95 protein-coding genes and 3 pseudogenes (2 of these 98 only partly in view) are annotated in these 112,817 nt (G+C 69.5%); 37 read left to right on the top strand and 61 right to left on the bottom strand.

Going from position 1 to position 112,817, the window contains the following annotated elements:
- The 4 genes from ACWFRJ_RS24230 to ACWFRJ_RS24215 form a co-directional block, all read right to left on the bottom strand.
- On the bottom strand, window positions 1–382 hold the 5' portion of the coding sequence (locus ACWFRJ_RS24230; RefSeq protein WP_453534507.1) for a hypothetical protein. The gene continues 194 nt to the left of window position 1, outside the view; the window shows 382 of its 576 coding nt (coding positions 1–382); the start codon lies at window positions 380–382; its stop codon lies beyond the left edge, outside the window.
- Window positions 379–2,508, bottom strand: coding sequence for a hydantoinase/oxoprolinase family protein (locus ACWFRJ_RS24225; protein WP_453534504.1), 2,130 nt, complete (start codon window positions 2,506–2,508; stop codon window positions 379–381). Before ACWFRJ_RS24225 ends, ACWFRJ_RS24230 begins: the two co-directional genes overlap by 4 nt.
- Before the next feature lie 97 nt (window positions 2,509–2,605).
- Entirely contained in the window at window positions 2,606–4,216 is a 1,611-nt protein-coding gene (locus ACWFRJ_RS24220) for an FAD-dependent oxidoreductase (RefSeq protein WP_453534501.1), read from the bottom strand.
- Between the two features lie 80 nt (window positions 4,217–4,296).
- Entirely contained in the window at window positions 4,297–5,409 is a 1,113-nt protein-coding gene (locus ACWFRJ_RS24215; RefSeq protein WP_453534498.1) for a LacI family DNA-binding transcriptional regulator, read from the bottom strand.
- A 219-nt stretch (window positions 5,410–5,628) separates the two neighbouring features.
- Between ACWFRJ_RS24215 and ACWFRJ_RS24210 the strand changes: the two genes are divergently transcribed.
- Window positions 5,629–6,237, top strand: coding sequence for a GNAT family N-acetyltransferase (locus ACWFRJ_RS24210; RefSeq protein ID WP_453534495.1), 609 nt, complete (start codon window positions 5,629–5,631; stop codon window positions 6,235–6,237).
- Between the two features lie 77 nt (window positions 6,238–6,314).
- On the opposite strand, the gene ACWFRJ_RS24205 is transcribed toward ACWFRJ_RS24210, so the two are convergent.
- The gene (locus ACWFRJ_RS24205; protein ID WP_453534492.1) at window positions 6,315–6,926 is read right to left on the bottom strand and encodes a helix-turn-helix domain-containing protein; all 612 of its coding nucleotides are present in this window, start codon (window positions 6,924–6,926) and stop codon (window positions 6,315–6,317) included.
- A 388-nt stretch (window positions 6,927–7,314) separates the two neighbouring features.
- Here ACWFRJ_RS24205 and ACWFRJ_RS24200 point away from each other — a divergent pair, with 388 nt between their 5' ends.
- Window positions 7,315–7,593, top strand: a complete 279-nt coding sequence (locus ACWFRJ_RS24200) for a hypothetical protein (RefSeq protein ID WP_453534489.1) — start codon at window positions 7,315–7,317, stop codon at window positions 7,591–7,593.
- A gap of 81 nt (window positions 7,594–7,674) precedes the next feature.
- Here the strand turns inward: ACWFRJ_RS24200 and ACWFRJ_RS24195 are convergent, their stop codons facing one another.
- On the bottom strand, window positions 7,675–8,943 hold the full coding sequence (locus ACWFRJ_RS24195; protein WP_453534486.1) for an aminotransferase class I/II-fold pyridoxal phosphate-dependent enzyme: 1,269 nt from the start codon (window positions 8,941–8,943) through the stop codon (window positions 7,675–7,677).
- Window positions 8,944–9,337: 394 nt separating this feature from the next.
- Between ACWFRJ_RS24195 and ACWFRJ_RS24190 the strand changes: the two genes are divergently transcribed.
- The 3 genes from ACWFRJ_RS24190 (at window position 9,338) to ACWFRJ_RS24180 (ending at window position 10,884) form a co-directional block, all read left to right on the top strand.
- Window positions 9,338–9,727 carry a hypothetical protein gene (locus tag ACWFRJ_RS24190; protein WP_453534483.1) on the top strand — a complete coding sequence of 130 codons (390 nt, stop codon included), beginning with the start codon at window positions 9,338–9,340 and terminating at the stop codon, window positions 9,725–9,727.
- An 83-nt stretch (window positions 9,728–9,810) separates the two neighbouring features.
- A complete protein-coding gene (locus ACWFRJ_RS24185; RefSeq protein WP_453534480.1) occupies window positions 9,811–10,371 on the top strand; it encodes a DoxX family protein in 561 nt (186 codons plus the stop codon).
- 42 nt (window positions 10,372–10,413) lie between these two features.
- Entirely contained in the window at window positions 10,414–10,884 is a 471-nt protein-coding gene (locus ACWFRJ_RS24180) for an RDD family protein (protein WP_453534477.1), read from the top strand.
- Here the strand turns inward: ACWFRJ_RS24180 and ACWFRJ_RS24175 are convergent, their stop codons facing one another.
- The 3 genes from ACWFRJ_RS24175 to ACWFRJ_RS24165 all read right to left on the bottom strand — a co-directional run bounded on the left by ACWFRJ_RS24175 (window position 10,885) and on the right by ACWFRJ_RS24165 (window position 14,707).
- Window positions 10,885–12,546 carry an ABC-F family ATP-binding cassette domain-containing protein gene (locus tag ACWFRJ_RS24175; RefSeq protein WP_453534474.1) on the bottom strand — a complete coding sequence of 554 codons (1,662 nt, stop codon included), beginning with the start codon at window positions 12,544–12,546 and terminating at the stop codon, window positions 10,885–10,887.
- A gap of 310 nt (window positions 12,547–12,856) precedes the next feature.
- Entirely contained in the window at window positions 12,857–14,026 is a 1,170-nt protein-coding gene (locus tag ACWFRJ_RS24170) for a damage-control phosphatase ARMT1 family protein (protein WP_453534471.1), read from the bottom strand.
- A 60-nt stretch (window positions 14,027–14,086) separates the two neighbouring features.
- Window positions 14,087–14,707 (bottom strand): helix-turn-helix domain-containing protein, encoded by a 621-nt coding sequence (locus ACWFRJ_RS24165; RefSeq protein ID WP_453534467.1) that lies wholly within the window; start codon window positions 14,705–14,707, stop codon window positions 14,087–14,089.
- 83 nt (window positions 14,708–14,790) lie between these two features.
- Here ACWFRJ_RS24165 and ACWFRJ_RS24160 point away from each other — a divergent pair, with 83 nt between their 5' ends.
- Window positions 14,791–15,501 carry a class I SAM-dependent methyltransferase gene (locus ACWFRJ_RS24160; protein WP_453534464.1) on the top strand — a complete coding sequence of 237 codons (711 nt, stop codon included), beginning with the start codon at window positions 14,791–14,793 and terminating at the stop codon, window positions 15,499–15,501.
- A gap of 27 nt (window positions 15,502–15,528) precedes the next feature.
- Here the strand turns inward: ACWFRJ_RS24160 and ACWFRJ_RS24155 are convergent, their stop codons facing one another.
- Together ACWFRJ_RS24155 and ACWFRJ_RS24150 are read right to left on the bottom strand one after the other, a co-directional pair.
- Window positions 15,529–15,951 (bottom strand): ATP-binding protein, encoded by a 423-nt coding sequence (locus ACWFRJ_RS24155; protein WP_453534461.1) that lies wholly within the window; start codon window positions 15,949–15,951, stop codon window positions 15,529–15,531.
- Window positions 15,951–16,829 carry an MEDS domain-containing protein gene (locus ACWFRJ_RS24150; protein ID WP_453534458.1) on the bottom strand — a complete coding sequence of 293 codons (879 nt, stop codon included), beginning with the start codon at window positions 16,827–16,829 and terminating at the stop codon, window positions 15,951–15,953. Before ACWFRJ_RS24150 ends, ACWFRJ_RS24155 begins: the two co-directional genes overlap by 1 nt.
- Window positions 16,830–17,082: 253 nt before the next feature.
- Between ACWFRJ_RS24150 and ACWFRJ_RS24145 the strand changes: the two genes are divergently transcribed.
- Window positions 17,083–17,517 (top strand): GNAT family N-acetyltransferase, encoded by a 435-nt coding sequence (locus ACWFRJ_RS24145; protein ID WP_453534455.1) that lies wholly within the window; start codon window positions 17,083–17,085, stop codon window positions 17,515–17,517.
- Here the strand turns inward: ACWFRJ_RS24145 and ACWFRJ_RS24140 are convergent.
- The 8 genes and pseudogenes from ACWFRJ_RS24140 to ACWFRJ_RS24105 form a co-directional block, all read right to left on the bottom strand.
- Window positions 17,510–19,492, bottom strand: a pseudogene (locus tag ACWFRJ_RS24140) (alpha-amylase family glycosyl hydrolase); the annotation flags it as partial. The gene ACWFRJ_RS24145 and the pseudogene ACWFRJ_RS24140 sit on opposite strands and share 8 nt — an antisense overlap.
- 184 nt (window positions 19,493–19,676) lie before the next feature.
- Entirely contained in the window at window positions 19,677–22,382 is a 2,706-nt protein-coding gene (gene pulA, locus ACWFRJ_RS24135; RefSeq protein ID WP_453534453.1) for a pullulanase-type alpha-1,6-glucosidase, read from the bottom strand.
- A 153-nt stretch (window positions 22,383–22,535) separates the two neighbouring features.
- Window positions 22,536–23,933 (bottom strand): annotated as a pseudogene (locus ACWFRJ_RS24130) (alpha-amylase); the annotation flags it as partial.
- Between the two features lie 405 nt (window positions 23,934–24,338).
- Window positions 24,339–25,427 carry a LacI family DNA-binding transcriptional regulator gene (locus ACWFRJ_RS24125; protein ID WP_453534658.1) on the bottom strand — a complete coding sequence of 363 codons (1,089 nt, stop codon included), beginning with the start codon at window positions 25,425–25,427 and terminating at the stop codon, window positions 24,339–24,341.
- Window positions 25,412–27,061 (bottom strand): glycoside hydrolase family 13 protein, encoded by a 1,650-nt coding sequence (locus ACWFRJ_RS24120; RefSeq protein ID WP_453534450.1) that lies wholly within the window; start codon window positions 27,059–27,061, stop codon window positions 25,412–25,414. Before ACWFRJ_RS24120 ends, ACWFRJ_RS24125 begins: the two co-directional genes overlap by 16 nt.
- A 98-nt stretch (window positions 27,062–27,159) precedes the next feature.
- On the bottom strand, window positions 27,160–28,056 hold the full coding sequence (locus ACWFRJ_RS24115) for a sugar ABC transporter permease (RefSeq protein WP_453534655.1): 897 nt from the start codon (window positions 28,054–28,056) through the stop codon (window positions 27,160–27,162).
- A gap of 5 nt (window positions 28,057–28,061) precedes the next feature.
- Complete coding sequence (locus tag ACWFRJ_RS24110; RefSeq protein WP_453534447.1) at window positions 28,062–29,072, bottom strand: carbohydrate ABC transporter permease; 1,011 nt, start codon at window positions 29,070–29,072, stop codon at window positions 28,062–28,064.
- Complete coding sequence (locus ACWFRJ_RS24105) at window positions 29,073–30,344, bottom strand: extracellular solute-binding protein (protein WP_453534445.1); 1,272 nt, start codon at window positions 30,342–30,344, stop codon at window positions 29,073–29,075.
- 337 nt (window positions 30,345–30,681) lie between these two features.
- Between ACWFRJ_RS24105 and ACWFRJ_RS24100 the strand changes: the two genes are divergently transcribed.
- The 3 genes from ACWFRJ_RS24100 (at window position 30,682) to ACWFRJ_RS24090 (ending at window position 33,786) form a co-directional block, all read left to right on the top strand.
- Window positions 30,682–31,716: a LacI family DNA-binding transcriptional regulator gene (locus ACWFRJ_RS24100; RefSeq protein ID WP_453534442.1), complete on the top strand. Its 1,035-nt coding sequence runs from the start codon at window positions 30,682–30,684 to the stop codon at window positions 31,714–31,716.
- A 113-nt stretch (window positions 31,717–31,829) separates the two neighbouring features.
- A complete protein-coding gene (locus ACWFRJ_RS24095; RefSeq protein WP_453534439.1) occupies window positions 31,830–32,774 on the top strand; it encodes an aldo/keto reductase in 945 nt (314 codons plus the stop codon).
- A gap of 58 nt (window positions 32,775–32,832) precedes the next feature.
- A complete protein-coding gene (locus tag ACWFRJ_RS24090; RefSeq protein ID WP_453534436.1) occupies window positions 32,833–33,786 on the top strand; it encodes an aminoglycoside phosphotransferase family protein in 954 nt (317 codons plus the stop codon).
- A 19-nt stretch (window positions 33,787–33,805) separates the two neighbouring features.
- On the opposite strand, the gene ACWFRJ_RS24085 is transcribed toward ACWFRJ_RS24090, so the two are convergent.
- The gene (locus ACWFRJ_RS24085) at window positions 33,806–35,290 is read right to left on the bottom strand and encodes an alpha/beta hydrolase (RefSeq protein WP_453534433.1); all 1,485 of its coding nucleotides are present in this window, start codon (window positions 35,288–35,290) and stop codon (window positions 33,806–33,808) included.
- Window positions 35,291–35,500: 210 nt separating this feature from the next.
- On the opposite strand from ACWFRJ_RS24085, the gene ACWFRJ_RS24080 reads away from it, so the two are divergent.
- Complete coding sequence (locus ACWFRJ_RS24080) at window positions 35,501–36,568, top strand: YncE family protein (protein ID WP_453534430.1); 1,068 nt, start codon at window positions 35,501–35,503, stop codon at window positions 36,566–36,568.
- Between the two features lie 21 nt (window positions 36,569–36,589).
- Here ACWFRJ_RS24080 and ACWFRJ_RS24075 read toward each other — a convergent pair whose 3' ends face one another.
- Window positions 36,590–37,879, bottom strand: a complete 1,290-nt coding sequence (locus tag ACWFRJ_RS24075; RefSeq protein WP_453534427.1) for an MFS transporter — start codon at window positions 37,877–37,879, stop codon at window positions 36,590–36,592.
- Between the two features lie 55 nt (window positions 37,880–37,934).
- On the opposite strand from ACWFRJ_RS24075, the gene ACWFRJ_RS24070 reads away from it, so the two are divergent.
- The 3 genes from ACWFRJ_RS24070 to ACWFRJ_RS24060 all read left to right on the top strand — a co-directional run bounded on the left by ACWFRJ_RS24070 (window position 37,935) and on the right by ACWFRJ_RS24060 (window position 41,170).
- Window positions 37,935–39,254 carry an aminotransferase class I/II-fold pyridoxal phosphate-dependent enzyme gene (locus ACWFRJ_RS24070; protein WP_453534425.1) on the top strand — a complete coding sequence of 440 codons (1,320 nt, stop codon included), beginning with the start codon at window positions 37,935–37,937 and terminating at the stop codon, window positions 39,252–39,254.
- A gap of 99 nt (window positions 39,255–39,353) precedes the next feature.
- Window positions 39,354–39,893 (top strand): GNAT family N-acetyltransferase, encoded by a 540-nt coding sequence (locus tag ACWFRJ_RS24065; RefSeq protein WP_453534422.1) that lies wholly within the window; start codon window positions 39,354–39,356, stop codon window positions 39,891–39,893.
- Window positions 39,894–40,060: 167 nt separating this feature from the next.
- Window positions 40,061–41,170, top strand: a complete 1,110-nt coding sequence (locus tag ACWFRJ_RS24060; protein ID WP_453534419.1) for a hypothetical protein — start codon at window positions 40,061–40,063, stop codon at window positions 41,168–41,170.
- Between the two features lie 43 nt (window positions 41,171–41,213).
- Here ACWFRJ_RS24060 and ACWFRJ_RS24055 read toward each other — a convergent pair whose 3' ends face one another.
- The 3 genes from ACWFRJ_RS24055 to ACWFRJ_RS24045 form a co-directional block, all read right to left on the bottom strand.
- On the bottom strand, window positions 41,214–42,023 hold the full coding sequence (locus ACWFRJ_RS24055; RefSeq protein WP_453534416.1) for an SDR family NAD(P)-dependent oxidoreductase: 810 nt from the start codon (window positions 42,021–42,023) through the stop codon (window positions 41,214–41,216).
- A gap of 121 nt (window positions 42,024–42,144) precedes the next feature.
- The gene (locus ACWFRJ_RS24050; RefSeq protein WP_453534413.1) at window positions 42,145–43,623 is read right to left on the bottom strand and encodes an esterase; all 1,479 of its coding nucleotides are present in this window, start codon (window positions 43,621–43,623) and stop codon (window positions 42,145–42,147) included.
- Window positions 43,624–43,784: 161 nt separating this feature from the next.
- Window positions 43,785–45,566: a carbamoyltransferase family protein gene (locus tag ACWFRJ_RS24045; RefSeq protein WP_453534410.1), complete on the bottom strand. Its 1,782-nt coding sequence runs from the start codon at window positions 45,564–45,566 to the stop codon at window positions 43,785–43,787.
- 113 nt (window positions 45,567–45,679) lie between these two features.
- On the opposite strand from ACWFRJ_RS24045, the gene ACWFRJ_RS24040 reads away from it, so the two are divergent.
- Complete coding sequence (locus ACWFRJ_RS24040; protein WP_453534407.1) at window positions 45,680–46,126, top strand: hypothetical protein; 447 nt, start codon at window positions 45,680–45,682, stop codon at window positions 46,124–46,126.
- 1 nt (window position 46,127) lies between these two features.
- Here the strand turns inward: ACWFRJ_RS24040 and ACWFRJ_RS24035 are convergent, their stop codons facing one another.
- The 6 genes from ACWFRJ_RS24035 to ACWFRJ_RS24010 form a co-directional block, all read right to left on the bottom strand.
- Window positions 46,128–48,101: an aminotransferase class I/II-fold pyridoxal phosphate-dependent enzyme gene (locus ACWFRJ_RS24035; RefSeq protein ID WP_453534404.1), complete on the bottom strand. Its 1,974-nt coding sequence runs from the start codon at window positions 48,099–48,101 to the stop codon at window positions 46,128–46,130.
- Between the two features lies 1 nt (window position 48,102).
- Window positions 48,103–49,077 (bottom strand): NAD-dependent epimerase/dehydratase family protein, encoded by a 975-nt coding sequence (locus ACWFRJ_RS24030; RefSeq protein WP_453534401.1) that lies wholly within the window; start codon window positions 49,075–49,077, stop codon window positions 48,103–48,105.
- A 14-nt stretch (window positions 49,078–49,091) separates the two neighbouring features.
- Complete coding sequence (locus ACWFRJ_RS24025; protein ID WP_453534398.1) at window positions 49,092–51,830, bottom strand: alpha/beta fold hydrolase; 2,739 nt, start codon at window positions 51,828–51,830, stop codon at window positions 49,092–49,094.
- A gap of 225 nt (window positions 51,831–52,055) precedes the next feature.
- Window positions 52,056–53,219: an ATP-grasp domain-containing protein gene (locus tag ACWFRJ_RS24020; RefSeq protein WP_453534395.1), complete on the bottom strand. Its 1,164-nt coding sequence runs from the start codon at window positions 53,217–53,219 to the stop codon at window positions 52,056–52,058.
- Between the two features lie 377 nt (window positions 53,220–53,596).
- Entirely contained in the window at window positions 53,597–55,129 is a 1,533-nt protein-coding gene (locus ACWFRJ_RS24015; RefSeq protein ID WP_453534392.1) for an alpha/beta hydrolase, read from the bottom strand.
- A gap of 194 nt (window positions 55,130–55,323) precedes the next feature.
- On the bottom strand, window positions 55,324–56,001 hold the full coding sequence (locus ACWFRJ_RS24010; RefSeq protein ID WP_453534389.1) for a DUF4232 domain-containing protein: 678 nt from the start codon (window positions 55,999–56,001) through the stop codon (window positions 55,324–55,326).
- Window positions 56,002–56,240: 239 nt separating this feature from the next.
- Between ACWFRJ_RS24010 and ACWFRJ_RS24005 the strand changes: the two genes are divergently transcribed.
- Complete coding sequence (locus tag ACWFRJ_RS24005; protein ID WP_453534386.1) at window positions 56,241–56,531, top strand: hypothetical protein; 291 nt, start codon at window positions 56,241–56,243, stop codon at window positions 56,529–56,531.
- 479 nt (window positions 56,532–57,010) lie between these two features.
- On the opposite strand, the gene ACWFRJ_RS24000 is transcribed toward ACWFRJ_RS24005, so the two are convergent.
- From ACWFRJ_RS24000 to ACWFRJ_RS23975, 6 genes are all read right to left on the bottom strand, one after another.
- Window positions 57,011–59,413, bottom strand: a complete 2,403-nt coding sequence (locus tag ACWFRJ_RS24000) for an ATP-binding cassette domain-containing protein (RefSeq protein ID WP_453534383.1) — start codon at window positions 59,411–59,413, stop codon at window positions 57,011–57,013.
- 127 nt (window positions 59,414–59,540) lie between these two features.
- Entirely contained in the window at window positions 59,541–59,981 is a 441-nt protein-coding gene (locus ACWFRJ_RS23995; RefSeq protein WP_453534380.1) for a VOC family protein, read from the bottom strand.
- A 116-nt stretch (window positions 59,982–60,097) separates the two neighbouring features.
- Window positions 60,098–60,313 carry a hypothetical protein gene (locus tag ACWFRJ_RS23990; protein ID WP_453534377.1) on the bottom strand — a complete coding sequence of 72 codons (216 nt, stop codon included), beginning with the start codon at window positions 60,311–60,313 and terminating at the stop codon, window positions 60,098–60,100.
- A gap of 106 nt (window positions 60,314–60,419) precedes the next feature.
- Window positions 60,420–60,497 (bottom strand): 50S ribosomal protein bL37, encoded by a 78-nt coding sequence (locus tag ACWFRJ_RS23985; RefSeq protein WP_370443954.1) that lies wholly within the window; start codon window positions 60,495–60,497, stop codon window positions 60,420–60,422.
- A gap of 109 nt (window positions 60,498–60,606) precedes the next feature.
- Window positions 60,607–61,236 carry an isochorismatase family protein gene (locus ACWFRJ_RS23980; protein ID WP_453534374.1) on the bottom strand — a complete coding sequence of 210 codons (630 nt, stop codon included), beginning with the start codon at window positions 61,234–61,236 and terminating at the stop codon, window positions 60,607–60,609.
- A gap of 143 nt (window positions 61,237–61,379) precedes the next feature.
- Complete coding sequence (locus ACWFRJ_RS23975; protein WP_453534371.1) at window positions 61,380–62,372, bottom strand: GlxA family transcriptional regulator; 993 nt, start codon at window positions 62,370–62,372, stop codon at window positions 61,380–61,382.
- Between the two features lie 222 nt (window positions 62,373–62,594).
- On the opposite strand from ACWFRJ_RS23975, the gene ACWFRJ_RS23970 reads away from it, so the two are divergent.
- The 3 genes and pseudogenes from ACWFRJ_RS23970 (at window position 62,595) to ACWFRJ_RS23960 (ending at window position 64,097) form a co-directional block, all read left to right on the top strand.
- Window positions 62,595–63,248: a hypothetical protein gene (locus tag ACWFRJ_RS23970; protein ID WP_453534368.1), complete on the top strand. Its 654-nt coding sequence runs from the start codon at window positions 62,595–62,597 to the stop codon at window positions 63,246–63,248.
- 41 nt (window positions 63,249–63,289) lie between these two features.
- Window positions 63,290–63,619, top strand: a pseudogene (locus ACWFRJ_RS23965) (lipid II flippase MurJ); the annotation flags it as partial.
- A 235-nt stretch (window positions 63,620–63,854) separates the two neighbouring features.
- Window positions 63,855–64,097, top strand: coding sequence for a DUF6411 family protein (locus ACWFRJ_RS23960; RefSeq protein WP_389906771.1), 243 nt, complete (start codon window positions 63,855–63,857; stop codon window positions 64,095–64,097).
- A 35-nt stretch (window positions 64,098–64,132) separates the two neighbouring features.
- Here ACWFRJ_RS23960 and ACWFRJ_RS23955 read toward each other — a convergent pair whose 3' ends face one another.
- The 3 genes from ACWFRJ_RS23955 to ACWFRJ_RS23945 all read right to left on the bottom strand — a co-directional run bounded on the left by ACWFRJ_RS23955 (window position 64,133) and on the right by ACWFRJ_RS23945 (window position 68,174).
- On the bottom strand, window positions 64,133–65,035 hold the full coding sequence (locus tag ACWFRJ_RS23955; protein WP_453534364.1) for an alpha/beta fold hydrolase: 903 nt from the start codon (window positions 65,033–65,035) through the stop codon (window positions 64,133–64,135).
- Window positions 65,032–66,072: an extracellular catalytic domain type 1 short-chain-length polyhydroxyalkanoate depolymerase gene (locus ACWFRJ_RS23950; protein ID WP_453534361.1), complete on the bottom strand. Its 1,041-nt coding sequence runs from the start codon at window positions 66,070–66,072 to the stop codon at window positions 65,032–65,034. The genes ACWFRJ_RS23955 and ACWFRJ_RS23950 overlap by 4 nt, the downstream gene beginning before the upstream one ends.
- Window positions 66,073–66,215: 143 nt before the next feature.
- Window positions 66,216–68,174: a helix-turn-helix domain-containing protein gene (locus tag ACWFRJ_RS23945; protein WP_453534358.1), complete on the bottom strand. Its 1,959-nt coding sequence runs from the start codon at window positions 68,172–68,174 to the stop codon at window positions 66,216–66,218.
- A gap of 165 nt (window positions 68,175–68,339) precedes the next feature.
- Between ACWFRJ_RS23945 and ACWFRJ_RS23940 the strand changes: the two genes are divergently transcribed.
- On the top strand, window positions 68,340–69,947 hold the full coding sequence (locus ACWFRJ_RS23940; protein WP_453534355.1) for a long-chain fatty acid--CoA ligase: 1,608 nt from the start codon (window positions 68,340–68,342) through the stop codon (window positions 69,945–69,947).
- On the opposite strand, the gene ACWFRJ_RS23935 is transcribed toward ACWFRJ_RS23940, so the two are convergent.
- Complete coding sequence (locus ACWFRJ_RS23935; RefSeq protein WP_453534352.1) at window positions 69,935–70,579, bottom strand: TetR/AcrR family transcriptional regulator; 645 nt, start codon at window positions 70,577–70,579, stop codon at window positions 69,935–69,937. The genes ACWFRJ_RS23940 and ACWFRJ_RS23935 overlap by 13 nt on opposite strands.
- Window positions 70,580–70,739: 160 nt before the next feature.
- On the opposite strand from ACWFRJ_RS23935, the gene ACWFRJ_RS23930 reads away from it, so the two are divergent.
- Complete coding sequence (locus ACWFRJ_RS23930; protein ID WP_453534651.1) at window positions 70,740–72,221, top strand: FAD-dependent monooxygenase; 1,482 nt, start codon at window positions 70,740–70,742, stop codon at window positions 72,219–72,221.
- On the opposite strand, the gene ACWFRJ_RS23925 is transcribed toward ACWFRJ_RS23930, so the two are convergent.
- Both ACWFRJ_RS23925 and ACWFRJ_RS23920 read right to left on the bottom strand, forming a co-directional pair.
- Window positions 72,202–72,825, bottom strand: a complete 624-nt coding sequence (locus ACWFRJ_RS23925; RefSeq protein WP_453534349.1) for a TOPRIM nucleotidyl transferase/hydrolase domain-containing protein — start codon at window positions 72,823–72,825, stop codon at window positions 72,202–72,204. The genes ACWFRJ_RS23930 and ACWFRJ_RS23925 overlap by 20 nt on opposite strands.
- A 46-nt stretch (window positions 72,826–72,871) precedes the next feature.
- On the bottom strand, window positions 72,872–73,723 hold the full coding sequence (locus ACWFRJ_RS23920) for a LysR family transcriptional regulator (protein WP_453534346.1): 852 nt from the start codon (window positions 73,721–73,723) through the stop codon (window positions 72,872–72,874).
- Between the two features lie 80 nt (window positions 73,724–73,803).
- Between ACWFRJ_RS23920 and ACWFRJ_RS23915 the strand changes: the two genes are divergently transcribed.
- Together ACWFRJ_RS23915 and ACWFRJ_RS23910 are read left to right on the top strand one after the other, a co-directional pair.
- Entirely contained in the window at window positions 73,804–74,313 is a 510-nt protein-coding gene (locus ACWFRJ_RS23915) for a cupin domain-containing protein (protein WP_453534343.1), read from the top strand.
- Window positions 74,310–74,672, top strand: a complete 363-nt coding sequence (locus ACWFRJ_RS23910; RefSeq protein ID WP_453534340.1) for a DoxX family protein — start codon at window positions 74,310–74,312, stop codon at window positions 74,670–74,672. The genes ACWFRJ_RS23915 and ACWFRJ_RS23910 overlap by 4 nt, the downstream gene beginning before the upstream one ends.
- A 26-nt stretch (window positions 74,673–74,698) precedes the next feature.
- Here the strand turns inward: ACWFRJ_RS23910 and ACWFRJ_RS23905 are convergent, their stop codons facing one another.
- From ACWFRJ_RS23905 to ACWFRJ_RS23865, 9 genes are all read right to left on the bottom strand, one after another.
- Window positions 74,699–75,355, bottom strand: a complete 657-nt coding sequence (locus ACWFRJ_RS23905; protein ID WP_453534337.1) for a M15 family metallopeptidase — start codon at window positions 75,353–75,355, stop codon at window positions 74,699–74,701.
- A 95-nt stretch (window positions 75,356–75,450) separates the two neighbouring features.
- Window positions 75,451–76,116 carry a class F sortase gene (locus tag ACWFRJ_RS23900; protein ID WP_453534334.1) on the bottom strand — a complete coding sequence of 222 codons (666 nt, stop codon included), beginning with the start codon at window positions 76,114–76,116 and terminating at the stop codon, window positions 75,451–75,453.
- A gap of 98 nt (window positions 76,117–76,214) precedes the next feature.
- Window positions 76,215–76,604 (bottom strand): hypothetical protein, encoded by a 390-nt coding sequence (locus tag ACWFRJ_RS23895; protein WP_453534331.1) that lies wholly within the window; start codon window positions 76,602–76,604, stop codon window positions 76,215–76,217.
- 182 nt (window positions 76,605–76,786) lie between these two features.
- Window positions 76,787–79,198 carry a phosphoketolase family protein gene (locus ACWFRJ_RS23890; RefSeq protein ID WP_453534328.1) on the bottom strand — a complete coding sequence of 804 codons (2,412 nt, stop codon included), beginning with the start codon at window positions 79,196–79,198 and terminating at the stop codon, window positions 76,787–76,789.
- Between the two features lie 41 nt (window positions 79,199–79,239).
- On the bottom strand, window positions 79,240–80,799 hold the full coding sequence (locus tag ACWFRJ_RS23885; RefSeq protein WP_453534325.1) for an MFS transporter: 1,560 nt from the start codon (window positions 80,797–80,799) through the stop codon (window positions 79,240–79,242).
- An 82-nt stretch (window positions 80,800–80,881) separates the two neighbouring features.
- Complete coding sequence (locus tag ACWFRJ_RS23880) at window positions 80,882–82,378, bottom strand: sialate:H+ symport family MFS transporter (protein WP_453534322.1); 1,497 nt, start codon at window positions 82,376–82,378, stop codon at window positions 80,882–80,884.
- Window positions 82,379–82,439: 61 nt separating this feature from the next.
- Window positions 82,440–83,138 (bottom strand): N-acetylmannosamine-6-phosphate 2-epimerase, encoded by a 699-nt coding sequence (locus tag ACWFRJ_RS23875; RefSeq protein WP_453534319.1) that lies wholly within the window; start codon window positions 83,136–83,138, stop codon window positions 82,440–82,442.
- Window positions 83,139–83,157: 19 nt separating this feature from the next.
- Window positions 83,158–84,120, bottom strand: coding sequence for an ROK family protein (locus tag ACWFRJ_RS23870; RefSeq protein ID WP_453534316.1), 963 nt, complete (start codon window positions 84,118–84,120; stop codon window positions 83,158–83,160).
- The gene (locus ACWFRJ_RS23865) at window positions 84,117–85,076 is read right to left on the bottom strand and encodes a dihydrodipicolinate synthase family protein (protein WP_453534313.1); all 960 of its coding nucleotides are present in this window, start codon (window positions 85,074–85,076) and stop codon (window positions 84,117–84,119) included. The genes ACWFRJ_RS23870 and ACWFRJ_RS23865 overlap by 4 nt, the downstream gene beginning before the upstream one ends.
- 190 nt (window positions 85,077–85,266) lie before the next feature.
- Between ACWFRJ_RS23865 and ACWFRJ_RS23860 the strand changes: the two genes are divergently transcribed.
- On the top strand, window positions 85,267–85,941 hold the full coding sequence (locus ACWFRJ_RS23860; protein WP_453534648.1) for a FadR/GntR family transcriptional regulator: 675 nt from the start codon (window positions 85,267–85,269) through the stop codon (window positions 85,939–85,941).
- On the opposite strand, the gene ACWFRJ_RS23855 is transcribed toward ACWFRJ_RS23860, so the two are convergent.
- The 3 genes from ACWFRJ_RS23855 to ACWFRJ_RS23845 form a co-directional block, all read right to left on the bottom strand.
- Window positions 85,931–87,370, bottom strand: a complete 1,440-nt coding sequence (locus tag ACWFRJ_RS23855; protein ID WP_453534310.1) for an exo-alpha-sialidase — start codon at window positions 87,368–87,370, stop codon at window positions 85,931–85,933. The two genes, ACWFRJ_RS23860 and ACWFRJ_RS23855, sit on opposite strands and share 11 nt — an antisense overlap.
- A gap of 50 nt (window positions 87,371–87,420) precedes the next feature.
- Window positions 87,421–88,434, bottom strand: a complete 1,014-nt coding sequence (locus ACWFRJ_RS23850) for an acetylxylan esterase (RefSeq protein ID WP_453534307.1) — start codon at window positions 88,432–88,434, stop codon at window positions 87,421–87,423.
- Window positions 88,435–88,608: 174 nt separating this feature from the next.
- A complete protein-coding gene (locus ACWFRJ_RS23845; protein ID WP_453534645.1) occupies window positions 88,609–89,340 on the bottom strand; it encodes a FadR/GntR family transcriptional regulator in 732 nt (243 codons plus the stop codon).
- 232 nt (window positions 89,341–89,572) lie between these two features.
- Here ACWFRJ_RS23845 and ACWFRJ_RS23840 point away from each other — a divergent pair, with 232 nt between their 5' ends.
- From ACWFRJ_RS23840 to ACWFRJ_RS23820, 5 genes are all read left to right on the top strand, one after another.
- Entirely contained in the window at window positions 89,573–91,168 is a 1,596-nt protein-coding gene (locus tag ACWFRJ_RS23840; RefSeq protein ID WP_453534304.1) for an ABC transporter substrate-binding protein, read from the top strand.
- A 117-nt stretch (window positions 91,169–91,285) separates the two neighbouring features.
- A complete protein-coding gene (locus tag ACWFRJ_RS23835; protein WP_453534301.1) occupies window positions 91,286–92,236 on the top strand; it encodes an ABC transporter permease in 951 nt (316 codons plus the stop codon).
- A gap of 1 nt (window position 92,237) precedes the next feature.
- The gene (locus ACWFRJ_RS23830) at window positions 92,238–94,205 is read left to right on the top strand and encodes a dipeptide/oligopeptide/nickel ABC transporter permease/ATP-binding protein (RefSeq protein ID WP_453534298.1); all 1,968 of its coding nucleotides are present in this window, start codon (window positions 92,238–92,240) and stop codon (window positions 94,203–94,205) included.
- Complete coding sequence (locus tag ACWFRJ_RS23825; RefSeq protein WP_453534295.1) at window positions 94,202–95,209, top strand: ABC transporter ATP-binding protein; 1,008 nt, start codon at window positions 94,202–94,204, stop codon at window positions 95,207–95,209. Before ACWFRJ_RS23830 ends, ACWFRJ_RS23825 begins: the two co-directional genes overlap by 4 nt.
- Window positions 95,206–96,144, top strand: coding sequence for a dihydrodipicolinate synthase family protein (locus tag ACWFRJ_RS23820; RefSeq protein ID WP_453534292.1), 939 nt, complete (start codon window positions 95,206–95,208; stop codon window positions 96,142–96,144). The genes ACWFRJ_RS23825 and ACWFRJ_RS23820 overlap by 4 nt, the downstream gene beginning before the upstream one ends.
- On the opposite strand, the gene ACWFRJ_RS23815 is transcribed toward ACWFRJ_RS23820, so the two are convergent.
- Window positions 96,145–96,501: a hypothetical protein gene (locus ACWFRJ_RS23815; protein ID WP_453534288.1), complete on the bottom strand. Its 357-nt coding sequence runs from the start codon at window positions 96,499–96,501 to the stop codon at window positions 96,145–96,147.
- A gap of 462 nt (window positions 96,502–96,963) precedes the next feature.
- Here ACWFRJ_RS23815 and ACWFRJ_RS23810 point away from each other — a divergent pair, with 462 nt between their 5' ends.
- Window positions 96,964–97,461 (top strand): MarR family winged helix-turn-helix transcriptional regulator, encoded by a 498-nt coding sequence (locus ACWFRJ_RS23810; protein ID WP_453534285.1) that lies wholly within the window; start codon window positions 96,964–96,966, stop codon window positions 97,459–97,461.
- Window positions 97,462–97,537: 76 nt separating this feature from the next.
- Here ACWFRJ_RS23810 and ACWFRJ_RS23805 read toward each other — a convergent pair whose 3' ends face one another.
- Window positions 97,538–98,701 carry a PP2C family protein-serine/threonine phosphatase gene (locus tag ACWFRJ_RS23805; protein ID WP_453534282.1) on the bottom strand — a complete coding sequence of 388 codons (1,164 nt, stop codon included), beginning with the start codon at window positions 98,699–98,701 and terminating at the stop codon, window positions 97,538–97,540.
- A gap of 308 nt (window positions 98,702–99,009) precedes the next feature.
- On the opposite strand from ACWFRJ_RS23805, the gene ACWFRJ_RS23800 reads away from it, so the two are divergent.
- The gene (locus ACWFRJ_RS23800; RefSeq protein ID WP_453534279.1) at window positions 99,010–99,900 is read left to right on the top strand and encodes a SigB/SigF/SigG family RNA polymerase sigma factor; all 891 of its coding nucleotides are present in this window, start codon (window positions 99,010–99,012) and stop codon (window positions 99,898–99,900) included.
- 409 nt (window positions 99,901–100,309) lie between these two features.
- Here the strand turns inward: ACWFRJ_RS23800 and ACWFRJ_RS23795 are convergent, their stop codons facing one another.
- A complete protein-coding gene (locus ACWFRJ_RS23795; RefSeq protein ID WP_453534276.1) occupies window positions 100,310–100,456 on the bottom strand; it encodes a hypothetical protein in 147 nt (48 codons plus the stop codon).
- 171 nt (window positions 100,457–100,627) lie between these two features.
- Between ACWFRJ_RS23795 and ACWFRJ_RS23790 the strand changes: the two genes are divergently transcribed.
- From ACWFRJ_RS23790 to ACWFRJ_RS23775, 4 genes are all read left to right on the top strand, one after another.
- Window positions 100,628–101,470, top strand: a complete 843-nt coding sequence (locus tag ACWFRJ_RS23790) for a SigB/SigF/SigG family RNA polymerase sigma factor (protein WP_453534273.1) — start codon at window positions 100,628–100,630, stop codon at window positions 101,468–101,470.
- Window positions 101,471–101,768: 298 nt separating this feature from the next.
- Complete coding sequence (locus tag ACWFRJ_RS23785; RefSeq protein WP_453534270.1) at window positions 101,769–102,233, top strand: peroxiredoxin; 465 nt, start codon at window positions 101,769–101,771, stop codon at window positions 102,231–102,233.
- A gap of 294 nt (window positions 102,234–102,527) precedes the next feature.
- Window positions 102,528–103,001, top strand: a complete 474-nt coding sequence (locus ACWFRJ_RS23780; protein ID WP_453534267.1) for an ATP-binding protein — start codon at window positions 102,528–102,530, stop codon at window positions 102,999–103,001.
- A gap of 32 nt (window positions 103,002–103,033) precedes the next feature.
- On the top strand, window positions 103,034–103,630 hold the full coding sequence (locus ACWFRJ_RS23775) for a TetR/AcrR family transcriptional regulator (protein WP_453534264.1): 597 nt from the start codon (window positions 103,034–103,036) through the stop codon (window positions 103,628–103,630).
- Between the two features lie 13 nt (window positions 103,631–103,643).
- On the opposite strand, the gene ACWFRJ_RS23770 is transcribed toward ACWFRJ_RS23775, so the two are convergent.
- Window positions 103,644–104,672 (bottom strand): SMP-30/gluconolactonase/LRE family protein, encoded by a 1,029-nt coding sequence (locus tag ACWFRJ_RS23770; RefSeq protein WP_453534261.1) that lies wholly within the window; start codon window positions 104,670–104,672, stop codon window positions 103,644–103,646.
- 136 nt (window positions 104,673–104,808) lie between these two features.
- Between ACWFRJ_RS23770 and ACWFRJ_RS23765 the strand changes: the two genes are divergently transcribed.
- The gene (locus tag ACWFRJ_RS23765; RefSeq protein ID WP_453534258.1) at window positions 104,809–106,650 is read left to right on the top strand and encodes a flavin-containing monooxygenase; all 1,842 of its coding nucleotides are present in this window, start codon (window positions 104,809–104,811) and stop codon (window positions 106,648–106,650) included.
- Between the two features lie 88 nt (window positions 106,651–106,738).
- Here the strand turns inward: ACWFRJ_RS23765 and ACWFRJ_RS23760 are convergent, their stop codons facing one another.
- The 3 genes from ACWFRJ_RS23760 to ACWFRJ_RS23750 form a co-directional block, all read right to left on the bottom strand.
- Entirely contained in the window at window positions 106,739–107,881 is a 1,143-nt protein-coding gene (locus ACWFRJ_RS23760) for a PQQ-dependent sugar dehydrogenase (RefSeq protein ID WP_453534255.1), read from the bottom strand.
- Window positions 107,882–108,049: 168 nt separating this feature from the next.
- A complete protein-coding gene (locus tag ACWFRJ_RS23755) occupies window positions 108,050–110,836 on the bottom strand; it encodes a molybdopterin-dependent oxidoreductase (protein ID WP_453534252.1) in 2,787 nt (928 codons plus the stop codon).
- The gene (locus ACWFRJ_RS23750; RefSeq protein WP_453534249.1) at window positions 110,833–111,657 is read right to left on the bottom strand and encodes an FAD binding domain-containing protein; all 825 of its coding nucleotides are present in this window, start codon (window positions 111,655–111,657) and stop codon (window positions 110,833–110,835) included. The genes ACWFRJ_RS23755 and ACWFRJ_RS23750 overlap by 4 nt, the downstream gene beginning before the upstream one ends.
- Window positions 111,658–111,888: 231 nt before the next feature.
- Here ACWFRJ_RS23750 and ACWFRJ_RS23745 point away from each other — a divergent pair, with 231 nt between their 5' ends.
- Window positions 111,889–112,817 carry the 5' portion of a PucR family transcriptional regulator gene (locus ACWFRJ_RS23745; protein WP_453534246.1) on the top strand. 610 nt of this gene lie beyond the right edge of the window, so the window shows 929 of its 1,539 coding nt (coding positions 1–929); its start codon is at window positions 111,889–111,891; its stop codon lies beyond the right edge, outside the window.

Genomic DNA, 112,817 nt, shown 5'->3' with positions numbered 1-112,817 from the left:
GACCGTGGTGGAGGTGTTCGTGCACGGATTCGTGGGCGAGGGCCGCCGCGCGCACCGATCCCGGCGGATACCAGTGCCGCCAGCCCCGTTCGTCGATCAGGGCTTCGGCCGCCGCGAGGGTGTCGGTGTAGAGCTCCACCGTCGGCGTCGGCCGTGACGTGTAGCGGGCGAGCAGGCCGCGCTCCAGGCCGTCGGCGCGCTCGACGATCCTGGCACGGCACGGCACGGGGGCGAGGGCGGCGCCGAACTCCTCGGCCGTGCGCGCCCAGTGGCGAAGGAGCTGCGGGTCGCGGCCCTCGTGGGTGGGGGTCGCGGCAAGGAGGTGGACCGCGTGGTCCAGGTCGTCGAGGGTCTCGGGCGAGGGCGCCGCGGGGGTACTCATATGCGTACCTCGAGCACGGCGATGACCGGCTCGTCGGCGGTACGGGAGTCCAGTTCGCTGCGGGCGAGTGCAAGCAGCGGTTCGGGGTCGAGGACGCCTGACAGGTCCGCGATCCGGGAGCCGAGCAGCAGCCGCACGGCCGGGGCCCTGACCCCGCCGTCGCCGTACGAGGTGGTCTCGCGCACCAGTTTCGCCAGTACTTCGGGGGCGTCGGCGACCCGGGTGGTCTCCACGCGGGCGTCGGGGACATGGAGGCGTACGACGCCGTCGGCGTCGACGATCCGTACCGGATGCCGGGTGGCGCGCAGGGTGCGGCGCACCTCGGTTCCGTACACGGTGTGGGAGGCCGTCTTGGCGAGGACGGTGACCTGGGACGGGTCGCTCTTGAGGCTGGCCGCCGCCGTGCGCAGCCGCTCCTCCTCGTCCGCCCGGTGCGCACGGTCCTGGGTACGCAGTTCGGTGGCGCCGGTGGCCACGGCGCGGACGGTGCTGGTCTGCGGGTCGACGGTCACTTCGACCTCGACGCCGTCGGCGGCGGCGCCCTGCGCGATGACGGCGGCCTCCGCCTCTGCCCGTACGGCGAGGATCTGTTCCTGTCCCGCGCCGGGGATGGTCCGCTCGATCTGCTCGCGGACCAGGGCGAGCGCGACCCCGATCGGGCTGATCACCTCGCTGTGGCGGGCGATGCGCCCCTGAAGGCCGCTGGCTTCGGCCAGGTGCGGGGTGACGGACGCGGCTCCGCCGCCTCCGCCGACGAGCAGGGCGGTGTCCTTGTCGAGCCGGTAGTCGCGGATCATCGTGTCGACGACCTTCTTGACCTGAGCCGTTCCCGCGTCGAGGAGCCGGTCGGCCGCGGTGGCGATGTCCACGCCGAGTGTCTCGGCGAGCGGGGCGAGCGCCGCCTTGGCGACCTCCTGGTCGCTGCGGGCGAAGTCGCCCTCTGGGACGCGTCCCGCCGCGTTGGCCGCGCAGGTCATGGTGAGTGCGAAACGGCCGCCCGCCGCGTCGAGCACGGCGTAGTCCTCCGGGTCGCCGTCCATCGGGCGGACGGTGGTGAGCTTGGCGTCGCGCAGGTCGTCGAGGGTCGCGAAGCAGGCGTAGGGCAGCCCGGCGATGTGGGCGCTGCGCGGCCCGACCCCGGTCACCTTGCCGCCGCCGATCCGCACCATGGAACCGCCGCCGACTCCGACGGTGCGTACGTCCAGGGCGTTGAGGTAGGACTTCTTGCCGAGGATGGTGGCGTGCTGGACGGCCACCTTGCCGCGTCGCACGACGCTGATGTCGGTGGAGGTGCCGCCGGTCTCCAGGAAGACTCCCTCGCTGATGCGTTCCTGCATCAGCGCGCCTGCCACGCCCGCCGCGGGGCCCGAGAGGACCGTGAGCAGCGGTCTGCGCCGCATCTCGTCGAGGGACATCACACCGCCGTCGCAGCGCATCACCATCAGCGGGGATTCGACTCCGGCCTTGGTGATGGAGCTGTCGACGAGGTCGGCGGTGGCCAGCATGCGCGGCAGGATCGCCGCGTTGACCACGGCCGTACGGGTGCGCTTGTGCAGCCCGTAGAGAGAGGTGATCTCGTGCGCGGCGGTCAGCGGGAGACCGGCGGAACGTGCCGCCGCCACGACGGCCTGTTCGCCCTCGGGACGGTCCACGCTGAACGGCTCGGTGGCGACGAGGACTTGGGCGCCGTCCTGGGCCAGCGACTCGGCGGCGCGCCGGACGGCTTGCGCGTCGTCGGGGTCGGCGACATGGGCGTAGGCGAGCGGAAGGCTTTTGCCCGGGGTGAGTTGGAGCTTGCCGAGCGCGGCAAGGCGGCGGGTGAGCTTGGCAGCGGCACCGGCGCCGATACCGATCAGGCCCACGGTGGCGACGTCGCCCTCAAGCAGGGCGTTGGTAGCCTGTGTCGTGCCGTGCGCCAGAAAAGCGACATCCTCCGGTGCGCGGCCGGTTTCTGCCAGCAGACGGCTCAGGGCTTCCACGATGCCGTGGGCCACGCCGTCCTCATGATGGTGGCTGGTGGGGACCTTCACCTGTCCCAGGAGTTCCAGGGTCGTGGCGTCGACTGCCACGGCGTCGGTGAAGGTTCCGCCCACGTCGATGCCGACGCGGATGCGGTGGGTGGTCATTGGTTGGGCACCTCCTTGTGCGGGTTGGCGGTGCGCGGGCGGGCCGGGTGGGACAGGTGGAGCTGTCCCACCCGGCACTTGTGAGAGCGATCAGCTCTCAGTAGCCGCGTACGTCGGGCCAGTGGCGCTGCACGCCTTCTCGGTCGAGCAGCCGGGCGAACTCGTCGAACCGCTTGTCCTCGGCCTGGACCTGGTGGGGTTCGACGCCTTCGGACACGCAGTGCGCGGCCAGGGCACCGGCGACCTCGCCGATGTTCCACTCCACGGGGTGGAGGCGGTAGCAGCCGTTGGTGATGTGGGTGGTGCCGATGTTCTTGCCCGCCGGGAGGAGATTGCGGACGCGGCGGGGCACGAGGGCGCCGAGCGGTATCTCGAACGGCACGGAGCCGATGTCGATGTAGTTGTCGCCGCCGGTGGAGGGGTGCAGGTCGATGCGGTAGTTGCCGACGCCGACCGAGTCCCGGTAGGCGGTCCGCCCGTAGGGGCCGACGACGTCGATCGCCACGTCCTGCTCGGTGACGGTGGTGACGGCCTTGATCCGCCGCGACTCCCGCACGTAAGGGGCCTTGGCCAGGCCGTCCGCCGTGCCCGTGATGTCGGGGCGAAGCCGCAGACCGGGGAAACCGGTCCCGCCGTCCTCGCGGGGTGCCTCGGTCTGGAGCCAGTACAGGACCGAGAGGGACAGCTGACGCGCCTCCGCGAGTGCCTGCGCCGAGGTCTCCTCGCCGCCCCCGATCAGCGGCTTCAGCCAGTAGTCGTTGAGCGGCCAGTTGACCAGGGTGATGTCGGAGTCGAAAGCTCCCGGCCGGTGCAGCTTGCGGGCGAGGATGCGGCGGAAGCCCCACAGTTCCTTGTCGCCCGCGTCGGCGCTCTGGTCGGCGTTGACAGCGAGCGGGTCGATCTCCGGGTTCGGCAGGAACGTACGCGGGACGGCTTCGAGCGAGCGGGGGTCCGGGGCGAGGAAGCCGAGGAGCGGGCCCGGCCAGAAGTCGGGCTGGTAGGAGCGCCAGAAGTCGTAGTCGACGGGGCGCTCGATGACGTGGTTCTCGCCCTCGTGGTGGGAGAGCGCGAAGCAGACGGTGATGCCCTGCTGGTTGAGGGGCTGCGCCTCCTCGGGTGCGTGCGGCTCGCCGAACTCGGCGCGTGACTCGGCGCCGATGGCGTGCTCGACGCCGCCGAGTTCTAGGAGTTCACCGGTCTCGGTGGCGTCGATGACGTACCGGGCGTGGAGCGTGGTGCGCTCGCCGTCGCGCAGGTTCTCCAGGGCCACGGAGGTGATGACATCGTTGTCCGACTCGGCGGCGACGGCCCGGTGCTCGGTGAGAAGAGTCAGCCGCCCCGACGCGAGATGGGGCGCGAGCATGCCCTCCATGACGGCGAGGGCGACGCGGGGCTCGTGGCAGAGCTTGCTGACGCGGCCTGCGCCCGGATTGAGGTTGGTCAGGGACGACGCTTCCGACCGGAGCGGATACCACTGGCGGTAGTAGTCCCTGATGGACTCGCGCAGCTTGCGGTACGAGGCGGTCGTGCCGAACTGCTCCACCCAGGGGTGCTCGTCCGGCGGAACGGCCTGGGAGGTGAGCTGGCCACCGATCCAGTCGGTCTCCTCGGTGAGGACGACGGTCCGGCCGGCCCGGCAGGCGGCGAGCGCTGCGGCGACGCCGCCAAGGCCGCCGCCGACGATGAGGATGTCCGGTTCAGGGATCACGGTTCTCCTTGTGCGGTGCTGTACGTGGTCGTGCTGCGGGGGCGCACGGTCAGGCGGGGCGCGGCTGCTCACGGCCGCCGTCATGCGCTCTCCGGAAGCGCCTTGGGCGGCGGCCCTGTGGTGGCGCCGGGCCGGAACGTGCAGGCCACCAGCGGGTCGGGGGCGTCCTCACCGGCGACGAGTGTGGCGAGCAGGCGCACGGCCGTCGCGCCCAACTGCGCACGGGGGATGTCGAATCCCGTGGGCTGCGGCTCGTCGGCGAGATCGGGGGGCGGGCTGCCGAGCAGGGCGAGGGAGATGTCGCCGGGGCAGCGCAGACCGGCGTCGCGGGCAGCAGCGCTCAACGCTCGCCAGGCCGCGCCGCTGTCGGTCTCCTCGGCCACCACGGCGGTGACGCCCTGCGCCACCCACTGCCGCAGCTGCTCCGCCCCGAGCGCCTGTTCCGGATCGGAACGGCGGAAGACGGCATCGGGGCCACCGGGCAGACCCGCGCTCTCAAGCCCCTCCAGGAAGCCCTTTTCACGGTCGGTGGAGGCGGGCGCGTCGTCGTCTTCGCGTACGAGGACGACGCGGCGGTGCCCGAGAGCGGCGAGCCGGTGGACGACTTCGCTGCTGGCGCTGACGTAGTCGGCACCGACCCAGGCAAGGCCCTCCGGTTCGTCCCTGCGTCCCAGGTGGACCACGGGGAACCCGTCGTCCACGAGCCTGCGCAGTTCGTCCACAGGAGCGTGGCGGCCCAGGAAGAGACACCCGTCGGCGAGTCGCGCCCTGTTGAGCGCGTGCGGCGCACCGGCCCCCGCGCCGCCGCGGCTCGACCCGGTGAAGAGCACCAGGTCGTATCCCTGCGCGGCGGCTTCCTGCTCCACGCCGACCAGGAACGGGTAGTACGAGTGCTGCACGTCCGTGGGGAAGGTGGCCGTGAAACTGAACACTCCGAGCAGGCCGTTGCGCGCCGCCGCGAGCCGCCTGGCGGCCGGGTCCGGTACGTAGCCCAGGCTGCCTGCGGCGTCGAGCACTTTCTGCCGGGTCTCGTCGGAGATGGCGATGCCCTGCTTCTTGCCTGCGAGCACCAGCGAGACCGTGGCCTGCGACACTCCCGCGAGCCGGGCGACCTCGGCCTGGCGCGGACGCCCGGTGCGCCCTACCGAGGCGGGCGCCCGCCCTCGTGCGGCCCGCTTCCTGGGTTCGTCCACCACTGCCCCTTCGCATCGTTAATGCGTATTAGTCATGCGCATTAACGAGTACTGTGCGCGGCACGGGACGACCGGTCAAGAGGGTGAACGAAGTTTCTTTCCCTGCTCGGACGAAGACGAGAAGTGCGCCGCGACGCTCATCGAGCACCCCCCTCCGGCGCGAGGACCTGGGGAAATACAGAAGCGTTCCGGCACGACGGTCCCGTAGGGTGCCGCGACATGAACCAGGTTCCGCGCCCTGCCGTCCGTCCTATACGCGCCGATGAGTGGCCCGAGGTGAAAGAACTGCGCCTCCTGGCACTGCAGGATCCGGCGGCTCCGATCGCCTTCCTCGACACGTACGAACAGGCCGCCGCGCAGCCGGACTCCTTCTGGGAGGAGCGGGCCAAGGGGTCGGCTGCAGGCGGGACGCGGGTGCGCCAATTCGTGGCGGAGGGACCGGGCGGGGCGTGGAGCGGCACGGTGACCGTACTCATCGAGGACGCGGGCAGCGACGATGTGTTCGGCGGGACTGTCCAGCAACGCCAGGCGCATGTCGTCGGCGTCTTCGTCCGCCCCGAGTACCGCGGAAGCGGTGTGACCGACGCGCTCTTCGAGGCGGCTGTCGAGTGGGGATGGACGATGCCGGAAGTGGCGCGGGTGCGCCTGTACGTCCACGAGGACAACGCACGGGCCGAGAGCTTCTACCGGCGGTACGGATTCGTACGCTCCGGGGTGACCGCCCCCATGAAGGGCGACCCTTCGAAGGTGGAGCGCGAGATGGTGCTCGCCGGGCCCGAGATTCTGCCCGGCAGCGGCAGTGCCCATGACTCCTCGGCCGAGGGCTGACCCGAGCCGGTCACAGCGAGGGCGGCGTCACCGACCTGGGCTGATTCGATGTCAGGACTCTGCCGTCCGGTGCGGCACTAATCGTTGTCCGGCCCAGTCGGCAGGGTGGGCCGTGGGCCGTCGTCGGGCACAGCTACCAGGCGTACGGCCATGCGCCGCGAGCCGGGTGGGTGGTCACCGGGTTCCCTCAGGTACTTGCGCAGAAGAGCCTGGTACTCCTCGACGAACGAGGCGACCTCCTCCTTCGTCATCCGCGATCCGGCGCGGTGGATCTGGTTCCAGCCCTCGGAGGAGTCGTACCCGCCGTACGCGCTCACGACCAGGTTCAGGTCTTGGGTCATCTTGAGGGCGCCGGCCTTGACCGCGGCCTCGCGTTCGTCGGCCTTCATCTCCAGGCCCGGCGGCGTGAAGATGTCCGTCATGAGCGACTTCCACCAGCGCTCCCGGCCGGTGGACCGCTCCTCGATCTCGGCGATCAGCTTGAGGTCGGCGAGTTTGCGCAGGTGGTAGCTGGTGGTGCCGGTGCTTTCGCCGAGGGACTTGGCAACGCTGGTGGAGTTCGCTTCGCCATGTTCTCCGAGGTAGCTCAGGATGTCGCGGCGCACCGGGTTGGACAGCGCCTTGTAGAAGGCTTTGAGATCCGGGCCGGTGAGCACTCTCTTCTCGGGCTTCTCGGGGCGCTCGACCATGGCGACCAGCCTACTGCAGAGACCCTCTGCAGTATTCGCAGAGATTGTTTGCAGAATATCTCTGCGATGGCTACGTTGGTGCGGGAGGCGCCATCGGGCGCCGAGTGCACGGGGGTCGAGAAGATGCGAAAGAACCTGGCCGGGAAGCTGTTACCGATATCGGGGCTTGCGCTGGCGCCATGGCTTGCGGTGCTGCGAACGACGCTGCCCACCCTCTGTCCAGCTCGGCACCGGCGGGTCGCTCGGACCGGCTTCGATGCGTCGGAAATCGCCCGCCCGCAGGCATCGGCGCTCCTGCTGCCCCTGGCGGCCTTGTGCGCCGCCATCGCGCCACGGCCGCCAGAGGCGACTTCACTTCCGGCAACTGTGACGCAGCGGGGCAGCGCCCATGCCTGAATCGCTGGACGCCCAGATGCGGGACGAGATCGACGATCAGGTCGCGGAGGCGTTCGACGCCTACCTGGCCGACAGGCTGGCCGAACCAGGGCCGCTGCGCGCATCCCTGACACTGACACTGAGGCGCAGTGTCACGGTGGTGCTGGGCACGGTCGGATTGGGCGCCCTCGCCACGGCACTGACGCCGGGCGAAGGCTCCGTCGTCTACTGGATCTGGGGGGCGATCACGCTGATCGATCTCACCTGGCTGCTGACCGCACGCCGCCGTTGACGGCCCGTGGGCGCATTGTCTCTCCCCCGTCGCCCCTCCCCACGACATCGGCCCTGGCGGCCGTAGTGGGCCTAATGGGCCCTAGCGAACCCGCTGCTCGTACCCCACGAGCCGTACGCACACCGCGAGGCCCTCGATGGCCTGCTCGAGTTCGGTGAGGCTCGGGTAGCTGGGTGCGATGCGGATGGTGGCGTCGCGCGGGTCGTCGCCGTGCGGGTGGGTGGCGCCGGCGGGGGTCAGTACGATGCCCGCTTCGGCGGCACGGCGTACGACCTCCTTGGCGCAGCCGTCGGTCACTTCGAGAGTGACGAAGTAGCCGCCCTTGGGGTCGGTCCACCGGGCGAGGCCGGTGCCGCCGAGCTCCGCCTCAAGGATGCGGGCCACCGCCTCGAACTTCGGCTGGAGCAGGGCGCGCTGGCGCTCCATGTGGGCCCGCACCCCGTCGGCGTCCCGCAGGAACATCACGTGCCGCAGCTGGTTGATCTTGTCCGGGCCGATCGACCGCTTGGCGTTGTTGGCGAGCAGCCACTTCAGGTTCGCGGGCGATGAGCCGAAGAAGGCTACGCCCGCACCCGCCGCGGTGATCTTCGAGGTGGAGCCGAAGACGAAGACACGGTCCTCGTGCCCCGCGTCCGCGCAGGCGGTGAGCAGGTCGGCTATCTCGGTGGGCTCGTCGGTGAGGTGGTGGGCGGCGTACGCGTTGTCCCAGAAGATCCGGAAGTCGGGCGCGGCGGCCTGCATCGAGGCGAGGCGGGCGACGGTCTCGTCGCTGTAGGAGACACCGTCGGGGTTGCTGTACTTCGGGACGCACCAGATGCCCTTGATCTTCGGGTTCTCGGCGACGAGCCGCTCCACGGCGTCCATGTCCGGGCCCTCGGCGGTCATCGGAACCGGGATCATGTCGATCCCGAACCGCTCACAGAGCCCGAAATGCCGGTCGTATCCCGGAACCGGGCACAGGAAAGCGATCCGCTCCTGGTCCACCCAGCGCGACTCGCCACCCGGCACCACACTCAGCAGCGCGTGCACCAGGCAGTCGTGCATCAGCTCGAGGCTGGAGTTGCCGAGCGCGAGGAGCTGCCCGGCCGGCACCTGGAGCACGTCCGCGAAGATCTCCCGGAGCTCCGCCAGACCCTGCAGACCCCCGTAATTGCGTACGTCCGTGCCATCGGCGGAGGTGTGCCGCCCGCCCGGCAGACTCAGCAGCTCCGCGGAGAGGTCGAGCTGCTCCGGCGCCGGCTTGCCACGCGTGAGGTCGAGCGAGAGCCCGCGCCCTGCGAGGTCCTGGTAGTCCTGGCGGGCCCGCTCAACGAGCCCGGTCAGGGAGTCGGGGCTCAGCTCGGTGGTCATGATGTGTCCTTACGTTGTCGGCGCTGCCGGGGCCTGTCAGCTGCCTCGGCCGGCGACGGGGGCATCGGCACTGCCCGCCGAGGATACAAAGCGATGACCTGCCCATTGCCGGGCAGGTGGCACTCGTCACTTTTCGAGGAGCGACTTCCGAGCAGCGGCGCCGCCCACGAGGTCCCGTGCCCGGACGCCTCCGCCGGACCGGCACCGGGCCGCCCTCCCGGGTCGCTGGGAGACGAGCTCGTCCGCCACCGGGCAGTGTTCGACACCACGGGGAACCACGAACAACTCGCCGGGGCCAGAGACACATCACCGTCCCGCCGCCGCACTGCACGCGCACCCCACTCACCTGATCCGCTACTTCAAAAGCGCACCACTGCCCTACCATCAGTCGGACATGGCCACACGGGAGACACGACCCCAGGGCGGTACGGTGCGTACCGCCCTGCTCGCCATGGCCTTTCTCTTCCTCATCCCCCTGCTCGGCCTCGACGGTCTTGCGGACACCGCCGTCGCTTCGGACACCGCCGTCGCGTCACTCGCCCCGCACGCCGACAGCCGTGACAGCGGCCGTGACCGGGCCCGCGACGGCGGCCGTGGCTGCCACGAGGGCGAGAACACGACCCCGCGCGGGGCGTTGCCCGCTCCCGAGCGGACCGGCTCGCCCGCCTTCGACACCGCACCCACGTCGTACGGGCCGCGGGACGAGTCACCCGCACCGCCGGCAGCCTCTCCCCCGGACGCGACGTCCGTCGACCTCTACAGAACCCAGGTCATCAGAACGTAGACGGGATCTCTCCACCCGCACCCCGCCGACAGGACCGGTCGGCATCACCGCATCACCCTCATCGACCAACAGGAGAGATCCGCATGTCCCTTTTCACCTCCACCGGCATGTCCACCACAACTCGGGGCGGCCCCGGCTCCCCGCTCGCCTCATCGCACTCCGGCACTGACATCGGGCTCCTGCTGCTGCGCTGCGCGGTCGGCCTGACCATGGCCGTCCACGGCAGCCAGAAGCTCTTCGGCTGGTTCAACGGCGGCGGTCTCGACGGCACCGCCGGGTTCTTCGCGAGCGACGGCTACTCCGCCCCCAAGGTCATGGCCACGATCGCCGGTCTGACCGAGACGTTCTGCGGCCTGGGCCTCGCCATCGGCCTGCTCACCCCGCTCGCCGGGGCGGGCGTCCTCGGGATCATGCTCAACGCCATCGCCATGAAGTGGGGCAACGGCTTCTTCAACCCCTCCGGCATCGAGTACGACCTGGTACTGCTCGTCGCCGCCGTGAGCCTGGCGCTGGCGGGCCCCGGCAAGTTCGCCGTCGACCACTTCCTGCCCGTCCCGCGCGCACACCGGCTCTCCCACGGCGTCGCCGCCCTGGCACTCGGCGCCGTCTCGGCCGCCATCGTCCTGGTGGCCCTGCACAACTGACCCCCTGGGCGGTCGTCCGGGCCGGGACAGTAGCGTGCAGCCATGCAGCAGTACAGCCCGGCCCGTGATGTGGCCCCCGCCCCGGCACGCAAGGCCACCTCTGCGGTCATCGACGCGCTCACCGCCCTGGTGTGCGGCCTCGCGGCCGGCGTCGCGGCCGGTGTGCGGGTGAGCGACGGAGTGGTCGAACTCCGAGTGCAGTCCCCCACCGTGTGGGGGACTGCACTCGGCGTGGCCGTCGGAGTCTCCTTCGTCAACCACGTCCTGCTCACCCTCGCGGCCAGGGCCGGTCTCGGGAAACTGATCACGGGTCTGCGCGTGGTCCGGGCCACCGACGGCCGACGCCCCGGTCTCCTCCAACTCGTCGGCCGCTGGCTGTTCGGCTTCTACTGGATGGTCCTCTTCGTTCCTCTCCATCTGGCGACGGACAGCGACGTGGAGCAACAGGACGCGGTGGGGCTGCGCCTGGTGCGCCGGACAGCCCGTTCCTCATCAGGATCAGGCCGTTCCTGATCAGTCCGTCTGCGGCGCCCCCAGGAGGTCACGTACCTCCTCCGCGGTGGTCTCCTGGAGTTCGTCCGCGACGAGCACCCAGCGGGTGATGCCGACCGACTCCAGGAAGGTCAGGTCGTGGCTGGCGATCAGGAGTGCGCCCTCGTACGACTCGAGTGCGCCGGTCAGTTGGCGCACGCTCGCCAGGTCGAGGTTGTTGGTCGGCTCGTCCAGCATCAAGAGCTGAGGGGCCGGGGCGGCGAGCATCATCGCGGCGAGCGCGGCGCGGAAGCGCTCGCCTCCCGAGAGGGTGCCCGCCGGTTGTTCGGCGCGTGCCCCCTTGAACAGGAAGCGCGCGAGCTGGGAGCGGATGTGGTTGTCGGTGAGCCCGGGAGCCAGGCGGGAGACGTTCGCCGCGACGCTGAGCCCGTCGTCGAGCACATCTAGACGCTGCGGCAGGAACCGCAGCGGCACGAACGTCCTGACCTCCCCGGACAGCGGGGCCAACTCCCCGGTGAGGGTGCGCAGCAGCGTTGTCTTGCCGGCGCCGTTGCGTCCGACGAGGGCGATCCGCTCGGGTCCTTGTACGTGCAGGCTCCCTTGCTTCAACTTGCCGTACTGGGGGCGTAGTTCGCTCAGCGTCAGCACCGTGCGGCCCGCGGGCACAGCGGTGTGCGGGAGGCTGACGCGGATCTCGGCGTCGTTGCGGATCGCGTCCGCGGCTTCCTCGCGCCGCTCGCGCGCATCGCTGAGCCGCTCCTCGTGCAGGCCGCGGAGCTTGTCCCCCGACTCCTGCGCGGATCGCTTCTTCTCGCCCGCGACGATGCGCGGTGCGCGCCGCTGGGCGTCCATCTTCTTGCTGTGTCGCTGGCGGCGGGCCACCTTGACCTGGGTCTCCTCCAGTTCGCGCTTCTGGCGGCGTACGTCGGCCTCTGCGGCACGCAGCATCCGCCCTGCCGCTTCCTGCTCGGTGGCAAGGGCTTCCTCGTAGGCGGACCAGCCGCCGCCGTACCAACTCACCGACCCGGCGCGCAGTTCGGCGATACGGTCGACGCGCTCGAGCAGTTCGAGGTCGTGGCTGACCACGACAAGAACACCGGAGCGCCAGGAGTCGACGGCCTCGTAGAGCCTGCGCCGCGCGAACAGGTCGAGGTTGTTGGTCGGCTCGTCGAGCAGGAGGACGTCCGGGCGCTCGAGGAGCAGCGCGGCCAGGCGCAGCAGAACGGTCTCCCCGCCGGACATCTGGCCCACCGTGCGGTCGAGTTCGACGCCGCCGAGTCCGAGCGACCCCAGCACGGCAAGGGCCCTCTCCTCGACGTCCCAGTCGTCGCCGATCGTCTCGAAGTGCTGTTCGCGTACGTCGCCGGACTCGATGGCGCGCAACGCGTCACGCCGCTCGGCGACACCGAGGGCCGCCTCGACGCGCAGGGTCGTGTCGAGGGTGATGTTCTGCGGCAGGTAGGCGAGGCTGCCGCCGACGGTCACCGAGCCCTGGGACGGGCGCAGTTGCCCGGCGAGCAGGCGCAGCAGCGTGGACTTGCCCGTGCCGTTGGCCCCGACGAGGCCGGTGCGGCCCCGGCCGATGCTGACGGAGAGGCCGTCGAAGACGCTCGTGCCGTCCGGCCACTGGAACGACAGGGCGGAGCAGGTCAGGGAGGCGCTGGGCGTGGTGGGTACAGACATGAGGAAATCTCGCAGTCGCAGGCGCGGCGGGGGCAGGGGGCGTCGTATGCGAGCACCACGCGGCGACCGGCCGAGAAAGAGAGAGGTGCGGCGGTCCTGGAGATCGAGGGACGGCTCATGCACCGAGGTCGCATCCACGCGGGGTCACGGGCGGCACGGCAAGGCCGGCTGCGGCGTGACGGGCGTACGGCGAAGGGCCGTACGGCGCGATGATCGCGAACCTCAGATGCGCAACGTCCACCTCTATCGGAGACAACAGGACAGTTCGAAACGATAACGACCGCTGACCTGAAAGGCAAAGCCTTTCGGGTCACGGGCGCGCCTGGATCAGGGCGTGGGTGCCGCTGGTGCGCCACCCCTGGCCGTGCTCGGCGACGAGTGTCGCTTCGGTCCGCGCGTCGAGTCCGACGATCACGTCGGACTTCAGTGTCCGCAGTGCGGCCACCGGGCCGGGGAAGTACGCGGTGCGCTCCTCGAACGGTGTGGTGGCGGGCCACAGCTGGTCGCCGACCAGGCGCCGGTAGTTCAGGTCGCCCTTCATGACGGTCACGTCGGCCTCCGCGAACTCCTGGCGCAGGTCGTCGGGCATCCGCGCGTACGGCAGCGGGGCGCAGGAGAAGGCGTGGCTGCGGACGGCGAGAGCGCCGGTGCCCATGGCGGACCACAGGCGCTCCCCCACCTCCGCAGCGGCGCCCCGCGCGCCGGTCAGGTGGCGCAGGCAGTCGATCACGTCTGCGGTCATGGCGTCCGAGACGTAGTACGGGTACGGCTTGACGTGCAGCAGGACCTGCTCGGCGCGCTGATGCCGCAGGAGGTGGTCGATGAGGATGAGGTCGGGCAGGAGCTCTCGCCCGGCGTTGTCCGCGACCAGGCACAGCGTGGCGGCGCCGCCCTCGGGCAGCAGGGACCACAGCAGCGCGGAGTCGTCCGCGACGAGGCGCGAGTCGGCGACCCCGGCCGAGCCGCCGCCCACGGCGAATCCCAGGTCCGCGCGGTTGCCCCACAGCGAGCCGAGCAGCAGCGCCTGACGCTGCTCGTCGACGGGCCGCGCAGCAAGGCCATCGAGCGCGGCCAACTCCTCGTCGGCCTCCCCTGTGTGGAGCTCCGCCTGCTTGAACGGGCGGAACGGATCGATCCCTTGCCAGGGACCGGCATCGAAGTACCCGATAGCCGAGAGGAGTTGGCGGTAGAAGTAGCTCTCGGCCCAGAGGAACGGCGCGTCGAACCACGTCAGGCCGACGTACTCGCGCCCCCAGGCCTCCCACAGGTGGCGGTCGTGCGCTTCGGGGCCCAGTGGTTCGATCACCCCCTCCGTGGCCTGCGTCAGCAGGGCGTCGAGGGCACGATGCTGGCGCGGCCCGTAGGGGAAGGCGTCCCGCACCTTTTTGATCAGCGCCGGATGCCGCTCGGCGAGCACGCTCCGGGGGAAGGAACCGGGTGCGTTGCTCAGGATGACGGGGGCGTCGACTGCTTCTGGCATGTCCAAAGGGTCTCACCGACCGACCGGCGAGGGTTGGCCGGACACGTGGAGAAGGGCGGGCTACTCCCCACCGGCTTCGTCTCCGTTGCCCGGCCTGACACGTACGTGCATGCGCTCGCCCTGAGCCCCGTACAGGGCGAGGAATTCGACGGGGATGTCACCGGCGTTGGCGAAGCCGTGCGGGGTGCGTGTGTCGAACTCGGCGGCTTCGCCCGCGGTGAGGACGAGGTCGTGGTCGCCCAGGGCAAGGAGCAGGCGCCCGGAGAGGACGTAGAGCCACTCGTAGCCCTCGTGCATGCCCTGCTCGGGGCGTGTGGTCTGCCGGGTGCCGTGTTTGGCGACCGGCATGACTTGCTTGTAGGCGTGCATTCCGCCGAGGTACCGGGTCAGGGGGACCCAGGTGTTGCCGTGGCGCATGAAGGGCCGCGGGTGGATGCGCGGGTCGCCCGTCTGGGGAGCGCCGACCAGTTCGTCGAGCGGTACGCCGTACGCCCTGGCCAGTGGAAGCAGGAGCTTCAGGGTCGGCTCGCGCTGTCCGGCCTCAAGGCGCGAGAGCGTGCTCAGGGAGATCCCCGTCTCCTCGCTCAGCCGGGCCAGGGTAGCTCCCCGCGCCTTCCGCAGTGCCCGCAGCCGCGGACCGACGGAGGTCAGCACATCAGTGAGATCGGCTTCGTCGCTCATCCCTCTATTTGCCGTCGCGGCAAATATCTTTGTCAAGCTGACGTGGCCGGGCGCAGGGTTGTCTCAGAGCAGAAGGAGCCCACATGAGCGACCAGAACACCAGCACCGGTGCAAGCACCGGCACCGGCAACACCCACACCGCCTCCGCCCCCACCACAGCGCCCGCCACCGCCACCGAATCGGCCGAAGCGTTCTGGGACGAGCGCTACACCCAGAGCGGCCGCCTGTGGAGCGGGGAGCCCAATGCCGCACTCGTCCGCGAGACCGAAGGGCTGACGCCGGGCAGCGCCCTGGACCTGGGCTGCGGGGAGGGGGGCGACGCGATCTGGCTCGCGCGGCAGGGCTGGCGCGTCACCGCCACCGACATCTCCCGCGTCGCCCTCGGCCGTGCGGCCGAGCACGCGGATCAGGCGCAGGTCGCCGACCGTGTCGAATGGCAGCACCACGATCTCGGTACGTCCTCCCCGACCGGCAGCTACGACCTGGTCTCCGCCCAGTTCCTGCACTCCCTCCACGAGATGCCGCGCGAGGAGATCCTGCGGAACGCCGCAGCGGCCGTCGCGCGGGGCGGCACCCTCCTGATCGTGGGCCACATGGGCTTCCCCGCCTGGGAGACCGAACCGCACCCCGGGGTGGACTTCCCGACCCCTCAGAAGGTCCTGGCCTCTCTCGACCTGCCGGCCGGGCAGTGGGACGTACTCGTCTGCGACACGCACGAACACTCCCTGACGGCCCCCGACGGAGGACCCTCCACCCGGACCAACTACACCGTCAAACTGCGGCGCCGCAGCTGAAAGGACTGGGGCATGGCGTGACCCCCGCTATTGGGGCAGTCGCACGGCCAGGGTCACCATGGCCCCGCTCGGGCCCGCCTCGATGGTGAGCTCGTCGGTGAGCAGACCTGCGAGCCACAGTCCTCGCCCGACCGTGTCGCAGTCGAGGCCGGGCGCCAGTTCAGGGACAACGTCGGCGCTGAAGCCGGGTCCCACGTCGTGGATGTGGCAGGCCAGATGGCCGTTGCTGCGCTGCAGGACCAGCGTGCCGCCACCTCCCGCGTGCTCGACCGCGTTGACCGCGACGGCGTCCAGGGCCGCGATGAATTCGCTGCGCCGCGGTTCGGGAAGCCCTTGGTGGCCCGCGAACTGTTCGACGAGCATACGGAGCCGGGGCAGGTCGTTCTGGTTGAAGGATGATTCCAACAAGGTGACGGGAGCGGCTTCGGGGGCCCCGGGCTCTGTCGACATCAGCGGCCCACCTCGTTGATCACCAGCTGGGGCACCTGGTTCGCACCTGCTCGGCGCAGTATGCGGGCCGGTGTCGGTGGACAGTCGACTCTGACCGGGCCCTGCCCATGCTCCAGAACCAGCCGCAGCAGGTCCACCGCACAGGCGACACCGAGGAAGATCAGGCCGGACAGGTCCACTGTCAGCGGCCGGTCGTACCCGCCGCGCCGGAACCCGTCGCGCACGGCGCCGATGAATTGCTCCCTGGTGGCGATGTCCGCCTCACCGGCCAACTGCACCATGCCGTACGAATGTTCCACGTGCAGGGCGCCCAGATGAGGCAGCAGTCGGCAGGGGTGAGCCGTGTGCATGGCGGTGAGGACATCGGGGTCGAACCAGCGGCTGTCGTAGGCGCAGATCTCGGTGTAGGGGCGGTCGGTGAAGAGATGCTGGGCGTGGGATTCGCGGTCCATCATCACGTTGACATCGGCGCCCAAGTCCCCCACCCAGTGCATGTCGATATACGTGCGCAGCCCGCTGTAGCCCTCGGCCAGGGCTCTGTCGGTCTCCTCTGTGATGCGCTCCCACTGGCGGCGAGAAGTGAACGCGTCCTGGGGCCGGATGAGGGCACGCATACTGCTGAGCACCAGCTGCCCGTGTTGGCGTGCGGCACCCAGCAGGGCTCCCGGCGCGTCAAGGCGGTTCCACACCTCCTCCGTTTCCATGTGCGGAGCGGCGAAGACCATCACCTTCTCGCGCTTCACGAGCCCCGCCCACGCGAACGCGGACACTACGTCGCGGCCCGCATCGTCGTCGGCGTAACTGACGAAAGCGTGGTCGCCCGCCCGGAGGTGCTGGACCGGGATCGTACCGACCGACGCCGAGCCGGTATCCGCCATCTCTCACCTCCGAGGCCGAAATGGCCTGACGGGAACAAGTGTCAAGTGCGGGGCACACGCTAGCGGTCCGTACCCACGGCGGCGCGGCCCCGCAGATAGTGACAGTTAGCTGATAGCGCGGCGCCTTTGGGCGATCGAGAGTGCGTGAGGATGGTCTGTTCCGTACTGAGTCTGTACGCAGACCCAGACGGGCTTGGGCTACCCGCTCGTTAATGTGTTGTCCCGCCAGGAACCGGTCGGCGACGCTGGCAGCATGAGCGGAGCGATCTCCTACGTATGGCGCGACCCCATCAGTGACGAGGAGTTGGCCGACCTCGTCCGGTCGCACGGCGGCGATGCTGTCGCCGGTTGGTGGAACAAGGTCAAGGAGCACAGCCTGGGCTGGGTGGGTGCCCGTGACGGCGAGGGCTTCCTTGTCGGATTCGTGAACGTGGCGTGGGACGGCGGAGACCACGCCTTCCTGATCGACACGAAGACCCGGGGTTCGCACCAGCATCGCGGTATCGCGACGTCGGTCGTCCGTCTGGCGGCGGAACACGCGCGCGTGGCGGGCTGCGAGTGGCTGCACGTCGACTTCGAACCCGGGCTGCGAGGGTTCTATTTCGACGCCTGTGGCTTCCGGCCGACGGAAGCCGGACTGATCCACCTGCCTCTTGAGGGACAGGTGGATGCGTGGAGAACTACTTGAGGTACGGGCCGTCCGAGCCGACCTTGCCCGGTGCCGGGTTGCCCGGCAGGTCGAGGACGTAGGCGCGCAGGTTGCCCTTGCCAGGAGCGGCGACGGAGAGCTTGCCGTCGGTCACGGTCTTCTTGTCGCCGGTGACGGCGTCGGTGTACGTGCCGTTGGGGATGCCGCTGTAGCTCGCCTCACCGGAGACGGTGACGAGGGCGAAGCTGTCGACGGAGCCCGATGTGTAGCGGCGCTTGTAGGCCATCTGTCCGTTGATGCCCTCGGTCGAGTACTGGCCCGACTGGAGCGCGGGCACGGCCCTGCGGATCTGGTTGAGCCGCTGCACGTGCTTGACCAGGGGCTGATCCAGAGTCCTGGCGACTTCTCCGCTCGCGCTGTCGACCGTGCCGAACTCCAATGCGGTGACGCTGCCTTCGAGGTGGTCGCCGTAGTAGGCGCGGCCCGTGGTGGCCAGCGGGCACTTGGGGCCGCAGTCGATCTGCTTGCCCTTCTGGAACTCGATCTCCGAGCCGTAGTAGAGGGTCGGGATGCCGCGGAAGGTCCACATCAGGGCCATGTTCTCGGCCCAGGCTTCGGTGCCGCCCGCGTAACGGGTGGAGGACTTGTTCGGGCCGTAGTCATGACTGTCGACGTACACGGCGTTGTACGTCGCGTCGTTGACGGAGTCGTCGGAGTCCTTGCCGTTGTTGTACGCGTTCGGGGCGTCGCCGAAGTTCATGTGCATGCGCATGTCGATGACATTCATCCCGGAGAACTTCGTGCGGTCGGGGGCGTGGTAGGAATTCCCGTCCAGGAAGGCGTTGTTACTGGTGGGCTGGTTGCCGGTGCCCTGCGCCTGTTCGTACGCGTACATCTCCAGGGCGGCCGCGGCGTCGTCGGCGCTGTACTCCTTGCGCTCCTTCCACGTGTAGAACTGCCCGGAGTGGTTGACCGAGCCACGGTTCCACTTGTCGTTGACGAAGGCCGCGACCTCGCCGAACACATAGAAGTCGTCGGCCTTGTCCGCGCCGTACTTCGCCACCAGCTTGTCGTGCAGCGCGGGCAGGAAGCGCCGGTTCCAGGTGGTGCGCGGGATGTGCACGGCGGTGTCGATGCGGAAGCCGTCCACGCCCATGTCGATGTACTTGTTGTAGGCGTCGATCAGGTACTGCTGCACATCGGTGTTCTCGGTGTTGAAGTCCGCCAGGTCGTCGTGGAGCCAGCAGCTGCGCGAGTCCTCGCCCTCCCAGTTGCCGATCCAGCACTGGTGGTACTTGTCCTTGGGGAACATGCCCGACGTGGGGCTCGGCCACTGGCAGTTGTAGATCTTGCGGCCGTCCGACCCTGTGCCTGACTGCTTGCCCCAGTCCTTGCAGGTGTTGCCCGCCGGTTCCGCGGTGGACCAGCGGTCGCCGTTGTAGGGGTTGCCCTGCGCGTCCTCGTCGAGCGGGTCGTACTGCTTCCCCTCGACCTTGTCGTCGTAGTAGTCACCCCAGTCCTCGTCCTGGACGCCGAACGCGGTCGGGGTGAAGAGGCCCTTGGCGCCCCAGCGCGAGCTGTGGTTGTAGACGACGTCCTGGTAGATCTTCATGCCCTTGGCGTGCGCCCGGTCGATCAGCCGCTGATAGGAGACGCCGTCCGACTCCAGGCGCGGGTCGATCTTGTAGAAGTCGTATCCGTGGTAGCCGTGGTAGTCGTAGTCCGACCGGTTCATGACCACCGGGGTGATCCAGATCGCCGAGAAGCCGAGGCCCTTGATGTAGTCCAGCTTCTCGGCGAGGCCTTTGAAGTCCCCGCGGAACATGGGGTCGTCGTTGGCCGCGTTCCCGGACGACGTGTGCTGGTTGCCTCCGCGGTTGTTCGATGTGTCGCCGTCGCTGAAGCGCGCGGTCATGGCGAAGTAGATGGAGTCCTTGCGCGGGTCGCCGCCCAGCATGCTTGCGGATTCCGCCTCGGCAGCCACGTTCCGGGTGTCCCCCGCCGCCCTGTCCGCGCCGCCGACACTGGGGAGCATTGTCAGGAACAGCGCGGCCAGGACGGCGGCCAGAAGCGCTCTGGACTTTCCGATGGCTCTGGGGTGCGTCATGGATCCTCCTGTACGTAGTGGGGTACGCGGGAGGGCCGACGCGCCATCAGCCCGGATCGAATCAGTAGCGGGGCCGGGTCGGGCCCCTTGTTCAGCCCCGCTCGAAGACGGCTACCGTGCGGGCGGGGACACTGAAGGTGCCTGAACTCCTTTCGTACGAGGATGACTTGACCACCGGGTCGGCGCCGTTCGCCTGGACGGGGTGGAGCTTGTACGCGGTGTTCTTCACGGCCGTCACGCGCTGCTTCTGCGCGTCCGGGGTCGCGTTGAAGACGACCACGAGGTTCCCGACCTCCATGGTGATCACGCCGGGGGTCTCGGCGGATGTCCCGGAGAGCGGGTAGGAGAGCCGGGACTGCACCCGTCCCGCCGTGGCAAGGGAGAACGCGGGCTCGGTCGCGCGCAGCGTGACCAGGTCCTGGTAGGCGGCCGATGTGCCGTTGATCTCCGCGCAGCCCGGAGTCAGGGACGCGGACGTCAGCAGGGGCATTCCGTAGATCCACTTGTCCTTGTTGTCGGCGGCCGGGGGCAGACCGCGGCCGAAGCCGTTGCCGTCCTGGCAGTTCCAGTGCAGGGCGTTGAACCAGTCGCCGCTGTCGTAGGAGTTGCGGTCGAGGGACTTGGAGCGCAGCAGGTCGCTGCCGGCCTGGGAGAGGGACGGGCCCTGGGCCAGGGTCGAGGTCGCCATCGCGAGCACCTGCATGCGGGAGCGCTCGGCGGCCGTGGTGTCCGCGGGGAGCTTGAAGGCGAGCGCGTCGTACAGCGATTCGTTGTCGTGGGCGTCGGCGTAGGAGAGGGCGTCACCGGGGGCCGCCGCGTATCCGGCCGGGGCGCCGTTGTAGTCGACCTCGGAGCCCTTGACCCGCTTTCCGGCGGAGTCGGTGAACGTGTACCCGGCGAGATTGCCGGTCAGGGCCACCTTGAGCAGGTCCTGGTAGTGCAGGAGCCGTGCCTTCTGCTCGGCCGGGGTGCCATTCGCCTCGGACGCGTTGGGGTCGGTGAACAGGCCGCTGGCGAAGCCCTGGACGCCGGGGTCCTCGTCGAAGGGGCCGCCGCCGCGCACCGCGTCGCGGCCACGGTCGGAGAAGGTGGCGATGCCCGTGCCCGCCATGTTCTTCTGGGTGGCCTGGACGAAGCGGGCGTCATCCGCGATCTCGCCGAAGTTCCAGCCCTCTCCGTAGAGGACGATCTTCTTCCCGTCGACGCCGTCCTTCTTGAGGGTCAGCGCGTCCAGGGCCTTGCGGACGGCCAGGATGTTGGCTTTGGGGTGGTGTCCCATCAGGTCGAAGCGGAAGCCGTCGACCTTGTACTCCCTGGCCCAGGTGACAAGCGAGTCGACCACGAGCTTGCCCATCATGGCGTTCTCGGGGGCGGTGTTGGCGCAGCAGGTGGAGGTGGCAACCGTGCCGTCGTCCATCAGCCGCTGGTAGTAGCCGGGCACGATCTTGTCGAGGACGGACTTGTCGGCCTGGCCGCTGGCGACGGTGTGGTTGTAGACGACGTCCATCACGGTGCGCAGGCCTGAGCCGTTGAGGCCCTGGACCATCTCACGGAACTCGACCGTACGGCGGGTCCCTGCGGGGTCGCTCGCGTAGCTGCCCTCGGGCACGGTGTAGTGCAGCGGGTCGTAGCCCCAGTTGTAGGCGTCCTTGGCGGCTGTCTTGGTGACGCAGGCCTGCTGCTCGTCGGATTCCGGGGCGGGTGCCGTCAGGTCGCAGTCGGGTTCGGCCTGGTCGGCGGCGCGCTCGGGGATGGTGCCGATGTCGAACGCGGGCAGCAGATGCACGTAGGACGTACCCGCCTTGGCCAGCTTCCGCAGGTGCTTCATGCCGTCGGACGCCGTGTCGGTGAAGGCCTGGTACTTGCCGGGGTGCTTCGCCGTGCGGTCCTCGACGGAGAAGTCGCGGATGTGCAGTTCCTGGATCTGCGCGTCGCGCAAGGGCGTCGCCTTCGGCTTCTTCAGCCGATCCCAGCCCTCGGGCGCGAGCTTCGGGTCGTCGAGGTCGACGGCGATGCTGCGCTCCGAGTCGGCGGTGAGCGCGGTGGAGTAGGGGTCGGTGACCTTGTTGGTGACGACCTTCTGGACGCTGGGCGCCCATACCTTCACGACGTACCGGTACTGCTTGCCCGACCAGCTCCTGTCGCCGGTGACGGACCACACGCCGCTGGCGTCGTCGCGCCGCATGGCCACGTGCTTGCCGTCGAGTTCGAGACTGACGGACTGGGCGGTGGGTGCCCACAGGGCGAGGGTGGGGCGGCCGTGGCGGAACTGCGGGCCGAGGGCGGCCTTGGTGGCGGTGGCGCTGTAGAGGTCGTCGAGGACGCCCTGGGTCTGGACGCCGGTGGCACTGAGCAGGGTGCCGTCGGCGTCCTTTCGGACCGCGACGATCTGGCCGGTGAGGGCACGGCGGACCTGGTCGCGGTCGCGCGGGTCGACGGTGAAGGCCGCGTACTTCTTCAGGTGCGGATACTTCTTCCGCTGGCCCTCGGTGAGGCCGCCCGCAACCGGGTCCAGGCGTATCCGCCGCCCCTCACCCGCGAGTTCGCCGTCCTTGACGGTCAGCCCCCCGTCACGTGCGTACACCAACTCCTGGGACTTGGCAGCGCCTTGGACATCCCAGGCGACGGTGTTCTTGTCCACCCACTGCGCCTTGGACATGGACAGATCGAGCTCGGCGGGCGCGTCGGCGGCGGCCGGTGCTCGGGGCGCGGCGGTGGCCGAGGACGTCAGGGGTGCGACCGCGGCGAGCAGGGCGAGGGCCGTGATCGCAGCGGTGCGACGCGGGGAGCCGGTCAAGGGTGGTTCTCCTTGCGGATGACTTGCGGATGCATGACGGGAAATACGGGGGTGGAAGCGTGCGGGGTACGGGAGCAGGACCGCCCGGCGGCGGGGAAGCGGAGGCCGGGCGGCCGGTCATACAGGGCGGTCATGCAGGGCGATCAGCCCTCAGCAGCTCCTGGCCCCGGTGTGCAGGGCAAGGGCGGTGTTCGGCGCCACGGTCGCCGTGAACTGGCCCGAGCCGTTGACGGTGACGCTCCTGCCGCTCTGCACGTCGCAGTAGCTGCCCGCGGCGAGGGACGTCTGGAAGGTCCGGTTGACCGCTGAGCCCTCGTGGTTGATGGCCACGTACGCCTTGTCGCCGCGGCCGAACGCGATGGCGTTGTTGCCGTTGTCCCACCAGTTGGTCATGCCGGTACCGCGTGCGGTGTTGCGGAACTTGACCATGCTCTTGATCTCGGGCCAGGCGTGCTGGCACTTCCAGCCGTCGCTGTAGCAGGCGTTCATCTGCCCGCCGTTGGGCGGTCCCGCGTCGATGCTGCTGAACTCGTAGCCGGAGTGCACGTCCGGTGCGCCGTAGGGCAGGGCCAGCATGAAGACGTGGGCGAGGGTGTAGTTCGCGCCGTCCTTGTAGTTGAGGGTCTGTCCGTGCCGCTCGGTGTCGTGGTTGGCGACGAAGACGGCGGCCGAACCGCTGGGCAGGTAGCCCCAGCCCTCACCGAAGTTCTTCAGGTAGGCGAGCTTCTCGTTGTTGAAGACGCGCTTCAGGTCCCAGCCGTAGCGGAACTCCTGGGGGTCTCCGGTGGCCGTGTACTCGCTCGGGGAGACCGCCTCGCCCGAGCCGTAGATCGTCTCCTGCTTGAAGTAGGCGCCGGGGTTGGTCAGGCGCGACTTGATGTTCTTCAGGTCGTCCACGGCGATGTGCTTGGCCGCGTCGACACGGAAGCCGTCGACGCCGAGTGAGAGCAGGTCGTTCAGGTAGCCGGCGATCCTCCCCCGGACGTATTCCTCACCCGTGTCGAGGTCGGCGAGGCCGCCCAGTTCGCAGTTCTGGACGTTCCAGCGGTCCTGGTAGTTGCTGATGTCCGAGCGGCAGTTGTCCATGTCGGCGCCCGAGTACGTGCCCGGGTAGTCGTACTTGGTGAAGGAGGATCCCGCCGAGCCGGTGCCGGAGGCGTTCGTCATGTGGTTGATCACCGCGTCGGCGACGACCTTCACCCCGGCCGCGTGGCAGGTGTCGACCATGTTCTTGAACGCGGTCCGGTCGCCGAGCCGGGTGCCGATCTTGTAGCTCACGGGCTGGTAGGCGGTCCACCATGCCTCGCCCTGGATACGTTCCTGGGGCGGGGAGACCTGTACGTAGCCGTAGCCGTCGGGGCCGAGCTGCTGCGTGCACGCCTTGGCCACCGAGTCGAACTTCCACTCGAAGAGCACGGCGGTGACGTCCTTGGCGCCGGGCGGGGCGGCCTGCGCCTGCGGGGCTCCGGCGACGATGCTGCCCGCGGCGCCCGCCACCAGGGCGAGCGCGGCGGCGACGGGTCTGCGGACTCTGGTCTTTCGGCCAGCCATGAGGGCCTCCTGCATGAGTGAGGTGTGACCTTTGCATGAGTCAGGTGTGACCTTGTCCGGCAACGCGCCGTGCCCGTAAGGCCGTTGAAGGATGTTGCAGAAACATTTCAACGCCGATTTCGGTCGTGACCGTACGACCCCCGGGAACCCCGGTCAACCCTCCGCGCACACTCTCGCGTCAGACTCGTGTCAGATGCGGAATCCCGGGAGTTCATGCACCGCAAAACCTTTCGCAAGACATTGCGACGGTGTTACGTTCAACCACAACTCCGGTCCGGGCGGCCGGGGGACCCGGCAAAGGGCCCCACGCGCCCGGCCGTTCGGACCGGAGTCATGAGACGGGGAGGCCCCGGAGCCACACCATGACCCCGCTGCCCGAACAGGGCGGCTCCGGGGGACTCCCTCTCAGCGCCGCGGCTGCGCCGTGGAGCCGCGCACCACCAGCTCGGGCTGGAACACGAACTCCGTGTGCTGTACGGGATTTCCGTGCAGCTCCTCGACGAGCGCGCCCACGGCGGCGCTCGCCATCGCCTGCACCGGCTGGCGCACCGTGGTGAGCGGCGGGTCCGTGAACGCGATCAGGGGCGAGTCGTCGAAACCGACCACGGAGACGTCGCCGGGCACCGAAAGGCCGCGTTCGCGCGCCGCACGGACGGCGCCGAGGGCCATCATGTCGCTGCCGCAGACCATCGCCGTGCACCCCTGGTCGAGCAGGGCGCTCGCCGCCGCGTGCCCGCCCTCGACCGTGAACAGCGTGCGCTGCACGAGCTGTTCGGCCTCCCCCTGTTCCAGGCCGAGCAGCGCGTGCAGCGCCGCCGTGAACCCCTCCGCCTTGCGCAGCGAGGGGACGTAGCGGGTGGGGCCGATGGCGAGCCCGATCCGCCGGTGACCCAGGTCGACGAGGTGACGTACCGCCATCCGCGCGGCCGCGCGGTCGTCGGGCGAGACGAAGGACACCGGGATGTGCTCGTTGTAGCCGTTGATCAGGACGAACGGCACACCGCGCGCGTGCAGTTCGAGATACCGGGCGGGATCGGCCGAGGTGTCGGCGTGCAGTCCGGAGAGGAAGACGATTCCGCTGACCCGGCGCTCCTCCAACTGCTCCACCAGCTCGTCCTCGCTGGCCCCGTCCGGCATCTGGGTGCACAGCATCGGCGTGTAGCCGTGCCCGGACAGGACCTGCTCGACGACCTGCGCGAAGGCCGGGAAGATCGGGTTGCTGAGCTCGGGGATGACCAGGCCGACCAGACCGGCGCTGCGCGGCTTGAGCCGTACGGGCCGCTCGTAGCCAAGGACGTCGAGGGCGGCGAGCACTCGACGCCGGGTGCCCGCGGCCACCCCCGGCTTGCCGTTGAGCACCCGGCTCGCGGTGGCTTCGCTGACGCCGGACTGGGCCGCGATGTCCGCGAGCCGCGGGGCGCCCCGGTCCGACCGGCCTCCCCCCTCTCCCCGGTCGGCGGACCGCGGCGGGGAAAGGGTCACACCGCCCACCAGACGGTGGTGTCGGCGGGCAGCTCGACCTTGCCGTCCACCGTCTCCACCTCGGCGTTGGCAAGGAGGATCCGGCCTGGGGCCGGGATCCGTACCGCCGCGCCGGTGGTGTTGGCCGTGCACACGAAGGCCTCGCGGCGGAAGGCGAGTACGCCCTCGGGGGCTTCGAGCCACTCCAGCGAGTCGCCCGCGCCGAGCCCTGGCTGCGTGCGGCGCAGGGAGAGCGCGCTGCGGTACAGCTCAAGGGTCGACGCCGGGTCTCCGGTCTGGGCCTCGACGCTGAGTTCGCCCCAGCCTTCGGGCTGCGGCAGCCAGCTGCCGCCAGAGCCGAATCCGTGACTGGATCCGTCGACGGTCCACGGGATCGGCACCCGGCAGCCGTCGCGGAACCCGTCCTGACCGCTCGCCCTGACGAACGAAGGATCCTGGCGCACCTCGTCGGGCAGCTCGGTGACGTCCGGCAGACCGAGCTCCTCGCCCTGGTAGACGTACGCGGATCCGGGCAGCGCCAGCATGAGGAGCGAGGCGGCGCGGGCGCGCCGCAGGCCCAGCTCGCGGTCACCTGCGGTGCGCAGCTGGGTGCCGAGCCCGGGAGGGTTGGCGAACCGGGTGGCGTGGCGGGTGACGTCGTGGTTGGAGAGCACCCAGGTGGCGGGGGCGCCGACGGGACGCATCGCGGCGAGCGACACGTCGATGACCTCGCGCAGCTCCGCGGCGTCCCAGTGGGTGCCCAGGTACTGGAAGTTGAAGGCCTGGTGCATCTCGTCCGGGCGTACGTAGGCGGCTGCGCGCTCGACGGTGGGCGTCCACGCCTCGGCGACGAGAATGCGCTCGCCCGCGTACTCGGTGAGGACCTTGCGCCAGCTGCGGTAGATCTCGTGCACGCCGTCCTGGTCGAAGAACGGCATGACGTCGTTGCCGAGCAGCTTGAGCTGGTCGCTGCGGCCGATGTCGGGCAGGCCTTCGGCCTTGACCAGGCCGTGGGCGACGTCCACGCGGAAGCCGTCGACGCCCATGTCCAGCCAGAAGCGCAGGATGGAGCGGAACTCGTCGTGGACGGCGGGGTGTTCCCAGTTGAAGTCGGGCTGCTCGGGGGCGAAGAGGTGCAGGTACCACTCGCCGTCCGGCGTACGCGTCCAGGCCGGGCCGCCGAAGACGGACTCCCAGTCGTTGGGCGGCAGTTCGCCGTTCTCGCCCTTGCCGGGGCGGAAGTGGTAGCGCTCGCGCAGGGGCGAACCGGGGCCCTCTCGCAGGGCGCGCTGGAACCAGTCGTGCCGGTCGGACGAGTGGTTGGGCACCAGGTCGACGATGATGCGCAGGCCCAGCTCACGGGCGTCCCGCAGCAGGGCGTCGGCGTCGAGAAGGCTGCCGAACATCGGGTCGATCGCTCGGTAGTCGGCCACGTCGTAGCCCGCGTCGGCCTGCGGCGACGAGTAGAAGGGGCTCAGCCATACGGCGTCGACGCCCAGGTCCCTGAGGTAAGGAAGGCGGGCGCGGATGCCGTCCAGGTCACCCATTCCGTCGCCGTTGCCGTCGGCGAAGCTGCGCGGATAGACCTGGTAGATCACCGCGCCGCGCCACCAGTCCGTGTGGCTGCCGGAGGCGGGGGCTGCAGGGGCAGCGAGATGCTGGGTCATGTCTTCCCTGAGATCGAATCGAGTGCGAGGGGGGTGCGTGCCGTTTCAGGACTTCGCGTTCAGGACTTCGTGCCAGGACTTCGTGCCAGGACTTCGTGTCAGGACTTCGTCGCGCCGGCCGTGAGTCCGGAGACGAGGTGGCGCTGGACGAAGCCGAAGATCACCGCGGCGGGCACCGCGACGATCACGGCCGATGCGGTGAGCGAGCCCCAGTCGCTGGTGTACTGATTGACGAAGGTCTGGAGGCCGCCCGCCAGGGTGAGGTTCTCCTCGCCGGTCATGAAGGCGGATGCGTAGGCGACTTCGGCCCAGCCGGTGATGAAGCTGTAGAAGCCGGTCACGGCGAGACCGGGCTTGGCCAGCGGCACGATGAGCCGCCAGAAGGTGCCGAACGGGTTGAGCCCGTCCACCCTGCCCGCCTCGTCGATCTCCACCGGGATGGTGTCGAAGTACCCCTTCATCATCCAGGCGCAGAACGGCACGGCGATCGTCAGATAGGTGACGACCAGGCCGACGGGCTGGTTGAGCAGGCCGAGGCTCGCCAGGAGGTTGTAGAGCGGCACGATGAGCACCGCGACGGGGAACATCTGGGTGATCAGGAGGAGCCACATCAGCGACCGCATGCCGGGGAACTTGAAGCGGCTGACGGCGTAGCCGGTGGTCGCGGAGATGAAGACGCCGATCACCGTGGTCAGTCCCACGACGAACAGGGAGTTTCCGAACCAGCTCAGGAACTCGGTGTCGTTGACGACGTGGTCGTAATTGCGGAACGTGAAGTCCTTGACCAGGTCGGTGGAGAACGCCTCGCTCGTCGGCTTGAACGAGGTGATGAGGAGCCACAGCGGCGGAAGCACCGCGGTGGCGGAGGCGAGCAGCAGGCCCACATGGAGCGCGACCGAGGCCAGTGGGCCGCGTTCGCCGCGCTCCCTGACCTTCGCCTTGGGCCGGTTCTGGGACTTCGGCCCGCTCTGGGACGGGGTCTTCCTGTCGGTCATCGTGGTCACCACACTTCTCCCTGCTTGCGGAGCGCGCGGCGGTAGACGACCGCGAAGAGCGAAAGGAGCAGCAGAATGACGACGCCCCAGGCGGCGGAGCTCGCGAAGTCGCGCGGGCTCACGACGAACGAGAGCCGGTAGGCGTACGTCACCAGGATCTCGGTGGAGTCTCCCGGACCGCCCCGGGTGAGCAGGAAGATCACCGGGAACATGTTGAAGGTCCAGATGCCGCTGATCAGGATGACGGTGCTGCTGACGGTCCGCAGGCCGGGCAGGGTGATGTTCCGGAAGCGCTGCCAGGCGTTCGCGCCGTCCATCTCGGCCGCTTCGTAGAGCTCGGCGGGGATGGACTGGAGTCCGCCGAGCATGGCGACCAGCATGAACGGGACGCCGAGCCAGACGTTGACCGTGATCACCGAGAGCTTGGCCCAGGTGGGATCGTTGAGCCACGGGATCGCGTCGATGCCGCCACCGGCGAGGATCTTGTTGAGGATGCCGTTCTTCTCGTTGAAGAGCAGGCGCCAGGTGAAGACGGAGACGAAGGCGGGCACCGCCCAGGGCAGGATCAGCGCCATCCGGTAGAGGGAGCGTCCCGCCAGCTTGCGGTTGAGCATGTTCGCCAGGGCGAGGCCGAGCGCGAAGGAGATCGCGACGCAGGAGACGGTCCAGACGATGGTCCAGGTCAGCCGGTCCCAGAAGACACTGTCGGAGAGGATCGCGGTGTAGTTGTCCAGACCGGCGGACTTGTAGGTCGCCGGGATGTGGTTCATACCGATGGTGCGCTCGACGTTCGCCTCGTTGGCGTCGGTCGTCGAGAGGTAGAGGCCCCGCACCAGCGGGTATCCGATGATCACGCCGATCACGGCCACCACGGGGGCGACCATGGCCCAGGCGTACCAGTGGGTGGACAGCGACCTGCGCAGCCGTCCGGGGGTCTTGCCGGTCCGCGGGCCGCGGCCGCGGACGCTGTGGGCGTCCGCGGCCTTGGCCAGCGACTGGCTGCTGTCAACAGCCATTTACTTGTAGTCCTTCAGGAGCTTGCGGTAGGCGTCGCCGACACCCTTCGCCCCACTGTCGGGCGAGGTCTTGCCGCTGAGCACCTTCTCCATCTGGAGCCTGATCGGCTCGAACAGGGCGTTGGCCTGCGGGATCCACGGACGCTCGACGGACTTGTCCACGGCCGGCTTGAAGAACTGCACCATCTGGTTGTCCTTGACGGACTTCACGTCGTACACCGAGGTACGGGTGGGCAGCAGGCTCAGCTTCTCGGTGGTCTGCTGCTGCACCTTGGCCGAGCTCATGTACTTGATGAACTCGTAGCTCGCGTCGAGGTTCTTGGACCCGGCGTAGGCGGCGAGGTTCCAGCCGCCCTGCGGGGAGGCCTGGCGGTCACTGCCGCCGGGGACAGGGGCGATGCCGAGGTTGGCCTTGTCGCCCTTGAACTCCTTGCCCTGGAGGGCGCCTTCGATGGACCAGGGGCCGTCGAGCGCCATCGCGACGTCGCCGTCCTTGAAGGCGTTCAGCTGGTTGTTGTAGCCGTCGCTCGCGTCGGTGGTGGCCGCCTTGGAGTCGACCAGGTCCTTCATCACCTTGAAGGCCGCGGCGCCCTGGGGGGCGTCGACGGTGACCTTCTTGTTCTTGGTGTCGAGGAGGTCGCCGCCCTCTCCATAGAGGTACGGGAGGTAGTAGTACGGGTCGTCGCCGCGCAGGTAGAGGCCTGTCTTGCCGGACTTCGACTTGATCTTCTTCGCGGCGGTCTTCACCTCGTCGAAGGTCTTGGGCGCCTCGACACCGGCTTCCTTGAGCATCTTCTTGTTGTAGAAGAGCGCCAGGGTGTCGATGGTCTGCGGGGCGGCGTAGGTCTTGCCCTTGAACTTGGTGCTCGCCGCGGCCTGCGGGAGGTAGTCGTCCGCCTTGTCGAGGGCGGGGGTGCCCTCCAGCGGGGCGAGGTAGCCCAGGTTGGCGAAGTCCGCGACCCAGGCGACCTCGGTGCGCATCACGTCCGGGGCGCCGGAGTTTCCTCCTGCGGCGTTCTTGAACTTGGCGTTGGCCTCGCCGAACGCGACGCTGACGTAGTTGACCTTGACGTCCGGGTGGAGCTTCTCGAAGCCCTTGGCCAGCTTCTCGTAGGTCCCCTTCTCCGCGTCGTTCGAGGTGTCCCAGAAAGTGACGGTCCCGGACAGCTTGCCCGAACCCTTGCTGCCGCTGTCACTGTCATCGCCACCGCACGCTGCCGCTGTCAAAGCCAGGGCCCCGACCAGTGCGGTGGCCGCTATGCCACGCCGCATGTGAACTCCTTCAACTGATCCCGGAACAAGGGGAGGCGACACCCCCAACTGAGCTGCCTCCAACGAAGCCGCACTCGACGCGGCGCCGGGTTGCCACGGAACGTAACAGGATTGAAAAGCGCCCGAAAGACCTTGCGAGAAATTTCTGCAAGCCCTGCTGATCGTTACCGCCGTGTGTCCTTACGGTTGCCTTTGCTGCGCTTGACAGGCCCCTGAAGTGGGAGTTGCCCTCCCCTGCTCCCGCCCGACGCCCCCGCAAGCTCCTTGCAGAACCGAAAGTTTCTGCAAGCTTTCACAGCCTGTGTGCAATCCAGCCATTCACCGGTACAGTCCCTGCATGACCGCACGGCTCGTCGACATCGCAGCGCAGGCGGGGGTGAGTGAAGCCACCGTCAGCCGCGTGCTCAACGGCAAGCCCGGTGTGGCGGCGACCACCCGCGAATCCGTCCTCGCCGCCCTGGACATGCTCGGATTCGAACGGCCCACGCGGCTGCGGCAGCGCAGCAGCGCCGGCCTGGTCGGCCTGATCACACCCGAGCTGGACAACCCGATCTTCCCCGCGCTCGCCCAGGTCATCGCCCAGGCCCTGACCCGCCAGGGCTACACGCCGGTTCTCGCCACCCAGACGCCCGGCGGTTCCACCGAGGACGAGCTCACCGAGATGCTGGTGGACCGCGGAGTCTCCGGGATCATCTTCGTCTCGGGACTGCACGCCGACACCACCGCCGACATGGAGCGGTACGAAGTGCTGCGCGGCAAGGGCGTTCCCTTCGTCCTCGTCAACGGCTTCTCGCCCAAGGTGCAGGCCCCCTTCGTCTCCACGGACGACCGGGCCGCGGCCCGCCTCGCCGTCACTCACCTGGCCTCCCTCGGCCACACCCGCATCGGACTCGCGGTGGGTCCCAAGCGCTTCGTGCCCGTGCTGCGCAAGATCGAGGGCTTCCAGATCGGCATGCGCGAACGCCTCGGGATGTCGTCCACGGACTCAGAGCAGCTCATCGAGCACTCCCTCTACACCCTGGAGGGCGGTCAGGCCGCGGCGGGCACGCTGATCGGCCGTGGCTGCACGGCGATCGTGTGCGCCAGCGACATGATGGCGCTCGGCGCCGTCCGGGCCGCCAGGGAACGGGGCTTGGAGGTGCCGCGCGACATCTCGGTGGTCGGCTACGACGACTCCCCGCTCATCGCGTTCACCGATCCCCCGCTGACCACCATCCGCCAGCCGGTCCAGGCGATGGGCCAGGCCTCGGTCCGCACCCTCCTGGAAGAGATCGGCAAGACCCCGGCCCCGCACAGCGAGTTCGTCTTCATGCCGGAACTGGTGGTCCGCGAATCGACCGCCTCCGGCAGGCCGGAACAGCACTCCGCATAGGCCGGAGCACGCCGGTGTGCGCTCAAGCGCGGTGGCCCCTCACCTTGGCAGCCGCGTCACATCCCTGAGGCACGATGGCCGGGTTCACCACGCACGGAAGCGGAGGAAGTGACATGGCATCACAGACCGACGTACGCACCAGCCGTGTGCTGTACGGGTGCATGGGACTCGGCGGCACCTGGGACACCACGCCGTACACCGCCCAGGACATCGCCGGGGCCGAGGCCGCCGTGGAGGCGTCGCTCGACGTCGGCATCACAGTGTTCGACCAGGCCGACATCTACCGGCACGGCAAGTCCGAGGCGGTCTTCGGAGAGGTGCTCGCCAGGGCGTCCGGGCTGCGCGAGCGCATCGTCCTGCAGACCAAGTGCGGCATCCGCCTCGCGGACGGTGAGAGGCCCGGTCTGTACGACCTGCGGGGGCCGAGCATCGTCCGACGCGTCGAGGAGAGCCTCACCCGGCTCCGCACCGACGTGATCGACGTACTGCTCCTGCACCGGCCGGATCCGCTGACGGGACCGGAGGAGATCGCGAAGGCACTTGCCTCACTGCACGGACAGGGCCTGGTGAGACGCTTCGGTGTGTCGAACATGAGCGCCGCGCAGATCGAGCATCTGCGGGCGCATCTCGACGTACCGCTTGTCGCCAACCAGCTGGAGATGAGCCTGGAGAGGCGCGACTGGGTCGAGGCGGGCGTGCTCGTGAACACCCCGGCCGCGGCGGGCAACGGCTTCCCGCACGGGACGCTCGAGTACTGCGGCACCAACGGGATCCAGCTCCAGGCCTGGGGAGCTCTCGCCCGGGGCCGCTTCACCGACGGCGGCGACTCACCGACCGCACGCCTGGTCGCCGACCTCGCCACCCGCAAGGGGACAACACCGGAAACGATCCTGCTGTGGTGGCTCCAGCGACACCCGGCGCACATCGCACCGGTCATCGGCACCAGCCGCCCCGAGCGCATCCGCGCCTGCCGGGACGCCGTGCACCGCGAACCCGACCTCACCCACGAGGAGTGGTACGCCCTGTGGACCACCGCCCGCGGCGGCCCACTGCCCTAAGGCCCTAGCCGCTCCTATAGCCGCCGGACGAATACTCCCGGCGGTCATAATCGACGCCGTGACCAAGCCCGCGGTCGAAGTCCGGCCCCTCGTATGCCAGAAGGCCAGGAGCTTCGGAGTCGTCGGAGAGCAGTGGCTCGCCGAACTGGCATCAGTCATCAATGATTTGGAGCGTCGGTGGTCCATCGATGTGGATGTCGGTCGGCCGTTGCTCGGTGGAACCTCCTCCTATGTGGTGCGGGCGCGGACCGGTGACGGAGGGGAAGCTGTGCTCAAACTCTCCCTTCCCTCACCGGACTTCGCGAGTCAGGTGCGGACCCTGCGTCTCGCGGAGGGCCAGGGGTATGTGCGGCTGCTCGCGTGCGACCTCAAGCGCCACGCCATGCTCCAGGAAGCCCTCGGGCCCTCGATGGACCGGCTCGGCCTCGCCCCTCGGGAGCAGATCGAGACGCTGTGCGCCATGCTCCGACGCGCATGGCGGGTACCTCGCGCCGCGGAGCTGACCGTCGATCCGGCTCAGGAGAAGGCACGCGCCCTGGGCGAGATGGTCGGGCGGTCGTGGGAGCGGCTCGGGCGGCCCTGTTCGGAGCGGGTCGTGAGCCAGGCGCTGACGTTCGCCGGGCGTCGCGCCGCCGCGTTCGATCCCGACCGTTGTGTGGTCGTGCACGGTGACCCGCATCCCGGCAACGCGCTGCGGGTCACCGCGCCTCGGGCCGGCGCCGATGCGGGGTTCGTCTTCGTGGATCCCGACGGGTTCCTCGCCGATCCCGCGTACGACCTCGGGGTCGTACTCCGCGACTGGTGCGGGGAGTTGAGGGGCATGGACGGGGCCGCCGCACGCGGTCTGGTCCGCTCGTACTGTGCGCTGCTCGCGGACCGGGCCGGTGTGGACGAGCGGGCGGTCTGGGAGTGGGGCTTCCTCGAGCGGGTGTCCACCGGCCTCTATGTGCTCGGCTTCGGCGCGGAGGAGCTCGGTCGGCCGTTCCTCGACACCGCGGAGCTGCTTGCCTGACCTTTCCTGGGGTCGGGCGCTAGCCGCAGTAGGTGTCCTGCCCCGGGCGCTCCCCCGTCGCCAGGTAGTGGGAGACGGTCCGGTCGCCGCACTCGTTGCCGTTGGCGAGGTAGGCGTTGTGACCCGTGGAGTCGACCGTGACCATGGTGGCGCGCTTGCCAAGTGCCGCACGGAGCTTCAGGGCGCCGCTGAGCGGAGTTGCCGGGTCGCGCTCGTTCTGTACGAGGAGGATGTTGGACGGGCCACTGCCGGTGATCCGTACCGGCGCCTCCTTGGGCCTGAACGGCCAGGCGGCGCACGGCATCGCGTTCCTCGGCATCCCCGCGGTCAGGGGGTACTTGGACCGGCTCTCGGCGACCGCCTTCTCGTACGCCGCTGTCGACTTGGGCCACTCGATGTCGTTGCAGAGGACCGCGGAACCCACCGCGAAGGAGTTTTCGACGACCGTCTCCGGCGGGGCCGGGGGCGCGGCGGGGACCTTCCCCTGCCGGGCGGCGAGGATCAGCTTCGCCAGGCCGGGGAAGCCGTCGGGGTCGTAGAGCGTGTTCAGGAGGGACTGGCGCAATACGTTGCCGTTGAGTTCCTCCGGGTTGGCGCCCGGCCACGGGATCGGCTCGCGGTCGAGCGTGGCAGCCAGCTTCAGGAACAGAGGACGCACCTCGGCAGCCGTATCGGCCAGGCGGTCCGGGTTCCCGGGCGCGGAGGCCCACTTGGCGAACTCCGGGAACGTGTCCTCGACTCCTGCCTCGCTCGACGCGACCCAGTTGCGGGAGACCCGCGTGTGGTCGGGGTCGTTATTGCTGTCGAGGACGATGCGGTCGGTGCGGTGCGGGAAGAGTTGGCTGTAGACCGCCCCGACGTACGTTCCGTACGAGACGCCCCACGCGGAGACCTTCCGCTCGCCGAGCGCCTCCCGGACGCGGTCGAGGTCGCGGGCCTGGTTGGCGGTGGTGATGTGGCGGATGAGGTCGCCGCCGTTGCGCGCGCAGGCGTCCGACATCCGCTGGGCCGTGGTCATGTTCTCGGTGATGGAACCGTCGGCCGCGGGCCAGGGACGCATTCTTGATGTGGCGAGGTCGGCATGTTCGAAGCCACAGGTGACCGGGGACGAGCGGCCGAGACCCCGGGGGTCGAAGCCGATCAGGTCGTAGGCGTCCCGGACCGCCTGCGGCAGCTTCTGCCCCTTGCCCGAGGGGTTGTTGATCCCGGAGCCGCCGGGTCCGCCGGGGATGAGGAGCAGGGCGCCGCGGCGCGCCGCGGGCTTCTCGCTGGGGATGCGGGAGACGGCGATGCCGATCTGCTTGCCCTCGGGGCGGGCGTAGTCCATCGGGACCTCGACGGTCGCGCACTCCTGGCGGGGGTCGATGCCGCTGCCCTCGCACGTCTTCCAGTCGAGGGGTTCGGGGGTGTCCGGAGTCGAGGCCGTCGCGGTCAGCGGTGCGGCGAGGGCGACGACCGCCGCGGAGGCGGTGAGCAGGGCCGCGTTTCGCTTGATCTTCGTCATGAGAGGAGCCTGGCTGATCCTCTCCTGCGGTCACATACGGCCAACTGGCATATGGGTAGGGGTGTTTGCACCACCCCTACCCCTAGGGGTCCTGGCGTCGCGTGTGGCGGGCGCCACACGATTCGAGATGCGTGACTTAGGTTAGGCTAAGCTAAGTTATCGAGTGATCGCCTCTCTTGGAGGCGCCTCAGTCAAGGAGATTGACGCAGCATGACCTCACTCACCTGCCGCATCCGCCGTACCGCCGCAGTCGCCGTGGCCCTCGCCGCCGGCAGCGCGCTGGCCCTGACCGGAACGGCGTCCGCGCAGCCCGGCCAGGCCTCCGGCAAAGCGTCCGGCTCGACCGTCGAGTCGGCGCCGCTCGTGAAGGGGCTCTACCAGTCGGCGTACTCCGAGCGGAACAACGTACTGTGGGCCACCTCCGCGGTGGGCCGCCCGCCCGTCACCGCCTCCAGCCTGCTGAAGGTCGATCCGCGCACGCTGAAGGTGAAGGCCAGCTACACGCCTCCGGTCACCAATGCCGAGACCGGCGCCGTCGAGGCCGTCTACGGAATCGCCGTCGACGACGAGCACAACACCGTCTGGACGACGAACACCCGTGACAACTCCGTCGCCGTCTACGACCAGCGCACCGGCAAGCACCTCGTCTCGCTGCCCGGCGTGAACCACGCCCGCGAGATCGTCGTGGACGCCAGGCACAACACGGCGTGGGCGAGCAGCTTCGGCGACGGCACCGTCGTCGCCTTCGACACCCGCACCTTCAAGGAGAAGAAGCGCGTCACGGTCGAGGGTTCGAGTCCGACCGGCCTCGCCGTGAACGCGCGGACCGGCGCCGCCTACGCCGCCGACCTCAACGGCGACCAGATCATCGAGATCGCCCCGAAGGGCGCGAGCCCCCGCCTCATCCCGACCGGCGACGGCCCGATCTCCATCGCGCTCTCCAAGGACGGCCGCACCGCCTACACCGCCGACCAGGCCGCAGGTGGCCTCTCGGTCGTCGACCTCAAGAAGGGCACCGTCACCAAGTCCGTGCCGACCGGCGCGGGCGCCCTGTCCGTCGCCACCGACCGGCGTTCGGGCAGCGTCCTGGTCGCCAACCGGACCCCCGGCACCGTCTCGGTCGTCGACCCCGCCAAGGGCGCCGTCGTCGAGACGCTGACCACCGGCGCCAACCCCAACCACGTCCAGGTGACGGGCGGTACGGCGTTCGTGGTCGACAAGTCCGCCGCAGGGCCCGAGGGCCAGGACCAGGCGCACCGCATCCGCGTCGGCCGCTGAGGCCACAGAGGCCACAGAGGCTCAATACCTCCCCGCGTACCGCCCGCCACGCAACCGTGGCGGGCGGTACGTCTTCGCAGGCCGCAACCGCTTGCGTACGAGACGACTCTGCGCCGCGACCGTCACGATCACGCCCGCGCCGAGCAGCGGCCAGGCAAGGGGCCCCGCGGCGATCACGGCGGTGACCAGGAGCGGCCCCCCGCTGCGCTGGGCGGACGAGGACAGGCCGTGCACACCGAGGTAGGCGCCCTGGGCGTCGTCGGGGGCCAGCGCGATGGAGAGTTCCCAGGACGCGATGGCGTGCAGTATCTCCGCGAAGGTGAACGCGATCGCCGCGACCGCCAGAGCGGTGACGGCCAGCCAGGTGCCGCCGGCCACCGAGGCCGTCATGGCGGCGCACCCGACGACGAAGCAGGCGGCCAGGGGTACGAGGAGCGCGCGGGCCCCGTCCGGCGTACCTCCGAAGCGGGACAGCGGGACCTGGCAGCAGACGACGAGCACGCAGTTGAGGACCATGAGCAGCGGCGCGAGGCCGTGCGGGGCGTCGGTGGCGTGGACGATCCACAGCGGCATGCCGACCTGGAGCACCGCGTCGTCGAGGAAGAGCGCCGCCTCGGTGGCGGTGAACAGCAGGTAGGGGCGGTCGCGCCAAGGGCTGGAGGGCAGGACGGGGAGCGCGGGGGCCGTGGAGTCGGTGACCACCCGGGAGGGCGATGGCGGTTCCGCACAGCGCAGGGTGAGGACCGAGGCGGCGAGGAAGCTGACCACGTTGCCGATGAGCAGGGCCTGGTAGGCGTGGGTGGTGCCGACGGCGAGGGCGAGTGCGCCGGACAGGCCGCCGATGGCCCAACCCGCGTTGGAGACGGAGCGCGTCACGGCTTGGTACCTGGTGCGCTCCGGGCCCGCGATACGGGCGGCGTACAGCTTGGTGAGGACATTGGCGCCGCGGTCGGCGAGGCTGTTGACGGACGAGTACAGCAGGAGCAGGGAGAAGTTGTCCGTCGTGAGGAGAGCCAACAGAGCTACGGCCTGCTGGAGTTGGGAACCGATGATGACGCGGGTGACGGGGAAGCGGTCGGCGAGGTGGCCCGCGAGCGGCGCACCCACGATGCCGACGGCCCCCGAGACGCCCATGAGCACGCCGACCTCGGCGACGGAGAGCCCGGTGACCAGGGTGAAGTAGAGGGCGGCCGCCCCCATCCAGAGACCGGTGCCCGCCTTGTTGATCAGTGCGATCCAGAGCATGCGGCGGCCGTCGATGCCCCCTGGAATACGTCCGTACAGCGCGGCCCGCCTGCTGCTGAGGCTCACCACTCCCCCTTGACCTACTTGACATCCATGTTTGTACTGATACATATTTGTTTACGTGGCAGCACAATATGCGATCAGCGGTACGACCGCCAAGGGCATTACCTCGTCGGTCGAACAGGCCGTGGCCGAGGGCGGCTTGGAGCCGGGCGAAGCGCTGCCTCCGGTGCGGCGGCTCGCCGATGAGCTCGGGGTCAGCGCGGGCACGGTGGCGACTGCCTACAAGGAGCTGCGCCGGCGCGGGATCGTGGTGACGCGCGGACGGGGCGGAACGGTGGTGGCACAGACCCCGGCGATCGGCGCACGCCGGCCGCCAAGGGTGCCGCCGGGGGTGCGCGATCTGGCGGGCGGGCATCCTGATCCGGCGCTGCTTCCGGTGCTGCTCCCGCCCGATCGGGTGGACCCCGTCAGCGGCTCGCACCGGGGTTCGCCGCGCCGTGCGGAACTCGAGGAGCTGGCCCGGGAGTGGTTCGCGCGGGACGGGGTGCCCGACAGCCGGGTGACCTTCGCGCACGGAGCGCTCGACTGCATGGCGCGGCTGCTTTCCACGGAACTGAAGCCCGGCGACGCGGTGGCGGTCGAGGACCCGGGTTTCCACCATCTCCTGGACCTGGTACCGGCGTTGGGCCTACGCATGGTGCCGGTGGCGGTGGACGATGAGGGAATCAGGCCGGAGGCCCTGAGTGGCGCGCTACGGGCCGGGGCCAGGGCCGTGGTGTGCAGCCCGAGAGGGCAGAACCCGATGGGCGGCTGCTTCTCGGAGGCGCGGCGGGACGCTCTGCTCGAAGTCCTCGGCGGCTTCCCGGAGGTCCTTGTCATCGAGGACGACCACAACGCGGAGATCGCGGGAGCGCCCTCGTACTCGCTGGCGGTCGGCGGGCTCGAACGCTGGGCCCAGGTGCGGACCGTCTCCAAGCATCTGAGCGTCGACCTGCGGTGGGCGGCGCTGGCGTGCGACGCCACCACGCTGGCCCGGCACGAGGGGCGGATGCTGCTCACTTCGGGGTGGGTCAGCCACGTACTGCAGGAGACCGTCGAGCGCACGATGACCGATCCCGCGGCGCGAGCCCTTGTCGGCCGGGCCGAACGCGCGTACACCGCGCGGCGCGACGCCCTGATCGGGGAGCTCGCGCGGCGCGGGATCGCGGCGCACGGCGCGAGCGGGATGAATGTGTGGGTTCCGGTACGGGACGAGTCCGCCGTGGTCAACGGGCTGCGCTCACGGGGGTGGTGGGTGGCCGCGGGCTCACGCTTCCGCATCACCACGCCCACCGCCGTACGGATCACCGCAGCCATGCTGGAGGTGTCGGACACCGCTGGGCTCGCCACGGACTTCGCCGCGGTGCTCGGTGAGTCCGAGGCCACGTACGGGGGCTGACTCAGAAGGTACGTACGGGAGTTGAGTGCGAGGCAAGATGGGCCATGTACGCGGCTGCCGCCGTACCACTCCCCCGTCTTCCCTCCCCCGAGGTGCCCCATGATCAGCTGGCGTCGACTCGACGAAGCCGACTTCCCCCTGCTGCGGCGATGGCTGGAGCAGCCCCACGTCGCGCGCTGGTGGAACCACGAGACCTCACCCGAAGCGGTGGCACGCGACTTCGGCGCGGCGGCCCGCGGAGAAGAGCCGTCGGAAGACCTGCTCATGTCGCTCGACGGCGTACCGTTCGGCCTCGTTCAGCGCTCTCGCTTCGCCGACTACCCCGAGGACGGGGATGAGTTGGCCGGTCAGGCGGAGATCCCCGAGGGCGCCATGACCATCGACTACCTGATCGGGGACCCTCTGCACGTCGGCCGAGGACTCGGCACACGCATGATCCGGACGATCGTCCGGGCCACCTGGGCCGACCATCCCCAGGCCACCGCGGTGCTCGTCCCCGTACACGTGGGCAATCCCGCGTCCTGGCGCGTCCTGGAGAAGGCGGGACTGCGACGGGTCGCCGAAGTGTCGCTCGAACCCGACAACCCCCTCGACGACCGCGCCCATTACCTCTACCGGATCGACCGCCCCGCGAATTGATCCGAGACCACCGTGATCCGGTACAGGTGCCCGCCGTGCTCACGAGGCGTCCGCCACGAATCGCGCATCCGCGTGCATTGACGGCTCACCTCACCCGGTTCAGGGTGTTGCCTCCGAAAAGACCTCAAGAAGGACTTCGAGCAGGACCTAGAGAAGGGCTCCCCTCCATGCGAAGACGTGCCTTTGTCCGTGGACTGGCCATCACCGGCGCCGGGTTGACCCTGCCCGTACCCCTGGCCGGCGCCGCCACCGCACGGCCCGATGCTGCCGCCGCATCCTGGCAGCAGATCGCCGCCCCGGCCGGACAGGAAGCCGCCCAGCTGCTCGCGGTCGCCGCCGCGAGCCCCGGACGCGCCTGGGCCGTGGGCGAACAGGGGCGCTACGGAGGCACCGTCGGCACCCCGCTCGCCCTCAGCTGGAACGGCTCAGCCTGGTCACTGACCGACCTCTCCCACCTGACGTACAGCGGTGGCCTGCGTGCGGTCGCCGCCTCTCCGGGCGGCGCGGCCTGGGCCATCGGCACGAACACCGCGGGGCAGGACCAGCTCCTCTCCTGGAACGGCACGACCTGGCGCGAGACCGACTTCCCCGGCCGAGGCGAGCCGGGGACCCGGCTGACCGGAGTCGCGTCCGCTCCCGGCGGCCGTTTCTGGGTGTCGGGCCGGCACGGTGACCGCGCCGGACTGATGCACGGCAACGCCAAGGCATGGCGCTGGTGCCGACCGCTGCCGGACGAGGCCGCGCCCACACCGTCCGGCGTTCATGTGACCCCCGGCGGTGAGGTGTGGGTCTTCGGCGACATCATCGCCCGCTGGGACGGCGCCTGGACGGTGGTGCCCCGCGCGCTCGGCATCCGCGCCTCGGTGACCGGCCTGCTCCCGGTCGCGCACGACGACATCTGGCTCACCGGATACGCGTACGGCGTGGGCGGGCCGCCCGGCAAGCCACCCGGTGTCGTGCTGCAGCACTGGGACGGCACCCAGTGGAACACTGTCCAGTCCCCCTTCACCGTCGGCCTCCTGAGCGGCATCAAGGGCGACGCCACGGGTCGGCCCGACCGGATCGCCGGCTGGGACTTCTGGGACCAGAAGCGCGCCCACTACCTGCGCTGGGACGGCACGGCCTGGATCAGTGAACGCGGACCGGAGGCGCCTTCCTCCTATCTGCCCGAGGCCATCGCCCCGATCCCCGGCACGGACGGCGGCTACTGGTCGGTGGGCACGACCTCCTTCTCGCCGTACCCACCCGCCCAGCTCCGCGTGGAGCGCTTCGGCTGACCCACCGGGTCTCCCCGACCCTGTCCTTCAGGCTCTCAGGCTCTCAGGCGCGCGGTGCGATGCCGAAGGTGAACGCGGACGTTCCGGGGTCCACTGCCGTCACCCCGCCGTCCACGGTGAGCACCGCGCCGTTGACGAAGGAGGCGGCGGGCGAGAGCAGCCAGGTGATCGCCTCGGCGACCTCCTCCGGCTCTCCCGGCCGGCCCGCCGGAACGAGCCGCGTCGCTTCCTCGTACCCCGCGTCGGCGCCGCCGTCCCCCAGCTGGGCCTCATCGGCGAACCGGGTCATCCGCCGGTCGGCCATCTCGGTCCGCACCCAGCTGGGGCACACGGTGTTGGCGCGGAGCCCGGCCTTGCCGTAGTCGACGGCGAGGGAACGGCACAGCTGGAGGAGCGCCGCCTTGGACGTGGCGTACGCGGCGTTGGCCACGCCGTTGCGCAGCGCGGCGACCGAGGCGACCGCGACCACCGAGCCGCGCGCCTCCAGGAGATGGGGAAGCGCGGCCCGCATCAGCTGGAAGGGACCCGTGAGGTTGGTGCGAAGGACGGTGTCCCAGTCCTCGTCGGAGAGATCACCGACGGCTCCGCCGCGCCCGACCCCGGCGTTGAGCACGAGCCCGTCGATGCGGCCATAGGCTTCCATGGCCGCATCGACGAGCCCGGCGACCTCCGCGGGATCCCCCGCGTCGGCGGGATGCGCCAGCGCCCCGGTCTCATCGGCGACCCGGCGCAGCGGCTCGGGGCGCCGACCGGAGATGACGACGCGGTGCCCGCCCGAACTCAGTTGCCGGGCCGTGGCGGCGCCGATGCCCGTTCCGCCGCCCGTGACGATGACAACTCGGCTCTCTGTCATGCCTGTTCAGCCTCCGAACGCAGTCGTGAGCCCATCGCCGCGATCATATGTAGACAACCGCAAGCAGCTCACGACCACGTTCGGACGACCTGCCGGTAGGGCCGCCGGGGGCCGCCGGTTCCTACTCGTCGATCGCCGCGCCGAACGCCGCGGCCTTGCCCGGCGCGCCGAGCGACTCCGCGCCGTACGTCCAGGACCCCGACGCGGTGATGCCGCCGGCCCCTGCGGACAGGACCCACACCACTCCGTCACCGGCGTTCTCGCCGGGCGCAGCGGCCAGGAGACCGAAGCGGCCGTCGCGGTTCGGGTCCGTCAGGCGTACCTGGGCACCCCACTTGTCGCCCTTCTCGGGCACACCGGGAATGTCCGCGGAGTCCTGGTCCCAGGACTTGGCGCCGGTCGCCGTGAGGCCGGTGCCCGCGCCGCGCAGCACCCAGACGGCTCCGGCGTCAGCGACCGTCCCGATGTCCTCGCCGGGCGCCCCTATGGCGACGTCCGCGTAGCCGTCGCCGTTCGTGTCCGCCACGGAGAGATCGGCGCCCCAGCCGTCACCGCGCTCGGCGGTGCCGGGGACGCCCGCACTGTCCTGCGTCCACCACTTGGCCTCGTCCTTGAGGCCGTCCGGGTCGCCGTAGCGGACGCCCACCAGGCCGCCGGTCTGCGTCTCGCCCCCGTCGTCGGGGGAGTTGGGCTCGCCGGTCACCAGGTCGTCGTAGCCGTCGTTGTCGATGTCGCCCGATGCCGCGACGGGGCCGCCGCGCAGGTCGTGCTCGTACGCGAGGCCGTCGGCGTTCCCCGAGAAGTACGCGGACCAGCCGTGCCCCGGCTCGTCCCCCACGGTCACGCCTGACACGACGAGATCGGCGAATCCGTTGTCGTCGTAGTCGCCGGTGGTGAGCGACTTCGGCACGATGTCGCGTCCGTCGGCCGCCGCGTCGAGACGCTCGGTCGCCTGCCGCCGCAGCGGTGCCTGTCCGTCTGCCTGCGGTGCGGCGTCGTACGCGAAGAGTTCCAGATCGTCCCGGTCCAGTACGGCGAGGACGTCGCCCGGCGTCTCACCGGTGAAGTGCGCGGCGGCGAGACTCAGGCCGAACTTCTCGCCCTTGGTGGGCTCCTGGGTTTCCAGCCAGTCGCTGTTGGCGCCGCTGAGGCCCTGCTTGGAGCCCCACAGGATCGCGACGCCACCGGCGTCCGCCGTGTCGCCGATGTCCTCGCCGGGGATGCCGACGATCGCGTCGTCGAAGCCGTCGCCGTCCAGGTCGCCGGTGGCGACAGCCGTTCCGAAGCCGTCACCGGCCTCGGCGGCGCCCGCGACGCCCGCCGTCGACTGGCTGAACCTGTCGACAGAGGTGGTGCCTATGCCTCTGGATGAACCGTACTGGGCCGTGACGAGACCGGCGCCTTTCTGGCCGCTGACCGTCGCCCCGGGGGCTCCGACCAGCACATCCTCATATCCGTCGCCGTTGAAGTCGCTGTTGCGGTCGTCGGCGTGCGTACCCCCAGGGGTGCCGGCGACAGCGGAGGGGGCGGCGGCGATGCCCGCCCCGGTCAGGAGGAGAAATGAGGCCGCGGTGAGAGCGGCCGAACGGTTCTTGCGCACGAGCGGCTCCTGTGAAGGAAGGTGGCCGGGCAAGCGCGAGGGTGTCCGGAAAGGGCCCGTTCCTTGTCCGGCGCCCTGTTCGACACCGGATGGGGCACAAGGGTTGTACACGTCCTTCGTTTCCGTGGTTCTTTCTGTCCGGAACTGATACCTCCCCTCACTCAGCGGCCCTTCTTGGTGACCACGAACCGGTCGATGACCAGGTAGTCGATCTCGGTGGCGAGGAAGCACTCCAGGGCGTCACGCGGCGAGCAGACGATGGGTTCGCCCGCCACGTTGAAGGAGGTGTTGAGGAGACAGGGGACGTCCGTCCGCGCCGTGAAGGCACGCAACAACCGCGCGAGCGCGGGGTTCTGCCGCTCGTCGACCGTCTGGACCCGTGCCGTGCCGTCCACGTGACAGGCGCCGGGGATCCGCTCCTGGTACTCCTTGCGCACCGGGAAGACGAACGTCATGTACGGGGACGAGGTCTTCTTGCCCATCTCGAAGACGCGGGGAGCCTCGGATTCGAGCACGACCGGCGCGAACGGGCGGAAGGGCTCCCGGTGTTTGACGCGGATGTTGATGATGTCCTTGATGTCGGGGAAGGCCGGGTTGGCAAGGATGCTGCGGTTGCCCAGGGCGCGCGGTCCGAATTCGGCGCGGCCCTGGAACCAGCCCACCACGTTCTTCTCGGCCAGCAGTTCCGCCGTCCTGTCGGCGACCGAAGCGGTGTCGGGCTCCTCCTGCCACTCGACGCGGTCCGCGTACTCCCCCAGCGTGTCGAGGATCTGCCGCTCGTCGTACGAGGGTCCGAGGTAGGGCGTGGTGACCGTGTCGGCGGGCCGGTTCCTGAGTCCGGCGGTGTACACGGCCGCGCCGATGGCGACACCCGGGTCGCTGGCCCCGAAGCTGACCTCCATGCCGGTGAACGACGAGCGCTCCAGCATCTTCGTGTTGGCGACGCAGTTGAGGGCAAGGCCGCCCTCGAAGAGCAGGTTGTCCAGGCTTGAGGCGGCGGTCAGCGCCCGCAGCTGATGAGCGGTGACGGCCTCGACCATGTGCTGGGCGAGACCGGCCACCTTGACCCGGAAGTCGAACTCCTCGCGCTTCTCGCTGTCGCCACCGAACAGATCGTCGAACAGCGCGTAGTAGGCGCCGATGTCGCTGGGGATGGACAGGGTGTACGAGCCGTTCTCGTGCAGGCGCACCACGCGTTCGAGCAGGGGGTTGTGCTGCGGCGGCGGGCCGTAGGCGGCGAGGCCCATCACCTTGTACTCGTCGTTGTTGGGGACGAACCCCAGATAGCGGGTGATCCTTCCGTAGGCCACGCCGAGCGAGTCGGCCATGCCGACGGTGCTCTCGTCGAAGAGGCGCACCACGCCGTCACGCAACTCGCCCATGACGGAGGAGAGGGTCTCGGCTCGGCCGTCACTCACCAGGAAGGCCGCGTCACCGCCCCCGGCCAGATATGCGCCGCACATGAGATGGGCCAGGTGATGGGGCACCAGGACAAGCTTGTTGGGGTCAAGGGCGTGGCCGGTGCGCTGGACGAAGTCGCCGTACACCGCTTCGCGGCTGAGCATGTCGGTGTAGAGCTCACCCGTGCGCCGCAGGGCGTCGAACTTCGCCGCGACCGGCATCTCGGCATCGCATATCCGCGCAATCATCTCCTCGGCCACGGTCGGCGAAAAGCGCCAGGGGAATGCGAAGACGTCGACCTGGTCGAGTTCGACACCGGCGGAGTCGAGGCACCATTTGATCGCGTTCGCCGGGAAGTCTGAGGTCTTCTTGACCCGGCTCAGCTGTTCCTCCTCGACGGCGGCGACCACCTCGCCGTCAATGGTCAGAGCCGCTGCGGCATCATGCCCCACAAGGAGATTACGACCGACGCCGGTCGCCCCGTAGAGACGTCCGAAAAGCTCCGCACCCCTGGTGAATCCGTTGTAACCGAGTACGATCACAGGCCTTCATCCTCCTCATCGGGTCAATTGCCGTACGGGCAAAGCTACTTGACTCACGCACATTTCAGTTACAGTGCCAGCGACGCACACCAGTGACCGAAAGGATCCGCTCCGTGAGCCACGATTCGCCCTCCACCACTTCTCTGACCAGCACGGTCGTCGCAGAAGCGTTTGATCGCTGGAGCCCCCCGCTGCACAAGGAATTCGAGAACAACACCCACAATGGCCGTATCGGTCAGTCACTGGTGAAAGAGTCCGATTCGCTGCGCATCTGGGAAACCCATCTCCAGCCGGGGGAGCGCATTCCGGTTCACCGGCACGTACTTGACTATTCCTGGATAGCTCTCACCGACGGCAAAGCCCGCCAGCACGCGAGTGACGGAAGCAGCCGGGAGATCTCGTACGTCCGCGGACAGAACCAGCATTTCAGTTTCGCCGCCGAGCGCTACCACCTCCATGACTTGAAGAATATCGGCGACGAAGTTCTGTCGTTCCTGGTGGTCGAGATGAAGAACGGAGCGAACGAGCCTCTTCATCTCGACGACATCATCGGTTCCTGACTTACAGCGCCGCAGAGAGCGCATCGAGCAGCGCATCGTTCGCACGCCGATTCCCGATGGAGATGCGGCAGGTGGCGGGGATCAGGAAGCCGACGTCGGCGACCATGATCCCCGCGTCGTGCAGCTGCTCCATGACGCGCTCGTGCTTGTGGAGCCGGACGAGCAGGAAGTTGGCCTCCGAGGGGAACACCCGCTCCACCGCGGGGTGATCGGCCAGAATCCGCGCCATCCGGTCACGCTCGGACCGGATGTGCCGGATGCTGGCGGTGACTCTCCGCGCGTTGGTCAGCCGGTCCCGCACGGCGCTCTGCGACGCGTCGGTGAACCCGAAGGGCACCTGCATCCGCCGCAGTGCTTCGATGATGCCGGGCTGTGCCAGGGCGATCCCGCAACGGGCGCCGGCGAGGCCCCACGCCTTCGAGAGGGTTCTGAGCACGATGAGGTTGTCGTGCTCGGCGACAAGACCGGCGTACGAGGGTTTCTCGCTGAACTCGACGTACGCCTCGTCGATCACGACGAGACCTCGCGTACCGGTGACAAGGGCCCGCACCCGCGCCGGATCGAGCCTGGTCCCCACGGGGTTGTTCGGGTCGCACAGGATGGTCACCCGTGGATCGGCCGCCAGGATCCGCTCGGTGTCTAGCTCGGACAGGTCGTCGCCGCGCAGGGGCACCTCGACAAGAGGCAGGCGCAGCAGGCGGGCGAAGTGGGCGTAGAGCGGGAAGGTGGGCGGTGTGACGCACACGCTCTCACCGGGCGAGGCCAGCGCCGCCAGGAGAAGCATGATGCCGTCGACCGACCCACTGCTGAACAGCAGATGATCCGCTGTCAGTGCGCCGGTGCCCTCGTGTCCTGGCAGCTTCGAGATCGTGTCCAGGTACGTCTCGGCGAGCTCGGTCGTGTCGAGATGGGGGTAGTGGCCCCCGGCGCCCAGAAACGGGTTGGTGTTGCTCGACAGGTCGATGGTGTCGAACCGAGGCTGGTGGCGGGAGCGTGCCGGGCCCGGGACCGGCACGGTCGTGACGGGCGGAGCCGCGAAACGCGAGAGTCCCTGCTCTGCCTCCGCTTCCTCCGGGGCCAGACCCGTGACGCCTTCGGCGCGCAGCCAGTGGTCGAGGGGGACGAACAGGTCGGCTCCGATCCTGCGCTTGCCGTCGGTCTCCCCCGGGCCGAGATGGACCCAGTGCAGGCCGGAGCGCCGGGCATCGAGGTAGAGCCCGTACAGGGCCGCCGCGTGGAGGTCGCTGCCCGCTGCCGGATCGTCCTGGTCGACGGCCTGTGTGAGGTGGTAGAGACCTCGGCCGTTGCGGGACCTGACGGTGAGCGCGACCTGGACCGCCGTGTCCCCTCGGCGGCGTACGAGCATCTCCGTACGGTCCGCCAGCTCACCGTCCGCCAGTGCGTCCAGGGCCTCGGCGCTGTAAGGGTTGTGGCCGCCGTCGTGGCGTTCCGCCCGGCGCCGGTGGAGTTCCACGAAGGCGTCTCGCGCCCAAGGCGCCCCGGCGAGCCCGCTCAAGCGGATCCGCTCCCAGGTGAGTTCACGGGAAGCCGTGTCGTGACAGCGGCGCAAGGCGCGTTGCCGACCGCCACCGACTCGGGCACGCAGGATTTCGTCCACGTCCCCCGTCAGGCGGACGACGCTCTCGGCTCCGGCGGCCAGGGGCACGAAGCCTGCTGCCCGCAGCGCGCGGGAGTCGTCGCTGCGGCGGACGTTGGGCACGAGGATCTGGGGTACGTCCAGCGTCTCCGCACGGCGCACGAGATCATCGACCGAGCGGGCGGTGGGAGCGGGGCTCGTCGGGTTGTACAGGGCGCCGCCACCGACCAGGGTGGGGCGCTGAAGCACCGCAGGATCCAGCGCGGTGAACGCGTTTTCGTCGCGGCCGAGTCGGGCCAGGGAGCCCACCGGTTCACGGGAACCGAGGGCGGCGCTCAGCATCCGCTGCAGCGCCTCTGCGTCTGTGGGCCTGCGCATGCTAGTGCTCCACTCCTCGCTCCGCCGCGTGCTCGTCGGCGTGTGCGTCCACGTACGCGTCGATGCGGTCGCGGTACTCCTCGAACAGCTCGGACAAGGTGCGGGCGATGCCGGTCCGCCAGTTGACGGAGCAGTCGCCGATCAGGCCCCGCCGCACGTCGTGGTCGAAGATCGCCGTCTCTCGGCTGTAGTCGCTGCGGTCCAGCTTTACCGGAACACCGGTGAGCTCGGACATGTACTCCAGGAGGTCGGTCATGCCGACCTCCTCGTCACCGCCCCAGTTGACCACCCGCGCGGGCGTCCCCGCCGCGCCCCACAGCAGCGGCACCTGCCGCACGAGGTCGTCGGTGTGCAGCAGGTTGCAGTAGTTCTGCCCCTGCCGGGGTACCGCGCACGGCTGCCCCTTGCGCATCTGCTTGAAAAGGATCATGGGTACGCCGCCGTGGCCGTACGGTCCGTAGGCGATGTTGAGCCGGGCTATCACCGTCGGCAGACCGAGCGCCTCGGCCAGCCCCCGGGCCACCCCTTCGGCGGCGAGCTTGCCGACCGGGTACGTCGGCAGCCACGGCACCGCCCCGCCCACGGCGTCGCTCTCGCGGTACCGATGGGTGCTGTCGGCCCGGTTGTAGACCACCCCTGACGACACGTACAAGAACGCCTCCGCGGTGGCACAGTGCGTCATCAGCCGTGCGGTGCCCGCTGCGTTGATCCGCGCGGTCTCCGCGAAGTCCTGGCCGTCGCCCCTGTGCACCGCCGAGTGCAGTACGTGGGTGAAGTCGCCCGGCAGGTCTGTCAGTTCGTCGGTGGCCATGTCCCAGGTGAAGGTGTGTGCGCCCATTTCCTCGATGGCCTTGCGGGCGGCCGGGTCACCGAACCGGCCCAGACACCACACCTCGTTGTCCTGGGCGAGCGCTTCGGCCACGGGCATCGCGACCTGCCCTGTCCCACCCGTGACGAGAATCTTCTTGCCTTGCATTCCTGTGTCCGTCCTTAGCCGAGCGCTCGGGTGAGTTCGTGCCGCAGAGTTGCCTGGAAGTTCTGTACGTGCTGCGGGCTCATGAGGGTGTAGTGCTCGCCGTCGACTTCGACGTACCGGTTGGGACTCCGGGTGAAGTCGTCCCAGTGACGCAGCTGGTTGTCCAGCCACTCCTGCTTGGTGCCCTTGAGCGGAGTGCAGTAGAAGACGCGTACGTCGTCGACCGACCCCGAGGGTTCGTAGGTGCGGCCCAGATGCACCATGCTCTGCGCCAGGTGCACCCAGGTGGTGAACTGCTCGACGGTGAGGTCCAGTTCGATGAGGCGGCGCTTCGGGGCGTGGTCGACCAGATGGGCCAGTTGGTCGGCTTCGGGCAAGGGGCGCAGGGTGGCGGTGAGCCCTTCGACGTCCGCGGCGGCGATCAACTCCAGGAACAGCGCCAGGTTGATCGCGCCGTCGGTGAAGGTGATCTCGTTCATGCGCCCGGAGATGCTCGGCGGCAGGTTGAAGACGCCCACGAACTTGACCTCGTCGCCGTCCGCCTCGAGGCGTTTGGCGATCTCGAAGGCGACCGCACCGCCGTAGGAGTACCCCGCCACGGCGTACGGGCCGCTGGGCTGGGTCCGCCGGATCGCCTCCACATAGGTGGTGACCATGTCGTCGAACGACTCGAAGTGGCTCTCGCCCTGCCCGAAGCCGCGTGCCCGCAGCGCGTAGAAGGGCCGCTCGCCGGTGAAGTACTTGGCGAGATTGACGAACACGAGCACCTCCCCCAGGCCGGGATGGACGCAGAACAACGGCGTCCCGTCCCCGGTGACCTGGAGCGGCACGAGCGGGTCGTAGGCAAAGTCCCCGTCGGCGCTCCGTGCGGCGGTCAGGCGGCCGGCCAGCGCACGCACGCTCGGGGCCTGGAGGAGCGTGGACATCGGTACGTCGTCGATGCCGAACTCGGTCTGTATCTCCAGTTTGAGCCGCAGCACGTCCAGCGAGGTGCCGCCCAGATCGAAGAAGCTGGCGGTCGTCGGTACTTTCTCGGTGTTCAGTACGCGCGCGTAGATGTCGGCCAGAGCGATCTGGACTTCGCCCTCCGGAGCCACGTACTCGCCGAGGAAGCGGGTGCTCACCTCGTCCGAACGGCGGACGGCCCTCTCCAGGTCGCCGTTCTCGGCGGCCGCGCGCAGCCGCGATCGCTGGATCTTGCCGAGGTTCCCGCGAGGGATCTCCGCCTCGGCTACGGGGAGGATCAGCTGCGGCCGGAACCCCCAGTGCATCACCGTGGAGCTGCGGATCGCCACGAGGGCCCGGTACACGGCGGAGTCGTCGGCCGGGTCGCCCGCGGGGACGAACGCGACGGCTAGCTGTTCGGAGTCGGCGCCGTCGGGTCGGACCGGGAAGGCGGCGACCTGCCCCCGCTTCACCCCGTCCAACTCGTCGAGGACCGCTTCCAGGTCGTGGCTGTAGTAGTTGACGCCGTTGACGATGACGGAGTCCTTGGTCCGGCCGACCAGCATCAACCGGCCCTCGGAGTCGAGACATCCCAAGTCGCCGGTGCGGAACCAGCCGTCGGGGGTGAACGCCTGCGCGGTGGCCTCGTCATTGCCGAAGTACCCGTCGGTGACCATCGTGCCGCGCAACTGCACCTCACCGGACTCGCCCGTCGTGGGCCGGTCGGTGGAGGCAAGCACCGTGCCGTTGCCGTCCACGATGCGGATGTGCAGCCCCCGTACGGGACGGCCCAGCGGAGGGAACTCCGTTTCCAGGTCACGGGTGGCGAATTCACGGTTGAACACGCTGCCCGCGCACGTCTCGGTCATTCCGAACGCGGGCACGATCACATCTCGGCGCAGTCCGTGACCGGAGAGAGCATCCAGGAACGCCCGTACGGTCCCGGTCACGGTGGCCTCGCCGCCGGAGATGATGTGCCGCACCTGCGAGAGATCCAACTCGCCCTGCGGTACGGGACGTTGGGCGAGAGCCTGATTGATCTGCCCGAACAGGAAGTTGGGCGTGAACGTCACCCTCACCCGGTGGGCCGCGAGCAGCCTGAGGAACTCCACGGGGTCCGCGAGCACCGTGGCCGGGGTCGCCATGACCTGATCGGCGCCGTTGAACATCGGCAGCAGGTTCGCCTCGACGGCGGCTATGTGGTCGGCCGATATCCAGTTCAGCGAGGTGTCCTCGGGCCCCAGGTCCAGGGCCCCCGCTTTCCCTGCCTGCGCCGCGAGGAGGTTGGCGTGGGTGAGCCTGACCGCCTTGCTCGATCCGGTGGACCCGGAGGTGAGCATCAGTACGGCGAGATCGTCCGGGGCGGCGACAGGGAGCTGATCGTGCTCGGCCGATGCATGACTCAACTCCTCGACCGTCACGGTCCGCAGGCCGACATCGGGCAGGTCGCCGTGGGACTCCTTGGAGACGATGACCAGGGGGTCGCCCAAGAGCGTGCGCAGGTGCTGGAGCTGCGCACGCCACCGGGAAGGGTCGGCGGGTGGCGCGACCGGGCAGGGCACGACACCGGCCAGGACGCACCCCCAGAAGGCGCGGAAGAAGTTCTCGGGATCATGGGCGGAGATCAGCACCCGCTCGCCCGGGGAAGTGCCGTAGTTGTGCAGCCCTTGCGCGATCCGGCAGGCGCATTCGCGCAACTCGGCGTACGAGAGGAACGAGCCCCCGATGAAAGTAATGCCTCGCGATGTGTCCTGAGCCGCACGCTCGAGCAACTGCGGGAGTGTCGAGGCATGACGTTGATCCGGCATAGGTGTGACGACCTCCGGTCAGTGAAAATCAAAAGAGAAGCAAAAAGAAGCAAAGAAATCAAAGAGAAGCACGATGGCTGAGAATGTCTGAGAATGCGGACGACTCGGGCCGGGCGCAGTCTGGCGCCCGGAGGCATGTGCCGATCCCGCGATTTCTCGCAGAAGAAGAAGTTCGTACAGATTCAGAAGTTTTCACAGAAACCGCTCACGGAAGCGCGGCTCGCGTCAGCCGCCGACCTCGTTGAATCGCACGATTTCGTCGATTGTCTTCTGCAGCTTCAGTTCGTCGGGGTCGGACACGATCGCCTGTCCGAAGCGGCCGTAGGGGCCGATCGACGCATCAGGCGACGAGGGATATTCGATCTCGTCGAAGGAGAAGTTGCGCTCGAAATCCTTCTGCGTCAGTGTGCCGTCGCTCGAGCGGCGCAGCAGAATGTACCCGTAGAAGCGGTCGGGTGTTCCGCTGCCCAGCGGATGGGCCGGCTCCTCGCCGAGCGCAAGGCTGATTTCCACATCGAACAGGTCGACGCCGAACGTCAATTTATTGACCTGCGGGGAGAGCGCCCCCGGAAGCCGGATGGCGAGCTCACCGAAAGTCAGTCCGGCTTCCTGCGTGAACGCTTCCATGTGGAATACGCAGTCGGGGGCACCGAGGCTCTCGAGCGCCTGCCCGGCGAGCCCCTCGGCCTCCTCGAACAGTTCCGGATGCAGCCGTCTGTCCAGGATGTGCGCGGACAGGATGCCGCCCTGCACGGCACTGAGCGGCGCTATGTGGTTGCTGCTGATGGACGACCACTGCAGACGGCCGCTCCTCCAGATGCCGTCCATGTAGACCTCGGGGGCGTCGACGAACGACTCCGCGACGATCGCGACGTCCGACTGCCCCGGGAACAGTTCCAAGGCCCGCGCGTACTCCTCCGCGGAACGGACGATGTTCGTACGCAGCGAGCCGGCCCCGGTCGCCGGCTTGACGACGAATACGTCCCCCAGCTCCCCGGAAAGTTCCAGGAACGGCGTGTCCTTCGCTACGTATCGGCAGTGCGCCCGCTTGATGTGCGGCGGCAGCGCACTCTTCTGAAGGTACTTGTCCCGGAAATAAAGGGCGGACTTCGAGTCGGAATTCCCAGGGAGGTTCAACTGCTGCCGCAGATATGCGGCGCCGAACACACCCATTTCATGGACGGTGAGTACTCCTGCCACGTCATCAACGCGGGCAGCGAGTACCGCCCTCAATACTTCGTGGACGTTCTCAATGTCGGCGACACGCTTGAAGCGTCGCCCATCGGGCGCACTCGCGGGCGCCTGCACGATATAGCAGGGATCCAATCCTCGGCGCTGGAGCGCCTGATCGAGGTCGCCCCTGTATCCGATAACAATCATCGTCGGCATGCTTGTCTCCCCGTATAAAAGCTAGCCAACCAACTCGGTGCATCGTGCCACACCGGATCCAGCCATGTGGACATGACCAATCATGATCATTTGCTCGATTGTATGTGATTTAAGTCACAAGTAAAGCTTTAGTCGAATAGGCATGGAATGACTCACGCCGACCCCGCTCGGCGAACTGCATTCGCCATTCGCCATGAATTCATCCCGTACAGGAAGGCAGAGGCCATTTGACACCGCATATGCAAGATGAGACAAGAAGGACGAAGCGGTGCGGGCGTAACGGAGCGGATGGCGGTCGCCCGCCATCCGCTCCGGTCAGCTGTCAGGTGTCAGGTGTCAGGTGTCAGGTGTCAGTTGTCAGGACGTGGTGCCGGTGGTCAGCTCAGGGGTCCCGGTGCCGGGAGCGTGGATGCCTCCCGCCGATCGTCCGGGGTCGCACGGCACGTCGCATCGGAGGCCGGGAGTCTGCCGGTTGCCAGGTAGGAGTTGACCGCGGAGTCCGCGCAGGGGTTCGTGCCATAGACACCGTGGCCCTCGCCCTCGTCGACCGTCACCATGCGCGAGCCCTTCAACTGGCGGTGCATGGACTGTCCGGTGAGCAGCGGGGTCTGCGAGTCCCACTCGTTCTGCACGATGAGCGTCGGGACCTTGTTGTTCACCTCGGTGACGGGCTCAACAGGCTTGTCCCAGAAGGCGCAGGGCATGATCCCGGCGGCGAAGTCCCCGTACAGCGGATACTTCGCCGCGTCGCGGATCGAGTCCCTGCGGTAGATCTCGGGGTCACGGGGGAAGGAGGCATCACCGCACACCACGGCGATGGCGGCCGAGATGTCGGGCTCCGGCGGGGGCTCGGCGAGACCCTGGCCACTGGTGCTCCCCCCGGCGGCCTCCTTCAGCTTCACCACAAGCTCGGCGGCGTCGCGGACGGTGAAGAGCTCCGGGCGTACCAGGTCGCGCACCCCGGCCCCGTCGAGCGGCACCCCGTCGACGACGACGGGATCGCGGTCGGCCCTGGCGACGACATCCCAGAAGCTCTTGCTCACCGCTGCCGGTGTGTCACCCAGTCGGTACGTCGCGTCGTGCGCCGCGGTCCACTTCGTCCAGCGCTGGAACGCCCGCTCGGCTTCCGGGCCCCAGATCCGGAACATCCCGCGCCACATCCGCTTCGGGTCGACGGCACTGTCGAGGACGAAACGGTCGGCGCGCTCGGGGAACATCTGCGTGTAGACGGCGCCGAGGGCGGTGCCGTACGAGACTCCGAAGTACGAGATCTTCCGCTCGCCCAGGACCGCCCGCAGGACGTCCATGTCGCGTGCCGTGTTGCGGGTGGTGATGTGCGCGAGGGTGTCCCCCGCCTTCGTACGGCACTTGTCGGCCACGCCCTTGGCCCAGACGACGTTCTTCTCGAACGTCCGCAGCGGGCGCAGCAGCGTGTTCTCCTCGGGGCTGAGACCGCACTGGACGGGCGTGCTCCGGCCGATTCCGCGCGGGTCGAACCCGATGAGGTCGTACTGGTTCCTCACCTCCTTGGGCAGTTGCTTGTCCAGTTCGAGGGGTAACTCCAGACCAGGGCCGCCCGGACCTCCCGGATTGGAGAGCAGCACGCCGTGGCGTTTGCCGTGGTCGTTGGTCCTGAGTCGGGATATCGCGACATCGATCTTCTTGCCGCGGGGATGGCGGTAGTCCAGCGGAACCTTCAGGGGCGCGCACTGGAAGGCTGCGGGGGTGTCGGTGCCGCACCGCTCCCAAGTCAACTTCTGCTGGGTGTAGGGGCGCAGGGCGTCGTTCGCTGTGGAGGCGGGTGCCGAGCGGGCCGAGGGGCTCGCGGCGGCCGGAGTGGCGGCAAGGCCAGGGGCCAGGGCCGCCATCACGCTCACTGCGAGCAGTGGGACGAGCGGTCTTCTTTGCATGCGGATGGTCCTTCCGGTGGACATGCGGGACATGAGTGATGTTGTCCCGTCGGGCGTCCGAGCGACTCATCCCTAAAGTCCGAACTCCTCCGACTCACGTGCCACACGCTGGTGTTGTGTCTACTCCGCTGGTAGGAGCCGGAACCCTGTGGGTCCCTGATCGGGGGCAACGGGCACACCCGACAACGGGCAGCTCAGAACTCGTCTGCTCCGTCGCGCAGTTGGGGCGTCCAATAGCCTGTCTTCGCGACGGCGTCGTGCACCGCGATACCTCCCTCGGGTGCGGAGACGGTCTTGCTGACCTCGCCGGACCCGTCGGCGGCGAAGAGGCCGACGTGGAAGGTGGTGACGGCGCGGTTCCTCTCGTCGACGTCACCCTTGTTGATTCGTACGGCCGCATAGGCCGGGGCCCCGGCGTTCAGCACGACGGGAACGCCCGGCTTGCTCTTGGCGACAGCCGCAACTTCCTTGGCGGTCCGGGTGCCACCGAACGCGATGAGCGGGTACCGCAGCAGCGTGCAGGAGCGACCCGAGACATTCGTCGCGGTGAGCGTGATGTGCGTGGTGGGTACGTCGTCCTGCTTGGCCGCAGAGATCTCCACGTCGTCGGCGGCGCAAGCCGGGGCCTTGTCGGTGCCGATCTTCTTCTCGGTACCGGTCCGCGCGGCGGAGTCCTCCGGACCGGATGCGGCCTTGCCCATCTCGCCGGACTCGCCGCGCGCTCCGGTGCCGGCCGGCTTCGAGGCCCAGGCGGCTCCCTCGTCCTTCACGCCCTCACCGCCGTCGCAGGCGGTGAGCGTCAGGCTCAGCGCGGCGCAGGTGGCGCAGGCGACCGCGGTGAGTACGGCAGAACGCCGGATGGAGGTGCGCATGTGGGGGCTCCCCGTGTGATGTGCTCGATGCCGATGTGCCGTGTGCGGTCAACTGGTCCGCTCACAGCTTCGGTCCTCGCGCTGGCGCCCCGCTCACGTATCGCTGACGCCTCGCCGCTGTCTCGCTGACGCTCTGGTTACCGCGTTCGGGTGTCTTGGCGGGCCCGGTGCAACCGGACGGCCACCGGACTGCTTCCTGTCCGACACAGGCATTGCCCACCCGTCGTGAGGAAGCCGCCATGACTGCACCTGCCACCGTCCTGCCGACCGTCGGCTGGGACGCGGAGACCGAACTCCTGTTGCCCCCGCCCGACCCGACGCAGCGTCTGGACATGGCGGCCCCGACCCTCCTGACGGCCCGTGACCGGCACCGTCTGACCCTGCACGCCACGCTCACGACGGCCGGAATCCCACCCCACCCCGACGACGCCAAGGCCATCGACGCGCTGAGCACGCTCGACGACACGGTCGCTCTCGCGATCTGCCGTTGGCTCAACACCCATGCCCACCCCGCGACCCCTCTCACGTGACGCGGCACGGCAAGGCACGACGCGGCAAGGCAAGGCAGCCCAACGAACTCCCGTCAGCCTCTGTGGAACAGGTCCTGCGGATCGACACGCTCCCAGCGCGATCGCGGGGCGGGCACGCGCGGCACCTCCCGGTCTGCGGCACGCCACTCGCGCACCAACGCGTCGTAGATGGGGGATTGCGAAGGAACTTCCCCGCCACCGGCCCTTGTATCGGCACGGGGCGGCCGCGGCGAAGGAATCTCGTTCCCCGCATCGCTCATGCCCAGTACAACGATCCTCTCTGATCTTGGCAACGCCGCCAATAACTTCGGGAATTACTCAGGCGATAAGCCCGTGGCATGCGCATGCCACGGGCTTAATGGAGTATCAATCGCACGTTACTGACTTCGCGGATCGCCTGTGCGCAGTCTTCGAATTCGTACCCGAACGAGAGAAATCGAGCGGCAAGTGTTCACAACAGGTGCCCGTGGAGGGCTCTCTCAAGTGCCGACGTAAGCGGAGAGGTGCTCACCGGTGAGAGTGGAGCGGTCGGCGACGAGGTCGGCGGGGGTGCCCTCGAAGACGATCTTTCCGCCGTCGTGACCGGCGCCGGGGCCGAGGTCGATGATCCAGTCGGCGTGCGCCATGACCGCCTGATGGTGCTCGATGACGATGACCGACTTGCCGGAGTCGACGAGCCGGTCGAGCAGGCCGAGCAGCTGTTCGACGTCGGCCAGGTGCAGCCCAGTGGTCGGCTCGTCGAGTACGAGGACGGGCTGATCGCCGCTCTTCTCCGCCATGTGGGTGGCCAGCTTGAGCCGCTGCCGCTCGCCGCCGGACAGAGTGGTGAGCGGCTGGCCGAGGCTGATGTAGCCGAGCCCGACGTCGGCGAGCCGGTCGAGGATCTTGTGCGCGGCCGGCGTGTGCGCGTCGCCCGCGCCGAAGAACTCCTCGGCTTCGGTCACCGACATCGCGAGCACTTCGCTGATGTCGCGGCCACCGAAGGTGTATTCGAGAACCGAGGGCTGGAACCGCTTCCCCTCGCAGTCCTCACAGGTTGTCTCGACTCCGGCCATCATCGCCAGGTCGGTGTAGATGACTCCGGCGCCGTTGCAAGTGGGGCAGGCGCCCTCGGAGTTGGCACTGAAAAGCGCCGGCTTCACGTCGTTGGCCTTGGCGAACGCCTTGCGGATCGGCTCAAGCAGTCCGGTGTACGTCGCCGGATTGCTGCGCCGCGAGCCCTTGATCGGCGCCTGGTCGACCGAGATCACCCCGGCGGACGCGGGGACGGAGCCGTGGATCAGTGAACTCTTGCCGGAGCCCGCGACGCCGGTGACGACACACAGCACGCCCAGCGGGATGTCGACGTCGACGCCCTGAAGGTTGTGGCGGGTGGCTCCGCGGATCTCCAGCGTGCCCGTGGGCTCGCGCACCGGATCCTTGAGCGCGGCCCGGTCGTCGAGGTGGCGGCCGGTGACGGTGTCGCCGGCCCGCAGCTCGTCGACGGTGCCCTCGAAGCAGACGGCGCCGCCCGCCGTGCCGGCGCCGGGGCCGAGGTCGACGACGTGGTCGGCGATCGCGATGGCCTCGGGCTTGTGTTCGACGACAAGGACCGTGTTCCCCTTGTCCCGCAGCCTCAGCAGCAGGTTGTTCATCCGCTCGATGTCGTGGGGGTGCAGACCGATGGTGGGCTCGTCGAAGACGTACGTGACGTCGGTGAGCGAGGAGCCGAGATGGCGGATCATCTTGACGCGCTGCGCCTCACCGCCCGACAGCGTGCCCGCGGGACGCTCAAGCGAGAGATAGCCGAGGCCGATCTCCACGAACGAGTCGAGGGTCTGCTGCAGCGCGGTGAGCAGGGGGGCCACTGACGGCTCCTTGAGGCCGCGGACCCACTCGGCCAGGTCACGGATCTCCATGGCGCAGGCGTCGGCGATGCTGATCCGCTTGATCTTCGAGGTGCGGGCCCCTTCGCTGAGCCGGGTGCCTTCGCACTCGGGGCAGGTGGTGAAGGTGACCGCGCGCTCCACGAATGCCCTGATGTGCGGCTGCATCGCTTCCTTGTCCTTGGACAGGAACGACTTCTGGATCTTGGGGATCAACCCCTCGTAGGTGAGGTTGACGCCGTTCACCTTGACCTTGACCGGCTCTCCGTAGAGGAAGGCCTGCAGTTCCTTCTTGGTGTACGCGCGGATCGGCTTGTCCGGGTCGACGAAGCCGGACTGGGCGTAGACCTGCACGGTCCACTGGCTGTCCGACTTCCAGCCCGGGATGGTGAACGCACCGTCGGCGAGCGACTTGGAGTCGTCGTAGAGCTGGGTGAGGTCGATGTCGGAGACCGAGCCCCGGCCTTCGCAGCGCGTGCACATGCCGCCGGTGCGGTTGAAGGTCGCCTTCTGCGCCTTGGTCTTGTTGCCGCGCTCGACGGTGATCGCGCCGCTCGCCCGGACCGACGCGGTGTTGAAGGAGTACGCGCTGGGCGGGCCGATGTGCGGCTTGCCGAGCCTGCTGAAGAGGATGCGCAGCATCGCGTTGGCGTCGGTGGCGGTGCCGACCGTGGAGCGGGGGTCGGCGCCCATCCGCTGCTGGTCGACGATGATCGCTGTCGTCAGACCGTCGAGTACGTCGACTTCGGGCCGGGCCAGCGTCGGCATGAAGCCCTGCACGAAGGAGCTGTAGGTCTCGTTGATCATCCGCTGCGACTCCGCGGCGATCGTGCTGAACACCAGCGAGCTCTTGCCCGAGCCGGAGACTCCGGTGAACACCGTCAGGCGGCGCTTGGGGATCTCGATGCTGACGTCCTTGAGATTGTTCACGCGCGCGCCGTGCACGCGGATCAAGTCGTGGCTGTCGGCAGCATGGAGCGCAGGCGACTGCGTGTTCTTCCTCTTGGCGGGGCTCATGGTCTCTCCATCTGTCGGGCGGAGCCGCCTGTGCGGTCTCCGTCGGTGTCGCCCGGCTCGATCTGATCAGCGTCGAGCAGTAGGTCAGGTTCTACTTCTTCGTCGCGATCGCGGCAACGGCTCGCCGTCAGCGCAGTTCCTGGATGCGGAGCAGGTTGCCCGCGGGATCGCGGACGGCGCAGTCACGGACGCCGTCCGGCTGCTCGGTCGGATTCTGGACGATCTCGGCGTCCCGGTCCCGCAGCCGCGCGAAGGCGCCGTCGAGATCGGCGGTGGCCAGGAGGATGCCGGTGTAGGTGCCCTTGGCCATCATCTCGGCGATGGTGCGGCGCTCGGCGTCGGTGATGCCGGGGTCGGCGGCCGGTGGCCGCAGGACGATGGAGACGCCGGGCTTGTCGGCGGGGCCGACGGTGATCCAGCGCATCCCGTCGTGTCCGACGTCGTCGCGGACCTCGAAGCCGAGGGTGTCGCGGTAGAAGGCCAGGGAGGCGTCGGGGTCGTCGTGCGGGAGGAAGCTCGCGTGAAGGGTGACAGTGCCGGTGGCGGTGGCGGTGGCGGTGGCGTCCATGGGCATCACGCTAGATCTGGCCCGGGGACCAGCGCTTCTCGATTCCTGACCGGTCCGGTCCGGATGGCGCGGCACGCGTGCGAGCGAGGCCGCCCTTGTCGCCGGCGGCCGTCACGTCACCTCCGAGGCTGGTCGGTCTCGGAGAAGGGATTGTTCCGGGCCGCGAACGAGCTGTAGGAAGCACGGTCGGCACGAGCTCGTTCCCGGCGGCTCTGCTCGAGGAGGAGGCCGTCCGCGTTCTCCGTCGGTGTGTGCCTCCTGCGCAGCAGCACGACGATCAGGAGTAGGGCCGCAAGCCCCATCAGACCGAGCACCGTCAAGATCGTTGCCATCATCCGCCCCCTGTGCTGTTGCCCGAGTTCCGCAGTGGCGCTCCTGCCCTGGGAACGCCGCGGGGGCGGCACCGCATGGTGCCGCCCCCGGTGGCCGTGCCCGCCGTCAGGACTGAGGACGGCTGCCGTGGTTCGCGCCGTTCTTGCGGCGGGCCTTCTTCTTACGACGTCGCTTCGAGGACATGGATACCTCCGTGGTTCCCGTGGTGCTTCCCGGGCACGAGCCCAGGCGATCATGCGCCCCCTACCCAGATCGACGCCTGGTAATGACGTGGCCTACGTCACTAAAGTGCTCAGGCCGGGATCGCGTCGACGGTGGGGACGACGGTGCCGAACAGGTCGGTGATGGTGGTCAGGGCGGCCGTCTGGAGCGCGGCGGCGGGCAGGACGGTGCCGTCCGGAGTGGTGAGGGCGCGGGTCGCGGTGGCTTCGGCGATGACGGTGGGGCGGTAGCCGAGGTTGAAGGCTCCCTGTGCGGTGTAGTTGACGCACATGTGTGTCATGAAGCCTGCGAGCACAAGATCCTTGCCGCTCCCCCCTGCGAAGCCCAGATCACTCAGCGTCGTCTCCAGTTCGGTGGCGTGGAAGGAGTTGGGGAAGTTCTTGACCACGACAGCCTCACCGTCCACCGGGGCGACCTCGTCACTGATGGCCCCGATGTGCGCGCGGATGTCGTAGGGGGTTCCCTCGCCGCCGTCGTTGAGGATGTGGACGACCGGAGTGCCCGCCGCACGGGCGCGTGCCAGGAGCCGGGCGCCCGCCGCGAGGGCCGTCTCTGCGCCGTCCAGGGCCATGACGCCGGTCCGGTAGGTGTTCTGGAAATCGATCAGGATCAGGACGGATTCGCTCAGCCGGGGCGGCTGGTTGTCCAGGCCGATCACGTCGCGCAGGGTCGTGGAGGCCTGATTCGTATGCGTGCTCATGGGGCGCCTTTCATGGTGAATTTCTTTATTTCCGTACGGGATTTCTGTACGGGATTTCTGTACGGGCTGGATCACGGCAGGGGCATGACGGCGGAGCCGTGGGCTCGCCTGCATGCCCAAGGGGGGGTGGTGGGTGGAGAGGGTCAGGGAGTCTGGATGCGGAAGCGGCGGCGGTAGGCCGCCGGGGTGGTGGCGAGCTGCCGGTTGAAGGCCCGGTGCAGCGTCTCTACCGAACCGAGCCCGGCGGCTGCCGCGACCTGGTCGAGCGCACTGTCCGTGGTCTCAAGGAGGCGGCGCGCCACCTCGACGCGGGCGGCTTCGACGTAGTCGGCCGCGCCGGTGCCCGTCTCCTGTTTGAACACCCGGGCGAAGTGCCGCTCGCTCAGGCACATCCGGGCCGCGAGGGCCGCCGCCGACAGGTCCTCTTCGAGGTGCTCGGCGATCCACAGCCGCAGCTCGTCGATGTCACGACGGGCGGAGGCCGGGCGGCTGAGCGGCACGGAGAACTGGCTCTGCCCGCCTTGGCGCTTGAGGTACATCACCAGGTGCCGTGCCACCGACAGGGCCACGTCCTCGCCCTGGTCCTCGGTCACGAGCGCCAGGGCGAGATCCAGGCAGGCACTGATCCCGGCCCCGGTCCACAACCGGCCTCGTTCGGTGCGTACGAAGATGGGGTCCGGGTCGACCGTGACGGCCGGATGCTCGGCGGCCAGCTGAGCCGCGGTCGACCAGTGAGTGGTCGCCGTCTTCCCGTCGAGGAGTCCGGCCGCGGCCAGTACATGCGCGCCCACGCACACCGACGCCACTCGACGGGCCCGCGGGGCGGTCACCTTCACCCACTCCACGACGTCCGCGTCGATACGGGCGACGGGGCCCTCGTCGGCCATGTCGACCGCGCCGGGCACGAGCAGGGTGTCCACCTGCCCGCCGACCTCGTCGAAACCCAGGTCGGCCACCAGGCGCACCCCCGCCGACGTACGGACCTCACCGGCGACCGGCCCGGCGAGGCGGACCTGATAGCCGGCACGGCCGGCGGTCTCCCGGTTGGCGAGGGCGAAGACCTCGGCGGGGCCGGTGACGTCGAGGAGATCGACATCGGGGAAGACCGCGATGACGACACGGTGCGGAGTGGGCATGACCCCATCCTCACCGCCGCCACCGATGGCCGCAATGACGATTCCCTGTCACATCCGGACACCCCGACGGCTGAGCGCTCCCGGCCACCCGCGATCCACCTGAGCATCACGCATCACGACCTGATCACTTCCTGCACGATTCAACCGCATGTGGCATACCGTGTTCCGGCTAGCTCAACTCCGGGGGGACATATGCGCGTTCGCGCTGGTACGGCTACTGCTGTGGCTACGGCCGCCATGCTTCTGGCCGCTCTGACCGCGTGCGGCGGCAGCGACAGCACCGATGACGGCGACAGAGCCGATGCGAAGTCGCAGGACGGCTCGAAGGCCTCGGCGTCGAAGAAGGTCGACTGTGCGGACGAGAACATCAGCCAGGCCGACTGGATGAAGCACTGCTCCGACGAAGGCGCCGATGCCGAGGCCGGTGCCGGTACGGGCGGCGACGGAACCGAGGGGCAGGCGACGGGCCTGAAGTTCGGCGAGTCCTACACATGGCCGGACGGTCTGAAGGTGTCCGTCGCCGAGGCGAAGGTGTTCAAGGACTACGACGCCGAGCTGCTGGAGTCCGCCAAGCCCGGCAACACCGACTTCCGCGTGAAACTGAAGGTGACGAACTCCGGCAAGTCCGCAGTCGCCCTCAATGACCTGTCCCTCATCATCGAGGGCGCCACGAACGGCGGCGAGGCCGCGTCGACCTCGTTCGAGAACGGCGCCGAGCCGCTCGAGGGACGCCTGGCTCCCGGGGTGTCCGCGACGAAGACCAATGACAACGCGCTCGAGACGAAGTATGGCAAGAAGATCGTCGTCACTGTGCAGCGCGGCAGCGACGACTTCGACCTGGACTTCCCGGAGTTCACCGGATCCATCACCGGATGACCTGCCGCAGGCGCGGAACCCCGACAACGTAAATTGACCTCATGGTGGAGGGGGCGAGCCCCGCGGCGAAGACGATGCCGCGGGAGCAGCGAACGGGAGGGCGGCAGGCCGCCGGACCGGAGGAGAACCGGGGCGGACTTGCTCGTTCGTCGTTGCTGATGGCTGGCGGCACGGTGGTGTCGCGGGCCACGGGTCTGATCCGGCAGGTGCTGCAGGGCGCGGCGCTGGGAACGGGCTTGCTGGCCAGCACGTACAACACGGCGAACACAGTGCCGACGAGCCTGTACACCCTGTTGATCGGCGGCGCGCTCAACGCCGTCCTCGTACCGCAGCTGGTGCGCGCCAGGGCGACGCAGCCCGACGGCGGCCGGGGCGTGCGACGGGCTGGGAAGCGGAACGTGGCCGACCGCCGCCGCGCTCGCTGGCGGAGTGTTCACGACCGCTCTGGCTTACGTTCTCCTCGCGCGGCTGCTGAAAGTCGGCGAGCTCCGACGCCTGCCCACAATGCGCTAGTTCGACGAGGCGCCCGGGGCTGAGGGGGGCCCGGCGCATACGCCTCGCTCAACAGGGCACCCGGCAGACACGCCTCGACACAGGGAGTTCCTCGTGATCATTGTCGGCATAGTCGCTGTCTGTCTCGTCCTGGCCGTTCTCGCCTTCTTCGTGCCTCGCCTCTCCCGGCACCCCGAGCGCGGAACCCAGCGCACCCTGGGCGCCGGATCGCGCGTCGGCGGCAAGGCCCCCGGCATCCTGGGCCGGATCTTCAGCAAGCCGTTCCGCAGCAGCTCCAAGGCCGTGGGCCGCAGCGGCTCGGCCGGTCGGCGCACCCGAAGCCGCATGCCCTTCTGACCCCGGGTGCTGCCACATTCCGTCGGCTGAACTCCTCAGCCGACCGTCCACTCGTCGACCAGCCGTTCCGCCGCCGTCTTCGCATGTGACCCCAGCAGAATCGTGTAGTGGTTCGCCCCTTCCACCAACTCGGCTCGCAGAGCGGGAGACTGGCGCACCCAGTGGTCGACGAGATCCTGCGGGAGAATCGGCGGCGTCTGTCCGAGTACGCCCAGCGGGGCGTGCAACAGCAAGGTCGGAACCGTCAGATGGGTTGCCAGGTCCGCGCCCAGGGACTCGCCCGCCGTCAGCAAGTACCGGCCGTCCTGACGCACCGCGTCCTCACGCACCTTCGAGCGGCGGGCACTTGGCGGCCCGGTGAGGTCGTAGCGGACGTACGCCTCGATGTCCGAGCTCCACTCCGCACCGAGCGCCGGATGCGCGCGGAAGAAGTCGACGTACGCCTGGTCGTCGGCGAAGGTCCGGGACAGCCGGGCGACCGCCGGTCCCAGCGTGCTGTCGAGGACTTCGTCCAGGTCCACGTCTGCGGGCACCGGCAGCGGCAGCCCGCCGTCGATGAGCAGCAGCCGGTCGAAGAGCGCGGGGCTGCGCACGGCCGCCCGCAGCGCCACGTACGCGCCCATGGACTGTCCGGTCAGCGCCACCGGCCCACCGCCGCCGAACTCCTCGGCGGCCCTGCACACATCGGCCGCGTGCGCATCGATACCGTACGGCCCGGGCGTGTCCGCGCTGTCGCCACGCCCGCGCAGGTCCAACGCGTACAGGGACCATTCGCCGGGCAGTTGTCGGGCCACCGCTCGGTAGGACATGCCGCTGGCGGTGATGCCGTGGGCGGCGACGGCCACGCGCGGGCCACTGCCGAAGCGCAGCACCTTGAGCGTGCCGCCCTCGACGGGCAGGTCCAACGCGAGGGGTTCGACGGTGGTCGGCTCTGTCATCTCGGCTCCTGGTCAGGGGTGGCGGGCCTGTCCAGGCCCCAGAACTGGCTGATCCGGTACGCGGCGCAGATGTTCTCGTCCGGGATGGCATCTGCGGCCACGCCGCACTGCGCGGTGCCGGGGCCGGGATCGACGGGCTGGCCGTGGCCCATGCCGGTGATGGAGTAGGTCTCGACGACATCACGTCCTGACCTGTCCCGGTAGACCTTGTGCGGGTAGCCCTGGACCTTGTCGCTGACTTCCGGGGTGGTGTCCGTACCGTGGACGTCGGTCCACTGCTCGACCACCTCGGTCATGTTCATGGGCGCCACCGCGGTGTCCTTGGTCCCGTGCCACACCGACACGGTCGGCCACCGGCCGCCGTGACCGGGGTCGGCGGCACGGACCTTGTCGCCCCACTGACGTGGGCTGAGGTCCTTGCCCGGGGTCGCGCACCCCACGGCTTCGACGATGTTGCGGGCGCAGCCGTACGGAGCCCCGGCGACCATGGCCGCGCCGGCGAACACGTCAGGGTAGGTGGCCGCCATCACCGAGGTCATCGCGCTGCCGGCGGACAGCCCTGTGACGTAGACACGGGACGGGTCGCTTCCCTGGTCCTTCTTGGTCCGGTCGACCATCTCCTTGATCGAGCGGGCCTCGCCCTGGCCGCGGGTGGTGTCGCCGGGCTCGAACCAGTTGAAGCAGGAGAGTGCGTTGTTGGCGGCCCTCTGCTCGGGCAGCAGCAGTGCGAAGCCGTACTTGTCGGCCATCTCGGTCCAGCCGGGCTCGTCGTCGAAGGCCCCGGCGGACCTTCCGCAGCCGTGCAGGGCCACGACCAGGGGGCGACCGGCGGGCAAGTTCTCGGGAACGTAGCGGAACATCCGCAGATTTCCTGGATTCGGGCGGAAGTCGGTCACCTCCTGCGTGGCGGCGGTCGCGTGCGCCTGAGTCGGGGCAAGACCCGGGGACAGGGCGATCAGCGAAAGCAGCAGCGCGAGCGTCAGGAGACGCGGTAGGGGATTGCGGGAGCGGTGACGTGATGAGGGGGGCCGGTGCATGGTGTCTCCTTGCGGACGCCGTCGGCGGACACAGGGACGCTAGAGCCCAGCTGTGACCGGCGGATACGGCGATGTTCTCCACCGTGCGTCGGCGTGTGGCGTAGGGGTGTTCCATTGCGGGGCGCCGAGTGCCTGCGAAGCGCCTACGGGGTGCCGAGTACCGCGTACACCTTGAGGGCGAGATGGACCTGCAGGATTTCGTCCGCGTGCCGCCACTGCGGGCCGAGCAGAGCGGTGATCCGTTCCACTCGCTGGTACAAGGTGTTGATGTGGATGTACAGGGCGGCGGCGGTTCGGGTGAAGTTCGCGTCGTTGGCGAAGTACGTCATGAGCGTGTGGGCCAGCTCGCCCCCGCGTTGCGCGTCGTGGTCGAGGACGGGGCCGATGGTACGGCCGACGAAGCGGTGCAGTTCGTCGCGGCCGGTCTGGTGGAACAGGAGGCCGTAGATGCCGAGTTCGCCGGAGGTCGCGCCCTCGCCGTCACGGTCCAGTGCGAGCAGGACGTCCAGGCAGCGCGCGGCGTCGCGGTGGGCCTCGACCACGGCGTCGGCGCCCCCGCCCGCCGCGGCGGCACCGACGGTGACCGGCGCGCCCACGGAGGAGGTCAGCTGCTCGGCCAGCATGCGGGCCGCGTCCGCGGGAGTGCTGCCGACAGGAACAAGGACGACGACGTTGCCCCGGTACTCCCCCGCGACGCCGCCCGCGCGTGCGGCGAAGGTGGCGGCCGCGTCGGCGACGGGACGACGATGCAGGCTGCCGCGGCAGCGGGCGGCGAGCACGGTGTGCGGACGGCTCAGCGTGATGCCCATCAAGGTGGCCCGGCGGCGGAGGCCTTCGGCGTCGCGGTGCGGATTGCCGAGGAGGTCTTCGAGGAGCTCGCCGTGAAGCCGGTGCTCGGCCTCGGCGACGGCTCGTTCGCTGAGGAACATCAACGCCGTCACCAAGGCCGCGCTCTCCAGCGCATGGATGTCGGCGGCGTCCGGCTCGTCACGCACGAGCAGCAGCACGCCCATGGCCTTGCCGTCGGCGACGATTGGGGTGGCACAGGCGGCTGATCCACCGTCAGAGGCCGGGATCCAGCGGGTGCGGCGCGCCTCGGTGGACATCGCACCCGCCTCGCGCGCGGCCTCGGCGGCCGGGCCGTGCTCGGGGAGGCGGCCGGATTCACGGGCCTGGTCGACGAGCAGGTCCGTACCGGCGGCGGCGAGCGTGCTCCGCCGGGCGTCGAGCACGAGGATGCTGCCGCCGAGCACGTCCGCGAGAGTCTCGGCCACGATGGGCAGGCCCGCGCCGTCGAGCACGATGCCGATGAGCCGCTCGTGCAGGGCGGCGGCGCGTTCGATGGACTCGCTGTGGGCCTGGATCACCGCGTTGGCCCGGGTGAGCTCGTCGACGGCGCGGCGTACGTCCTGGAAGAGGGTGGCGTTCTCGATGGCGATGGCGGCATGGTCGGCGAGCGAGACCAGCAGCGCCACCTCGTGGTCGGCGAAGGGCCGGCTGCGGCGGTTGGCGGCGAAGAGCACACCGATGACCTGGTCGCCGCGGACCAGGGGGACGCCCTGGACGGAGATCAGCCCTTCGGCCCGTACGACGTCGTCGCGAACGTGCTCGAACCGGGTGTCCTCGAAGTAGTCGGCCGTGTGGTAGGGCACGGCGTGCTTGGCGACGAGCCCGCCGAGACCGGAGCCGATGGGCAGGTTGTTGTGCTTGAAGGCGTCGGTGCGGATGCCGTCGGTGACCCGCATGTAGGTGTCGCCACGCCGGTCGTTGTTGAGCATCAGATAGGCGACGTCCGTGCCGAGCAGGGCACGGGCCCGGTGGACGATGGCCTGCAGCACCGCCTCAAGATCGCGCAGCGAGGAGAGATCACCGGCCGTCTCGTAGAGCGCGGCCAGTTCCGTCTCGTGTCGGCTCTGCTCCTCGAGACGGGTGCGGACGTGCAGCGCGTCGTCGACGAGCGGGCCGAGCCAGGTCCGGTCGGCCGCGGCGCAGTGCTCGAGCAGGGCACGGTACTGCTCGGGACCCGCTCCCACGCGCAGCAGGCGCAGCAGCTCTCCGGCGGGCCCCGCACCGGTCTCGGGGTGTGTGGGGATCTGCTGCACGGACGTGTCTCCCTACGCTTCACCTGCGATGTTCCCCCTGTTGCGCCCGCCACGCTAGGGGCGACGCACAGTGGCGGCCATGGAGACGTCCTCCACAGGCCGTCCGTGCACCCTGGGGATCTTCTCCATGGCAGGGCGCCGCACCGGGCGCCGACGATGTGCCCCATGACCATGATGGACACCCCGCTCAACACCTGGCTCCTCTTCAACCATGCGCCGCGCTACTTCCATGACACGGAAGTGGTCACACACCGCGCCGACGGGAGCGTGCACCGCTACACCTACGCGGACTTCGGCCGCCGGGCGCAGCAACTGATGCACGCCTTGGACGCTCTGGGCCTCGATCGCGACGCGACGGTCGCGACCCTGGCCTGGAACGGCTACCGGCACCTGGAGGCCTACTGGGCCATCCCCTGCACCGGTCGTGTGCTGCACACCCTCAACCTGCGGCTCTCGCCGGAGGATCTCGCGTACGTCATCGGGCACGCCGACGACAGCGCCATCCTCGTCGACTCCGACTTGATCCCGCTCCTTGAGAAGGTGCACGCACGCGGCGGCCTCAAAGGCGTGCGCTGTGTCGTGGTCCTTGCCGACGAGGTGCCCGAGACGACGCTGCCGAACGTTGTGGCCTACGAGCAGTTGCTCGCAGGCCGGCCTGAGCACTACCCCCCGCGGGACATCGACGAACGGTCCCCGCTCGGGCTGTGTTACACCTCGGGCACCACGGGTCGCCCCAAAGGCGTCGTGTACACCCACCGGTCGACCGTGCTGCACGCCATCGCCGCCTCCTCACCGGCCGCGATGTCCATCGGCCCCGGCGACTGCGTGCTGCCGGTGGTGCCGATGTTCCACGCCAACGCCTGGGGCCTGCCCTATACCGCCACCCCTTACGGCGCCAAGCAGGTCTTCTCAAGCGGCGCGCTGGATCCCGCCGCGCTCGTCGCGCTCCTGGCCGAGGAGCGCGTCACGGTGGCCGCGGGCGTGCCGACCATCTGGACGGCGACCGCCGGTGACATCGCTGCCCGCGGCGGACTCCCGGATCTACGGCATCTGCTGTGCGGCGGGGCCCGCCCGTCGGCCGCCCTGATCGAGCACTACCGCCGCGACCTCGGCATCCCGCTCATCCAGGTCTGGGGCATGACCGAGACCTCGCCGTTGGCCAGCTTCGCCTGGCCCAAGGAGCACATGCGCGACTGGGACGAGACCCGCCTCGCCGACGCCGTGCACACGCGCGCCGGACTGCCGGTGCCCGGCGTGGAGCTGGAGATCCGTGACGAGGCGGGAGGCTCCGCGCCCTGGGACGGAGAGGCGATGGGAGATCTGCTGGTGCGCGGGCCGTGGATCGCCGGTTCCTACCTCGGCGGCGAGGGTTCCTCCGCGTTCACCGACGACGGCTGGTTCCGCACCGGGGACATCGCCGTCGGTTCACCGGACGGATACGTCGTCATCGCCGACCGCGCCAAGGACCTCATCAAGTCCGGCGGCGAGTGGATCTCCTCGGTGGACATGGAGTCAGCCGTGATGGCCATGCCCGAGGTCGCCGAGGCCGCGGTCGTCGCAATCCCCGACCCGAAGTGGCAGGAGCGCCCGCTGATCTGCCTCGCGGTCCGCCCCGGGAGCGCCGTCTCCCTGGAGCAGGTGCGCGAGCACCTCGAGGGCAGCGGCTTCGCCCGCTGGCAGTTGCCGGACCGCATCGAGGTCGTGGACGCCGTGCCCCGCACCGGCACCGGCAAGTTCGACAAGAAGGCACTGCGCTCGCGCTACGGCTCCTGACGAGACCGGACTTGGTCGGACGCGGGGCGAGCGGCCTCGCTGGCACGGGCACGCACACCCTCCATAAGGAGTTGGAGCCCCAGGGCGAAGTGCTGCTCGAAGTCCGGATCGGTGAGCGCGGGCAGGACCAGGGCGAGGTGCGCGTAGTCGCCCTCGTGAACGGCACGGCCCAGCGCCTGCACGCCCTCGATCCCGTCGTCCCCAGAGGGCGTTGAGGCCTGCTCCTCCAGTGTGTGGCCGACGGTGTAGTTCACCACGGCGAGGAATGCGCGACCGCTGTCCTCGACGCTGAGGCCGGTGCGCAGGAGAGCCGCGACCAGGCGGTCGCCGTAGGCCAGGGTGTGGGGTCCCACGGGGTGCGTTCCCGCGTAGACACGTGCCCCGTCCCGCCTGGCCAGCAACGCGTGGCGAAGGGCGTGGGCCAGATCGTCGACCGTTTCCGGTTCCTCTGCCGAGCCTGCCGCCCGGACGTCCTCGAGCATGCGCTCGGCCATGGCCGTGAGCAGATCGTGCTTGGTGGCGAAGTGGCGGTAGAGGGCGCCGGCCTGAACGCCGACCCGTTCCGCCAGGCGCCTCATGGTGAGGTCTTCCACTCCCACGGCGTCAAGAAGGTCGAGCGCGGCCGTGGTCACGGCTGCGCGGTCCAGACGTGCGGGGCGTCCGCGCCTCGGAGGTCCCGGCGAATTCCTTGACTGCGTCATCATGCGTCCGAGTATAGTGAACATCGTTCACGTGAACGTTGTTCACTAAATGGAAATCACCTTGGGGATCGTCATGAACGTCGTCATGGACATGGACACAGACGTAGTCGTCGCCGGAGCCGGGCCCACGGGGCTGATGCTCGCCTGCGAACTCGCCCTGGCAGGCGTGAAGGTGCGCGTGGTCGAGCCGAGGCTCGAGCGCCAGCCGAACTCCCGGGCCCTGACACTGCACCCGCGGAGCCTGGAGATCCTGGACCTGCGCGGGCTGACCCCGCGCTTCCTCGCCGCGGGGCGCACCGTGCCGGGCTGGCACTTCGCGGGTCTTGCCACGCAGCTCGATTTCGCCTCCCTCGACACGCGTCAGGCGCACACGTTGTTCCTCGCCCAGGCCCGGACAGAGGCGCTCCTCGAGGAGCGGGCCCTCGAGTTGGGGGTCGCCGTCGAGCGGGGCAGCGAACTGATCAACGTGCAAGAAGGGGCCGACGGCCTCGTCGTCCGGGTTCGCGACGGAGATGGGGGCGAGCGAAGCGTGCGCTGCGCCTACCTCGTCGGGTGTGACGGTGCGCGCAGCCACGTGCGTTCGCTCGCCGGCATTCCGTTTCCGGGCAGCGAGGAGTCCCTGACCGGCGTCCTTGGCGATTTCCTGACGGTGGACGCCGAGGCGCTCGTCGCGGCACGCGCCCACGGGATCCTGGTGGCACCGCTGGACGGCGGCGTGACCCGCCTGGTGTACATCGACCCCGAGCGGATGAGGGTCTCCTCACGGGAGCCCGTGACCCTCGACGAGTTCCGCGGCGCGCTGATGCGCCTGTGCGGCAGCGACCTGGGGATCGACGAACCGGTGTGGATGTCCCGCTTCGGGAACGCGACCCGCGTGGCCGACCGGTACAGGGCCGGTCGCGTCTTCCTGGCAGGCGATGCCGCGCACATCCACTTCCCGGCCGCGGGGCAGGGTCTCAACACCGGGCTGCAGGACGCGATGAACCTGGGCTGGAAGCTCGCGGGAGCGGTGAAGGGGTGGGCGGGCGACGAGCTCCTCGACACCTATGACGCCGAGCGCAGGCCGGTCGGTCACGCTGTCGCGCAGGACACCCAGGTGCAGCAGCTCCTCGGTGAACTCCCCCTGCTGGAGAGTCACGCAGGTCCCGCGCGCTCCTTGCGTTCACTCCTGGACGAGCTCCTGGAGATTCCCGAAGTGAACCGCAAGCTGGCACGACGGGTCTCCGCGCTCTCGACCGTGTACGCGGCTCCGGAGAGCGAGCACCCCTTGGTGGGTCACCGGATGCCGGACGTCGAGGTGCGCACGGGCGGTGCGGTGAGCCATGTCAGCGGCCTGCTCGCGGACGGCCGTTTCGTACTCCTCACCCGCGAGGAATCAGGGGTGGTGTCGGTCCCCGACGTGCCGGTCCCCCACGTACCGGCGGACCGCGTACGCGTGGCCCCGGTGCGGGACTGGCCGGACCACCCCGATCTCAAGGGCGTGGCCGCGATCCTTATCCGCCCGGACGGGCATGTCGCCTGGGCGGAGCGATCCGACGTGCCGGACACCGCGCTCACGCTCGCAGGCTCGTGAGGAGGTCGTCGAGCGGGGCCGGTGTCAGTTCGGGGTCGAGGGCCTCGACGAGCAGGCGGCCGTAGCGGATCTTGCGGCCCTTCTTCGTGCCGAGGAAGCGCCGCAACTGCTGCTGTCGGAGCCTGCCGTGCTGTGCGGGCTGGCGCAGGAAGGTCTGCCAGGCCCGCAGGTCGCCCTCGGCCCGGACGGTCTCCTCGACCCTGGCCGCGCCGAGGGCGCGGATGAGCTCGTCCTCCAGGTCCGACACGCACACGAAGAAGCCTTGCCGCGGCGCTCCTGCCCGCTCCAGGCCACGGTCGTAGAAGCCTTGTTCGTTCTCGTCGCACAGGCCTGCAAGGCGCAGCCCGAGGCCGGGCGGCCCGAGGAGTTCGGCGTAGCGGCCGATGCTCATCGCCCCGCCCATCGACACGACGCACACTCCCTCGGCGGCCAGGTCCCGGCCGCGCGCCGCGGCAAGGGCCTCAACGGCCGCGAGGTCACTGGGGCCTTCGAGCAGCACCGCCGTCCGCACCCCCACTCTTACGGCCAGCTCGCTCGCCGGTCCGCCGGGGCCACCGGCCGCCCAGTCACCGATCGCGTCCCGGAACGCCCGCATGTCCGCCATGGGGCGAGTCTGCCTCTTCACCGTCGGCACGGCACGGGAATATCAGTCAGCCTCGATAGGCCGCGATCGCGATCCGGACGAACGAGCGGATCAGCGGATTCGTGTCGCCCTCGTTCCATGCCGCCACCACACGGCTCGGAGGCATGTCGATCAACGGCACCACCTTGAGCCCGTCCCCGGGCTCGTGGTCCAGGAGCGTCATGCCGACGGTGCCGTTCCAGAGCACGGCTTGCCGGCATTCCGCGACGGCACGCACCACCGGGCCCTCGCGAGGCTCTCCGCCGTTCCAGTACGACTGCCAGAGGGGGTCGGTGCCCTCCGGGAAGACGAACCAGCGGCGGTCCGTCAGGTCGGCGAGCTTCAGGCTGTCGCGGCGGGCCAGCGGATCGTCGGCGCGCAGCAGAGCGCCCACCGGATCCGCGCGCAGTTCGTGCGCGGTCAGGCCTGTCCCGTCGAACGGCCCCCGGGTCAGGGCGACATCGACCAGGCCGGCGTGCAGCCCGCAGGTCGGGTCGGTCAGGTCGGTCTCGCGGATCCGCACCTCGACCTGTGGGTGCCGTTGCCGGTAGGCGGCGGCGAGACGGGCCGCGCCCTGATCGGCGCTGTCCCCCAGGATGCCGACGGTGATGGTCGCGACGCCCGCCGCGGCGGCCACGCGTACGCCGAGACGGTCGGCCTGGTCGAGCAGGGCGCGCGCCTCGTCGAGCAGCACCGCGCCCACCGCGGTGAGCGTGACACGGGTGGACGACCGGTCGAACAATGCGGCCCCGGCCTCGGTCTCCAACCGCTTGATGGCCCGGCTCAGTGGCGGTTGGCTCATGTGCAGCCGGACGGCGGCCCTGCCGAAGTGGAGTTCCTCGGCGACGGCCACGAAATAGCGCAGCGTACGTAGCTCCATGCTGGGACGATACCCGTTCGGTATCGGTGCGACGGAACAGGTCTTGGACGGTGGCGGCGCCCTGGCGGTGGAATCGAGACATGACCGACGAACCGAGAACGAATGAGCCTGCTGCCGACCCCGCCGTGTCGGTGGTCGGTCCAGGTGACGGCGAGAAGATCGTCCTGGGCACCACGCGACTGCGCGTCCTCGAAGACGGCAGCAACACCGAACACCGTCTCGGGCTCGCCGAATCGGTCCTCGCGCCCCACACACCCGGACCGCCGCAACACCGTCACGCCCAGCACGACGAGGGCTTCTACGTCATCTCCGGCACGCTGCGGTTCACGGTCGGCGAGAAGGACTACGACGCGACCGCGGGGACGCTCGTGATGGTCCCGCCCGGCGCACCGCACACCTTCGCCAACGTGACCGACCAACCGGCCGTCATGCTCAGCATCTTCACTCCGGACCTGTACGTGCAGTACTTCCGCGATCTCCAGGCAATGATCGCCGACGGCCGGGCACTGACTCCCCGGGCGAACATCCAGGTGATGAGCCGTTACGCCACCGAGCCCGCCGCCGATTTCGCCGGAGGACGGGAATCGTGAACGTCGCCTACTGGATCGTCGCGGGTCTGCTCGCCCTGTTCTACCTCTATGGAGGCGGGATGAAGCTGGTGCGGAGCCGTGAGGAGCTCCTGCCGATGATGGCCTGGGTGGACAGCACGCCCATGCCCGCCGTCAGGGCCATCGGGCTGGTCGAAGCGCTCGGCGCGATCGGACTGACACTCCCGCCGCTGACCGGCATCGCCCCCTGGCTCGCCCTCGCAGCGGCGTCGGGGTTCGTGGTCCTGCAGATCGCCGCGACGAGGGTTCATCTGCGCCGCGGAGACCGCAAGATCGGCCTCAACATCGCGCTCGTCGCCACCGCGTCCGTGGGCGCCTGGCTGGCGACGACGTGGCTCTGAGCCCTCTCATCGCCGGGAACACCGCACTACTTTCCGTTGGCCGAGAAGTGCTGGTAGTCCGGGTGCGCCCAACGCCCGCCCCACTGCCAGCCGACCCTGCGCATGGCGGTCGACACGACGTCCCCGGGGCGGATCATGCCCTTGACGAAGCGGTCGCGCCGCAGGTATTTCGCCGCGGACGCCGGATGGACGCGCCCGTTCACATCGACGTACGGGTTCTCGACCGTGTTGATGTCGATCGCGTTGCCGTACGAGTGCTGCGACAGGCGGTTCGGGTTCCCGGTCACCCGGCGGCAGTTGAAGGCGGAGGTGTTGTCGGCCGCCATCGCCGCCGGGTCGCTGCCGTTGAACTCGGCCATGACCCGCATCCGGCGGATCGGGAACTTGGCCGTGAAGGCTTTCCGGAAGACGTAGAGGAGAGGCTTGACCGCACGCTCCTGGACGATCAGCTCACCGGCGTGGACCCGGCCGTCGAAGCCCCAGTGGTTCATGCGGATGAGCCGAAGGCGTCGCGGCGGGACGGGGCATCCGGGGCGGTAGGTCCGGCCGAGCTTGGCCATCGGCACGGCGCTGACCCGAGCCGCGAGGCCGGGGGCGGGGGCACTTCGCGAGGGCGGGACATCGAGGCCGGGCGCGTGTGCGACCGCAGCGCCCTCCGCGCCGCCGACGAGAATCAGGGCCATGACCACGGGAATTGCACGAGGTACCATTTGCACTTTTTCACCCTAAGTGCGCACTACCTCATTCCGACGCAAGCCACAGCCACAGCCACGGTCTCCTAGGAACCGACTCCGGTCAGGTGTGCGTAGACGACTACGTTGCCGGAGTAGCCGTCGGTCTTGTTGTACGTGCCGCTACAGGTGATGAGGCGCAGTTCGGGGCGCGTCCGTGGCGCGTAGACCTTGCTGCTGGGGAAGTCGTCCTTCTCGTACTCCTCGACGCCGTCGACGGTGAACACCGCGGTGCGGCCGTCCTCGCGGGTCACCTGCACCTTGGCGCCCTTCTTCAGGGAGCCGAGTCCGTAGAACACGGCGGGGCCCTCGTTGGTGTCGACGTGTCCGGCGATCACGGCGGTGCCGGTGCTGCCGGGCAGCGTGCCGGCCGCGTCCCAGCCCGCGAGGTTGGCGTCGTCGGGTGGTGGTGCGTTCAGTCCGCCGTCCTTGGTCCTGGACAGCGCGGTGAGGGCGGCGTCCACGCCTATGGCGGGGATCTTGACGCGGACAGGGGGTGACTCGGACAGGGAGGTCACCGCGGGCGCGGCGGCTTCGGCCGGGCGGCCGGATGCGAAGGTCCTGGCCTGGGCGGCTGAGGGTTGGGGCGGCGTGCCGGTCTCCTCGGCGTCGGCCGTCCAGAACCACACGCCCACGGCGAGGGCCGCGAGCGCGCCCCAGGACCCTATGCGGCGCCAGGGGGAACGGGCCGACGATGTGTGGGGGTAGGTCATGGTGTCGCCGTTCCTGCCCAGGTGGAGGGGGAAGTTGCGCGGCCCCGCCGGGCGAGTACGGGCTCGGTCGGCGGGGCCGGTTGACCGGTGACGGAAGGTCAGCGCTGTCCGGCGGTCTTGCGGCGGTGCAGGTACACCGCGCCCGCACCGACGGCAAGGACCGCGGCCCCCGCAGCCAGCTCGGTCGGGTCGGTGCTGCCCTGGGAACCGCCCGAACCGGCGTGCACGCCGCCCCTGACGGCCGGGTCCGTGGAGTCGCAGAACCGCTGCGCGGTGGAGGCGGCCATGTTGGCCTCGTCCTCGGCGGCCTTCTTCTCCTCCTGGGATGCGTTCGGGTCGGCCTGTACCGTGTCGGAGTTCTTCTGCGTGATCTCCGCGTCGTCCAGCGCCTTCTGGCAACTCGGCGACACTGCCTGCGCGTTGGGGGCGGTGATCGCCAGCGCGGCGCCCGCAACGGCCAGACCGGTCAGCACTCGGATGGAACGCATGTGTGTACCTCCAGTACGGACGCGGCCCCCGGAAGCGCTCGTGCCCCGGAACGTATTGCTGGCGTCGACCGCGCCTTTACCAAGAGCCATCCCGCCTCACGGCGTGTCGCTACCGGCAACACGCCGCGCGTCCCCCGCTCGGCCCACACGCGCCCACCCGTCTGGCCGGACGGCGAGGCCGGTCAGTCCTGCCAGGTCCAGTCCCGCACTTCCGGCAGGTCGACACCGTTCGCCCGCACATAGGCGTGGTGGCGCAGCCGCGTGTCCTGCATCTGCTGGCGTACCTCGACCGCGCGGACGCCCAGGCCCGGCACGCGGTCGATGACGTCCATCACCAGGCGGAAGCGGTCCAGGTCGTTGGCGACCACCATGTCGAAGGGCGTGGTGGTCGTGCCCCGTTCCTTGTATCCGCGGACGTGCAGGTGCGGGTGGACCGCGCGCCGGTAAGCAAGGCGGTGCACGAGCCACGGGTAGCCGTGGAATCCGAAGATCACCGGCTTGTCGCGGGTGAACAGCGTGTCGAACTCCGCGTCCGGCATGCCGTGCGGGTGCTCCCCCTCCGGCATGAGGCGCGCGATGTCCACCACGTTGACCACGCGCACCACGAGCTCAGGCAGGTGGGTGCGCAGCAGGCTCGCGGCGGCGAGCACCTCCAGAGTGGGCACGTCCCCGGCGCAGGCAAGGACGACGTCCGGCTCACGCTCGGGGGTCTCGCTGCCCGCCCAGGTCCATACGCCGGCGCCCCGCGCGCAGTGCGCCCGTGCTTCGTCCAGGCTCAGCCAGTCGAAGCCGGGCTGTTTGCCGGCCACGATCACGTTCACGTAGTCGCGTGAGGCGAGGCAGTGCTCAGCGGTGGAGAGCAGCGTGTTGGTGTCCGGCGGCAGGTAGACCCGCACCGCTTCGGGACTCTTGTTGAGGACGTGACCGATGAACCCGGGGTCCTGGTGCGAGAAGCCGTTGTGGTCCTGCCGCCACACGTGGGAGGTCAGCAGGTAGTTCAGCGAGGCGATCGGCGCCCGCCAGGGCAGCTCGCGGGTGGTGCGCAGCCACTTGATGTGCTGGTTGACCATCGAGTCGACGATGTGCACGAACGCCTCGTAGCAGGAGAAGAGCCCGTGGCGCCCCGTCAGCAAGTACCCCTCGAGCCACCCCTGGCAGGTGTGCTCGGAGAGGATCTCCATCACGCGTCCGTGCCGGGAGAGGTGTTCGTCGACGTCGTGGATCTCCTCCTGCCAGGCCTTTCCGGTCGCGTCGTAGACCGCGTCGAGCCGGTTGGAGGCGGTCTCGTCGGGGCCGACCAGCCGGAAGTCGCGCCGCTCGGCGGTGTCGGCCATCACCTGACGCAGGTAGCCGCCGAGGATCCGAGTCGGCTCGTTCATGGTGGCGCCGGGCTTGTCCACGTCGACCGCGAAATCCTCGAGCGGCTTCAGCGGCAGCGAGCGCAGGAGGAGCCCGCCGTTGGCGTGCGGGTTGGCGCCGAGGCGCAGCGTGCCCTGCGGGGCGAGTTCGACGAGTTCGGGCACCGGGCGTCCGTCGGTGTCGAAGAGTTCCTCGGGCCGGTAGGAGCGCAGCCATTCCTCCAGCTGGTGGCGGTGCTCGGCGCTCTCCCTGACGTTGGCCAGCGGCACCTGGTGGGCCCGCCACGTTCCCTCGACGGGTTTGCCGTCCACCGTCTTGGGGCCGGTCCAGCCCTTCGGCGTACGCAGCACGATCATGGGCCAGCGCGGCGCTGTGGCGTCCTTGCTGCCCTCGGTTCCTCCGTCCGCTCTGGCCGTCCGCTGAATCGCGGCGATGCGATCGAGGCAGCGGTCCATGGCAACGGCGAAATCGCGGTGGACCGTCATGGGGTCGTCGCCGGTGACGTGCACGGGCTCGTATCCGTATCCGCGCATCAGGTCGTCGAGCTGGCTCTCGGGGAGCCGGGCCGGGATCGTCGGGTTGGCGATCTTGTAGCCGTTCAGGTGCAGGATGGGGAGTACCGCGCCGTCGTGCACCGGGTCCAGGAAGGTGTTGGAGTGCCAGGAGGCGGCCAGCGGCCCGGTCTCGGACTCTCCGTCGCCGATGACGCACACGGAGAGCAGGTCCGGGTTGTCGAACGCGGCGCCGTAGGCGTGTGAGAGCGAGTAGCCGAGCTCGCCGCCCTCGTGGATGGAGCCGGGCGTCTCGGGGGCGACATGGCTGGGGACTCCGCCGGGGAACGAGAACTGGCGGAACAGCCGGGCCATTCCCTCTCCGTCGCGGGTGACGTCGGGATAGGTCTCGGTGTACGTGCCGTCCAGCCAGGAGTTGGCGAGTACCGCGGGCCCGCCGTGCCCGGGGCCCCAGATGCAGACGGTGTCCAGCTGCCGCGCCTTGATGGCCCGGTTGAGGTGAACGTGCACCAGGTTGAGCCCGGGCGATGTGCCGAAGTGGCCGAGGAGCCGCGGCTTGATGTCCTCGGCTGCCAGAGGCCGCCGCAGCAGGGCGTTGTCCATCAGGTAGATCTGCCCCACCGAGAGGTAATTGGCCGCCCTCCAATACCGTTCCAGCTCCTGGAGTTCAGCAGCGGAGGGCGGTTCGGCGGACAGGGCGGGGTTCACCGAGGGATCGCCCATGGCTGCTCCTTACAAGGGTGACGGCTGGCAGGAAGGCGGATTCAGACCGAGGTCACGTCGGGCGCCCCGGCATTCTCCTGGCGGTGTCGTGGCGCGGAGGCGTTGACGAGCAGGAAGGCAGCCGCTGAGGCCGCGAGCATGATCAGTGCCGCCCACCCGATGGCCACGGTGAAGCCGTGCACCACACCGGAGTCGACGATCTGCGCCTTGCGCTCCGGCGTCAGCCGTCCTGTGCGGGCGGCGCCTGCCATGTGGGACGAGAGATACGTGGCGGTGCTCGTCGTCGCGATGGTGTTGAGCAGCGCCGTGCCGATCGAACCACCCACCTGCTGGGCGGTGTTGACCGTTGCCGACGTGACGCCCGCGTCCTTCGGGTCCACCCCTGCCGTGGCGGTCGCCATCACCGGCATGAAGGTGAGACCGAGCCCGAGACCCAGCATCAGCAGACCGGGCAGGATGTGCGCGGCGTAGCTGGATTCCGTGCCGAGGAACGTCAGCGTGAACAGACCCACCGCCGCGAGCAGCAGTCCCGGCCCCATGAGCAGCCGCGGGGGAACGTGGTGCAGCAGCCGGGCCGAGATCTGCGTCGAGCCGATGATGATGGCAAGCGACATGGGGAAGAAGGCGAATCCGGTCTTCACCGGTGAGTAGCCGAGGATGCTCTGCAGGTAGTACGTCATGAAGAGGAAAACGCCGAACATGCCGATCGTGGCAAGTCCCATGGTCAGCATCGAGCCACCACGGTTGCGGTCCTTCACGATGTGCAGCGGCAGCAGGGGGCGCGTCGTGCGTGTCTGCCACCACGTGAACACGGCAAGCAGGACGATGCCGCCGATCAGCAGGGCGAGGACCATCACGGAGGTCCAACCGCGGGATTCGGCCTCGCTCAGCCCGTACACGACGGCGATGAGCCCTCCGCATCCCAGGATCACGCCGGGGACGTCCAGACGGGCTTCCTTGTGTCCCACGCGGTCCTCAAGGAGGGAGACGGCGCCGAAGACGGCGAGCACGGCGATGGGGACGTTGACGTACAGGCACCAGCGCCAGTCCAGGTACTCCGTCAGGATGCCGCCGAGCAGCAGGCCGAGCGCACCGCCCGCGCCCGCGATGGCGCCGTAGATCCCGAACGCCTTGGCGCGTTCCTTGCCGTCGGTGAAGGTGGTGGTCAGCAATGACAGTGCGGACGGGGCGAGAACCGCGGCGAAGACGCCTTGCAGGGCGCGCGACGCGAACAGCATGGCGGGTCCGGTGGCGGCGCCGCCGAGCGCCGAGGCCGCGGCGAAGCCGACGAGTCCGATGATGAAGGTGCGTTTGCGGCCCAACAGGTCGGCGATGCGGCCGCCGAGAAGGAGCAGTCCGCCGAAGGCCAGCGTGTACGCGGTGATGACCCACTGGCGGTTGCCGTTGGTGAGGCCGAGCTCGCGCTGCGCGGACGGCAGTGCGATGTTCACGATGGTCGCGTCCAGGACCACCATGAGCTGGGCGAGCGCGATCACGGCCAGGGCCCACCAGCGGCGGCTTGCTGGGGGCTCCGCCGATTCCGCCGTGGGGACGTCGCGGCTCGCCCGGCCCAGGTTCGTCTGCTCCTCTGGACTGCTCATAGGTTCCAGAACACCACGCATCCCGTACTCCTGCCGCTGGAGCGGGCCGCGATGCGGGTGCCTGGGCCGCCGGTGTCCGGTGTCAGGTGCGGGCGGTGTCCCCGGCCGTCGGCGCTTGCCCGTCCGCCTTCTCCGACGGCGGGGACAGCTGGGTCGCCTCCTCCGCCAGGTGGTCCCTCGCCCCCTCCGGATCCATGAGCCGGTTCAGCCTGGCCGGGACGTCGAAGCCCACCAGAAGCACCACGATCACCGTGCCCCCGAACGTCAGCACGGCGAGCGCCTGCCCCAGGTCCATGCCGGACGCGAGATGCGCCCCGAGGACCGGAGCCACCGCGCCGCCGAGGGCGCCCACGTTGTACGTGAAGCCGAGCGCCGCGCCCCGGCTCTCGGTCGGGAAGTGACCGCCGATGTAGCGCGGGAGCAGACCCGAGATGCCGAAGCTGGTCGCCTGGAGCAGGAACAGCAGGACGCCGAGAAGCAGCAGGTTGTCGTCCACGGCGAACACGGGATAGACGAAGGCGAGTGAGGCAAGGAGGGTGAGCGCGTACGCCTTCTTCGCGCCGATCCGGTCGCCGAGGAAACCCGCGGTCCAGCAGCCCACCATGGTGCCGAAGCCCGCGAAGTAGAGGACATCGGTGACCTGGTCCGTGCTGTAGCCCAGATCGGTCTTGAGATACGTGGGCAGCAGCGCCTGGATGGGCCAGGAGTAGAGGAACGCGAAGAACAGCGTGACGATCATCGACAGGTACAGCGCCCAGCCGCGCTTGCCGCCGAGTTGGACGGCGAAGGCCGCGAGCGAGAGACCGGCGACCACGGAGAGCACGGGCACCATGCCCGCACCGCCCGGCGTGAAGACCAGGAACAGGGAGAGGGTGGCGACCACGGTCAGGACCACGTTGGCGGTGGCCCTGCCACGGGTCACGAACAGCGGACGGAACGGGTTGGGCTTGGCGCCCTTCTCGGCGACCGACTCGCTCCACTCCGCGGCCTCCGGCAGCGCGCGCCGCATCCACAGCGCGACGGCGATCGGGATCAGGCCGAGGTAGAACATCCACCGCCAGCCGAGCGAAGGCACCACCCAGTTGTAGACCTGCGCGGCGAGCACCGAGCCGACCGAGAAGCCGGAGATGAGGAACCCGCTCGCCCGGCTGCGCAGCTTCGCCGGCCAGCTCTCCATGACGTACGTGGCGCTCGCGCTGTACTCCCCGGCCATGCCCATGCCGATGGCGAGCCGCGCGGCGAAGAGGCTGTGGTAGTTCCAGGCGAATCCGCACGCGAACGTGCCGAGCGAGTAGAGCAGGATGCTCAGCACCATGGAGGCCTTGCGGCCGTACCGGTCACCCAGGGCACCGAGAACCGCGCCGCCGAGCCAGCGGGTGATGAACGCGCCGGAGATCAGGCTGGCCGCCTGCACGGTGCTCAGGCCGAACTCGTCACTGATCTCGGTGAGGACCAGCGTGATCAGGACGAAGTCGAAACCGTCCAGGACATAGCCGATCCAGGCGGCGAAGAACGACTTCCACTGGGTACGGCTGATTTCGCGGTACCAGCGGGGCTTGGCGGGTGATGAGGTCTGCACGGTGACTCCATGATGCGGGGCGGTGCTCGTCCTTGAGCGGCCGGTCGCCTAAAGGGGCAGGTCAGTGCTTGGTGAGGCCCGCGACGAAGCGGGCGGTCAGGGCGGTGGGTGCGGTGATGGCGGTTCCGACGACGACGCAGTGGGCGCCGCGCTCCAGGGCCGCGGCAGCGTCCTGCGGGCTGTTGATACGGCCTTCGGCGACGACCGGGACGTCGATCGCGGCGGCCAGCTCTGCCACAAGCGTGAGGTCGGGGCCGCGCGTCTTCGGCGTTCCTGGGACGTAGCCGGAAAGCGTGGTGGAGACGAAGTCGGCGCCCTGCCCGGCCGCGGTGACGCCCTCGGCGAGCGTCGAGACGTCGGCCATGACGAGCGCGCCCGCCGCGTGGACCGCGGTGACGAGATCGGCGAACGTGGAGCCGTCGGCGCGCGGCCGGTCGGTGGCGTCGGCGGCGACTATGGCCGCACCTGCCTCCACGATCGCCAGGGCGTGCCGGACGGTCGGGGTGATGTAGACGCCGGTGTCACCGTCCTTCCACAGGCCGATGACCGGCAGGTCGACGGCGGCGACGATCGCGGCGACGACGTCCGGTTCATTGGCGCGGATGGCGGCGCCGCCCCCTGCTGCTCCCGACCGTGCGAGCCGTACGAGAGTGTCGGTCTCCCGCATCGGATCACCGGGCGGTGCCTGGCAGGAGACGATGAGGCTGCCCCGTAGTCCGGCGGCGAGGTCGGCCGCGGTCCATGTCTGCCGCGTGGTCATCGCAGGGCTCCTTGTGTGGTCATCGAAGGGCTCCAGGGTGGTGAAGGGGCAGGCTTGTGGTGAGGGCGGCGGCGCCGAGCACCGCCGCGTCGGCGCCGAACAAGGGGGCCTGTGGGACGAGGCCGCGCAGTGGCGGCATCAGTTCCGCGGCGAAGGCGGTGGCCAGGGCGTCCGTGTACAGGGCGCCGATGCGGGGAACGCCGCCGCCGACGACGACCCGGTCGGGGCCCAGCGCGTTGGCGAGCCCGCCGAGCGCCTGTCCTGCGGCGACGGCGCCGGTGGTGATCACGTGGACGGCGTCCGCGTCACCCTGCGCGGCCCGGTCCGCGACGGTCTCCAGGCGAAGGCGGTCCACCGTGGTGCCGGTGAGCCGCTGGTAGTGGGCGGTGATCGCGGGCCCCGACGCGATCACTTCCAGGTGCCCGGTGGCCCCGCAGGTGCAGGGCAGCCCGGCCGCCTGGGCGCTCGGCACATGACCCAGGTGTCCCGCGATGCCCGCTGCGCCGTGCAGCATCCGCCCGTCGACGGCGACGGCGCCCCCGACGCCGGTCCCGATCGCCGCGAACAGCAGCGAACCGTGCTCTGAATCCAGTGCCGCGAGCTCGGGACCGGCCGTGGCCCGTACGTCGTTGTCGCAGGCCACCGGGTATCCGGTACGGTCCGCGAGCCCGGCGCCGAGAGCCGTGCCCGCCCAGCCCCCGATGGAGTCGGTGGCGCTGGTGACCCGGCCGGTGCGGGGGTCGATGACCCCGGCGGCGGCGATGCCGAGCGCCGAGGCGCGGCGGCCCGGGTCGACCTCGGCGGCCGCTGCCGCAAGGGCGTCGAGCACGGCATCGGCTCCGCCGCCGGCCGGAGTGGGCCGGGTGTGCCGGGCAAGCACGACGCCGTCCGCGCCGATGAGCGCGGCGGCGATCTTCGTACCGCCGAGGTCGAGGCCTATGAGCGCGTCGCCGACGCCACCCGGCAGGGAGCAGGCGTTCATCGGACCGGCGGCAGACCGGCGGCGCGCAGCCGCTGCGCGACAAGGGCGACCGACTCGGCGGACAGCTGGATCTGCGGGAAGGCGGTGTCACCGCACTCGATGACACCGAGCAGCTGGAGCGCCGCCTTGAACGAGCCGAGCGCGGAGGAACTGCGGCCCATGTCCGCCTCCGGCCCCACGTCGACCATGGCGAACAGCTCGATGAGCTGCTCCTGCTCCTTGGCGGCGAGCGCCCAGTCCCCGGCCCGCGCGGCCTCGTAAAGACGCACGTATCCGGCCGGGTCCACGTTGCCGATGCCCGGCACGACACCGTCGACACCGGCAAGCAGGGCCGCGTCCACGGTCAGTTCGGATCCGGTTAGCACGCTGAAGTCGGGGGCCGATCCCTGGGCACGGCCGTCGCGGCCGCCCAGTTCGACGATCAGGCGGCGCAGTCCGCCCTCGTCGCCGCTGCTGTCCTTGAGTCCGGCGAGCGTGCCGTCCTCGGCAAGGGCGCGCACCAGGCCGGAGCCGAGCTTGCTGTGGACGGCGACCGGGATGTCGTACGCGAACAGCGGGAGGTCCACGCTCGCGCGCAGGCGGCGGAAGTGCCCGGCGATCTCCTTCTCATGGGTGCGCGTGTAGAAGGGCGCGGTCGCGACCAGGGCATCGGCCCCGAGGGCGGCGGCGGCCGTGGCGTGCTCGACGACGCGTGCGGTCGTCGTGTCGATCACTCCGGCGAGGACAGGGACCCTGCCGTCGGCGGCGTTGACCACGGTCTCCAGGACCGTGGCCCGCTGCTCGTCGGTGAGGTAGGCGACCTCGCTGGTGGAGCCGAGGGCGAAAAGGCCGTGCACTCCCCCGTCCACGAGGTGGTCGACGAGCCGGGCGAGGGACGCGGTGTCGACCTCTCCGCGGGAGTCGAGCGGGGTGCAGACCGGCGGGACGACGCCGCGCAGCGGTGCGGACAGAGACATGGTGAAGGGCTCCAGCTCAAGCTCAGGTGAATGCATCGGGCCGCCGCTCGAAGCGATTACGCGACCCCGGAGATAGGACGTAAGATGTCCTACGTCTTGCCTCACCTTAAACAGATGCTCCCGCCACCGGTCAAGGGGCAACCGCACGGCAATCGCACCTCAGGAGGATGTTGTGGCTCGCCGCCCGACCATGGCCCAGGACACCGAGCGCCAGCTGAAGGAGTTGATCCTGGAGCGCAGGCTGGCCCCCGGTGACCCGCTGCCCACGGAGACCGAGTTGACCGAGCTCTTCGGGGTCGGCCGGGTGTCGGTGCGCGAGGCGCTCAAGGCGCTCCAGGCCGTCAACGTCGTCGAGATCCGCCGGGGCTTCGGCACCTTCGTCGGCTCGCTCTCGCTGTCTCCCTTCGCCGAAGGTCTCGCCTTCCGGGCCGCCGTCCGTCACCGCCTGGGCGAGCCGGGGCTCTACGAGCTGATGAAGGTGCGGGAGGCCCTTGAGGCGGGCCTGGTCGGCGCGGTCACCGCCGGGATCCCCGCCGAGGACCTCGCCGTGCTGCGGGCTCTCGTCGCCGAGATGGAGACCGAGGCGCGCGAAGGGCGGGTGGCGCGCGCCACCGACCGCGCCTTCCATCTCGCGCTCTACGCCTCACTCGACAGCCATCTGCTCAGCGAGGTCCTCGACGCGTTCTGGGCCGCCATGGACCGCGTACGCGAAGACCTCGACGACGGCCATCAGGATCCGGGCGTCACCTGCTCGCAGCATCGCGAGATCGTCGACGCGGTCGCGGCGGGGGACGGCGGACGCGCGGTGCGCGCCATGCGGACCCACTTCGACGGCATCCGCGCCCGCCTGGAACCTACGGAGTGATCGCCACCGTCGAGCTGCCCGAGGCCTGCTTGCCCCCGGTCCGATAGGTGGCGGTGAGCTTGGCGCTGCCCGAGGCGTCCGGCGCCACGGTGACCGGGACCCTGACGGTGGCCCCCTCACCCGGCTTGAGCGCGGGGACGGTGACCTGCCGCGTGGTCCATCCACCGGGCACGGTGAGATCGAGGGTGCCCTGAGCGCGACGCGTGTCCATCCGGTTGACCACACGGACCTCGATTTCCGCGCTCGCGTCCGCCTTCAGGCCCGTGGGCGAGGCGATCGTGATGTCCGCGCAGGTGCCGCCGAGCCAGTCCAGGTCGAAGGACGAGTAGGTGATGTGCGCGTAGTCTCCGCGCTCGTAGAGCAGCCCGACGCGCCCGTCCGGCAACTTGGTCAGCGTCGAATAGGCCGCGGCGCCCGGATCGACGACCTTCCTGATCGGCCAGGTCTTGCCGTTGTCGCAGGACATCTTCACGGTGAGGTTGCGCCGCGCCGACGCGTCCTCGGTATTGCTGAACAGGAGCCACGAGGACTGCGGGTCCGATGCCGCGGCCCCGGCGTTGTACCGCATGATCGAGGCGTTGTTCGCCGGGTCGGTGAGCTGCGTGTCCTGTTGGAACGGCGTGTAGTTGACCCCGCCGTCGGTCGAGTACGCGATCGTCCGGTACGGCTTCGAGCGGTTGTTGAGCATGATCCTGCCGTCGGACAGCTCGACGGTCTTGTTCTCGTCCCCGCCGGGGCCGACCGGATTGCCCATCTTCCAGGTGGCTCCGTGGTCGTCGCTGTAGGCGCTGGCCGCGTAGTTGGCGCCGTTGATCCGCACGGCGTACTGCTGGATCAACCGGCCCTTGTGCGCCCCGTTCCGCAGCTGGATGCCCTCGCCCGACGCGGCGAACATGCCGGCCCACGCGGGGTTCTTGATCTGCTTGGTGATGCGGCGGTGGGTCCAGGTGAGACCGTCGTCGTCCGAGTAGCTGTAGTCGGCCTGGAGGATGTCCGGGTCGCTCTCGTCGTTGCCGGTGCCCGAGCCGGCGAAGCCCTGGTTCACCGAGGAGGCGTAGAAGACGAAGATCCGCCCTGTCGTACGGTCGACGAGCAGACTCGGATCGCCGTGGCCCTTGGGCGCGGCGTCCTTGCGCACCACCTGCTGCGCCTTCCATGTCGCGCCCCCGTCGGTGCTGCGGCGCAGCACGATGCCGAGGTTGCCCGGCAGGTCGCCCAGGGTGGGCCGGGCGTCGTAGGCCGCGAGGAGCGTGCCCTTGACCGATGTGGTCAGGGCGGGGATGCGGTAGTAGGGCGAGCCCACTCCGTTGGTGGTCAGGTCCTGGGAGGTCAGCTCACCGGAGGCGGCGGGGGCGCCGTGTGCGGTGCCGGTCACGGTGACGAGGAGCGCTGCGGCGGACAGCAGGGCGAGGGGGACTCTTCGCTGCATGGACGATCTCTCTTCTCGGAGGGGGCTTGCCAGAGGGGACTTGATCATCTTCAGTACGAGGCGGTGACCACGGAGTGGTGACCGCCCCGCGCATCGGGGTGGAGGGAGCGGACCCAGGCGAGTTGCTCCCGCTGCTGGTGCGCGCCGCCGCCCTCGTGCCCGTTGAAGGCGTAGATCCGCACGTCCTTGGGGCCCGCGTAGTGGTTGTAGGCGGTGAAGCAGGTGGAGGGCGGGCAGACCTCGTCCATCAGCGCGATGGAGAACAGCGCGGGAGCGGTGGCGCGGGCGGCGAACAGCGCGGCGTCGAAGTACGACAGGGTCGTGAACACCGTCTCGGCGCGGTCGCGGTGGAGCCTCAGGTACTCGGCGATCTCGGTGTACGGCGGCAGGGCCGCGATCTCCGCACCTCGCCGGACGTTGCAGAGGAAGGGCACATCGGGGAGCACTCCCGCGAGCCCGGGCACGAGCCCCGCCACGGCAAGCGCGATGCCGCCGCCCTGGCTGACGCCGGTGACGAAGATCCGGTCCGCGTCGATCTCCGGGTGCCCGCGCATCGCCTCCACGCAGCGCACGGCGTCGGTGAACACTCGCCGGTAGTAATACGTTTCTGGGCTCTCGACACCACGGGTGAGGAAGCCCGGCACCGCGCCCGCCGCCCCGGCGTCCGTGTCGGGGGTGGCGCCGACCGCGGCCGACCAGCCCTGACCCCGGGTGTCCATGACCAGGTGGGCGTAACCGGCGGACGCCCAGAACAGATGCTCGTGGGGCAGTCCGCGGCCCCGGCCGTAGCCGACGAACTCCACGACGCAGCCGAGCGGTTCACCGCCTTGGGAAGGCAGTTGCAGCCAGCCGTGGACCGGCTGTCCCGCGAAGCCGGGCACGGCGACCTCGTACGTACGGATCTGGGTGAGCCCGGTGTCGACGGGGGTGAACTCCGGCGGGCTCGCTCCACCTGCGCAGACCTCGTTCAGGGTGCGCGACCAGAAGGCGTCGAAGTCGGGTGGCTCCGCCAGTTCGGGCCGGTAGGCGCGGCAGTCCGCGAGTGAGAGGTCCGTCAGCGGCATGGAGGTGCCCTCCTGGGGGTGGGACCGGGAAGCTGAACGCCGGACCTCCAGACAGAAGACGTCTGATGTCCTGGCGGCAGACGGGACCCTAGGCAGCGCTCTCAGGGGTCGTCAAGGGCTCCGCCCTGCCGGGCACTTGCCACGGCAGAGCCTCCAGGAGGACGAGTTGCCAGGTCAGACCTGTGCGGCGTCCCGGGCGCGGGCCTCGGAGATCCGTCGCCGCACCGGCGCGTAGTGCTCGCCGAGCGACTTCATGAAACCGGCGACGTCACCGGCCCGCGCGGCGTCCACGATGCTCTGGTGCGCGGCGATGGTCTCGGTCTCGTCGGCGTGCGTGAACCCGTCCAGATGCGGCGCGACGATCGCGTACACATCCCAGAAGGCCATCGAGAGCTGCTCGATGAGTTCGTTGCCGAGCGGCTCCACGAGCAGCGCGTGGAACGCCCGGTCCGCCTCCACGAAGCCGCGCCCCTCCCCCGCACCCTTGTCGCGCATGGCGACCACGAGGCGCTCCAGCGCGTCGATCTGGCCGGCGCTGAGCGTCGTGACGATCCGGTCGGCCATCCCGCGCTCGACGAGTTCGCGTACGTCGACGAGGTCGGCGAGGACCTGGAAGTCGTCGCCCGGCGAGAGAAGACCGCGGAAGGTCAGGCTCTCCACCAGGGCCGACAGGCTCAGTCGGCCGACGTAGGTGCCGTGGCCGTGACGGACCTCGACGATGTCCAGGGCGTTGAGGATCTTGACGGCCTCGCGCACGCTGGAGCGGCTCGCGCCAAGAGCCTCACACAGGGCAGGCTCAGTGGGCAGCGGGTCCCCGGGGCGCAGCCGCTCCTCGAGGATGTAGCGCTTGATGCCCTCGACGACTTCCTGCCGGAGCAGTTGCCGGCCGGGCTTCGCACCGGACATGGGCTGAGCACCGGACACGGGCTGAGCACCGGACATGGGTGAACTCCCCACCTCTTGACCCCTTTCGATTGTCAAGCTACGTTCCCACGCTATCAAGGCATCAGACATCTGACGTCTTATGCCTGAGGTTGCACGGTCCTCGCGGTCCTGCGTTCCCCTCGGCTGCTTCCCCGCCCCGCGTTCCCCCCTTTATCGAGCTACATAGAGCTTTATCGACGTCCCTGGAGGACCCGTGCCCGAGCTGAGATCAGCCGGATTCGAGCGCCGCACCTTCCTGCGCTGCACCACCGCCATCGGTACGGCGGCCGCCATCACGGCGAGCCTCTCCGCCTGCGGCGGGCCGTCGTCGAACACCGACGGCGGCACGGGCAAGGGAGGCGAAAGCGGCCTGATCGAGGCCGGCCTCTCCTACCCGCTGTCGACCGGCTTCGACCCGATGATCACCTCGGGCGCGACGCCGTACGCCGCCAACATGCACATCTTCGAAGGCCTGGTGGACCTCGATCCGGCGACGCTCGAGGCCCGGCCCGCGCTCGCCACCGAGCTGCCGAAGAAGATCAACGCCACCACCTACCGGGCCACGCTCCGCAAGGGGGCGACCTTCCACGACGGATCCGCGGTCACCGCCGACGACGTGGTGTTCAGCTTCGAACGCATCCTGGATCCGAAGAACGCCTCGCTGATGGCGCAGTTCGTGCCCTTCATCGACACGGTGAAGGCGGTGGACGCCCACACGGTCGAGTTCAAGCTCAAGCACCCCTTCGCGCTCTTCCCGTCCCGGATCGCCGTGGCGCGGATCGTCCCGAAGAAGATCGTCGAGCCGGACCCCAAGGCGTTCGACGCCAAACCGGTCGGCTCGGGACCGTACAAGTTCGTCGAGGCCGTGCGCGAGGACAAGATCGTCTTCGAGGCGTACGACAAGTACAACGGCGAACACCCCGCCAAGGCCAAGAAGATGATCTGGCGCCTCATGTCGGACCCCTCCGCGCGCGTCAGCGCCATGGAATCCGGCCGGGTCCAGGCGATCGAGGACGTTCCCTACATCGACGTCAAGCGCCTTGCGGGCTCCGCGAAGATCCAGTCCGTGCAGTCCTTCGGTCTGCTCTTCCTGATGTTCAACACCGCCGACGAACGGTTCGCCGACAAGCGTGTGCGCCAGGCGCTGCACTACGCCCTGGACACCAAGAAGATCATCTCCACCGCGATGGTCGGCAACGCGGAACCGGCCACCGGGTACGTCCCCGCCACGCACCCGGACTATCACCGGGCCGCCACCGTCTACACGCACGACACGGCCAAGGCGAAGAAGCTGCTCGCCGCGGCGGGCGTAAAGAACCTCTCCTTCACCGTCCTGACCACCGACACCGGCTGGGTGAAGGACATCGCCCCGCTCCTCAAGGAGAGTTGGGAGGCGGCGGGCGTCAAGGTCACCCTCAGCATCGCCCAGTCCCCGGCCCAGTACGCGAAGATCGACAAGGGCGACTTCGACGTGCTCGTCGCCCCCGGCGACCCGTCTGTCTTCGGCAACGACGCCGACCTTCTGCTGCGCTGGTTCTACTACGGGTTCTGGCCCGAGAAGCGCTACGGCTGGGGCAAGTCCGCCGCGTACAAGAAGGTCAAGCAGACCCTGGACAAGGCTGCTCGGGCCGCAGGCGAGGCGCAGCGCAAGGAGCTGTGGGGCGAGGTCACCGACCTCGTCGCCGACGAGGCCGCGCTCTACCCGATCCTGCACCGCAAGCTGCCCACGGCCTGGACGGAGAAGTCCCTGCCCGGCTTCGAGCCGCTGCCCACCACCGGTCTGTCCTTCCTGGACGTCGGCCGCGCCTGACCGCCCCGCCCGCGCTGGACGTACTCGACGTACTCAACACGCTCAACGTGCTCAACGGGCCGGGGCCCCACAGCAGGAGTCCCGGCCTGGTCCGCCCGACCGCAAGGAACCCGAACGATGGTTGCTTTTCTCCGGCTCGCGCTGCGTCGCGTCGCGATGATGCCGGTGATGATCCTGGGCATCGCGCTGCTGGTCTTCGTGGTGCTGCAGTTCTCGCCGGCCGACCCGGCCTTCAACGCGCTCGGGGAGAGCGCAAGTCCTGAGGCCCGCGCGGCCTTCGCCGACGCCAACGGCCTCAACGATCCGCTGCCCGTGCGGTACTTCGACTTCCTCGGCCAACTGCTCCACTTCGATCTGGGGGTGACGGTCCCGCCGAGCCAGCCCGTCGCCGACCGGATCGGCGCCGCCTTCCCGCTCACTCTCCAGCTGACCTTCCTCGGTCTGCTCATCGCGATCGTCCTCGCCGTGGTCTCCGGTGTCCTCGGCGCGATGTACCGGGACCGCTGGCCCGACCAGCTCTTCCGGGTGTTCTCCATGGCGGGCGTCGCCATCCCCTCGTTCTGGCTCGGGGTGCTGCTCATCCAGCAGTTCGCCCTGAACGTCCGGATCTTCCCGACCGGTGGATACACCAACCCCGCCGACTCGTTCAGCGGCTGGCTCACGACCATGGCGCTGCCCGCGTTCTCGCTCGCGGTGCCCGTCGCCGCGTCGCTCGCCCGCCTCGTGCGGACCTCGATGGTGGCCGAGCTCGACCGGGACTATGTCCGCACCGCGCGCGGCAACGGCCTGCCGGTGCTCCTGGTGGTCCGCTCGGTGCTGCGCAACGCTCTCGTCACGCCGCTCACCGTGCTCGGCGTCAAGGTCGGCTATCTGCTCAGCGGCGCCGTCGTCATCGAAGCGATCTTCGACCTGCCCGGCATGGGCAAGCTCATCCTCGAAGGTGTCACCGGCGGCGATGTCGCCCTGGTCCAGGGCACCGTACTGACCATCGCCATCGCGTTCCTGGTGGTCAACGTCATCGTCGACCTGCTCTATCTGCTGGTCAACCCGCGCATCAGGACGGTGTGACATGTTCGCCACCGGCACTCTGGCCAAGAAACTCTCACGGCCGGGCATCGCGTTCCGTGCCCTGCCCGTCACCTCCCGCGTGGCCCTCGGCGTACTGATCGCCGTCGTCCTCGCGGCCGTATTCGCCCCGTTGCTCACCCAGGATCCGCTGGCCACCGGAACTCCGGTGCAGTCTCCCGGCGGCGCGCACTGGTTCGGCACCGACCGTGCAGGGCGCGACGTCTTCGCCCGGGTCGTGCACGGCTCGCGCTACTCCCTGGTCATCGGCCTCGGCGCGACCGCCATCGCCCTGGTCGTCGGCTCGCTGCTCGGGTCGATCGCCGCCACCTCGCGCAAACTCGGCGACGAGTCCGTCATGCGCACCCTCGACGTCGTGATGTCCTTCCCGCCGATCGCGCTGGCCGCCGTGCTCGTCGCGGTCTTCGGCACGAGCGTCCCGGTCATCATCTTCACCATCGCCTTCGTCTACACCCCCTCGCTCGCCCGCGTGGTGCGCGCCAACGTCCTTTCCCAGTACGGCGAGGACTACGTGGCGGCGGAGAAGGTCATCGGCGCCCGGCGCGGCTACATCGTCCTTCGCCATGTCGCCGTCAACTGCATGGCCCCGGTCATGGTGTTCGCCACCGTCATGGTCGCCGAGGCGATCATCTTCGAGGCCAGCCTCTCCTTCATCGGCGCCGGAGTGCAGGACCCCGATCCCAGCTGGGGCAGCGTCCTGGCCTACGGACGCCAGATCCTCCTCGCGGGCGGCTGGTGGGCCACCTTCTTCCCCGGCCTCGCCCTGCTGGTCACCGTCCTCGCGCTCAACATCCTCTCCGAGGGCCTCACCGACGCCTCCGCCGCGCCGAAGCAGGCACGGGCCGATGTCGAACCGACCCCGGCCGACGCGCCCGAGCCCGCCGAGGCCCCCTCTCCCGTGGACATCGACGCCGCCCTGGCCAAGCTCGCCCGCCGCATCAACGCGACGGAGCCGACCATCACTCCGGTACCGGACGACGCCGCCGAACTCCTCGTCGTACGCGACCTCGCGATCCGCTTCCCCGACCGCTACGGGCAGATTCCCGTCGTCGACGCGCTGAACTTCACCGTCCACGAGGGCGAGACCCTCGGTCTGGTGGGCGAGTCCGGCTGCGGCAAGTCCATCACCAGCCTCGCCGTCATGGGCCTGCTCGCCCGCAACGCCGAGGTCAGCGGCGAGATCCTCTACCGCGGCCGGAATCTCCTCGACGTCTCGCCCAAGGAGCGCCGCGCCCTGATGGGCCCGGAGATCGCGATGGTCTACCAGGACGCGCTCTCCTCTCTCAATCCGTCCGTCCTCGTCGGCACCCAGCTGAAGCAACTGACCTCACGCGGCGGTACGAAGACTCCGGCCGAGCTCCTGGGTCTCGTCGGACTCTCACCCGAACGCACCCTGCGCAGCTACCCCCACGAGCTCTCCGGCGGTCAGCGCCAGCGCGTCCTGATCGCCATGGCCCTGTCCCGCGACCCCCGCCTGCTCATCGCGGACGAGCCGACCACCGCCCTCGACGTCACCGTCCAGGCCCAGGTCGTCGAGCTCCTCGTCCGGCTGCGCGACGAACTCGGCTTCGCGATGGTCCTCGTCTCGCACGACCTCGCCCTCGTCGGCGACCTCTCGCACCGTGTCGCCGTGATGTACGCGGGCCGCCTCGCCGAGATCGGCGCCACCCGATCCGTACTGACCGATCCCACCCACCACTACAGCCGCGGCCTCCTCGGTTCGGTGGTCTCCCTAGAAGCCGGTGCCGACCGGCTGCACCAGATCCGCGGCGTCGTCCCCGCACCCCAGGGCTTCGGCGAGGGCTGCCGGTTCGCCTCGCGCTGCGCCGCCGCCGACGCGCTGTGCCGGACCACGGCGCCCGCACTCACCGTCCGCGGCAGCGCGGACGACCACGGCTTCGCCTGCCACCACCCGGCGAACGCCGCACAGTTGGAAGGGAGCGCCCTGTGATCAGGCTCGACGGCGTCCACGTACGCCACAAGGCACGCAGCGGAGGCGTCTTCCGGCGCGACGCCGTACACGCGCTCACCGACGCCACGCTGGAGATCGAGCGCGGCGAGATCGTCGGTCTCGTCGGCGAGTCGGGGTGCGGCAAGTCCACGCTCGCCCGCGTCCTGACCGGGCTGCAGAAGCCCACCGAGGGCGAGGTCCGCTTCCACGGCCGCGACCTCTGGGAGATGTCGGCGGCCGAGCGGCGCGACGACTTCGGCTCGGCTGTCGGCGTCGTCTTCCAGGATCCGGCCACCGCGCTCAACCCGCGGCTCACGGTACGGCAGATCCTGCGGGACCCGCTTGACGTGCACCGGCGCGGCACCCGTGCCGAGCGCGAGGCGCGCGTCAGGGAACTCATCGACCTGGTCGGTCTGCCGGGACACACTCTGGCCGCCCTGCCCGGTCAGCTCTCCGGCGGCCAGCGTCAGCGCGTGGCCATCGCCCGCGCCCTGGCCCTGGAACCGGAACTGATCGTCGCCGACGAACCGACGTCCGCGCTCGATGTGTCCGTACGCGCCCAGGTCCTCAACCTCCTCGTCGACCTGCGCGAACGTCTGGGCCTCGCCATGGTGTTCATCTCGCACGACATCCAGACCGTGCGCTATCTCGCCGACCGCATCGCCGTCCTGTATCTCGGCCGCATCGTCGAGGAGGGCCGGGCCGCCGATGTGGCGGGCTCCCCCGCCCACCCGTACACGGAGGCACTCCTCTCGGCGACTCCCAGCCTCCTCGAGGCCACCGAACGCATCGTGCTGACCGGCCCGGTCCCCTCCGCCACCAACCCGCCGTCCGGCTGCCCCTTCCGCACCCGGTGCTGGAAGGCCGACGACACCTGCGCCACTCTCTTCCCCGCCCCGAGCACCGGCGCGGACGGACACCGCTGGCACTGCGTCCACCCCCAGACCCCCGTCTCCCCCGCCGATGATCCGGCGCCCGTCCCGTCCGCAAGGAGCACCGCATGACCGCCCGCACCCCCCGCTACTCCGGTGTGATCCCGCCTGTAGTCACCCCGCTCGGCCCGGACGGGGAGATCGACCGGCCTTCCCTGGAGCGGGTCGTCGGCCACCTCATCGACGGCGGCGTCAGCGGCCTGTTCGCCCTCGGCAGCTCGGGCGAGACCGCGTATCTGACGCCCGGACAGCAGGACGAGGTCATCAAGGTGATCACGGCTGCGTCGGCGGGTCAGGTGCCCGTCCTCGTCGGAGCGATCGAGACCACCACCAACCGGGCGATCGAACGGGCCCGCGCCGCGGCCGGTCTCGGCGCCGACGCGGTCGTCGCCACCGCCCCCTTCTACACCCGCACCCACACCACGGAGATCGACCGGCACTTCCGGGACATCGCCGCCTCGGTCGACCTGCCGCTCCTGGCGTACGACGTACCGGTCTGCGTCCACAGCAAGCTCGACCCGGAGCTGCTGCTCCCGCTGGCCGCGGACGGCGTACTCGCCGGAGTGAAGGACTCCAGCGGCGACGACGGCTCGTTCCGCCGACTGGCTCTGGGAGCAGCCGAGTTGCCGACCTTCTCCGTGCTCACCGGCCATGAGCTGGTCGTCGACGCGATGATGCTCTCCGGCGCCGACGGCTCGGTCCCCGGTCTGGCCAACGTCGATCCGCACGGCTATGTGCGTCTGCACAAGGCGGCGGTACGCGGCGACTGGGCGGCCGCGAAGTCCGAGCAGGACCGTCTGGTCGCGCTCTTCGACATCGTCCGCGCCGCCCGCCCCGGCACGGCGTCCGCGACGGCCGCGGGACTCGGCGCGTTCAAGACGGCGCTGATGCTGCGCGGCATCATCAGCACGCAGGTGATGAGCCCTCCGATGCGGGCTCTGGACCAGGCGGAGACAGCGGCGATCGCCGACTGCCTGGAACGTGCGGGGCTGTCCCGGGGGCAGTGATCAGCCGCGGCTGACCCAGCCGCGTACGAGGCGTCGCGTCACGCACCAGGCGATCAGGAGGGAGAGAAGGAGGAGAACGACGTCCGCCCCCGCGTGCACCAGTCCGGTGGGGGCGGACCGGTCGACCAGGATCGAACCGGTCAGGCTGGTGAACCAGCCCACCACGGCCATCACGGACACCGCGGCGGCGACCGGCACACCGTCCAGGCCCATCGCGCCGGCGTCCACATCCGAGTCGAAGCTGTCGGCGTCGGCGCCGCCGAGTGCGACCAGCAGCCAGAAGCCCAGGACCACGGGGAGAGCGGCGCTGAAGAGGATGGCCGGGAACCCGGCAAGGGCGTGCAGGAATTCCCCCATCGCTCCACCCCGTCCGCGCTCGCTGCGGCTCGGGTCCCGGTGCCGGATCCCGCATGCGCGACCCGGCACCGGAACTCGCCCCCCGTTCCTGCCGTAGCCATCCTGGTCCGCAGGACAGTTCGGGCGCATTGCCGTGTTCCGGCAGTCTTCACGCGTTGTCGATGCCGGGCACCTGATCTCGGACGGAGCGGAGTCGCGGCCCGGGTGGGCACGGCCCTGCGATGCCCGGGCCGGTTTCCACTATGCTTCCTCGGGCGACCGCCGACGCCGAGGTGTGTTCCGGTGCCGCGTGCACTGCCACCACCTCCCCATCGTGCCCGTCCACTGCGAGAAGTTCGCCGGACGCACGATCGCCGGTCTCCACGACCCGGGTGTCCTCGGCAGCCGATCGGGACGATGTGTGGACCGTGCCCCGGTGGCAAGATGTACAAGAGAGACAACGCCGATCGGAGTGTCATCGCTATGGGTCTGAGTCCCGAACCGGATCGCAGGTCCCGGGATGCGGCTCTTGCGGGTTCCGAGTTCATCGAACTGCTCGAAGTCATGTGGGAGCAGGGGCGTGAGGCCGTTCCGACCGGGCCTGTGTCTCCGTCGCAGTTGCGCGTGCTCTACGCACTGGACCGCGAGGACGGCATCAATCTGCGGATGCTCGCCGAGGCCCTGGGGTCCGCTCCACCGTCGGTGAGCCGTCTGTGCGACCGGCTGCAGGCCACGGGCCTCATCGAACGCACGCCGAGCCCGGTCAGCCGACGGGAACTGGAGCTTCGCCTTTCGAGCCTCGGCAGGGCCTACCTCACCGACCTGCGAAAGCGCCGGGAAGGCATCCTGATGGCCACCATCGACGCGATGCCGCCCAAGGCCCGGCGTGCGCTGCTCGAAGGGCTCAGGGCTTTCCGTGACGTGGCGACCGCGCCGGAGCAGGGCGACGAGGGAGCCAGAACCTGGCGCTCGGTCGGCTAGTCAGGCCGCTGAGCGCTCAGGCCGGCCCGTGGACCACGCACGCACGCGCGGCTCCCGTAGGCCCATGTACGCGGGACTACCGTCCGAACCAGTCGAGGCAGACCACGAGAGCATCGTCGTCCAGAGGCAGCGAGCCTCGGTAATCCGCGAGGTCGCGCAGCACCGCCTGCGGCACCTGTGCCGCGGGCAGCAGACGGTGCGCGGACAGGGACCGCGCGAGCGCCCGCTCCCCGTAAGGCTCCCCCGCCTTCGAGACGCTGTCGTAGACCCCGTCGCTGCCCACCAGAATGCGGTCACCCGGTTCCAGCCGCAGGCGCTCCGCGACGTAGGCCGTCTCCTCGAACATCCCGAGGGGAAGCTGCGCGTCGAAGTCGACGTACGTGACCGCCCGTCCTCGGAGCCTCCACATGCGGGGGGATCCGGCGTCGACGGCCTCCACCTCGCCGGTGGCGAGGTCGAAGCGCAGAAGCAGGACGGAGGCGTGCAGCTCGCCCCGGTACTGCGCGTAGACCGCCTGGTCGGCGAGGCTCGCCTGGCCCGCCAGATCGAGTCCTGCCCGACGGGCGTTGCGCAGCGCGTTCACCACGAGGTTGGTGAGCAGCGCCGCTTCCATCCCCTGGCCCATTCCGTTGGTCACGGTGAGGGTGAGGTGGTTCGCGGAGACCGACCAGTCGAAGTTGTCCCCGAAGATCGCGTACGCGGGCTCCAGGTGGGCGCCCAACGCGAATTCGGGACGCGCCACCGAGCGACCGGGCAACAACTGCCACTGCATCTCGGCGGCGAGAGTGAGGCGGGCGGCCCGGCGCGCGAGGAGGTACAGATCGGTGTCGCGTTCGGCGACCAGGATCTCGTGGCCGAGCGCCTCGCAGATGCGCTGCATCTCCGTCAGGCCGTCCTGGGTACAGCGCTCTTCGGGAACGGTGAGGGTGAGTACGCCCATCCGGTCCCCCCGGACGGTCACCGGGAGATGTACGGTCGCCGCGCCGTGCACGACCCTTGACTCGACATAGGGTTCCTGGGCGCCGAAGGCCCTGCCCTGCGGACTGTTCCGGAGGGACACCGACTCCGTGGTGAACGGCACGTCCTCCACCATCTGGAGGGTGGTCAAGCCGTAGTCGGCGAGCCGCAGTTCCACCCGCTCGACCCCGTACTCCTCCCGCAACGCCCCCGTCACGACATCGAGCAACAAGTGGGGTGCCGCGTTGCGCAGCGCCCGCTCGACGGCAGCGAATCTGTCCACGTGATCCTGCTTCTCGTTAAGCCACGCCGAAGTAAGAGTCCGCCTGACAGCGCCCCCGGTCCGTCGGCCTTCGGCGTAGGGGGACATGCACTCAGTCCAACACGGCACGCCCGAAGAGTCACTCCGGTGGCTGGGGCTGTCAGGTTCGGGCGAATGCCTGGCCGAAGCCGGGCAACCTCGCACATCGTACGATGCATGCAGACAACTATTTCCCCACAGCAAGAAAATTTGGGTCAACGCACATGCCTCCCGGATGCCGGGGCAGGGGCCGTACGAGGAAGCGTCGTACCGCTAGGGGAGGTAGGGACATGTCACTGATCTCTGAACAGGTTGCCGGGACCGTGGGAAAGGACGAAGCGCCGGCCTCGGGCGGGATGCCCGCCGCCGATGGCGCGCTGCCGTGGATCGAGGACACGGACAAGGTGGCCCCGAAGGATGCTCGAGCGCTGTCGAAGATGTTCTTCGACCGGCTGCAGACCTTGGAAGAGGGCACGCACGAATACCAATACGCACGCAACACCCTTATCGAGATGAACCTGACCCTCGTCCAGTTCGTGGCCCGGCGCTTCCGCAATCGGGGCAGCGGCGACATGGAAGAGATCATCCAGGTCGGCACGATCGGCCTCATCAAGGCCATCGACCGGTTCGACCTCACCCGCGAAGTCGAGTTCGCCACCTTCGCCGTCCCTTACATCCTCGGCGAGATCAAGCGGTTCTTCCGGGACACCACCTGGGCCGTGCATGTACCGCGCCGGCTGCAGGAGTTGCGCGTGGAACTCGCCAAGGCGAAGGAAGAGCTCTCGACCCGTCTCGACCATGACCCGACCGTCAAGGAACTCGCCGACCACCTGTCCATCACCGAGGACGAGGTCATTGAGGGCATCGTCGCCTCGAACGGCTACACCGCCGGTTCCCTGGAGGCGCCCAGCGACGGTGGTGAGAGCGCGGCCGCGCCGACGCGCACCCTGGCCGATGTGATGGGTGAGTCCGACCCGGCCATGGAGGCGGTGGAAAACATGCACACCCTGGCACCGCTTCTCGACGATCTCGACGACAGGGAGCGCCGCATCCTTGAACTGCGCTTCGGCCAGGAGATGACCCAGTCGCAGATCGGCGCCGAACTCGGCGTCTCCCAGATGCACATCTCCCGCCTCCTCACCGGCACCCTCAGCAAGCTCCGTACAGGAATGCTGGCCTGACGCCGGCACACCATCACGTGCGATCCCGCGGTGACCGCTCCCTCCGGCGCTCGCCGCGCCCACGCAGGCAAGGGCCGCCCACTGGGGGCACATCGGCAGCGCCTACGCGCCGGTTCCTGACCGCGGCGCGGCGTGGCAGTGCGGCCCATCCCCTGGTGGCGGCGGGGCTGCACGCTCTGCGCGAAGCGGCGGCTGCCCATGGCGCGCCGTCGACAGGGACGACTTGACGCACTCTTGCGGGACGAGGAAGGCCGCCGATCGGCCGCACCCCAATGCGGCCGATCGGCGAAGCCAAGCGTCCGAGGCCGTCCGACGCTTCGCACCCCGCACCCCGGGTGCCCCATCCGTTTCTCCGCATGCGCCCCGAACGGTGAAGATCGCCCGATCGGCGGCAACGCGCGTGGCAACGTCACCGGCCGAGAGCCTGCTTGAGTTCCTTCTTGTTCATGGACGAACGATCCTCGACGCTCTCCTTGATGTGCTCGTACTGGCGTTGGTGGTCATACGGGCCGCGCGTCGACGGATCGGCACGGGCGTTCGCCCGTTCCGGGACCACCGCGGGCGTTTGACTTGTTTCCCCTCCGAGTCGAGGGGCAGGCGTACTTCGTGCTTCGGAACGGAGGCGCATCCGCGGGGAGCGGTCTGTCCGATCCCGCTGGATGTCCGGCTCCGGGTCATCCCGTTCCTCGCGGTCACTTGTCGGCCCACCGTTGAGGAGCGATTCCTGATGCTTACCGATGTCAACGCACCCTCAGTCCGTCGTCGTACGGGGACGCGACGTCCCCATGACGACGCTCCCGACACCAAGGCGGCTTCCGCCCACCTCGCCGCGCTCGAAGAAGGGCCCGAGCACGACGTGCTGTGCGAGGAGATCGTGACGGCTTGGCTGCCCATGGCGAACCGTCTCGCGAGCCGGTTCCGCAACAAGGGCGAGAACCTCGAAGACCTGCGGCAGGTCGCGGCGATGGGCCTGGTCAAGGCGGTCAACCGGTACGAGCCCGAGCGCGGGGCCTTTGAGAGCTATGCCGTGCCCACCATCACCGGAGAGCTGCGGCGGCACTTCCGCGATCGCATGTGGGACGTACGGGTACCCCGTCGTGTCCAGGAACTGCGCAACAAGGTCCGTGTCGCTCGCCGCGACCTGTTGGACCAGCCGGGTCGCGACGCCGAGCCCCCCATCGCGGACATAGCCGAGCAGGCCGGTCTGACGGAGGCCGAGGTCCGTGACGGGTTGGAGGCCATGACGAGCTACAGCGCCCTGTCGCTCGACGCCGAGATCTCCGCCGACCCTGATGGATTCAGCCTGGCCGACACGTTGGGGGCGTCCGATCCCGCCTACGACTTCATCACCGACCGCGAGGCCGCCAAGGCAGGTCTGCGGCGGCTGCCGGAGCGTGAGCGGACCATTCTGTATCTGCGCTTCTTCGAGGACATGACGCAGAGCAAGATCGCCGAAGAGCTCGGCATCTCGCAGATGCACGTCTCCCGCCTCATCACCACCAGCTGTGCCCGTGTACGCGCGGAGGCCGTCCGCGGGGACGAGGGCACCGGGCAGGCTCAGGCTGCCTGACGGCAGGGCCCGCATGCGCCGTGCGCGCATCGATTGATCGGCCCCTGGGGCACCAGGGCGGCCCCAGGGGCTCAGGCTGGCCGGCCGCACACCGCAAGGCGTACGGCGGGCCAGGCCGAAGACACCCTTCCTTACCGCCGAGTAGTATCGCGTGCCACCTGCCTAGTGCTGCCGTGCCGTGAGGAGACCTCGTGTCCGTCCACCCCCCTCGTCCACCTCTTGCTCCCACTCTTGCTCTCACTCCCGCTTCCACGCCTGTTTCGCCCGCCCGCGTCCGCCACGGCCAAGGAGCACAGCGATGACCCGGATCCAAGTCGGCTCCCTGGTCGAGGACTTCACGCTGCCCGACGAGACGGGCACGCCCACGACCCTCTCCTCGCTCCTGTCCGAAGGCCCGGTGGTGGTGTTCTTCTACCCGGCGGCGATGACGCCCGGCTGCACCGCGGAGGCCTGCCATTTCCGTGACCTGGCGGCCGAGTTCGCGACGGCGGGCGCGCGGCCGGTGGGCATCAGTGCGGACGCCGTCGAGCGCCAGCGCGAGTTCGCGGGGCTGCACACGCTCGGCTTCCCGCTGCTGTCCGACCCGGAGGGCGTGGTGCGCGGGCAGTTCGGCGTGGCACGCGGCTTCGGTCCCCTGCCGACCAAGCGGGCCACCTTCGTCATCGGACGCGACCGCCGCGTTCTCGAGGTGGTGCGCAGCGAGTTCCGGATGAGCGCCCACGCGGACCGGGCCCTTGCGGCTCTGCGGTCCGCCGCCGGCTAAGGCGCCGGCCAGGACGCCGGACGGGACGGGCCCTCTTCACCTCTTCAGCGGGCCCGTCCCGTACATGCTTCAGTGGGCCCGTTCCGCACAGGGGCGGGCCGTCCCGGCGGCGGTCTGTCACCATGTTCTCGACTGCACTCGCCGAAGCGCCGCGGCCCCGGGTAATCACCCGGAGAACCGCCGGACGGAACACGCAGGCCTACTCGAACGGATTGTCGATCCGGGACAGGACAGTATGCGAAGCGTCCGGCAGGGTAGGTGAGCGCAGACAACGGGGACGAAGGTGGCGAGGACATGGACTCAGCCGGCAGTGACGGCGAGGGGCCGTCGGGAGCTCACACCATGGGGGTCACCGTCCCTCTGAACGGTGGGGACGCCTCCATCGCCGAGGCACGTCACCTCGCGCTCGACTTCCTCACCCGCGCCCGGACGGACCAGGACGTCGCCGTCTCCGCCCGCGCGATCGACCTCACTCAACTGGTCGTCAGCGAACTGGTCACCAACGCCCGCAAATACGCCCCCGGGCCGCTGCTCATGGAACTGGTCATCGTGGACGCGGCAGTCGCGGTGACCGTGCACGACAGCGTCCCCGCCCAGCCTGTCGCCCGCCCCGAAGACCCGCGCAGAATAGGCGGGCACGGCCTGGAGATAGTCATGGCCGTCGCCCGGGAGTTCCACGTCCACCTCGAACCGGCCGGCAAACGCATCACCGCCCACATCGCCCTGGCCGACGAACCGGCCACCAAAGCCTCCGTACGGCAGGCGTGAGCCGCCCCTGTCGCCGCCGGTAGGCTTCCGGGGTGACGCAGCCTCCCAAGCCCAAGCCGGACGAACGGCGACCCGCGAACGACGGGCCGAAGGCTGCCGCACGCAACCGGTCCGCTCTGATAACCGCCGCCCGGGAGATCTACGCGACACATGGTCTGGACGCTCCGCTCTCCGCGATCGCGCGTCGGGCCGGGGTCGGACAAGGCGTCCTCTACCGGCACTTTCCCGACCGGGCCGCCGTGGCGACCGCGGTTCTGGAGGAGAACGTACGGCAGGTCGAGCAGGCGGCCGCAGCCGAGGACGCGACCTTGGCCGACGTTCTCGGTGTGATGACGTGGCATCTGACCGAGTCGGCAGCTTTCATCGGCCTGTTGCACGCCGAGGGGGCAGGCGGCCACTCCGACATCCGCGCGCACGCCGTGGCCCTCTCCGAGCGGGTGGAGCGCGGCCTGCGCGGACACCTGCCGAAGGGGCACCGTCTTGGCGCGGCCGATGACCTCATGCTCGCTGTCGCCATGGTCTCCGGCGCCGTCACCGGTCCCACTCGCGAGGAGCGGGAACGCCGGGCGATGGCCGCCTGGCGGCTGCTCGGCGTCGAGGTGGGAGCGGTGCGGCCCTTCGAGGGGTGAGCGCGGGGCGGTGTCAGCCGCCGTTGGACTGCCGGATGCCTTCCGCCAGGGCGTCGAAGGTGTAGAGGTATCCCCCGGCGGGCCCGCTGACGGTCATGTACGCCTTCTTCCCGCCGGGCGCGATCGCCACGTTGGTCGCCGATTCGAGTCCCGCCGCACTGCCGGGAATCTCGACCGTCGCCAGGCGCTCACCGTACTTGTCGTACACGGCCATCGCGGGTCGGCCGTGCAGCCCCTGGTAGAGATTGCCGTCCGCGTCCACGGCGATCGAGTCCGTCTGGGCGATCCCGCCGTCGACGCGGATGGCCGTGTGCCGGGACGCCACCCCTCCCTTCGCATCCAGCTGAAGGTAGGAGATCCGGTTCTGGGTGAGTTCGCTGAACCACAACCCGCGGTAGTCCACGTCGAACGAGATCCCGTTCGTCGATGCCAGGTCATCGGCCAGGACCGTGGCCTTCTTGCCGTCGCGGTCGATCCGCACCACGCGCCCGTGCTCCTTCCCCTCGGAAAGACCACGTGAGTCACTGACGTACAGATTGCCCTCCTTGTCGAAGGCGATGTCGTCGGGGTTCATCTGCGCGCCGTCGACCTTGCCGGAGAAGAAGGTCCGTGGATCGCTGCCGTCCGGAGCCAGGCTCACGACCTCGCCGTGCGCGTAGTCGGTCAGGTAGAGCCGTCCGTCCTTCGGGCCGAACTGCGCCGAGGTGTAGGCCCCGCGCTCATCGGTATGGACCGCCCGCGAGGTCTTCTTGTCGACGTCGACGCGCATCACCTTGGGCTTGCCCGGGGGTGCGGTGACGTCGACGACGTACAGATCGCCGTCCTTGCCGAAGGTCGGGCCCTCCAGGAGGGTCATACCGGTCTCTTGGTGCACCTTCGTCAGCTGCATGACCTTGTGCGCGCGGACCGTCTTGCCCGCGCCGACGGAGGCCGCCTGGTCACCGGAGTCACCGGAGTCACGTGTGTCCGTGCCGCATCCGGTGAGGGCCAGCGTGCCGATCGCGGCAAGGACCGCGAGGGATCGGATCGGGAGTCGCCGCATGAGGAGTCACTCTTCCTGTCCGCTGTGTGTGGGGGTGCCCGCCATCCAACCGGACACCAGTGTCCGGTTGTTGCTACCGTAGCGGACGGCCGTTCACTCCGGCACGGCCCGACAGCCAGGATTGGGGTCCCCCCACATGACCACCCCTCAAGCACCGTCTTCTGACGAGCTCGCCGACCTCAGGCAGCGTTACCGCTTCGAACGCGAGCGGCGCGTACGACCTGACGGCGCCGACCAATACCGCGCCACCGAAGCCGAGTTCGGCTACTACGCCGCCGATCCCTACGCGGGAGAGCCGACCGAGCGCGATCCGCTGCACGACACCGTCGACGTCGCCGTGGTCGGTGGCGGGTTCGGCGGCATCCTCGCCGGGGCGCGGATGCGGCAGCAGGGCGTACGGCGGGTCCGTATCGTCGAGAAGGGCGGCGACTTCGGTGGCACCTGGTACTGGAACCGGTACCCGGGCATCCACTGCGACATCGAGTCGCACGTGTACCTGCCGCTGCTCGACGAGACCGGATACGTGCCTGAGTGGAAGTACGCTCCCGGCGAGGAGATCCGCCGCCACGCGGTGCGGATCGCGGAGAAGTTCGACCTCTACCCCGACGCTCTGTTCTCCACCGGGGTCACCTCGCTGACCTGGGACGAGACATCCGAGACGTGGATGGTCACCACCGACCGCGGCGACGCGTTCCGGGCCACGTACGTCGTCACGGCCACCGGCACCCTCTCCGAGCCGAAGCTGCCCGGGATACCCGGCATCGAGGACTTCACGGGCCACACCTTCCACACGTCGCGGTGGGACTACGCCTACACCGGCGGCACCCCGGACGGCGGCATGAGCGGCCTGGCGCAGAAGCGAGTGGGCATCGTCGGCACCGGAGCCACCGGCATCCAGGTCATTCCGATGCTGGCCGAGGACGCCGGACACGTCTACGTCTTCCAGCGCACCCCCTCGACCGTGGACGTGCGCGCCAACCGCCCCACCACCGCCAAAGATGTCGGCGCCGATCACGACGGCTGGGCACACGAGCGCCGCGAGAACTATCTCCGTATCGTCTCGGGCGAGGGCGCCGAGCAGGATCTCGTGGCGGACCGCTGGACCACGTCGGCGGGCCTCCTGGAGAAGCTCCTGCCGAGCTTTCGCCGTCAGGGGGACCGGGCGGACTTCGAGGCCACGTACGAGGTCGCGGACGCCGCCAAGATGAACGAGCTGCGCACCCGCGTCGAGCGGACCGTCACCGACCAGGACACCGCGGAGAAGCTCAAGCCCTGGTACCGGTACGCCTGTAAGCGGCCCACCTTCTCCGACAAGTACTACCCGGCGTTCAACCGCGACAACGTCACCCTGGTCGACACCGCGGACACCCACGGCATCGAGCGCATCACCGAACACGGTGTCGTGGTGGGCGACACCGCATACGAACTCGACTGTCTGATCTTCGCCACGGGATTCTCCGTCGGAACCTCCGGCATCCACTCCGGCAAGCTCCCCGTCCACGGCCGCGCAGGCACCCAACTCCTTCACGCGTGGGCGCAGCACGGTCCGCGCACGCTGCACGGCTTCACCAGCAACGGCTTCCCGAACCTGGTCCAGATGGGCTCCCTCCAGAACGCCAGCAGCGTCAACTTCACCCACGTACTGGACGAGCAGGCCGTGCATGCAGCCGCCCTCGTCGCGGCCGCCGAGTCCAAGGGCGCCTTCTTCGAGCCGACCCGCGAGGCCGAGGACGCCTGGATCGCCGTCCTTGCCGAGGACGCCCCCGACCACGAGTGGTTCCACGCCGAGTGCACCCCCGGCTACTACAACCGCGAAGGGCGCGGCCGGCCGAACGGTCCGATCGCCTACCCCCACGGCGCGTCCGCCTTCCACGAACTCCTGCGGCAATGGCGCGAGGAGTCCATGGGCGGGATCCTCCAGGCCAGGTCGGCCGCCCCGCCCGCATGGCGGGAGGCCGCGGAGGCTCCGAACGGTTGAAGACATGCCATGACGTGGACGCGGCTGGTGCGCTCAGGAGCGCACCAGCCGACGAACCAAGCGATGAAGCCGCCTGTCGAACCGGCCCTTACGCCGGGTCGATACGGGAGATGCTGCCGCCGATGTCGAGCACGTACAGCTCGCCCTTGCCGCCCTGCACGAAGGAGATGACCTCGCCGCCGTTGACACCGAGGTCGCTCGTGCCGGTCACCTTGCCGTCCTTCATCTGCAGGGCGCGGATGGTGCCGTCGCAGTAGTCGCTGAACACGTACTGGCCCTTGAGGGCCGGGATCGTCTTGCCCCGGTAGACATAGCCGCCGGTCACCGAGCAGCCGAGGCCGGTGCGGTCGTACTCGTGGACCGGCGGCACGTGGTTCGCGGGCTCCGTGCCGCCCCGGAAGGGATGGTTGCCCTCCATCTGCGACCAGCCGTAGTTCTCGCCGCCCTTGCTGTCGGCCGGGGCCCAGTCGATCTCTTCCCAGGCACTCTGGCCGACGTCACCGATCAGCAGGTCGCCCGTGCCCGCGTCGAAGGAGAACCGCCACGGGTTGCGCAGCCCGTACGCCCAGATCTCGCCCTTCGCGTTCGGGTCGTCCACGAAGGGGTTGTCCGACGGGATCGCGTACGGCTTGCCGCCGCTCGGGTCGATCCGCAGGAGCTTGCCGAGCAGCGTGTCGAGCTTCTGCCCGTTGCCGTGCGGGTCGCCTCCCGAACCGCCGTCGCCGAGCGCGATGTAGAGGTAGCCGTCGGGGCCGAACTTGATGTCGCCGCCGTTGTGATTGGAGTAGGGCTGCGTCTGTGTGAGGACAGTGCGCCGGGTCTCGGGCCGGATCTTGCCCTTCCGCACGGCGAACTCGTCCACGGTGCTCGTGCCTTCGAGGTTCGTGAACGAGATGTACAAGTGCGCGAACTTCTTGTCGAACGCGATACCGAGGAGACCGCGTTCACCGTCGGTGGTGGTCTCCTTGGAGATGTCGAGCACGGGGCTACTGAGCCCCTGAGAGCCCAACGTCCTTACGGTGCCCGCGCGTTCGGCGATCCATAACGTTCCGCCAGGACCGGCGGTGCCTGCGGTCGGATTCGCGGCCGTCGTCACTTTCGTGAGCGCGACCTTCGGGGCCTGCTGTGATGTGGATGTGGCGGGCTCGTCTGCGGACGCCGTGGTCAGGGCGAGGGAAGCGACGAGGCAGAGGGTGCCGATGACCGCTGTGCTTCTGGTGCGAACTTTCACCGTGATCCTCCTGGAGGCGGCGAACGGGGGAGGTCACCCAGTTGCGTGGGGGAAGAGTCAGGCGGGTGCCGCGCGCGCCGGCACGCAACCTGGGTGGGGGGATGGTGTGATACTGGCCACGGATGAGGATACTGGGGCAGGGGTGGCTGGTATAGACCAAGACACCACTCATCTGCCTCCGTTGCTTCTGTCGATTGCCGCCCAGACACGGTCTCGCGTCACCGGCATCTCCGTGAAGCGGATACCCGTGGCGTCGAACAGCGCGTTGGCGAACGCGGGAGCCACCGGATTGAAGGGGCTCTCGCTCATCGACTTGGCACCGAGCGGGCCGATCGCGTCGGTCGTCTCCATGAAGTGGACCTCGGTGCGTGGCACGTCGGCGTACTGCGGGAGGCGGTAGCGCCGGAAGGCAGCCGTGGTCACCTCGCCGCGCTCGTCGAGTCGTACGGTCTCGAAGAGAGTGGCGCCGAGCGCCTGGGCCACTCCGCCCTCGATCTGACCACGGCACTGCAGCGGGTTCATGACCTTGCCCGCGTCGGCGGCGTGGACGCTGCGCAGGATCTTCATCTCGCCCGTGTCCGGGTCGACGGCGATCCGGAACCACTGGGCGTTGAAGGCCACCGAGCGGGGGCTGCCGCCCCAATACCCCTCCGCCGTGAGCTCGTTCCGCGCCCCTTCCGCGTGGGCCGCCTCGTGGAGCTCCTTCAGCGTGACGGTCCGGCCCGCGCAGTCGAACACTTCCGCCTCGAGGGTGCACAGGTGACGGGCGACTCCCGTGTACCGGGCCGCGAAGGTCTGCAGCCGCCCGGCCAGCGATTCCGCGGCGAGCAGGACCGCTTTGCCCGCCACGACCGTGCCCGCCGAACCGAAGGCCCCGGTGTCGTGCCGGACCACGTCGGTGTCCGACTGACGGATGGCGATCCGGTCCACGGTGGTGTTGAGGGCCCCCGCGGTGATCTGCTTGTGGACGGTGGTGGTGCCGTTGCCGAACTCCGCCGTGCCGACGGCGATGTCGTACGTCCCGTCGCCGAGGAGACTGACGGTCGCGTCGGCGTAGTGGCCGCCGGGCGGTCCTGTGGCGATCATCGCCATGGCCGTGCCCTGGCCGGTCAGCCATCCCTCCGGCACGTCGTCCGCGCTCCGGTCCTCCGCGATGGCCGTGCGGACGATTCCCAGGCACTGGGCGAGACCGTAGGAGGCGATGTGCAGGTCCTCCTCCTCGCCGATCGGGCTGACCATGTGGTCGCCGGGGCCGATGATGTTCTTCTCCCGGAAGGCGAGCGGGTCCATGTCCAGTCGGCGGGCCATCTCGTCCATGGCGGACTCGACGGCGAAGGTGACCTGGCCGAGGCCGTAGCCCCGGAAGGCCCCCGCGGGAACGCCGTTGGTGTAGACGGAGTAGGCGTCGACCTTCTTGTTCGGGGCCCGGTAGACGGCGAAGGACTCCCCGACGCTGTGGAACATCACGGCCGGTCCGTGGTTGCCGTACGCACCGGTGTTGGAGACCACCCGCATCTGGATCGCGGTCAGCGTGCCGTCGGCGCGGGCGCCCAGCTTGATGCGGATCGTGAAGGGATGGCGGGTGGTGGCGCCGTAGAACTGCTCGGCGCGGGTGTATTCGAGCTTGACCGGGCGGCGCAGCTTGAGCGCGGCGAGGACGACGATGTCCTCGGTCAGCATCTCCTGCTTGCCGCCGAAGCCGCCGCCGACCCGGCCCGCGACGACACGCACCTCGTCCTCGGGAAGGCCGTAGAGGGCACACAGCGCGCGGCGGGTCAGGAACGGGGTCTGGGTACTGGAACGGACGGTGAGCCGCTCGCCGCCGCCCTCGGCACTGTCGTCCTTCGGCTCGAAGTAGGCGACGCAGCCGTGCGTCTCCAGGCTGGCGTGCTGGACGCGCTGGGTGCGGAAGGTCTCCTCGTGGACGACCGCCGCTTCGGCGAATCCGTCGTCGACGGAGCCGACCTCGCCGTGCACCTCGCCGGCCACGTTGTTCTCGACGCGGGCGATCCGCACTTCCGGCCCCTTGCCGTCGTGGATGACGGGCGCGCCGGTGCGCATGGCCTCCTCGGGGTCGGTGACGTAGGGAAGTTCCTCGTAGGTCACTTCGATCCGTCGGCACCCTTCCTCGGCCGCCTGCTCGCTGTCGGCGACGACGGCTGCCACGCGCTGGCCGATGTAGCGGACGGTGTCGTCCAGGACGCGGGTGTCGTCGGGGTCCTCGGTGGGGTGTTCGTGCCGGGCGCTGGAGTAGAGCGTGGCGGGGGCGTCCTCGTGGGTGAGGACGGCGTGGACGCCGGGGACCCGCAGGGCCGCGGAGGTGTCGATGGCGACGATGCGGGCGTGCGGGTGTGGGGAGCGCAGCAGCTTCATGTGGAGGAGCCCGGGAACCTCGACGTCGAAGGTGTACCGGGCGGTGCCCGTCACGACCTGGGGTCCGGCCGGTGCACCGAGACTCTTGCCCACCGCCTTCCCTGCGCAGGGACGTTCGGTGTGCTTCACACCGCGGACGGCGTCCTCGATCGCGCGATATCCCGTGCAGCGACAGATGTTGCCCTTGAGGGCCCGAGGGAGGTCATCCAGTTTGCCGTCGTCGTGGGGGCCGCCCTTCTCCTGTTCGAGGGCGGCCGTCGTCATCAGGAATCCCGCCGTGCAGAACCCGCACTGGAAGCCCTGGGCGTCCAGGAACTTCTGCTGTACGGGGTGGAGTTCGCCGCCCTTCCCGACAAGACCCTCCACCGTGGTGACGGACCGGCCTTCCGCCCGCACCGCCGGATAGAGACAGCTGTGCACCGGCTCCCCGTCCACGTGCACGGTGCACGCCCCGCAGTCGCCAGCGTCGCAGCCCTTCTTCACCCCGAACCAGCCGCGCTCACGCAGATACGTGCGCAGGCACTGACCGGCGCGCGGCTCGGAGTCGAAGGGCTGCTCATTGACCTGGATGCTGAAGCTCATCGCACACCCTCCAGGGTGAGAACGCGCCGGACCTGCTCGGCGAGGTGGAAAGCCATGTGCCGCCGCCACTCGGGCAGCCCGTGGATGTCGTCGAACCAGTCGGCGTCGCCCACGGCCGACCTGATCGCCGCGCGCAGCTCGGCCCGGTGCGGCGGCAGGGAGAACCAGAGACGGAACGGCCTTCGGGTCGCGGCCGTGAGGGTGACGGCGAGCGAACCGTCCAACGGGTCCAGCGTCCCGATGACGAGGGCGCCGGAGCGTCCGAGGCCGTAGAGCGACGCCTGCCGGAAGGCCGTACGACACCGCAGTGACCGGGCGGGGATCGTCACCGAGCGCAGTAGTTCACCCTCGGCGAGATTCTTGCGCCCGGCTCCGGTGACGAAGGCAGCGGCCTTCACCCGCCGGACCGAACCGTCCTGGGCCTGGAGCAGACACTCGCCGTCGAGGGCGGCGGTGAGGGAGATCATCGGTCCTGCGGGCAGGGCGTTGCAGAGGTTCCCGCCGACGGTCGCCATGTTCCAGATCTTGAACGAGGCGAGGAAGGCCCGGCAGCACTGCTCGAAGAGAGGGGCGGCCGCCGCGTCGAGGGTCCGCCCGAACCGGGACAGCTGCGCGATGGTGCAGGTGGCGGCGATCTCCACCGATCCGTCCGGCAGCGTCTGCAGCGGCTCCCAGCCCATCCGGCTCAGATCCACGAGGCGTCGCAGCTGCGGCTGGGGTTCGGAGAAGAGGTACGTTCCGCCGCCGAGCCAGGCGTCGCCGGGACGCCAGGGCTCGTGACGGCGTGCGTCACGCACGTCCAGAACCGTGTTCAGATCCATGTCTCCCCCGTCTTCGGTCTCTGCCTCCTCCGTCAGTGAAGCCCGGCTGCAGGCTGAAAACGACTGGTGCGCGGCACGGAAAACCTCCCTCACGACCGGCCATGTCCTGGTGAATCCTCCAAGAGGCGCATTGCCATCAGCACCTTGCATTTACGATGGCTCGACTCGCACCCACCTGGTGGATGTGAGAAGCCGGGGCGATGACTCGGTAGCCATGCAAGGAGTCAGCACATGCACGTCGGAGACCTCCTCCAGATCGAGGGGCTCGATCTCACCCTCATCTGGGGTGGCGAGAATCTGCTCAGCCAGGCGATCAGCGGAGTGACCGCGACCGACCTGGAGGACCCCACCCGCTTTCTCCAGCCCGGAGAGATCGTGCTCAGCGGCCTGGTGTGGTGGAACGAGGCGGACCGGCGGGCCAGAACCGAGCGCTTCGTCTCCGCACTCGCGGAGTCCGGTGCCACGGCGCTCCTCGCCGGGGAGGAGACCCACGGCTCCGTCCCTGCCGACATCGTCGACTCGTGCCGCGCACACGGCATCGCGCTCCTTGCCGTTCCGGCGCGCACCAACTTCCGGGCGATCACCGAGGCCGTGTACCGGCGCCAGTGGGGCGACCTCAACCGCCGCCCCGCGGACCACTTCGCCCTGCCCGAGAACGTACGGGGCGAAATCGGCCGTCTCCTCGATCGCGGCGCCGACGCCGGCGAACTCCTCGCGTGTGCGCTCGCTCCGTTCGGTACGCCGTCGTGCTACGTGCTCACCAGCAGCGGGCGCACGGTCGCCCGCACCGCGTCGGCCATCGAACTCCCGGCCGCGCGGGCCGTGGAGCAGTTGCGAGGCCCCAGCGGTGAGACTCTCCGCGTCCAGGCCGAGACCTCGCCGTACGACGCCTGGTACCTCCATGTGCCGCAGGCCGGTGGAGCCCCGCCCCGGGCCCTGCACGAGATAGCCGAGGTCATGGGCCAGCACCGCCACCACTACGATCGCGCGGACGTCGCCCGGCGCCGGACCGGTCAGGAGCTGATCGCCCTCGTCGACAGAGGCGGCGCCGACGCCGGAGCTCTGACGAACTCCCTTGAGTCCTGCGGGCCGCTCGCGGAGGGACCCTGGCAGGTCGTGGTCACGGCCACCGGCGGGCAGCTACCGGACGGCGTCGCCAA

Source organism: Streptomyces sp. NPDC055239 (genome assembly GCF_053606205.1).
The sequence above is the reverse complement of the archived record's forward strand: the minus strand, read 5'-3'. Positions and strand labels throughout refer to the sequence as shown.

What these genes read in the sequence shown, in the direction of transcription:
- ACWFRJ_RS24195 (WP_453534486.1), bottom strand. Translation starts at nt 8,943, where the DNA reads ATGACCACCGAGCTGAGCCCCGACTCCCTGACCGGGCTCGTTGAGCGG.
- ACWFRJ_RS23940 (WP_453534355.1), top strand. Translation starts at nt 68,340, where the DNA reads ATGACCATGATGGACACCCCGCTCAACACCTGGCTCCTCTTCAACCAT.
- ACWFRJ_RS23765 (WP_453534258.1), top strand. Translation starts at nt 104,809, where the DNA reads ATGACCACCCCTCAAGCACCGTCTTCTGACGAGCTCGCCGACCTCAGG.
- ACWFRJ_RS23995 (WP_453534380.1), bottom strand. Translation starts at nt 59,981, where the DNA reads ATGGACGCCACCGCCACCGCCACCGCCACCGGCACTGTCACCCTTCAC.
- ACWFRJ_RS23845 (WP_453534645.1), bottom strand. Translation starts at nt 89,340, where the DNA reads ATGTCCGGTGCGAAGCCCGGCCGGCAACTGCTCCGGCAGGAAGTCGTC.
- ACWFRJ_RS24150 (WP_453534458.1), bottom strand. Translation starts at nt 16,829, where the DNA reads ATGGCGGATACCGGCTCGGCGTCGGTCGGTACGATCCCGGTCCAGCAC.
- ACWFRJ_RS23770 (WP_453534261.1), bottom strand. Translation starts at nt 104,672, where the DNA reads ATGCGGCGACTCCCGATCCGATCCCTCGCGGTCCTTGCCGCGATCGGC.
- ACWFRJ_RS23875 (WP_453534319.1), bottom strand. Translation starts at nt 83,138, where the DNA reads ATGACCACGCGGCAGACATGGACCGCGGCCGACCTCGCCGCCGGACTA.
- ACWFRJ_RS23850 (WP_453534307.1), bottom strand. Translation starts at nt 88,434, where the DNA reads ATGCCGCTGACGGACCTCTCACTCGCGGACTGCCGCGCCTACCGGCCC.
- ACWFRJ_RS24160 (WP_453534464.1), top strand. Translation starts at nt 14,791, where the DNA reads ATGAGCGACCAGAACACCAGCACCGGTGCAAGCACCGGCACCGGCAAC.
- ACWFRJ_RS24115 (WP_453534655.1), bottom strand. Translation starts at nt 28,056, where the DNA reads ATGACCGACAGGAAGACCCCGTCCCAGAGCGGGCCGAAGTCCCAGAAC.
- ACWFRJ_RS23920 (WP_453534346.1), bottom strand. Translation starts at nt 73,723, where the DNA reads ATGGAGCTACGTACGCTGCGCTATTTCGTGGCCGTCGCCGAGGAACTC.
- ACWFRJ_RS24100 (WP_453534442.1), top strand. Translation starts at nt 30,682, where the DNA reads ATGACCGCACGGCTCGTCGACATCGCAGCGCAGGCGGGGGTGAGTGAA.
- ACWFRJ_RS24210 (WP_453534495.1), top strand. Translation starts at nt 5,629, where the DNA reads ATGAACCAGGTTCCGCGCCCTGCCGTCCGTCCTATACGCGCCGATGAG.
- ACWFRJ_RS23800 (WP_453534279.1), top strand. Translation starts at nt 99,010, where the DNA reads ATGTCACTGATCTCTGAACAGGTTGCCGGGACCGTGGGAAAGGACGAA.
- ACWFRJ_RS24155 (WP_453534461.1), bottom strand. Translation starts at nt 15,951, where the DNA reads ATGTCGACAGAGCCCGGGGCCCCCGAAGCCGCTCCCGTCACCTTGTTG.
- ACWFRJ_RS23895 (WP_453534331.1), bottom strand. Translation starts at nt 76,604, where the DNA reads ATGCGTTCCATCCGAGTGCTGACCGGTCTGGCCGTTGCGGGCGCCGCG.
- ACWFRJ_RS24085 (WP_453534433.1), bottom strand. Translation starts at nt 35,290, where the DNA reads ATGACGAAGATCAAGCGAAACGCGGCCCTGCTCACCGCCTCCGCGGCG.
- ACWFRJ_RS23785 (WP_453534270.1), top strand. Translation starts at nt 101,769, where the DNA reads ATGACCCGGATCCAAGTCGGCTCCCTGGTCGAGGACTTCACGCTGCCC.
- ACWFRJ_RS23820 (WP_453534292.1), top strand. Translation starts at nt 95,206, where the DNA reads ATGACCGCCCGCACCCCCCGCTACTCCGGTGTGATCCCGCCTGTAGTC.
- ACWFRJ_RS23905 (WP_453534337.1), bottom strand. Translation starts at nt 75,355, where the DNA reads ATGGCCCTGATTCTCGTCGGCGGCGCGGAGGGCGCTGCGGTCGCACAC.
- ACWFRJ_RS24225 (WP_453534504.1), bottom strand. Translation starts at nt 2,508, where the DNA reads ATGACCACCCACCGCATCCGCGTCGGCATCGACGTGGGCGGAACCTTC.
- ACWFRJ_RS24205 (WP_453534492.1), bottom strand. Translation starts at nt 6,926, where the DNA reads ATGGTCGAGCGCCCCGAGAAGCCCGAGAAGAGAGTGCTCACCGGCCCG.
- ACWFRJ_RS24200 (WP_453534489.1), top strand. Translation starts at nt 7,315, where the DNA reads ATGCCTGAATCGCTGGACGCCCAGATGCGGGACGAGATCGACGATCAG.
- ACWFRJ_RS23900 (WP_453534334.1), bottom strand. Translation starts at nt 76,116, where the DNA reads ATGACCTACCCCCACACATCGTCGGCCCGTTCCCCCTGGCGCCGCATA.
- ACWFRJ_RS23955 (WP_453534364.1), bottom strand. Translation starts at nt 65,035, where the DNA reads ATGACAGAGCCGACCACCGTCGAACCCCTCGCGTTGGACCTGCCCGTC.
- ACWFRJ_RS23915 (WP_453534343.1), top strand. Translation starts at nt 73,804, where the DNA reads ATGACCGACGAACCGAGAACGAATGAGCCTGCTGCCGACCCCGCCGTG.
- ACWFRJ_RS24185 (WP_453534480.1), top strand. Translation starts at nt 9,811, where the DNA reads ATGTCCCTTTTCACCTCCACCGGCATGTCCACCACAACTCGGGGCGGC.
- ACWFRJ_RS24095 (WP_453534439.1), top strand. Translation starts at nt 31,830, where the DNA reads ATGGCATCACAGACCGACGTACGCACCAGCCGTGTGCTGTACGGGTGC.
- ACWFRJ_RS24015 (WP_453534392.1), bottom strand. Translation starts at nt 55,129, where the DNA reads ATGCAAAGAAGACCGCTCGTCCCACTGCTCGCAGTGAGCGTGATGGCG.
- ACWFRJ_RS24020 (WP_453534395.1), bottom strand. Translation starts at nt 53,219, where the DNA reads ATGCCGACGATGATTGTTATCGGATACAGGGGCGACCTCGATCAGGCG.
- ACWFRJ_RS24120 (WP_453534450.1), bottom strand. Translation starts at nt 27,061, where the DNA reads ATGACCCAGCATCTCGCTGCCCCTGCAGCCCCCGCCTCCGGCAGCCAC.
- ACWFRJ_RS24030 (WP_453534401.1), bottom strand. Translation starts at nt 49,077, where the DNA reads ATGCAAGGCAAGAAGATTCTCGTCACGGGTGGGACAGGGCAGGTCGCG.
- ACWFRJ_RS23985 (WP_370443954.1), bottom strand. Translation starts at nt 60,497, where the DNA reads ATGTCCTCGAAGCGACGTCGTAAGAAGAAGGCCCGCCGCAAGAACGGC.
- ACWFRJ_RS24110 (WP_453534447.1), bottom strand. Translation starts at nt 29,072, where the DNA reads ATGGCTGTTGACAGCAGCCAGTCGCTGGCCAAGGCCGCGGACGCCCAC.
- ACWFRJ_RS23860 (WP_453534648.1), top strand. Translation starts at nt 85,267, where the DNA reads ATGGCCCAGGACACCGAGCGCCAGCTGAAGGAGTTGATCCTGGAGCGC.
- ACWFRJ_RS23885 (WP_453534325.1), bottom strand. Translation starts at nt 80,799, where the DNA reads ATGAGCAGTCCAGAGGAGCAGACGAACCTGGGCCGGGCGAGCCGCGAC.
- ACWFRJ_RS23925 (WP_453534349.1), bottom strand. Translation starts at nt 72,825, where the DNA reads ATGGCGGACATGCGGGCGTTCCGGGACGCGATCGGTGACTGGGCGGCC.
- ACWFRJ_RS24105 (WP_453534445.1), bottom strand. Translation starts at nt 30,344, where the DNA reads ATGCGGCGTGGCATAGCGGCCACCGCACTGGTCGGGGCCCTGGCTTTG.
- ACWFRJ_RS24065 (WP_453534422.1), top strand. Translation starts at nt 39,354, where the DNA reads ATGATCAGCTGGCGTCGACTCGACGAAGCCGACTTCCCCCTGCTGCGG.
- ACWFRJ_RS24060 (WP_453534419.1), top strand. Translation starts at nt 40,061, where the DNA reads ATGCGAAGACGTGCCTTTGTCCGTGGACTGGCCATCACCGGCGCCGGG.
- ACWFRJ_RS23815 (WP_453534288.1), bottom strand. Translation starts at nt 96,501, where the DNA reads ATGGGGGAATTCCTGCACGCCCTTGCCGGGTTCCCGGCCATCCTCTTC.
- ACWFRJ_RS24010 (WP_453534389.1), bottom strand. Translation starts at nt 56,001, where the DNA reads ATGCGCACCTCCATCCGGCGTTCTGCCGTACTCACCGCGGTCGCCTGC.
- ACWFRJ_RS23930 (WP_453534651.1), top strand. Translation starts at nt 70,740, where the DNA reads ATGGACACAGACGTAGTCGTCGCCGGAGCCGGGCCCACGGGGCTGATG.
- ACWFRJ_RS23890 (WP_453534328.1), bottom strand. Translation starts at nt 79,198, where the DNA reads ATGGGCGATCCCTCGGTGAACCCCGCCCTGTCCGCCGAACCGCCCTCC.
- ACWFRJ_RS23750 (WP_453534249.1), bottom strand. Translation starts at nt 111,657, where the DNA reads ATGGATCTGAACACGGTTCTGGACGTGCGTGACGCACGCCGTCACGAG.
- ACWFRJ_RS24145 (WP_453534455.1), top strand. Translation starts at nt 17,083, where the DNA reads ATGAGCGGAGCGATCTCCTACGTATGGCGCGACCCCATCAGTGACGAG.
- ACWFRJ_RS23870 (WP_453534316.1), bottom strand. Translation starts at nt 84,120, where the DNA reads ATGAACGCCTGCTCCCTGCCGGGTGGCGTCGGCGACGCGCTCATAGGC.
- ACWFRJ_RS24175 (WP_453534474.1), bottom strand. Translation starts at nt 12,546, where the DNA reads ATGTCTGTACCCACCACGCCCAGCGCCTCCCTGACCTGCTCCGCCCTG.
- ACWFRJ_RS23950 (WP_453534361.1), bottom strand. Translation starts at nt 66,072, where the DNA reads ATGCACCGGCCCCCCTCATCACGTCACCGCTCCCGCAATCCCCTACCG.
- ACWFRJ_RS23810 (WP_453534285.1), top strand. Translation starts at nt 96,964, where the DNA reads ATGGGTCTGAGTCCCGAACCGGATCGCAGGTCCCGGGATGCGGCTCTT.
- ACWFRJ_RS23755 (WP_453534252.1), bottom strand. Translation starts at nt 110,836, where the DNA reads ATGAGCTTCAGCATCCAGGTCAATGAGCAGCCCTTCGACTCCGAGCCG.
- ACWFRJ_RS23865 (WP_453534313.1), bottom strand. Translation starts at nt 85,076, where the DNA reads ATGTCTCTGTCCGCACCGCTGCGCGGCGTCGTCCCGCCGGTCTGCACC.
- ACWFRJ_RS23830 (WP_453534298.1), top strand. Translation starts at nt 92,238, where the DNA reads ATGTTCGCCACCGGCACTCTGGCCAAGAAACTCTCACGGCCGGGCATC.
- ACWFRJ_RS24190 (WP_453534483.1), top strand. Translation starts at nt 9,338, where the DNA reads ATGGCCACACGGGAGACACGACCCCAGGGCGGTACGGTGCGTACCGCC.
- ACWFRJ_RS24165 (WP_453534467.1), bottom strand. Translation starts at nt 14,707, where the DNA reads ATGAGCGACGAAGCCGATCTCACTGATGTGCTGACCTCCGTCGGTCCG.
- ACWFRJ_RS23855 (WP_453534310.1), bottom strand. Translation starts at nt 87,370, where the DNA reads ATGCAGCGAAGAGTCCCCCTCGCCCTGCTGTCCGCCGCAGCGCTCCTC.
- ACWFRJ_RS24180 (WP_453534477.1), top strand. Translation starts at nt 10,414, where the DNA reads ATGCAGCAGTACAGCCCGGCCCGTGATGTGGCCCCCGCCCCGGCACGC.
- ACWFRJ_RS23780 (WP_453534267.1), top strand. Translation starts at nt 102,528, where the DNA reads ATGGACTCAGCCGGCAGTGACGGCGAGGGGCCGTCGGGAGCTCACACC.
- ACWFRJ_RS23975 (WP_453534371.1), bottom strand. Translation starts at nt 62,372, where the DNA reads ATGCCCACTCCGCACCGTGTCGTCATCGCGGTCTTCCCCGATGTCGAT.
- ACWFRJ_RS24005 (WP_453534386.1), top strand. Translation starts at nt 56,241, where the DNA reads ATGACTGCACCTGCCACCGTCCTGCCGACCGTCGGCTGGGACGCGGAG.
- ACWFRJ_RS23790 (WP_453534273.1), top strand. Translation starts at nt 100,628, where the DNA reads ATGCTTACCGATGTCAACGCACCCTCAGTCCGTCGTCGTACGGGGACG.
- ACWFRJ_RS23835 (WP_453534301.1), top strand. Translation starts at nt 91,286, where the DNA reads ATGGTTGCTTTTCTCCGGCTCGCGCTGCGTCGCGTCGCGATGATGCCG.
- ACWFRJ_RS23980 (WP_453534374.1), bottom strand. Translation starts at nt 61,236, where the DNA reads ATGAGCACGCATACGAATCAGGCCTCCACGACCCTGCGCGACGTGATC.
- ACWFRJ_RS24170 (WP_453534471.1), bottom strand. Translation starts at nt 14,026, where the DNA reads ATGCCAGAAGCAGTCGACGCCCCCGTCATCCTGAGCAACGCACCCGGT.
- ACWFRJ_RS24080 (WP_453534430.1), top strand. Translation starts at nt 35,501, where the DNA reads ATGACCTCACTCACCTGCCGCATCCGCCGTACCGCCGCAGTCGCCGTG.
- ACWFRJ_RS24025 (WP_453534398.1), bottom strand. Translation starts at nt 51,830, where the DNA reads ATGCCGGATCAACGTCATGCCTCGACACTCCCGCAGTTGCTCGAGCGT.
- ACWFRJ_RS24000 (WP_453534383.1), bottom strand. Translation starts at nt 59,413, where the DNA reads ATGAGCCCCGCCAAGAGGAAGAACACGCAGTCGCCTGCGCTCCATGCT.
- ACWFRJ_RS23990 (WP_453534377.1), bottom strand. Translation starts at nt 60,313, where the DNA reads ATGGCAACGATCTTGACGGTGCTCGGTCTGATGGGGCTTGCGGCCCTA.
- ACWFRJ_RS24055 (WP_453534416.1), bottom strand. Translation starts at nt 42,023, where the DNA reads ATGACAGAGAGCCGAGTTGTCATCGTCACGGGCGGCGGAACGGGCATC.
- ACWFRJ_RS24035 (WP_453534404.1), bottom strand. Translation starts at nt 48,101, where the DNA reads ATGCGCAGGCCCACAGACGCAGAGGCGCTGCAGCGGATGCTGAGCGCC.